The organism is Pedobacter chinensis (assembly GCF_003339865.1).
GTDB lineage: Bacteria > Bacteroidota > Bacteroidia > Sphingobacteriales > Sphingobacteriaceae > Pedobacter > Pedobacter chinensis.
The window spans coordinates 1-115343 of sequence record NZ_QPKV01000013.1 but is presented as its reverse complement, the minus strand read 5'-3'; the positions used below and the strand labels follow the sequence as shown (position 1 = coordinate 115343).

Sequence of the window (115343 nt, the reverse complement as noted above, 5' to 3'; positions counted from 1 at the left end):
TCGGCACATACAACAATGGCTTGGTTCTTTATGATCAAAAAAAGAATAATACCATTGTTTACACTGTTAAAAATGGCTTACCTAACAACAATATACTCGGCATTCTGGAAGATGAGAAAGACAATCTCTGGATTAGTACGGCGAATGGCTTATCAATGTTTGACCGGAAAAATAAAACCTTTAAAAATTATACTGTGGCTGATGGCCTCCCCGGGAATGAGTTTAATGCAAATGCCTTTTTTAAAAGCAGTACCGGAGAGATGTTTTTTGGGGGATATAATGGTTTTATCAGCTTTTTTCCTGATCACATACAGAGTAACAACAAGGCTTCAAAATTGGTCATAACAGAACTAAAACTACACAATAAACCCGTTAAAATTAACGGAGAAGACGGCCTGCTTGATCAAAATGTGAGTTTAAAGGATAAGCTTATTTTTGCAAGCGATCAGAATACTTTTAGTCTGAGTTTTGCATTGTTAAACTTTATCAAACCAGAAAAAAACCGTTATGCCTATAAACTGGATGGTTTTGAAAAAAACTGGAATTATGTAAACACATCTACAGCCAGTTATACCAATTTACCTTCCGGCAGTTATACTTTTTTAGTTAAAGGAATAAATAACGATGGTATTTATAGTGCTAACGTTCGGCAAATAACCATTGTGGTAAATCCACCTTTTTACAGAACCTGGTGGGCCTATTTGTTTTATTTCTGCGTTTTATCTGCTATTCTGTTTATTGTTGTCAGGTATTTATTAATCAGGGCTGTACTAACCAAGGAAAAGGAAATTAACGAGCATAAGCTTGAATTTTTCACTAATATTTCTCATGAGATTCGCACACCATTAACCTTAATTGTTGGTCCGTTAGAGAAACTCATGGAAAATGCAAAAGATAATCCTTCATTAAATCGCGATCTACAGCCCATTAAAAACAATGCAGATCGTTTAATGAACTTAGTGACCGAATTACTCGATTTCAGAAAGGCAGAAAGTGGTAAAATGAAACTTAATGTAAGCCCTGGTAATCTTGTTAAGTTTTGCAAGGAAATTTTTATCGCCTTTCAAAATATGGCGCTCTCAAAGGAAATTGATTATATTTTCAAATCTGAAAAGGAAGAAATTGAACTGTATTTCGATAAAGTGCAGATGGAAAAAGTATTGTTTAATCTGCTTTCAAACGCCTTCAAATTTACACCAAATGGAGGAAAAATCAGTTTGGAAATTACCCTGACCGAACAATTGGCAATCCTTCAAATTTGCGATAACGGTAATGGAATCCCTTTAGAAAATCAATCCAACTTATTTAATAATTTTTACCAGGCCAATGCCAACACCACCATTGGAACAGGTTTAGGATTATCTTTTTCAAAAAGCATTGTGGAGTTACATCATGGCAAAATTACATTTAAAAGTACTCCGGTAAGCCAGAATCAAAATGGCTCAACCTGCTTTATGGTAAGTTTGAAAACGGGGAAAGCCCATTTTAATCCATCAGATTTTATTACCGATTATGTTTATTATGATGATGCCATAAATTATAATTTGCCTGAAGCCTCTAAAAATCAACTTACTGGCGTTAATGAGCAGCCTGACCAGAAGAAGAGAAAATATAACATTTTATTAGTGGAAGATAACAATGATGTACGTGCTTTCATTAAAGATTCAATAAAAGAAACTTATAATATTTATGAAAGTGAAAATGGATTAAAAGGATTGGAAAGTGCAACTGAACTTATTCCGGATCTCATTATCAGCGATGTAATGATGCCGGTTATGGATGGATTGGAACTATGCCGCAAACTAAAAACGGATGAAAGAACCAGTCACATTCCGGTTATTTTATTAACCGCAAGGTCAGCTTATGTTCACCAGATCAATGGTTTTGAAAACGGCGCCGATGCCTATATAATGAAACCATTTAACCTGAAAATTCTGGAGTTAAACATTCACAACCTTTTAAATGCCCGCGAAACCATTAAACGAAAATTTGCTCAGGTAATCACGTTAGAGCCCAAAAACATGGTAATCAATTCAACAGAGCAAAATTTCTTGAATAAAATCATTCAAATCATTGAAGATCACATGGCTGATCCTGAATTTGATGTACCTACTCTATCATCGGCAATCGGGATGAGTCAACCTGTACTTTATAAAAAGATTAGGGCCCTTACCGATCTTTCTGTAAACGATTTTATTAAGTCGTTAAGGATAAAAAGAGCTGCGCAATTGCTTAAACAAAATGCCGGAAACATTGCTGAAGTGGCCTATGCAGTGGGTTTCAACGATAGAAAATATTTTAGCCTGGAGTTTAAAAAGCATTTTGGTAAAAACCCAAGCGAGTTCATGCAAGGAACGAATGTTTAATACCTTAATTTTAACTTTATTTAAAACAAATTATCAATTGCTAAGCTTTTAAAGATAGGAAAGCATAACGGTATAAAGCTCACAAGCAATAGTGAGCCATTTCCTGATGACTTCAATACCATTTAAAAACTTATCATAATGAAAATTCTAAAAGCAATACTGGCTGGTTTTGCAGGTGCCGCAGCCTTGAACATATTACATGAAACTGTTCGACGGTTTGATCCTGATGCACCGAGAGTTGATTTATTGGGCGAAGAAGCAGTTACCCGCACCATGAATAGCCTAAACCTGCAAGCACCAACAGGCAATAATCTCTATGCTGTAACTTTGGTTGGCGATATACTCAGTAACGGCATATATTATAGTGCCATTGGCATGGCAGGGAAAAAAAACATCTACCTTAAAGGGGCGGTTGCGGGTTTGACGGCAGGATTAGGTGCCATTAAACTGCCAGACAAAATGGGGCTGGATGATGAACCTGTAACGAAAACAGATAAAACCAAAGTACTTACCGTAGCGTGGTATCTTATCGGCGGACTCGTTACTGCCGCAGTATTCAATAGTTTCAAAAAAGCTTAGTCGAAATTGCATGATATCAATCTTAGAAATGAATCATCCCATAAAAAAACTTAACCGTTGCAAGTCAGATAGGACTAAACGATAATCCTTAACGTTAAAAATTTACATCATTAATTTCTTTCAAACCGAAGCCCACAACCTTCAATACATGGAGGATTAAGCGTTAATGATTTTGCAGAAACCTTATAATAATAAGTAAGCGCCTGATTATTGCTCTTAGCTTTAATTTCAATTCTTACGCTATCCAAAATCTTAAAGGTAGAGAATTCTGCTAAGACATCTCCCTCTATCTTACCCGATTTTTCCAAAATAAGATATTGATCTTTACCTTTTACTTTCTGGTATTTGCCACTCCCATCACCAGGGTCCATCAGGGTTTCAGTAAGTTTCCATTTACCATAAATTTCTCCGGGACCGTCATTTCCTTTTTTACAGGATAGATAAAAGATGCACAAAATGGCTAAAAGAGGTAGTAATAATTTTTTCATAGCGTTATTATTTCTTATTTAAACGAGCTCAGTGGCAATAACGCTACAAAAACAAGGATTTGATTTATTCCTTTAATGTGATATTAAATATTTACCAATTTTATACTTCTTTTATACTTCCCTACATAAAACATTCTTTATCTTTCAAAAGACATAGCTTATCGCAAAATTCATAATGCTCTATCATCCTCAAATTTATCACATAAAAAAGCTGTCTTAAAGCCTCATTTAACCTCATACTCAACTTGATCGAGGGTAACGGATTGACTTTCAGACAGCTTCAATTAAATACTTGAAATCTTTATAATGATTTATGCGCATCTCTCAATGCTTTGATAGCATCATGACTGGCAATTATACCTTCTTGCTGTTTTAGCAGAACGGATCTAACCTCTTCTCCAAGGTCATTTTCCTGCAATGCATCTTTATAAGCCTTTTTGATGGCATCCTCTCCGCGCTCGCATTCTGCCAGAATACTGTGGCGATCATCACCTCCAAAACTTGCTTTAATATCAATCCATGCTCTGTGAAGAGTACCAAGAACGGTATTACCGGTATCAGGAGTTTCACCATTTCTGCCTACAAGGCCGGCAAGTTCAGTTACATTGGTTCTGCTATCTGATGAAAGTTTATCAAAAGTAGCTTTTAAGTCAATATTCTCATCCTTTAAATCTTTTGATGCTTTATCAAATCCATCTGCTCTGTCATTGTTAATCTCAATAAGGTCGTTCAAAACCTCTACTGTTTTTTCTTGATTTTCCATAGTAAATTATAATCTTATATATTGGGTAGTTAAGAGAACAACAAGTTGAATGGATTAATGTTTGACACTGCCGAATAAAGTAACCGCTTATAAGATCAGCAGATCTTAAAAAAGCACAAAAATGAAATCATCATCTCCTTTTCAGTGGAAACAGTATAAATAGATTTTGGAAAGTATGCTTGAGAAAGGTAGTGTTGGAAATGATAACGGAGTAAAACTTGTGCTTAAATTATTTGTTTAACAGTTATAGATCAATAACATGCGGATACGTTTTTTACCATTACTTTTCATCTCCTTTATAGCCTTAGCCTTTTATTCTTGTAAATCGGGTTCAATAAATTTATTTAAGGCGGCTAGTCCGCATGAGCAATACAAAAGAAAACTGGAAACCGCTGGTTTAGATAAAACGGCAATGGGCGCCGCCTGGATTAATGCGGCATCAGCAAGCATACAAAAAGCATTAACGATTACCATTCCATACAAAGAAACGGGTTATTTCGCTGCTGATAAAATTCCTGCTGCAGCCTATAAATTTACTGCAACCAAAGGACAGAAAATTATCATTAACCTAATTAAAAATCCTGCGGGAACTGCGCTTTATCTCGATCTGTGGTATTTGCCGGATATTAATAATCCAAAATTAATTGCATCAGCTGACACGTTGAACACACCTGTTCAGCAAGAGATTGATTACACCGGAAATTATATGATCAGATTACAACCTGAACTTCTACAGAATGTAGAATATACCCTGGAAATCACTTCCGGACCATCATTAGCGTTTCCAACACAATCAAAAAGCAGTAATAGCATTAAAAGTTATTGGGGCGATGGACGCGACAATGACGCCAGAAAACATGAAGGTATAGATATCTTCGGTAGCTTTAGAAGTCCTGTTCTGGCCATTGCCAATGGAACTGTTACGCGGGTAAATGAAAATAACTTAGGTGGAAAAGTGGTTTGGTTAAGGCCAAAAGGAAAAGATTACACATTATATTATGCACATTTAGATGAACAAATAGCTACCGAAGGGCAGGACGTAAAAATTGGTGATACATTAGGATTAATGGGAAATACAGGGAATGCCAAAAGTACACCTACCCATCTCCATTTTGGAATTTATACTTTCGGCGGAGCCATAAATCCACTTCCTTTTATTGATCCCATAACAAAAACACCCGTTAATATCAGTGCATCAGTTTCCAATTTAAATAAAACTTTACGAACATCATCCAGCGTTAACTTATACAAATCTCCGGAAAACAAGGGCTCTGTACTTTCTACCCTGGCTTCAGGAACGATAATCAACATTAATTCGGCGACTGGAAATTATTACAAAGCCGAATTGCCAGATGGGAATATTGGTTATGTAAACAGCAATCAACTGGTACAAACCACCAAACCATTACAAAGGCTTAAGTTAAATGAGTTGCAGCAAAAGGCATATGATCAACCCGATAGCTTAGCTCCTGTTAAACTTAATTTAAAAGCGGGGCAAACCGTTAATGTATTAGGCAGCTTTAATAATTATCAACTCATCAGTGATGAAAATTCACAAATTGGTTGGATTGTTAAGTAATTTTGAGGATGAAAATATATCAGCAAACCATATCACTTAGTGCACGAAGAAGAGGATTCCATATCATTACCGATGAAATAGAGGATGCTTTACCAGAAATTGCTGAAATCGGAATTGGAATTTGTCAGGTGTTTATTCTGCATACTTCTGCATCTCTAACCATCAATGAAAATGCCGATCCTACAGTTCGTGTTGATTTTGAAATGTTTTTCAATAAAACTGTTCGCGAAAATGATCCTGATTATAAACATGATTACGAAGGATCGGATGATATGCCTGCGCATTTAAAATCAGCACTTTTAGGTAATTCTGTATCTATACCGATCAGAAATGGGCGTTTAGCCCTGGGAACCTGGCAGGGCATTTATCTTTGTGAACACCGAAATCATGGCGGACAAAGAAGATTGGTTATTACTGTTTGGGGAGAATAACGGTTATGCTTTGAAATTCTCATCCTTCAATTTCCATAGTTTATTATAATCAAAGCTAAAACCCATCAAACGTTCCTACAGAACGAAACGCCATGGTCATGATCCCTTGTTACCCATCATACGTCCCGATGGGACGATTTACATTGTTGTTCCTTCAGGTAAATAGTAAACTCATATGTGTTTTAAAACTTTGCTAGTAAGGTTGAAACCGACTTACGAAATTGAGATGGGTAGCGGATTAGGGAAACTCCTTCAGTCTGATCCATCCGGACTCTTCAACAGATGGAGGAATCTGGGTTTTACGCGAAAACAGCGATCAACTCAAAACATAACACTCAAGCCTTAAGTTTCTGCCATATGGAAATATAGATCAGATAGCTGAGGTGCTCTTAAATGTCTGAGGTGGTTTACACACAAAGTTCCCCTGGATTGCGGGTTGGGGAAACTCCTTCAGTCTGATCCATCATACCGGACTCTTCAACAGACGGAGCAATCTGGCTTTTACGCGGAAAGACAGCGATCAACTCAAAACATAGCACTCAAGCCTCAAGTTTTTGCCATATAGAAATATAGATCAGATGTCCTTAAATGCCTTAGGTGGTTACCTACAAAGTGCCCCTGGATTGCGGGTTGGGGAAAAGAATACTCCACTCCAACTCTCAAGTCATTTCTTCAATTCACAATGACAAGGTTTTAAAACTATCGAAATTTCCCTGGTCCATTGCAGATTGAAGCTTCGTAAGTTAAGACTGATCAACAATTACTCCCCTCCTTCTTCTTTAACCTGTTCCTTTAATTCAGGGTGATTATCCTGAATGGATTTATTTCCTGTTTCTACTTCGACTTCTTTAGTTGTTACTGCATAATGAGAAGGATAAATTTCTGATCCATAAGCAATGGCATAAGCTTTTGTAAATTCAGCCCCAAAATATAAAATGATAGAAGAATAATAAGTCCAAAGCAATACCACCACCAATGAGCCTGTTGCACCATAAGTTCCACCAACATCACTTTGTCCTATATAAACAGAGATAGCAAATTTCCCGATCATAAAAAGTATGGCTGTTACTACAGCTCCTGCAAAAACATCTTTCCATTTTATAATGGCATCGGGCAGCACCTTAAAAATAACAGCAAAAATTAAAGAGATAACCGCTAATGTTACTACCTGGTTAATCACATAAAAAACATAGTACGATACATCGGCAAAACGAGCCTGTAAACTTTGGCTGAAAGTATCTAAAAGCGCCGTTACTGCTAATGAAACCAGCAATACAAATCCCAGACTTATAATTACCGAGAAAGAAAGAAACCGATTCTGGAGCATTTTTACCCAGCCGCGTTTTGGCTTCGGTTTTAAACCCCAAATGGTATTGATGGAATCCTGAATATCTCCAAAAATGGTGGTTGAACCAATTAATAAGGTTACTATACCAATAATCAGTGCAATGGTTCCCTTTCCATCCAAATAAGCATTTTTAATTAATTGTTGTAGAGAGCTTGCCGATTCCCTGCCCAGAAAACCTTCCATTTGATCATAAACTTTTCCTTCGGCTATTTCTCTGCCTAAAAAAATACCACACAAAGAAATAATAACCACCAACAGTGGTGCCATAGAAAAAACAGTGTAGTAAGCGAGCGAACCACTCAATTTGGTAACTTTATGATCGCTGAATCCTGTAAATGATGCTTTTAAAACGCACCAAATGCCTTTTAACGTTATTTTTTGCTTTGCCATAAGTAGAATAAGATGATAAGTTCTAAATCTTAAACCGCTTAGTTTTTGAATTGTTTGTATTTTGTTGTGATGCCAATGCTGTAAAATAGATTTAGGTATGATTAATCCTTCAATACCGGAATAGAAAAGCCAAAAGTTGAACCCTTCCCTTCAACAGAATTTACCCAGATTTTACCGCCGAGACGCTTAACAATTTCTGAAGAAATATAAAGTCCCAGACCTAAACCTGGAAAAGTATGCTCTTTACTACCACTAACACGATAGAATTGTTCAAAAACCTGATCCTGAAGTGCCGGACTTATTCCAATACCATAATCCTGAACACAAACTTTCACATTATCGTGATCATTTTCAGTATAAATGATAACCTGATTTGCCTCAGGCGAATACTTAACAGCATTAGTTAGCAGGTTAGTGATTACCTGACAAATCCGATCCCTATCTCCAAAAACCATTTTGTTAAAGTGCAAATCTTTTTTAATGATGTGCCTGAAAGAGGTTCTTTGAACATCTTCAACCACTTCTTCAACCATCTCATTAAAATCGAATTCGGTATTATTAAATTGCAAACGGCCAGAATTGATCTTGGTTACATCAAGCAAATCGCTTATTAATTTTGTTAAGCGATCTACCTGTTTATTCATCTTACTTAAAAGATCTGCATTTTTGAAATCACCAGAACGCTTAAACATCGATTCCAATACCTGAGCATAAGCTTTTAAACTTGTTACAGGTGTTTTAAGCTCGTGGCTGGCAATCCCTAAAAAGTTATCTTTTTGCTTTTCCAGTTCTTTTTGATGATGCACATCATTGTTTGTACCATACCATTTAACAATATTTCCATTCGAATCTTTTAAAGGCATAGCCCTAACCAGGTACCAACGGTAATTGCCAAATTTATCCAGACATCTAAACTCAATTTCGTAAGGTTCGCCCGTTTCCAGAGAGTGCTTCCAAGCCTTTAATGCGTAAGGGGCATCTGCAGGGTGAACATTTTCTGCCCATCGGGCTCCCAATGTTTCCTCATCACTTTTCCCGGTTTGATCAAACCAACGTTGGTTGATGTAATCCAGATTCCCGTCAGATTTACTTGTCCACACTACTGATGGAACGGTATTGGCCAAAAACTCCAGTTCGTGAACTGCATTTTGTAAAGCAGCGTTTTTATCGGCAAGAATTTTTCTGATATTCAGTTCAGGTCGCAAATCTCTGGCTATACCTGCAATGGCAACCGGCGCATTGGTGATTTCCTCCCTGATCATATACAACTGTTTATGAATAGGGATAATCTCTTTTGTCTTCTGATGAATTAATTCCAGTTCTCCAGACCATCTTCCTTCAGAAAAAAGAATGGGAAAAATCTCATTTTTTATTTTATCATTAGATGCGGTACTGTGATAACTGAATAAATTACTACTTAAAATATGATTTTCATTAATGCCAATCAGCTCAATTCCTGATGGATTGATGTATACGGTGTTTCCGTTAATATCGCAATAATTACAAAAATCTTCGCTGCTATCCACAATTGCAGCAAGTTTTTCCAATTCGGCCTTTGCTCTAAGTTCGGGTCTTAAATCTCTGGCTGTGGCACCTCTGCCGATAATTTCATCAGTAACAGGATCTTTAATTAGTAAATAGCTAACTCTGCATGGAATGGATTCCTTTGTTTTGTAATTAAGCAGGGTTATATTGCCTTGCCAACCTTTAATAACATCAATTTCTTTAATGATATGATTTTGTACACGATCCAGTTCTTCTCGTGTATAAAAATCTTTAGCGCTTAATTGTGTAACATCGGCATTTAAATCTACCCCAAGCATTAATCGTGATGCTTTGTTCATATAAATGATATTGCCTTCCATATCGGCAACAGTCATGTGATCGGCATTATTATTAATTAAGGTTATCAATTGTTGCTCACGCCTGCGCGCTGCCATTTCATTGGTAATATCCTGGGCGCTTCCGGCAAATCGATAGGCAATGCCCTCCTCATTAAAATAGGCCTTTCCTTTACAATGAACCCATCTCAATACGTTGTTTTCCTTGCTTAAGGTTCTGTATTTTATATCGTACTGTCCTTCGGTTTTTGAATCAATTGCGCTAAGAACAGCTTCATTTACAAATGATTTATCATCAGGATGTATACAGCTTAAAACCTCCTCATACTTGATATCACCTTCTTTGGCAAAGCCAAAAAGCTCTCTACAGCGGGCATCCCAGTTCACTTTGTTATTGATCGGATCAAGATCCCAGGTTCCGATATCAGCAGCGCTCAATGCAAAAAACAAACGCTCCTGGGTTTCGGCAATTTGTTTTCTTGCCATTACCAGTTCCGTTAAATGGGCTGCTGTATTGATGATGGCAAAAGTTTCTCCACGCTCATTTTTTAAAGGTTTGCAGGTAAACGTAAAATAGAAAGTTTGCAAAACCCCATCAACCACTAAATCAACCTGAGCCTCTTCGGCATAGTAGCTCTCGCCGGTATGATAAACTTTTTTTAAAATCCCTGAAAAAGATTGGTTCTCCAGTTCAGGCACACCTTCTCTAAGTGGTTTGCCAATTATACTGTCATTTTTACCCCATAAATCCAGCATTGCCTGGTTAGCACTGCTAATAACCATATCCTCTCCTTTATAAATCGCAGTTGGCATTGGTGATGCCTCGACTAAGGAGTTGAATCTATCTTGCTCTGAATATAGCGTTGTCATTTAGTTGTTTCGTTCTTTAAAGATATAAAATCCGGAACTATTCAAACAAAAAATAAAAGCCCTGGGTTTTGCCCAGAGCTTTTATTTTTTAATAAACCAATTTTTCTATTTTCCTTTGATCCAAAGCGATAAATCATTAACCAGGGTTTCAGAAACACTGATCGGTGTTTGGTATTGAGCCATGCTTCCTTTTTCTGTTTGCGGACTCAATAAATGATTTAATTCAGGATAGAATTTTAGTGTTACATTTTTTTTCTTCCCCAGTGCCGTATTCCAAAGATCATAATCGGTTTTACTGACTTGAAAATCGTTTCCGCCTTGAAGAACATAAATCTTTTTAGATAAGTTTTTAGCCGTGGTTACCTGATTATAAGCATTCAAATCTGCCCAATATTTTGCAGGCAAGCCTAAAATTAAAGAATCTGGTTTTATGGTTGTACCTAGTTGAGTAATTCTGCTTTTGTTAATTTGTGTTACGGCATCGTCTAAATGTTTTCTGTTTTCTGCAGTAGTATCTTTGGATAAATCAAACATGTATTTGTTTTGATCAATGATGATATCACTAAGCTTTCTGGCTGGAGCGGCCGCTAAAATAATGCCTGCCAAATCTGGCGAATTTGTTGCTATTTTAGGTGCCAGCATACCCCCTAAGCTATGGCCAAAAACATAAACGCTCTTTGGATCGGCACCAGTAACAGTTTTTGCCATACCAATTGCTGAAGCCGCATCATCCAGAACCTCTTCCTTTACCGTAAATGGATTTGCAAATTCATTTGGATAAACCAATGTTCTTTTTACATAGCGAATAGAACCAATGCCTTTTGAGGCTAATCCGTCTGCCAGATCTTTAAATGGTTTATTTGCGCCTACAGTTTCGTCCATATCGCCCGGCCCAGAGCCGTGCACAAAAACCACCATAGGGAAGTTTTTAATATTTTTCGGTGTAGTAACAATGGCGGCCAACTGCCTTCCGGCAGGACCGACATATACTTGTTTTTCACTATATAGGTTGGTATCTGCATAAACTGGTTTAGCATATGCAACAGTACTTTTTGGTGGAGCGAGGAAAATGCCCACTATTTTTTGCGCTTTATCAAACCCCAAAATAAAATTCTGATCTCCGTTAGCAAATTTGCCTTCAACGGTAACCGCAAAAAATTCTCCTTGTGCTTTACTTTGAATTGCATCAAAAGATTCTGCCTTGCCGAATTTAGTGCCGATATCTAACCAAAGTTTTTTTAAGTTATCTTCAGTTAGTTTTGTTTTTAAGGTATCATCGAAAAATGCATGTGCATCAGTAAACTTTTCTTCCTGTAAAAGTTTAAAAAAATCGTTTGCTCCATTAAATAACTGGATAACGTTTTGGGAAAATGTGGTTGTGGTAAATAGTAATGCAATTACAAATAAAATACTTCTCTTCATCATAAGTTTTGTGAGTTGTTTGGTTAATTCACAAGACTCAAAGTTAACAATAATTGTTTTTTAAAAAGCTTTAAATCAACTACCTGTTTAGTTTTAACTATTTTTAACAATTTCATGTCTTTTTCACCGATCAACAATTTCATAAAAACCATCCATAATCATTAACCATGTAAAATTTGTTGGTTACCATTAAAATTGGTTTTAAGATTTCATTTATATATTTTATCGTAATTGATTAGCCAGTTATTTCCAAATCTGTCAACTAAATTGCCAAATATCGAACCCCAAAATGTTTTTTGCAGCGGGTGGGTTGCTTTTCCGCCAGATGAAAGCTTCTCGTAATAAATTTTAGTATCCTCTTCACTATCACAGTTTAACATCAGTGATACCGAGTTCCCCTTGATTAATCCTTTTTCTTCTACCATATCAGTCCCCATAATGACAATGTTTTCTGAGGTAAGTACAGCATGTAATATCTTATCAGACATGATCAAAGGCATATTTTTTGCCATGGGTGATTCTCCAATACTTTGAAAGATTAGTTCTCCGCCCAGGCAATCGCGATAAAAGTTCATCGCCTCTCTACAGTTACCGTTAAAGGTTAAATATGAATTTATATAAGTCAATTTATTTTTTTGTTTTTAATCCTCACCATACACCGCACATCGGTTTCATTGATATAATCTTCCAGATAATAACCTTCAGGATCAATATTGGGTTGTTTGATCAGCTTTTCAAATGTTTTACCAATCTTTGAAACATCATCCATGAAATTTTTGATCAATATTGAGATATATGTTCCCTTTTTAATAACAAAGGTTTCCTGGCCTGATTGATCAGCCTCTTCTGAATTTAATATTTCTGCAGCAGCTTTATAGATAATTCCCCCATTTTGATCCGGGCTGCTTATTCCAAAAATTCTTCGTTGTTTTATATCTGGCAACAAAGCATGAAGTTGCTGATGCGCTTTTAATACCCCGTTTGGAAATGAAACTGCTGTAACACATAGCACCTCAATATCATGCTCAAAAATATATGTTTCCATGCTGCTAAATGATTAACCATACAAACATACAGGCATAAACTAATTGCATAAACATGTAGAAACGACAATCGCAGGGGTTGTTTACGACAAACACCATCATTATCTTTGTTCAAATAAGGATGTTGAAAAATATCGTTCAGTCGTTATCTCCAATTGATTCGGAATGATAGCAGTGCTAATATAACTATCAAGGAGATTTACTTTTTTTGAACAACCTACTGATAACCAAAGACAAAAAACAAACAGATGAAACACATATCCATCTTAGTTCCTGAAACGGCAGTTATTGAGGCTATTGCAGATCCAAGGTATTTATTTACTGCTGTAAATGAATTTTTGCAGGCTTCGCGCAAACAACCGTTGTTTAAAGTTGAACTCGTTGCTGCATCAAAAGAAGTGAAGTTGAATAACAGTTTGTTCTCGGTACATGCAGATAAGCTCCTGCAGGATATTAATCAAACCGACCTGATTTTTATCCCTGCAATAAGTGGCAATGTGGATAATGCATTGGAGAAGAATAAGGAATTATTGCCCTGGATTGTGAAACATCATGCTAAAGGCTCAGAAGTTGCTTCTTTATGTATGGGCGCCTTTTTACTTGCTTCTACTGGTTTGTTAAATGGCAGGAAATGTTCTACCCATTGGTTATTCGCCAATCAATTTAGAGAAATGTTTCCGGAAGTTGACTTAGTTGATGGTAGCATTATTACCGATTCACAGGGTTTGTATTCCAGTGGTGGTGCTAATTCTTATTGGAACCTGCTTTTATATCTGGTGGAGAAATACACAGACAGAGATACCGCCATTTTGGCCGCAAAATATTTCGCTATCGATATTGACCGGGAAAGTCAGCTTGCATTTATGATGTTTCAAGGTCAGAAAGGACATGAAGATGCTAAAATTAAACTGGCTCAAGAATTTATTGACGGAAATTATCAGGAAAAAATCACTGTTGACCAGTTAGCAGATATGCTTGCGCTGGGTAGAAGAAGTTTCGAGCGTCGTTTTAAAAGTGCAACGAAAAACACAGTAATTGAATATATTCAAAGGGTTAAGGTAGAGGCCGCAAAAAGAAGTTTTGAATCCAGCCGGAAAAACATCACTGAAGTGATGTTTGATGTTGGTTATACCGATAATAAATCCTTTAGAGATGTTTTTAAAAAGATTACCGGTTTAACGCCTATTGAGTATCGAAATAAGTATCATAAAGAAGTACCGGTATTACAGGTTTAATTTTTTTTAAAAAAAATTAAACTCCATACAATATTTTCCATTCTCAGCGTTTATGTATGCGAGAGCGTTAATTTAGATGACGGGGATACTGCCTATAATGGTGGAATCCCCGTTTCTTTTTTGAAATTTTTTTCTGAAAAGCGTTAATGCAAAAAAAGGGACAATTCAAATAATGTCCCTTTCTGATATATGATGGAGTTAAGAATTTTTATGAATTCAAATCTTTAAAATCAGATTGATTGGCCTGCCCATAATTTTTGAAAGTTGTTACCTTTTTTGGTTTTAGTATTACATATAAACCAAGGGCGATTAATACCAATGCCGTGGTAATCCTTGATAATTCGAAGTCGAAAACAACGATATGTTTAAGGGTAAAAATTGCGCCAATAATGGTAAGGGCTAACCAACCCCCGCCCTGGAAGTTCCTGCGATAACCAATCCATAAACCGGCACCTAACATAATAGTGTGCCAGCTTAAAATCCAGCGTGGAATATCAATGCCTGAGTTTCTTAATAAGAAAACTGAACCGATTACAACAATTAAAATTCCTAAACCTAATTGTTTTTCTGCCTGATTTTTTTTGATTAAAGTTTCCATGACCGTTTGTATTTATATTCAAATGTATCATGGATCTGGAAGTTATGGAATGAGTTTTCTCCGAATAAGTTTAAATTATCGGTAAGTGAGATAAAACTGTCGGTTAAAATATTTGAACTTTTTTAACAGGTTAAAATTTCCCGGTAAAATCTACTCAAAAACGATTATTTCACTGCCCTGGCTCATGATTACTTTTGATGTTAGATTTATAAATAAACCATGTGCAAGCAATCCATCAATTTGGTTTAACTCACTGGCTAGCTGAACAGGTTTGCGAATTAATCCAAAATCTGCATCAATAATGAAGTTACCATTATCGGTAACAAAAGTTTTGTCATTTTTGATCCGTCTCATTCCTTTGCCACCAAGTTTAATTATTTGCTCAAATACATATTGATAAGCGAGAGGAACAACCTCAACAGGAACTGTAAACGCACCAAGCTGTTCAACTTTTTTAGATGCATCGGTAACGACTATTGTTTTTTTGCTTAATGAAGCCATTATTTTCTCGCGGAAAAGTGCACCTCCGCCACCTTTAATTAGTTCAAGGGATTCTGTAAATTCATCTGCACCATCAATACTGATATCAATGGAAGACAGTATTCCCATATCAATTATTTCAATGCCAAAAGATCTGGCCAGTGCTTCAGTTTGTATTGAGCTGGCTGCTGCTTTGATTTTTAATCCCTGCTGTACCATTTTACCCAGTTCTTTGATGGCGAATGTAGCAGTACTCCCGGTACCTAAACCTACAATGTATCCATCTTTTACCAACTTTACCGCTTCAATGGCGGCTGCTAATTTTTCGGCATCCTGGTTATTCGTTTCCATGAAGGTAAAGTTAGGAAATTAAGATAAAACACCCATCCCCCTGTTATGTAATGCACCGAACAAATCATCAGTCAAATATTATTAACGGATAAAAAGGTTGGTGAGTCGCCAACCTTGGAGGGTAAAAGGGTAATAAAAACCTAAAACAAAAAAATTATTGCATCATGCAATAATTTCCATTTATAGCGTTTATATAATTGAGAGCGTTAATTTAGATGATGGGGATTCTGCAATTAAGTGGAATCCCCATTTCTTTTTTGATCTTATTTTGGGTTAAAATCGGACTGTAAGTAGCAAGTTGCAGTCCGATTTTTTATTTTTCTGTTGATAACGAATAAGGGAAATCAGCAGGGTTAGCGCCTCTTGTCTTATTTGGAGTTGAAGACATATTAAAGTTAAACACCGCTCCTTTTTGTAAACCACTATGGCTAATCCAGTTTTTTGAATAGGGTTTGCCATTCATTTGAAGCGATTGTACATAACGATTGCTATCACTATTTGCCGCAGCATTAATCACAACCGATTTTCCATTTTCCAATGTTAAGGTTACTTTCTTAAATAAAGGTGCACCTAAAACATACTGATCTGTAGCTGGCGTTACCGGATAAAAACCCATTGCAGAGAAAATATACCAGGCTGAAGTTTGCCCGTTGTCTTCATCTCCACAATAACCATCAGGCGTAGCTTTATACATTCTGTTCATGGTTTCTCTTACCCAGTATTGGGTTTTATAAGGTGCACCACCATAATTGTACAGATAAATCATGTGCTGAATTGGCTGATTTCCATGAGCATACTGCCCCATATTGGCAATTTGCATCTCTCTAATTTCATGGATTACCCCGCCATAAGCGCTTTCATCAAAAATTGGCGGCATAGAGAAAACCGAATCGAGTTTAGTTACAAATTTATCGTGGCCACCCATCAATTTTGCCAATCCATCAATATCCTGAAATACCGACCATGTGTAATGCCAGCTATTCCCTTCGGTAAATGCACCACCCCATTTAAAAGGACTAAAAGGGCTTTGGAAAGTACCATCCTGATTTTTACCCCTCATTAACCCAGAAGCCGGATCAAAAAGGTTTTTATAATTCATTGCTCTTTTTTTGTAGATGTCGATTTCTGAAGCTGGCTTACCCAAAGCTCTTCCCAGCTGATAAATCGTGAAATCATCATAAGCATATTCTAAAGTTTTAGCAGCATTTTCGTTTTTCTTTACATCGAAAGGCACATAACCCAATTCATTGTAGTATTTAACTCCATCACGACCAACAGCCTCCATTGGCCCCTCATTATTGGCACCGTGTTTCAGCGCTTCCCAAAGGGTTTGAATATCGTAACCACGTAAACCTTTAATGTAAGCATCAGAAACCACCGATGCAGAGTTATTACCCACCATAATATTTGCATAACCCGGACTACTCCATTCTGGCAACCATCCTCCTTCTTTGTAATCGTTAATTAATCCTTGTTGCATTTCTTTATTAATAGAAGGATAAACTAAGTTTAAGAAAGGATATAAAGCCCTAAAAGTATCCCAAAATCCGGTTCCTGCAAACATATAACCAGGTAGAATCTCTCCATTATATGGACTCCAGTGCACAATTTTATTATTTGCATCGAGTTCATATAATTTATTAGGGAAAAATAAAGTACGGTACAGGCAGGAATAAAATGTACGTGTCTGATCAATTGTACCACCCTCTACAGCAATTTTGCTCAATGTTTTGTTCCAGATTGCTCTTCCTTTTGTTTTTGTGGCATCAAAACTATCGTTAGCCAACTCTCTTTTTAAGTTTAGATCTGCTTGTTCAAAACTGATAAAAGATGAAGCAACTTTAGCCGTTACCTGCTCGCCTTTTGAAGTTTTGAAGCCAACAATAGCACCGCTATGGTCGCTTTCCAACTCCAGCTCATTGTCTTTTAATTTTTTACCATTCCAGGTTTGAGCGAGTTTAAAATCTTTGTTAAAATAAATAACAAAGTAGTTTTTAAAGTTTTTGGGTAGCGGACCACGGGCATATTTAGTGGTATAGCCGATAATTTTTCGTTCTGCCGGAATAATTTTGATGTACGATCCTTTATCCAATGCATCCACAACAACATATGAGCTATCCGTTTTAGGGAAAGTGAATCTAAACTGAGCTGCTCTTTCCGTTGGTGTAATTTCTGTTGTTACATTAGCATCAGCTAAATAAACACTGTAGTAATAAGGTTTGGAAACCTCTGCTTTGTGGCTAAACCAGCTTGCACGCTCATCTTCGGTAAATCTTAATTTTCCCGTAACGGGCATAATGGAAAATGCAGCATAATCATTCATCCACGGAGAAGGTTGATGCGTTTGCTTAAATCCGCGAATTTTATCAGCATCATAAGTATAAGCCCATCCATCGCCCATTTTACCGGTTTGAGGTGTCCACATATTCATTCCCCAAGGCAAACCAATTGCAGGGTAAGTATTTCCATTTGATAAACTAGGCTTGGATTGTGTTCCCATCAAAGGGTTGATCCAATCTACCGGATCGGTAATTTTGCCAACTGTTTGTGCAAAACCAGCAGATGCTGCGAAGCTTAACAGAGCGATAAATAATTTTTTCATCGATTAATTTTTTTGTTTTTATCTGTGATAAAGCTATCATGATTTTAATCCTTTCTTTGTGGTTCGGAAAATCATGATGGTTTCATTTTTTATTTATTTATGTGTTTGAGTTTGTGTAAATCGCAATTAAAGTTCAGGATTATTTACATAATCTGCCCAAAGTCCATCTAAATCTTTACCTGTTAACTTAGTCCATATTTCTGGTTTATAAGTATGATCTCTTAATGAAGCGTCAACCGCTTTAATTGTGCCCTGTTTAACATTCTTTTCTATCCAGGCGAAAAACCGGGCCGTAATTCTGTAGCTATTTTTATAATGGTGTTCAGGTTTTAGCGGAGGTAATGCCCATTTGGCACCAGGGTTGTCCACTCCAAATTTATAACGGGCATAATCTGCGATGCCTTCTGTTAACCAACCCGGGCCAACGCTGTTACCATAATCCTGAACGATGTGCATAACCTCATGGGTAACCACATCTATATCTTCAGGGTGTTTAACCATCCATAAAGAGCTGTAGGTAACGATTCCGTTTGATGTTGCAGCCACACCTTTGTAGGCAGTGTCAATAAAGAACTTGACTGTTTTAAGGGTATTTGGATTGTACTCTTTTGAAAGTTTGGGATAAACCACAAAAAATGTTTCTATCAATCGTTTTTTCAGTTGAGGATCAAGCTCATTGAAGTTGCTTTCGAAGGTTAAAGTATAACCTTTTCGTTTGATTGTTTCCTGAGCTGACACTCTTGATAATGGTAATAATGCAATGAATGCAAAAAAAGCTAAAATTGATGATTTTTTCATAAATCTATGTTTGTTTATCTGGATCAATATCGTTTGCAAAATAACGATAATATGTAAAACGTTTTAGTAAATAGTTGAATCTTTATAACATTTTTGAAGTCGTCTATTTCTCTGATGGAAAATCATTAAAACTAAGATCGCAACAACTTGCAGCACCAATTAAAGCAGCATGTTCTTTTAACTCAGAAATTTTAATGCTGGCGTCAATTTCATTTCCTTTCAAAGTGGCAATTAATTCGGGCGAAAATTCATTAAAAGCCTGAGCAATGTTTCCACCAATAATAACAGTATCAATTTTGTTTTTATTAATGATCGGGATTAGAAACTGGGCAAGATTATACCCAAATTCCATAAATACCTGAATTGCCAACTGGTCTACTTTTACAGCCGCAACAAGTTCTTTTACCCCATCAAGCGTTTTCCCGCTTAATTGATTATATCTTTTTACAAACCAACGTGTTGATAAATAATCTTCAGCGATTCCACTTAGAAATTCAGAATTCCATAAATCAGCATCAGTAGCTTTGTGATTTACGCAAATAGAAGAACCTAAACCTGTACCGAGCGTAAGGCCCAATACATTTGCATTTCCTTTGGCTGCGCCAGCAAAAACCTCTCCTTGCAAAAATCCTGCTGCATCATTAATAAAGTGAATATTTTCTGATGGTATTTCTAAACGCTGAGCGAGTTCTTCTTTTACATTGACGTTAAACAACGATTTAAATTTATCCTGATCCTTGATTAAAGAAATGCCTTCTTCATAATCAAATGGACCAGGCATAGCAATGCCAATCAATTTTGATGAATTTGGCATCCCGTTGAATGCATCGTTAATAATATTAACCCAAGCCTTTAAAATTACTTCCTTACTTTCCTGCGAGTTGACGGCGCTACGTTTAATTGAATTTTTGACCAGTGATCTCGTTTCTAAATTTATTAATGCGGCCGTTATATGCGAACCACCAATATCTACACCTAATGCTACAGGCTTTTCCATTCTTTCTCTATATTTCTGTAAAAATTCTTTTCTCTGATTTTAAGCTACTTTGTTAACGAAAACGGCTTATCGCTTTCGGCCAAACCTCTGTTTAATTCAGGTTTGTTGCTCATTTCTAATTTTAATGTTCCACCATTAACCAAATCCTGGTGTGTAATAAAATTGCGTGTATACGCTTTGCCATTTAGACTTGCAGATTTTATATAAACATTCGATGCGTCGTTAGCTGGCGCATCAATTACAAATTTTTTACCGTTTTCTAAGTTGATGGTTATTTTTTTAAACATTGGGCTACCAAAAACATATTCGCCCGTACCTGGTGTAACACTGTAAAAACCCAATGCACTTAATACATACCATGATGAAGTTTGTCCCTGATCCTCATCTCCCGGATAGCCGTTTTCTGTTGCATCATATAACTTACTCATTACGTTGCGGGCATGAAATTGTGCTTTCCAGGGTTGATTGGCATAATTGTACAAATATACCATATGTTGAATGGGTTGGTTTCCATGAGCATATTGCCCCATATTCGCCATAACCATTTCAGTCATTTCATGAATCATTCCGCCATAAGTACCTACTTTTACCGTATTTGGCTCCGAAAATACGGAATCTAATTTAGTTGTGAAATTTTGATTCCCTCCCATCATGTTGATCAGGCCTTTTGTATCCTGAAAAACAGACCATTGCCAATGCCATGCATTTCCTTCTGTAAATGGTCCACCCCATTCAATCGGATCGAAATCAGGAATCCAATTGCCATTTATATCTCTGCCTCTCATAAATCGGGTTCCCGGATCGTAAACATTTTTGTAATTATACATTTGACGCTTAAAGATGTCCATGTAAAATTGATTACCCGTCATTTTTGCCAATTCATATCCACAATAATCATCATAGGCATATTCTAAAGTTTTAGCGGTTGCCTCTCTGTATTTTGGATAGGGAACGTATCCTAATTGATAGTATTCTTTCCAGCCATCTCTTCCATTTGCTGGCCCCCAGGGCCCTTTGTTGGTTGCTTCATGCAGATAAGCTTCCAATGCCTTCTTAGGATCGAAAGTGTGTATTCCTTTTGCCCAGGCATCGGTAAATAACGAAATAGCATGATTTCCAATCATGCTTCCGGCCTCACTTGGAAATGACCAGGAAGGCAACCAGCCACATTGCTCATAAGCTTCAATCATGGCCTGCATATATCGACCATGCATTTCTGGCTGAATCAATGTGTTTAGGGGGAATTGTGCTCTAAAAGTATCCCAAAAACCAGTATCGGTATACATATAACCTGCGTGAACCGTTCCATCATAAGGACTGAAATAATGTGGTTTACCATTAACATCTATCTCATAAAACTTTCTGGAAAATAAACTTGCTCTAAAAAAGCATGAATAGAAAGTTTCCATATCAGCCTGGCTCCCACCTTCTACCACGATCTTTCCTAATGATTGGTTCCAAACCGCTGCTGCTTTAGCTTTGGTTTGCTCTAATGTTTTATCTGCACCTAACTCTCTTTTAAGGTTTAATTCGGCCTGCTCCAAACTAATATACGATGATGCAGTTTTTACCTGAACTTTTGCACCAGCCTTAAACTCCACATAAGCACCTTTTCCAAATCCATCAGCAGTAACAGAATCAGGATTAATGGTATTTTTCTTGTTTTCCCAGGTACCAAAAGCTTTAATTGGCTGATCAAATTTCAACACAAAATAGCTTTTCCAACCTTTTTTGAATCCTTCGCCGTTATTCACATAGCCAGTGATTTTATTTTCTTTAGGATAGATCTGAACACCACTTAACCGGGTATAACCATCAAGAATTAAAAAACTCTTTTTGCCTTTAGGATAGCTGAAACGTAAATGTGCACCCCGTTCTGATGGAGAAATCTCGGTAGTGATTTCATTATCAAGTTTTACCTTGTAATAATTTGGTTTGGCTATTTCATTTGCATGGCTAAATCTGGTTTCACGTTGATTCTCATCAACCATTAATTGATCTACCATTGGCATTAATGAAAAAACAGCATAATCTCTGCTCCAGGAACTACATTGATGAGCCTGTTGAAATCCCCTGATTTTATCTTTAAAATATTGATATTTCCAGCCATCTCCATTTCTGCCCGTTTGCGGGGTCCAGGTGTGCATCCCAAAAGGTAAGGCAGTAGTTGGATAAGTATTTCCCCGGGTAAGTTCGTGCTTGGAGTTGGTTCCCTGAAGCGTGTTTACATAGTTTACCAAATCTTTTTGCTGTGCCAATAACCCTTTGGCAGCAAAGCAAATTAAAATGGTGACGATTAATTTAGGTTTCATTTGTGTGTGTGTTTGGTTATTTTTTCGTTCTATAATGTTGAAGGAAATCAAATTTTATTATTAAAAGTCTTCGACAAGCTCAGACTGAAAATTTATTTATCATTATGCTTTTACCAGCTGATGTTAACCTTTACACCTTCGCTGAAATTTTCAAAGCCCAGTAAAAGTGTTTTCGATTTTTCATCCCAATCACTTTTAGAAAGCGGCAATTCTTTGCCACCTGTACCGGCAGTAATTTTTGTTGGTTTAGCCGATAACAGGATTCGCATCATATTATTTGTTTTGGCTGGGCTTTTTGCAACAAACTGATAAGATTTTTTGGTTAAAATTTCATCCGTAACTCTTGCAGCAGCTGCTAAAACCTGAGGTTTATTTTTATTTTCAACCTTGTTTACATCAAACAAATAAGCTTGCGCACCTGGTTGAATTGTTTTTGTGTTTAATATTGGAAGTGTTGGATCGAACAGGTCGATAAAAATTCCATTTAGTGTTAAAGGCGATTGGCTTTGGCTTTCATCCAAAACAGCAGAGATTACAAAAGGGCCACGTTCCAGAACGAAATTGTTTTTAAGAATAAGATCGCCCGCCTTTGCGTCATTTTCATAAGCTTGTTTAAGCATGGCCATAAAATCTTTATCGCCGTTTTCTTTCATGATCAGTTCTTTTGGATCTTTACGCACCAGATAAACTTTGCCCTGGCCCACTTCATAAGCACTGCTATTTGCATTTTCGGTAATACCTAACAAACCGAATAAATGCTGCGATGGTGCTTTGAATGAGTTACCATTGGTATTCCACCATTCTTTAACATTTTGGAATGGATCGTTATCTCTGCCATAATAAAGTAAAACGCCTCCGCCTTTTACCCATTTGGCTAATTCCTGATGAAAATCTGCTGATAAAGGTTTCATATTCGCATAACTCATAATCAGCACCTTAATGTCTTTTAAAGTGTTTTTATTGGCCAGGTTCTCCATATGGACTGTTTCTACCGGAATGCCCTGCTTTAACAATGGAATGGCCATTCCGTAAAAGTTGGATAATTGAGGATCATCATAACCCTCGTGGGTTGGAAAACGCTGAAACATCATTGAGTTTGCCAGTAAAACACCTATTCCATGGCTTCCATTCAACTTATTTTTTGACAGTGGCATTTGATTTAAAGAATTAACCATTACCTGCATTTGTGTGGCATAGGCCGGAGAAATAGGTTGTCTTTCTTTCATGCCTTCTACAGGAAACCGCCCCCTGTAAATGCGGTTTGGCCAGGGCATTACTTCATAATTATCAACCATTGGATATAACAATTCTGCAGTAAAAGTTGCCTGGTAATTAACCTTGTAATCATCCCACGATCTTGCCCGATCTTCTATTGGATCGGTAAGAAAATAAATTTTTCTACCTGTTGGAGCAGTCATCGAAACCATGGAACCGTATTCCAAAAATGCATTTTCGAATACACGTTCTTTTTCTAATCCATTATAAAATACAGGTTCACGGGATGTTCCTGTCCACACCTGTGCGATATAACCATCCATCCCTTCTAAATTGGCTAAACTTGCTTCCGGACTAACAATTTGCCACGATGAGTAATTAATCAGCGAGTGCGTGGGCACAAAACATTTTACCCGCTTGCCTTTGCTTTCGCTATAAGTTTTAACATAGGTAAAAACTTCTTTTAAGGCATTGAAATAAAGTTGGTATTTCAGTTTTGAAGAAAGATATGTTGCCTCTGGTGATTCGTGTTGAGCCATCCAGGGAAAACCATAATATTTCTGCCACTCATCTTTAAAAGTTTGACTGTAACCTGCGCGAGCCCAGAACTCTGGTTCTTCCAGATAAATTGCTGTAACTCCGGCATCAATAGCACGTTTTACATGACTCTTCATATAGGTCAGGAAATTGGCTGTCGGAACAATGTAGGGAACATTTTTTCCATGCCAAATGGTTTCGCCATTTCGCATCATTTGTCCTTCATCTAAATGATTTTTCCCATCCCACTCGCCTAAAAAGTAATCTTTATACTGACCCCAGGCAATTCCGGTCATAAACTGCACTTCGTAACCCTTGTCTCTATAACCTTTTACACGCTCTTCGAATTTTCCGCCATCATCATTAATTCCGTAAACCATTGCAATATCAGAACGAACATCATAATCGGCACTCCAGGGAGCAGAAACCTGAAAAGAAGTTTTCTGTTTTGATTTAACCTGAGCCAATACATCGCTTTGCACAATTAAACTGATTGCCAATGCAGAAATCGATGTGTAATATTTTAAGTTTCTCATCTCTACATCTAATTAGTTGGAGCGAATAATTGCATAAATGCAACTGCGCTGCTCGATTCGTATGATTGAACAATTCCTGTTGGACAAGGAACTTTGTAATTTCTGTGCATAGTCCCGCGACCGAAATCGCGATTTTCCCAAGCTGTATTTGCATTGAAAACTGCCCATTTAGCATAATCTCCGGCAGGATAAGCTTTAGCCAAATCAGCAAGATATTGTGCAAAAATGGCTTTTAAAACCCCTTGTTCATTCCAGTCTCCTTCAGCAGGCAAAATACCACTCGGATCGCTCATTGTATTTTTTGTATAGTTTGCAGCAAGTTTGGCATCATCTAAATAGCTTTGTATATTGGTGTTTCTATACAATAAAATTGCAGCACCAATTAAAGTACCCTGATTGTAGGTATAATCTTCAAAACCAGGGTTGTTATCTCCAACCTTGTGATCGGCAACTCTGCCTTTTGAAATATCGAAAAGATTTTCTCTTGACCAGGTGTAAATACTTTTGGCTTTAGTTAGATAAGATTCATCCTTAGTAATGTTATACAAACGCATGGCTGCAATTACCGTTGGAAAATTAATACAGGCATTTTTACCACTGTGTTTAAAATCCCAGAACATGCCTCCTTTTACCGGATCATAAGAACCATTCCAAACTTTGGTAAAGCCCGATTTAGCTTTATCTAAATAAACCTGATTTTTTGTGATTTCATAAGCACGGGCAAGTGACATTACCCACCACATCATGTCATCATAAATAAACCATTCTACAGAGTTATCCCAATTGTAATTATCATAGCGTTTTGCACCCCCATCATACATATCAGTTATCATTTTATAATATGCCTGATCTTTGGTTCGTTCATAAGCATTCATTACAATATCCCAGTAAATCGCTTGTGTCCAAATGGCTGCAATACCTTTCTTTTCGGTTGTGCTGTAATAAAGTTTATCAGTAGGGCTGTAATAAATATTGTTAAAAGAATTGAATGCTATTGTTGCATCTGTTGCAGAAAAAGTTGTAGTTGAAGGAGGAAATGCTGATGGTTTTGGAGCGGGTTCCTCAATTCCTTTTTTACTGCAAGAACTGATGAATAGCGTTATGATTAAACTTAAAGGCATAACAATTCTCTTGAGTATCTTCAGGTTTGCGGGTATTGGGATGTTTTCCATAAACATTGTTCGTACGGTTAAAAATTATCAGGATGGCACTTACATAAGTAGATGAATGTAAGTACCACCTGATTTTAGTTATTTGAATTCAAAAGATGAATTACCAACCTGGATTCTGCACCATTAAATCATCAGAATTAACGTCTTTTGCCGGGATTGGAAACAAATAATGTCTTTTAGTAAACACCCTTGTTTCAAAAGGCACCACCGTTAAAAAGTCTGGTAAATTTTGGGTAATATTTAAGCCATAGATTGGCCCGTTATCCGTTGTTTCAGCAATTTTCCATCTTCTGGTATCAAAATACCTTACATTTTCAAAAGCAAGTTCTGATCTACGTTCTTTTCTAATGGCAATTCTCATTGCAGCCTGATCTGCGGGAACAGGAATTTGACCCGTGCCAGAACCATATTGTGGAATACCAGCTCTTTCTCTGATTTGGTTTAAATAAATCAGGATATCCGGATCACCTGGAGTTGATTCATTTAATGCCTCAACATAATCCAGGAATAGATTACCTACGCGATAAAGGATACAAGCACGATTACTCTCTCTCCAGTTACCCAGGCCCATTGCTTTTCTTACTGCATAACCTGTAACTGTATAATCGTTACCTCCGGTTGCTTTACCTGAGTTACCGTTGTTATTAAACTCTGTAATGACGTTGCCAAAAGAAGTATTTAGCCAAACACTGTTATGGTAGGTGATATTTACGTAGAAACGTGGTTCACGATTAACCCATTGATTGTAAGTATTGGTTTCAATCGGACTTCCCGGTGCTTTGTAATCAGTAAAACCAGTGCTTACATAGCCCGAGGCAGGATCATCAATACTACGACCATTTGCGGTAAAGAAAGCATCGACTTGATTTTGAGTTGCTCCTAAACCAGCTGAACCTCTCACTTCAGATGCCTTTCCACTATGATAGGGTGTCATTTCATATTGTCTGCCTTCAATAGATGCATCTAATCTCGACATGATAATTTCATTGTTGAATTTATCTAAAAAGATATCACGACAAGATAAATAAGGGTCGAAAACACCAGAAGAATTATTTTTTCTGAACAAACTATAAGTACCTGGAACAAATTGTTGAATGTAAGCTTTGTAAGCATCAGATGCTCTTTTCCATTTTGAAGCATCGTAAGTTTGGCTAACCAGCTGTTTTCCGTCTTTGTTTTTAAGGTTAGCTAAATCGGTATTACCATTATAAAGCGGGCTTGCAGCCAACAAATAAGCTTGTAATCGGTAAGCTAAAGCCTGCCCTTTAGTGATTCTACCATAATTTGCATCATTAATTGGGTTAACTGGCAAATTATCTGCCGCACTTTGAAGTTCAGCAGCAATGTAGTTAATACACTCATCAAAACTACTTCTAGGCAAATGAATACTTTCTGTTGGTGCATCTGGTTCAATTACGTTTTCACCCAATAGAACAACCGGGCCATAAATACGAACCAAATAGAAATAATAAATTGCTCTTAAAGCCCTTGCTTCATTTTTATATTGAGTGGTTAACTGAGGTGTGATATCCTGAGTTACTTTGTCAATGTTGGCCATGAAGAAACTTGCCGAACGAATACCCCTGTAAAAGTTGTTCCAATACGCATTTACAAAGCCCGAGTTAGCATCCCAGCTACCGATATTTACGTTGTTGGCCTGGTTAAATCCCCACACAAATTCTGCTTCGTCGGCAGCGCCAGTCCAAACACCTGCACTTCTTCCGGTATTCGGATCTCTTTGCCCAAACTCATCAGGAATAAGACTATAAACATTAGCTAAAAATTTTTCTGCCGTAGCACGATTGGTAAAGGTTTCATCAAGTGTTAACCTATCATTAGGTACTTGATCCAGAAAACCTTTTTTACAAGACGTAGCAAGGGTTAAGCAAGCTACAAATGCAACAAATATATATTTTTTCATGATTTCTAATTCTTAAAATTTAACATTAATACCTAATGATAAAGTTCTGGTAATTGGGTATTTAGCGCCATTGGCTCTGCCGCCACTATTAGTATTAAGCTCCGGGTCCCAAAGTTTCCAATCGCTAAATGTTAATAGGTTATTTCCGATTAAATAAATCGCTGCATTTTTAAGATAAATTTTCTCAGCAAATTTCGTCGGAAGATTGTAGCTTAACTGAGCAGATTTCAAACGCAGGAAATTTACATCTTTAACCCACCATGAACTTTCTAAAGTATTGTTCGTATTATCTGCCTCACCATAAGCTAAGCGTGGATAGAATGCATTTTGATTAGGGTTTGAAGGTGTCCAACGATCAACAGCGATATCATAAGCATTACTTAAACCGCCACCACCGTTGAACGGAAATATCCCTGAACCACCAAGCATTATATCAGCACCGTGCGCACCTTGAAAGAAAGTTGCCAGGGCAAAACCTTTATATGATACGTTTAAACCGAAACCATAAACTTTGTTAGGAACATCACCCCTACCAATTTGAGCTTTATCGTAATCGTTAATTAAACCATCACCGTTTAAATCTTTGTATTTGATATCACCTGGCCTTAAATTACTTTTAGAACCTGGTGCAGCGCTGGCATTAATTTCTTCTTGTGTATCATAAAGCTTTTCAGCTACATAACCGAATCTCGATAATACGTTAGTTCCTATGCGGTTCATCCATGGATAAGGTTGGGCCGGACGATCATCTTTTAAAATTTTATCTTTGTTATAAGTAAATGTACCCCTGATACCAAAATCTACCTGACCTACCTTGAAGTTATACTCTAAGGTGGCATCGATACCTCGATTATCCACCTCGCCTAAATTACCATAAGGCTGATTGGTTAAACCTACATATCCAGGAATAGATTGACGCTGGAAAAAGATACCAGTACGTTGTTCTTTAAATAAATCAACAATTAGGTATAAATTATCTTTCAAAGTTCTGATCTCCATGCCTAAATCCTGCTTACGGGATTCAGCCCAAACAACATCAACACCATAATCAGTCACATTGATTCCACTTATTCCATTATCGTAATTTTTACCGAATTGATAACCTGCTGCACCATCTGAAACCAGTGTTAAATAAGCAAACCTTCTACCTACTAAATTAGCATCAGAGATTTTACCAATACCAGTAATACCATCAGAATACCTGAACTTTAAAAAAGAAATGGTATTTTTCATTGATTCCCAAAATTTTTCATTTGATGGAATCCATCCAATGCCAAAAGCCGGAAAAGAACCATATCTGTTATTAGGAGAAAATAATTCCGATCCATTATAACCAAAGTTGGCCTCTGCAAAGTAGCGGTCATCGTATGAGTAAGTACCCCGAGCAGCAACTCCAATAAATCTTTCAGGAATTGACGCAGTGAAATCGCCAGCGAATGGGTTGGTGTAATCTTGGGTATAGGCCAAAATTAAACCACCAACACGGTGCTTTCCAAAAGCCCTATCATAATTAACTGCGGCTTCAGTATAAAATTTTCTATTACCACCTCTTGATGGCTCGAAACTTAAATAGTTACCACCGCTGGTAAATGATTGAAATAAATCTAAAGAACCATCAGCTTTGTAAGGATTATTAATGTCTCTAATAAAGTATGTGCTTTCTCTTTTTGATCTTCTGATAAAGTTCTCGTTATAAGCATCGAAGGCAACCATTGCAGTTGCGGTTAAACCTTCGGTAACCATTTTCAAATCCTGAGTCAATCTCAAGTTGGTATACAGCTGATTTTTAAATTCAGTACGGTAACCTCTTCTTGTTAAATCTGCATAAGGATTTCTAAAACCACCATTTGATGAACGACCTGGGATAAAACCTCCCGGATACATAACAGGATACTCAACCGGTGATACATCCAATGCAGAGCGGAAAATATCTTCAGTATTTTCGCCAGGATAATTGCCTGTAGAAGCATAACCTTGGATACCTAAATCCAATTTAGTAGTATTGGTTAGTTTTAAGTTTAAGTTACTCGTAAAGTTGTAACGTGAATAATTTAAGGCTGAATTATATTGTGCTAAATCATCTGTTTTTAAGAAACCGCCTTCATTATAATAAGCTAGCGAAACATAATATTGAGCATTATCTACACCACCACTTGCATTTAAATTTGCTCTGCGGGTACTACTGTATTTATCGAATAATTCGCTCATCCAGTTTACATTAGGATAAACCAAGGGGTCGGCACCTGATGTAGTTCTATTAATATAGTCTTGTGAATACTTTGCAGCCTGGCCTCTTCCTGTTAATGCCTCATTTGCGAGGTTCATATAGTTCACACCATCTAAAGATTCCGGATGTCTGACAAAGGTACTGATACCCTCATTATAATCGAAGAAGATTGATGGTTTACCTACTTTACCTGTTTTGGTTTTTACGATGATTACACCATTTGCACCTCTAACACCATATACAGCAGTACCAGATGCATCTTTCAAAACTGTGAACGATTCAATATCCTCAGGATCTATTGCGGTAATGGAACGTTCTACTCCATCTACTAAAACCAACGGTGCGCTACTACCGCCTCCAAAGGTAGCAATACCACGAATCCAGATATCAGCAGTGCTTCTTCCTGGTTCACCGCTTCTTTGTACACCAACCACACCAGCAATTCTACCTGCTAATGATTGGGTTACACTCGCCACTGGTTGTTTTAACTCCTTTGCATTGATTGTCGATTGTGCACCAATCAAAGAAACTTTACGTTGTGTGCCGAATCCCACAACAGCAACTTCTTCCAGCGCATTTGAACTCGGAACCAATTGAATAGAAATATTTTTTTGATTTCCAACAGTTACTTCTTTAGATTCATAACCCACATAAGAAATAATTAACACTGATGATTCTGATGGCACACTAATGCTAAATGCACCATTCACATCAGTGGCTGCAACCGCTAAAGATCCTTTTACTTTAACACTTGCTCCTGGGATCCCAGCGCCGGTTTCATCCTTCACGACACCTCGGATTACAATGTCGGCCAAAGGGTATTTTAATTCTTTTTTAGCCATTGGCGAAGTATTAATATTTATTGCACCCGCCGATGCATTAAATGTTAATCCAAGTGCCAAAGATAGTGCGCCCAGTTTACAGACGTTGTCCTTTGTCATAAGCGATTGCTTGATGAGCCTAGTAAATTTTTTGTTCATAATGGTTGGTTTTGTACTTGGTTAGTTATCTTATTAATTTGTTTTTTGTTTAATTTTCATTGTTATCAGGTATTATTTAATATTCCATTTATCAGCGAGCATTTTTATAAAATAGCCGCCTACAACACTTCGGGCTTGAAAACCAACCATTTTTCCGTTGGTAGTTTCATGCCAATCGCTTAAGGGAACCTTGCTTACCGTTTCAGTTGCAAACCGGTAAACAGGTTTTATAAAGTTTTGAAAGTCTGCCTGATTATCAGCAAGGGTTGCCGTCCAGATAATCCAATCAGATTTGGTGTAGGTTTTACGACTATCAAGTGGTAATCCGAAATCATTCTGTTTGGTCAAATAGAAATTAATTTCCTTTTTATAAACTTCTGCAGGGAAAAGGTCAAGTTTCAATAATTTGTCCCAAACCAGGTTATATTTCTGGCTCCAGGTATTTTTATTGTTAAAGGTTAAAGCAAAATGATCGCCTGCATCAGCAAGTTCCTGCCACTTTTTGGCCATGTCTGAAGCAGCATTTCTGTATTTTGAAGCAACATCTGCCTTGCCTAATTGTTGTGCCATCTGAGCATAAGCACCCAATGCCACAATTGCTTTTACAGATAGGTTTGCATTTCTCGCCAGATGACCAGCAAAATCATCAGTACATAGCTGATTAGCCGGGTCAAAACCTTCTTTTAATAAATAGTCTGCCCAAACAGACATTACCTCCCAATGTTTCTCCGCATATTTAGCATTTCCCTCAGCTTTCGTTATAGCGGCTGTCAAAATGATCATATTACCTGCTTCCTCTACCGGCATGTCTTCTCCGTAGGTTTGACCATTTGCCAAAGGATAAGTTCCCAGATCATGAGCTGCAAAAGGCTTTTTCCATTTACCACTTTCAGAATAATAAAAAATGCCATTCAGCATTCCCTTTAACAGTTCAGGGTTGTAAACCAGAAATTGTGGAGCCGAAGGATAAGTTACATCAACGGTATTGATTGATCCGTTACTAAAGTTTTCTTTAGATAGAAATAGGATATCTCCATTTGGTGCGTAAACAATTTTATGAGCAGCAATTGCCTGTCTATAAGCCAACTTACACAAGTTTGCATATTCTTCTCCACCAGCCTTTTTTGCATCTGCATATAACCGAGCATTAAAGGCGATGCATTTCGATTTTAAAGAAACGTATTCGTTACTCGCATTTACCAACTGGCTTTCGAAACTTTGACCACCATTTTTTCTCCAGACAGGCGACAATTTTTCACCAAAATATTCAACAGACTTAATATCATCGTATCCTAGCATCACATATTTTTCTACTTCAGCAGATGAAATGGACCCAAAAGAAATCACACTGCTCAGCGCTAAAGATTTTAAATTTTGAAACTGATTTTGTACCGGATATTTTGATTTAATAAAAGCATTTAAACTTTCCTTATCTGTTCCAATAAATTGAACAGGCTTAAATTGATCAGGAATAGCGATATACAGGTATCCCCAATCGATGCGCACATCATCACCTTTTTTCTCTAAAACCGGTTGTTCCACAGTGCCTGCTTTTAAAATAGCAAGATTCTCCTTTTTGCTTTTCCAGGCAGAGACAGCCTGGTTTGGTGTGTTAACTGCAATGTTTGATGATGCGCTAAAATAAACATCTACATTATGGGCTTTGGCATTATTGGATTTTACAGCATAACTGATGTAGCTGATTGGTCTTGCGGTTAAATTGATATCATTTAGTAACAATGGAGAAGTAAAGGTCACTTTTAAATTTACCCCACCGCATGTAAAAGTATAAGTTGTACTGGTTGCTTCTACTGTTACATTGGTTTGTGCGGCATTTAAAACTTTTATGTCCTGAGGAATTTCTTCGACAATGCCTGCATCTAAATGTCTGCCACCAGCAGTGTTTTTACAATCAATAGCTAAAATATTTTCGCCTGTTTTTAAAATACCATCTTCAATGGGAATATATATATACTCGTGCACCCAGTCTTCCTTTTTATAAATCGTTTTACCATTCAGGTAAACGATAACATTATCATCGTGGTTGAGCTTTAAATATTTTTTTGCTGTTGATGTTTGAGCGATCGAAAATTTTCTACGATAAAAGATTTCATTAGTATTCCACCTGGTTTTAGCTTGCTTGTCATCGCCAAAAGGAGCATTCCCTTTTTTCCATTCTCCATCATTAAAAGCAAATGTATACCAACCTTCTTCTGGTTGCTTTGTTGTATAACTTGCCTGATAATTTAATTCATCGGCAGCCGCTAAAAGCGTTTTATAACTTTTGCTGTCAGCACCCAAAAAACGATAAAACTGATTATCTACTTTGATAATGCCTGTTAGCGCATGCTCCTTACCTGTCCAGTGTTTGGTAATGGTGTTATTAAGTCCATCGCCGAAAGACCAAATGCTAAAATAGCTATCATGTGTAATTAAAGGGTAGGCAGGCGCTTTATCTTGCCCGAGTGAGCGAAGGCTAAAAAATGCACACAGCATCAGTAAATAAAGGGTTCTCATAATTAGTTATTTGGCTATATTAAATAAATAAAACGATTTACTAATTCAATATCAAAAAGCAATTTTAATTTGTATTAATAATATGATTTATCAATTCTGATTAATTGTATTAAAAAGCGATTTTAAAGTAAAACGTTTTACTAATTCAATATTAGAAAATAAAAAGCCATAAATAAAGGGATGTACCGCAATATTTGCGTTACAATAAAGAAATATTATCTTTCTATCAATTTGGAGGAAATAATAACCTGTTGATTTTCGAGCTTACTTTTAGAAGATAACTGACTCAATATTAATTGAATAACAGTTTCGGCGATTTCTTCTAATGGCTGTTGTACGGCAGAGATGCTTGGCGTATGAAGCTCAAAAACTTCATGATCGTCGTACGCGATAACCGCAAAATCCTCCCCTATCGTTTTGTTTATCTGTTTTAAAGCTTTGAGGCCACTAATGGCCAAATAGTTTGTTGCAAATAAAACGGCATCAATTTCTTTTGAGCGAAACAGAGATTTCATTTGTTCAATGGTTTCGTTCTCATCCTGGTTGAAATGAATTTTAACCACTAAATCATCATGGTAAGGAATGTTGTTATCGATCAAAGCTTGTTTATATCCATCCAGTCGCTCTACAATCTGCTCTACATCAATATCTGTTGTAACCAATGCAATATTTTTTTTCCCTTTTTTTATAAAGCTTTCAATGGATTGATAGGAGGCTTTGAAATGATCGCTACCAACATAATTAGTATCTATATCCGATAAATTTCTATCAAACAAAATTACCGGTTTGTTATCTGTTAATAAAACCTGGATATCCTCTTCAATGCCTTTAATCGGAGAAATGATATAGCCGTCTACTTTTCTTGATTTGAACATATTGATAAGCTCTTTTGCTTTATCTACGCTATTCTCGGTACTTGAGTAAATGATTTTGTAGCCTTTCTTATAAGCTTTATCTTCAATTAATCTTGCAATACGTGAGAAAAAAGAGTTGGAAATATCCTCAATAATTAAGCCTATGATATTTGAATGCCCTGTTCTTAAACTTCTCGCAATTTGATTGGGTTTATAACCACTTTCTTTAATGATCTTTTCTACCTTTTTTATTACAGCTTCGCTAATTGATTTATCTTTTGCTTTACCGTTTATAATAAAGGAAACTGTTGTGATTGATACACCTGCTTTTACAGCAATATCTTTTATAGAAAGAGTTTTCATTAATTAGCGTTTCAAATTATTGATGGTTTCAAATCAGCGTTAAACCTACAGGTTCGATTTTTTGCTAATATAAAGGATAATCATAATAATTTTTAAATATTAATCGATTTAGTCACTGTTATTTGTAAAATATTAATAACAGTTTATTATAGTTTAATCAAAAGCAAGAAAGGCACTATTTTAGTGCCTTTCTTGCTTTTGATTAGTAACCTGGGTTTTGAGCCAGATTTTCGTTTAATGTTCTTTGGATTAATGGAATAGGGAATAACTGTCTGAAAGAAGCAGATGGGGTATGGTCCCACCAGCTTGCGGTATGAAATTTCCCAAAACGAATGAGGTCATCACGTCTGAAACCTTCAAATACAAACTCTCTCCCCCTTTCATTCAACAACTCATCAAGTGTTAAATTCGCCGTGGTGTATTGATTTGCAGGCCAATTAGCATCAGAAAATGCACGTTTTTTACAATCGTTAACCAACTGTACTGCTTCTGCAGTAGCTGTTCCGCCATTTTTACGCATTAGGGCTTCTGCCTTTGCAAAATAAATCCAGGTTAAGCGATATAAATTCCAATCGTTACAATTGTAGTTGGGATCTATTGCAACAGGATTTCCGTTTACGATACCAGCAATATTATTCCCTAATTTATATTTATTAAAGCGAATACCACTATTTTCTTCGCCCTCGCTCATGTTTGATACAGTTGAGTTCACTTTAGCACGACGAATTTCATCAACAAAATTAATCTGTTGACCATCATACTCATTACCTCCAGAGGCAAGTGCAGGCTGTCCGTTGTCGAATCTTACTTGAGGCCCTTGCAACAACCAAGTAGACTTCCTCAAATCATCGTCACTATATTTAGTATAATTACCTGGCACCATTACAACTCCATTATTTCCATTTCTGGATCCTCCGTAAATTCGGTCTTGCTGGAAATGGAAGAACTCACCCGTCCATGACGGTTGTGAATTAGCTACTCTAAACTCATATGCTATTGCGAAAATCACTTCTTTTGATAAGTCATTTGTACTTTTGAACTGATCAGTAATGTTTGGATCAAGAGACATTGCACCATTTTGTCCGCCTGCTTCATTATTAATTAATTTATCTGCAGCAGCGATGCAATCGTCCCAACGAGCAGTGCCTGTCCAAACTTCAGCATTTAGATACAGTTCAACCAACATGGCATAACCGCCTGCTTGCGACATGCGGCCAATCATATTTCTTGATAGTTTAGGGGCCTTATCAATATTATCTTTAATTTCTTTTTCGATAAAAGCGAAAACTTCTGCACGTGGCCTAGTTTCGGGCTTCGCAGGTATGCCCACTTGTGTTACCACAGGAATATTACCGAAAAGATCCATTAGCTTAAGATAGTGATATGCCCTCAAAAGCTTTAATTCTGCGATATAAGCGTCTTTTTCTACCTGTGTTATACCCATTTGCGATAAGCTACGCTTCTCTAGATTTTCAATTGGGTCATTACAAAATCCAACTCCACCAAACATTAATGACCAGGCATTGTTTAATGGACCATCATCCACCAGCCAGGTATGGTAATGTAAACGTTTCCACTTACCACCATCTTCTCCATGTCGCCCTTTTGTTGGCCACGCCAATTGGTCGCCAGAAAGCTCTGATGGCCTCCACCACCCATCCTGACCTGACGGTGTTGCCCAAGCATTTGCATGCGTATAAGGTCTCAACACCGCAGATAATACTTCATTTTTATTGTTATAATAGTTATCTGTAACCAATTGGCTATAGATATTTTCGTCTAACTTGGTACACCCATTAAATAAAAGAGGTAATGCAATAAGTGCAGACAATATGATTTTTTTTAAATTTTTCATTTTTCTTAAATTTTAAAATCCAAAATTAACACCGAAAACAAATTGTCTGGTTGTAGGGTAAGGACTTCTGGTATCAATCCCTAAGCTACGGCCATTAATTTCTTGTCCTAAACCAGTATCTTGAATTAAATCCGGGTCATTTCCACTGTATTTAGTTAACAATGCCAGGTTTTGACCGACAGCATAAACACGTAGACTTCTGAAAGCTTTATCTTTAAATTTAAATGTGTAACCTAAAGTTATCTCATCAACTTTTAAGAAACTTCCGCTTTCCAAATAGTAATCAGAATACATGTAAGTGTCATTAATTTCAGCATATTTGGTAAAGGCATTATTTAATAAGTTCCCTTGCGTTCCAAATTTGTTTCCATAAGATAAGGCTAAAGTGTTTAGCACATCAAAATCCAATTTACTTCTTAAGAAAATTCTTAAATCAAATTGTTTGTAGGTAAAAGTATTTCCAAGAGATAGATAATATTTAGGAATTGCATTTCCCAATAGCTGAAAATCTGTTTGATCACGGAAAGGAGAAGTATTGATTTGAGCATTTGGTACAGCTTCTCCCGCACGATTATAAAACAGCCATTTACCATCTGCTGTAAAGCCAGCGAAACGTTTACCCCAAAACTCTCCAATATTGCGGCCTTCATAAGTACGAAACGCATTACCAAGTGCACCCGCTCCACCAATGCCTCCAAAGTCTCTCATATCTCGCTTGTAAACATCATTAGAATAAGTCTCTAACTTATTATCAATTGTACTTCCTGCAAAGTCAATATTCCAGCTGAAATCTTTGTTTTTTATTGCTTCATAATTTAGTGTTAATTCTAAACCTTTCGCAGAAATGGTTCCAACGTTGGTATAGATAGAGCTCTGAACAAATGGCGGTTGAGGAGAGGTATAAGTATCAAGTAAATCAACGATGTTACGTTTGAACACATCAATAGATCCACTCAATTTATTGTTGAACATAGCAAAGTCTAAACCTAAATTGTACTCACGTTTACGTTCCCACCTTAAGTCAGGATTTGGATTACGTGAAGGCCCATAAGTTTGCAACCATTGATTTCCAGGGAAGGGATAAAGATTTCCTGTTCCCAATGTTACTAATGACGCGTAATTGGCGAACCCAGAGTTACCGGTTTCACCATAACCTGCTCTGATTTTTAAGAAGTTAAGCCATTTTGTATTTTCCATAAACTTCTCTCGTGTAATTTCCCACGATGCAGAAACAGCCGGAAAACTTGCCCATTTATTGTTCACTCCAAATCTGGAAGACCCCTCTCTCCTTAATACAGCTTCAAAGTTAACTTTGCCATCAAATGTGTAATGCACACGACCGAATAATGCAATTAAGGTGTTATCATTTTTATTACTGGCTATACCAATTCTATTTATGGCAACAGGCACACTACCTAAATTGTTCTCCTCAAAAATATCGTTTGTGTAGCCACGGTTGTTTGCACTGAATGATTCGTTGACTTCATATCGATACGAATATCCGATCATTCCAGTTAAACGATGTTTTTCTTTGATGGTTTTGCTATACTCAATGGTTGGCTCAAAATTAAAATTTTGGTTTAATTCCGTTCCTTTATAAGCATATCCACCACCAGGTGCATCACCATTTTCTACAGAGTTTTGACTTCCTAATAAACGATATTGATTGTCAACAAATTGATTTCTTTGGTAGGCTACAAATGCAGAACCTTTCAAGTCTTTCAATATATCAATATCGATTTTACCGTCGACAGAATATGTTTGCTGGTTTCTTTTACTTGTTTCTTGCGCTAAACGAGCAACTTCATTGGTAATATTCCGTGTGAATAGATATGATCCGTCAGGATTGAAATATGATTCTGTTGGGTTTTTCGTTAACACATTTTCCCAGCCTCCGCCACCTAACAGGTTAGCATTGTTTATATTCGAAGCAACGTTAAATATTGCAGTTACTTTATCTTTGAAGCCTTTTTGCGTTAAACTCATTCTAAACTGATATTGCTCTCTGCTATTTTCTTTAGCAAAACCATCAAATTTATTATAAGTAAATGAACCGCGATAGTTTGATTGATCACTACCGCCTGAAATAGATAAATTTTGATAGTTGGTTAAGTTATTTTTATTGATAATATCATAAAAATAGTCGTAATCACCTCCGTAATCCTGAGCAGTGTACTGTCCATTTTTTATTTTCTCTCTAAACTGGCTTGCGTTCATAAAGTCAGGTCGCTCATACAAGGTTTCGTGCTTTACATAGCCATTATAGTTAAACTGTGTAGCACCTTTACGGCCTTTTTTTGTAGTTACCAGAATAACCCCAGCATTGGCCCTGGTACCATATATTGCAGCAGCCGATCCATCTTTCAGTACAGTGAAAGATTCGATATCATCTTGTTGCAATAAATCCAGATTACCACCTGGAATACCATCAATAACAATTAACGGACTTGATGTACCAGAAATAGATGTTACTCCACGAAGCTGGATGGCAACGCCTGAGTTCGGGTTAGAACTACTTCTTGTAATTTGTAAACCAGCAACTTTACCTTGTAATAAGTCGAGTGCATTTCGTGCACCACTCTGTCTAAAGGCTGCAGTATCAACTTTGGCAATAGCCGATGTTAATTCTCTTTGGCTACGGGTACCATAACCAACTACAACCACATCATCAAGCTTGGTATCTGATGAAACAGCAAGTTTTATATTTAAGCTGGTTTGGTTTCCTAAAGTTACATTCTGAGTTTGATAACCCACATAAGTAAATTGAAGAATTTCGTTTGCGTTTGCCTCAATTTTGAACTGACCATTGGCATCAGTAACCGTTGATTGTCCAGAAGTAACGTTTTTAACACCTACACCTGGTACGGGAAGATTTTGTTCATCTACTACCTTACCGGTTATGGTCTGTCTAACACTGGCTTGCTGCCAAGGGATTTCAAATTCAAGAAGGTTTTTGAGATCTTTTTGATCTGAATTTTCCGAAAACGCTGGCAAACTCGACAAAACAATTGCGGAGAGGCCAGTAAGTTTAAGTAAATTAATTTTCATCAGTTATTTTGTTATATGTTGAAGATTGAATAGGTTTTAAGGGATTAGCTACTGTGATTTCCGTTAGGCATGGAAATGCATGGTCAGTATTTGATTAGGTTAGTTTAATTAGTAAATGATTGGTCAATAATAAAAAAGTTAAATGTTACTAAATCGTTTTATTAGTAAAAAAGACGTTACAAAAACGTTTTACTAAATTCTGTCTGATTATATGACAGAATATAAACAAAGGCTATGTCAGTGCGTTTGAAGTTCTAATGTCGTTCTAATGATCCTTTGATTTATGACTTTTGAAATAGGAAAAAATAAGCCTCGCTGTTTTCTCAGATGCCCCTGGTTTACCCATCAGCTTCAGCAGATCATCATAATTTTTAAGCATGGCATTTCGCCCTTCTCCTGAGATTATGAACTGAAGCTCATCATTCACTTTTTGGGTATTGCAATCCTCTTGAATGAGTTCGGTTACAATTTTTTTGTTAACGATTAAATTGACCAGCGATATAAACTTAATCTTTACCAACATCCGGGCGATGGTTATGGAGATTGCACCACCTCTATAAACCACAACCTGCGGCACTTTGAATAATGCAGTTTCTAAAGTAGCTGTACCCGAAGCCACAATGGCAGCATGAGCATGGTATAACAAGTTATAAGTATTGTCAAATAAAAGACTAACCTTTTTATTACCGGTAAACTGATGATAATAGTTTTCATCAAAAGTTGGCGCAGCTGCAATGGCGAACTGATAATCCGGAAAATTCCCGGTAATGCTTAACATTACGGGCAATAATCGTTCTATTTCCTGCTTTCTGCTTCCGGGTAACAGGGCAATGATTTTTTGATGGCTAAGTTGATTTTTCTCTAAAAATCCGGCATCAGGAGAGAATTTTGCCTGCTCATCCAACAAAGGATTCCCGACATAATCAACGTCCATTCCCCATTCTTTGTAAAAATCTACCTCAAAAGGGAGAATGCAAAACATCCTGTCAACAACCCGCTTAATTTTAAGCACCCGTTTTTGATTCCATGCCCAAACTTTTGGAGAAATATAATAACAAACTTTTATGTTATTGGCTTTAGCGAATTCAGCGATCTTTAAATTGAAACCTGGAAAATCAATTAAGATTAAAACATCTGGTTGCCAGTGTAAAACATCTTCCTTACACTTTTTTAAATTTTTAAAAATTGTCCGCAAGTTTAAAAGTACCTCAGTAAAGCCCATAAAGGCCATATCAACGTAATGTTTAACTAACTCGCCTCCTTCTGCCTGCATTTTATCACCACCAAAATAACGGAACACCGCTTCGTTATCTTCCAGCTTCAATGCTTTCATCAAATTTGCACCATGTAAATCGCCGGATGCTTCTCCTGCCACGAGGTAGTATTTCATATTTTTAGTATCAAGTATTGAGTATCAAGTATCAAGACATGCTTGGTTTTCACTTTTTATCTTAAAAAACTTTATAAGCAAAGAAAATAAAGGCACAGAGAAATGTGGCTGCTAAAATGCCTCTACCAATGTTTTCTTTATTATACTTAAAAAAATATTGCATGGTATAAGCATTAACGGCGATACCACCTATATATAGTAAATCAGCCTTTGCTAATGACGCAACATGATGAATAACATACCAGGCAATTGAACATAAAATTGCGGGCACCATTAATCCGATTCCCAACCCAATCCAAACAGAATTATTTAATTTCCTTAAATTATCGTTCATTTCTGAGAGATTAGCCCAGGTTGATTCCGTCAGGTGCAGAAATGGTGTTTTTTCCTTTTAATCCTGAATCAGCCTGATGATCAAAATTCCATCCGTTTAAAGTTTGAATAGCATGGTGCGCAGTCAAATCAAACTGAACCGGCACAACCGAAACATAGTGATGTTCCAAAGCCCACACATCAGTATCTTCTCCTTTATCGAAGTTTTCAAAAACACCAGTCAGCCAATAGTAAGGGCGTTTATATGGATCAACACGTTCTTCAAATTCCTCCATCCATTTGGCATTGGCCTGCCTGCAAATCTTTACCCCTCTTAATTTATCTCCTTTCGGAAAATTAACATTCAGCAATGTTCCGGCAGGTAATCCGTTTTCCAAAACCTGTAAACAGATTTCTTTAATGTATTTTTTAGTATGACTGAAATCTGCATCAGCAGCAAAATCATCTAAAGAGAATCCAATGGATGGTATTTTTTCAATCGCCCCTTCCACCGCGGCAGACATGGTTCCTGAATACAATACGTTAATAGAATCATTTAAACCATGATTGATTCCTGATACGCAAAGATCTGGCTTTTTGCCCTTGAAAATTTTATTTACGCCAAGCTTAACACAATCAACCGGAGTGCCGCTGCATTTGTACATTTCAACACCAGGATAAAGATCTATTTTATCAAAACGAATGGGTTTTCCAATAGTAATGGCATGCCCCATCCCACTCTGTGGACTATCTGGTGCAACAACAACCACATTACCTATTTCTTGCATTACTTCCATTAAGTTTTTAATTCCTGTGGCCGTAATCCCATCATCATTTACAACTAAAATATTCGGTTTTGAATTATGTTTTGTCATGCTGGTAAAAATACAGAATATAAAATCAAGGCACAATAAAGCATTATTTTATATGCTAAAATCATTTATTACTATTTTATTAGTTATAAATTTTCCAAAGCATTTCATTAGATAGCTTAAAGCATATATATTTGGGTAAATAACTTATTACATGAATGTTGTATTTGGTGCATAGTGCCAATATTTCAATCATAACCATAAATCAAAATCAAATAAATGAAAATCAAACTATTTACATTGGCTTGTTTTCTCGTTGCAGGTTCGCTTGTAAAAGCCCAAACCACTTATCAATGGAAAACAGGATCGTCTGGAGGTTATACTTATAAGTATGTTACCAACGACCCCACAAAAACTCGTTTTTACACATTAAAGAATGGGCTTACTGTAATTTTATCGCAGAACAACAAAGAACCAAATATTACCTATAAAATGGCCGTGAGAGCTGGTAGTAATACCGATCCAAGAACCAATACTGGTTTAGCTCACTATTTAGAACACCTTTTATTTAAGGGTACTGATAAGTTTGGTACATTAAACTATGCTAAAGAAAAACCTTTATTGGATAAAATAGAGGCCCTTTACGAGACCTATAACAAAACTACCGATCCGGCCAAACGTAAAGAAATTTATAAAGAAATTGATAAAGTTTCTGGCGAAGCATCTGAATATTCCATCGCCAATGAATACGATAAGATGATGAAATCGATTGGAAGTGGTTCTACAAACGCACATACATCGGTTGAAGAAACTGTTTATGAAGAAGATCTTCCTTCAAACGCAATTGATAAATTTTTAACTCTTCAGGCTGAGCGTTTCCGTGCACCTGTTTTCCGTATTTTCCACACCGAATTAGAAGCTGTATATGAAGAAAAAAACATCGGCATGGATAATGATGGCCGCAAAATGTATGAGAAAATGCTAAATGCATTATTCCCTACTCATAATTACGGACAGCAAACTACCATTGGTACTATCGAACATTTGAAAAACCCATCATTAGTTGAAATCAGAAAGTATTATAACAAATATTATGTGCCTAATAACATGGCATTAATCATGTCTGGCGATATCAACTATGATGATTTAATCAAAAAAATTGATAAAAACTTCTCATACATGGTTTCTAAACCATTATCACTTTATAATCCGGCACCTGAAAAACCACTTACTCAGGTTCAGAAAGTTGATATTTACGGGCCAAGTGCAGAAAGCCTTTACGTAGCTTATCGCGGTTATGCTCAAAACAGCCGCCAAAGTTTATTACTTGATTTGATCAGCAGCATTCTTGCAAATGGAAAAGCGGGCTTAATGGATATCAACATTAATAAACAGCAAAAAATGCTGAGAGCTGGTGCCGGCTACAACCAGATGAAAGATTACGGTATTTTCATTTTAACTGGTTCGCCTAAAGCAGGGCAAAGCCTTGAGGAAGCTCAAAAGTTATTGTTAGATCAGGTAGAATTACTTAAAAAAGGAGAATTTGATGAAAGCTTAATTAAAGCAACAATAGCTAATATTAAATTGGCTGAGCTACAAGGTTATGATAACAATGATGTTCGTGCAAACGCCACAATGACTGCATTTATTCAAAACCGCGGTACTGAATGGGATAAAACATTGGCTTCTACTGATGCGATGGCCAAGATTACTAAAAAAGAGATTGTAGATTTTGCAAATCAATTTTTCATTAACAACTACGTATCTATCTTTAAACACAAAGGCGAAGATAAAAGCATTATCAAGGTAGAAAAACCAGCCATTACGGCCGTTAAAACCAATGCTAATGAAGTTTCTCCTTTCACTAAAAACATCATAAGCGCTCCTGTAAAACCAATTGCGCCTAAATTTTTAGATTATACCAAAGATCTTAATTTTGGTAAGGCAGGCATTGCAGATGTGATCACCGTTCAAAATACTGAAAACGGAATTTTCCGTATGAGTTATCGTTTTGACATGGGTTCATATAACTACAAATTATTACCTTATGCATCTCAATATTTAGCTTTCTTAAGCACTGATAAATATTCAGCAGAAGATATCAGTAAAGCCTTTTACAACCTTGCCTGCAGTTATAGCATTAATGTTGGGACTGAGATAACCACCGTTTCATTGAATGGCTTACAAGAAAACTTTGATAAAGCGGTAGTGCTTTTAGAAGATGTTTTAGCTAACTGCAAACCAAATGAAAAAGCTTTAGAAGATTTAAAAGGCCGTTTATTAAAATCGAGAGAAAACGCTAAGTTGAATAAGGCATCTATTTTAGGTGGCTTGATGAGTTATGCGCAATATGGTTCAGATAATCCATTCAATTATGGATTAACCAATGATGAAATCAAAAACATGAAATCTGCTGATTTGATTTATCTTTTACATAACCTAACCAATTACAAACACACCATCACGTATTATGGGCCAAAAACTTTAGCTGCATTTTCTGCAGATATTGCCAAGGTTCACGCCTTAGGAAAAGAGTTCACACCTGCTGCTCCAATGAAGAAATTTGTTTATACCACAACCGATTCAAACAAAGTTTACTTTGCTGATTATGATATGGTTCAGGCAGAAATCCGCTGGGTACGTAATGCTGGTTTATATGATCCGTCAAACGCTGCAAAAATTGGTTTATTCAATAATTATTTTGGTGGTGGCATGGGATCAATCGTATTCCAAACCATTCGCGAATCTAAAGCGCTGGCCTACTCTACATTCGCTGTATATTCTTCTCCAAACAGCAAGGAAAAGGAAAATACAATGATTGCTTATGTGGGTACCCAGGCAGATAAAATGAATGAAGCCGTTGCAGGAATGAATGAGTTATTGACCGTATTACCTGAATCTGATAAATCATTTGATCTCTCTAAAAGCAATTCATTAAATGGTATAGAAACGTCAAGAATCACTAAAGATGGCATTATCTATTCTTATTTGGCTGATAAAAAATTAGGTTTCGATCACGATTCGAGAATTGATGAATATGCAGCTTTAAAACCATTAACTTTTGCTGATGTAAAATCTTTCCATAGCGGTAATATTTCTGGCAAACCTTACAACTATTGTGTTGTGGCTTCAGAAAAGAAAATTAACCTTGAAGATTTAGCTAAGTACGGCACGGTAACTAAATTAAATTTGGAACAAATATTTGGATACTAAATTAAGGTAGAAGGTATGAAGGTTGAGGGTTTAAGGTAAAATCCAACTTGCCAAAGCGTCCCGATTTAAAATCGGGACGCTTTTTTTATATACGGATTCTCATTATTTCATTCTTACTGTCTTTGAGGAATTGTCCTTTTGCAAACCTAAAGGAATTCAGGTTAAGAGGTTAATTCTTTATTTTTCAAGTTTATCTTTTCTACTCTCGCCGTCCTTGCGGGGACTGATCCTTCATCGTTCTGCGCTAATGCTGACTGACGAAGTTTCCGCATTGTGAATGGGGCAACTTCGTTAGTCTGATCTCACACATCTTTAATGTTTTGTTATGAAAATGGCCGGAACTGAAAAGCCATCTCAGCCCATATAATTTCAAGAAAAGAATAAAAAAGCACCACCAATTGGCAGTGCCTTCACTAATTTGTGAGCATAACTAGAAACCTATTTTTTCATATAATCGATCACAATTCCATTAGCCAGTAATTTCTTGTTAGCAGTAACCAGTTTACTTCCGGCAGGAACTTCAACAATTAAAACCGATTGATTGCCAGTGACAATGACATTTCTTTTAACGGAAACATTTTTGGCAATAAATTTTTGAGCCACTGCATCATAAAGGTCAACTTTCTTAGCGCCTTTAACTTTATAATTAATGGTTTTATTTTGCTGATAAGGATTATACAACAGATACGTTGGATAAGCCTTATTCCTGTAAAAATCAGTGGCTAAAACATCCAGTTTCAATATACCTTCTACATTGGTTTTTTCTACAATTGCACCGAATATTCCAACGTGTCCACTACCATAAACACTAAATTGAGAAACCTCAGGATTTTCTCCCGGCACCCATTTTGGTCCATCACCCTGAGCAACGGGTCCTTTTTTATCCATATAAAGTGTATCAAACGTAGAAGTTTTAGCGAAGCCTTCATAGGCTATAACTCCTTTAGTAACCGCAGCAAACTGAGGAATGGTTTGGCGGTCGGCAGGCATGTATTGTGGATAGAAAAAACGAGATGCATTTACCGCATTCAACATCCACTTGCCAATCGCATTCGCATAAGCAGGGTCATAACGTACGGTTGGGACCAATGGCCATGCCGCATCGAAAGTATTCATTAAAAATCCATATCCACCATGATCTACCGTACTGCCTACAACACCAGAAATATCATAACCGTTCCATTTACCGGTTAAAACACCCCACCCTTCGCGACAAACCGCAGTACCATCAAATGTCCAACCCAACAATTTTTGCACATCGAATTTTGTACCTTGCTCTACATTCATTCTTGCCGCCAGGTAGGCACCAAAGGGCATAAGCAGTTCATAAGTTGGGTTGATCTTATTACTTTCCAAAGCTGTCATCGCACTGATTGCTCCTTTTAGGTAACGTTGATCGCCAAATTTTTTGTAAGCAGCATATAAAACCCAGGCATGTCCGGCTGCCGCATCCTGTTGTGCGCAAATCTGGTTTTTCATTGGCTTCATTTGTGCATAATCAAAATAAGAATAGTTATAGTCGCCCTTTAAAATAGAATCGGCCTGATAAAACTTTTCAGCAATGCTTTTGGCAATCCAATCAAAATCTTTCTCGTGAGGATATTGCTCGTAAATTGCATAAAACAAAACATTCGGATAAACATCATACCACCAATCTCTGCCATAACCGCCACCCAAAAGCGCCACTTCAGGAGCGGTGTTATTCATCATGATATTCCATTTGGTATCACGATTGAAATAATTCTTTAGCATGCCCGCATAGTTCAGGCCATTTTGTTTGCTCTTATCAATGCCAATTAAACTTGCGCCCATCACGGCCCCCATATTGGCTAATGCCTCATGAAACATTCCTTTGTTATTCTTGCCCTGCCTAACATCACCAACAGCGGTGTAAATTCCCACTACGGGCTGATCGAAGTTTTTCCTGGTGCTATCTATCCAAACCATTGGCCAGTAATCGCCCTTGGCATTAAAATCATAAATGGTTTTATCGAAGTTTTGAGCCATCAATTTCCAGTCGATAATTTTTAGGGGCTGCGGCAAATTAGCCATTTCCTCTACTCTGCTCAGCTTAATTTGCTTTACCTGGGCTTGGGAAATGCCATGGTTTAATATTAGCGTAAATGCGAAAAGTATTTTAAAGTTAAATTTCATAGAATCTGGTTTAATTTTGCATATTCGATCCCTGGAGATCGAGAATATTTTTCATTTTAAAATCCTTCTGTTGCGCTCAAAGCTATCATGTAAGCACATTTTTAGTTACTGGGCACTATGCACTTTATTGTCGTCGTTTGTAAGGAGGACACATGAAATTGGCGATTTTATCGCCAGAATAATCATTCATTAATGCACATTAAGAATCCTTAACCTATAATCTCTGGCTGCCATTTTTTCAATTGTGTTCATGCTTGCTTTGCAGGTTTTCATTGTATTCAGAATGACCAGCACCCTGATTATTTTCTTAAGTTTCTGTCATCAAATAGGTGCAACCACACCAGGTTCTTCGTTGCTTAAAATTGGTGCCTCATCTATGTTTTCTATTTTGCCTTGTTTAATAATTCCCTTGGCCACCCAATATGAAGCGAGTTGTAAAATCGCCACGATAATGATTGCATAACGCAAGGCGATCTCGACAGAAAAACAATAGGCCAAAATTAAAAAAGTACCTGCACCAGTTAAACGCCCCACATATAATCCGGCCTCATGATTTAAAATATAAGCAAATTCGCTTCTCTTTTCTTTTTTGGTCAGAATATCAATCACACTGAATTGAATCGGAAAATATGCTAAATCCAAAAGAGGTTTTGCCAGCAATAAAAATAGCATAAAAAGGATTACACCTAAGCTGCTGTATAAAATCCCGTTGATGATTGCCGCAATCGCAAACAGCACCAATCCTGCACCGAACACATATAAACGATGTTTAGGCGAAGTATTTCGGCCGATAATGTACATGGCCACTGCTGCAATGATGGCACCGATTGATTGAGCAGTACCTAATGCGCCCTCTTTACCAACCAAAAGCATGATTAACATTGCCGGAGCAGTAACTAAAAAGCCTTGTACCAACCCCTTCAAAGTTGCCAAACGCAATAATTTGTACCAATATGGATCAAACCTGAAGTAAACGAACTTTTTTTCAGTAGGGTTTTGAAAGTTACCCCTATAGCACATAACAGATGCCAGAATTGTAATAACGAAAACCATTCCGGTTACTATTTTATAAGCCAAATGAGCGCTGCCGCTGATTGCATTAAATTCAATAAACCAGCCAATCAGCACCGGTATTACAACAGCGATGATGGTATAAAAAAATGTCTCCAATCCATAATAATAGTTTCTGTTTTCATCATTAGTAATCGCAAGCGCCAGAAAATCTCTGTTTGCCCAATAAAAGCCAAATGACATTCCCATAATTAATCCGGCTATGCCTATTCCCGTATTATCAAGTGTGGTAAGCGACATCATCACCATCATGGAAACACCGCTTAGCATCATTCCTAAAGAGTATAAGGTTTTAATGGAGAACTTACTCAGTAAATATCCGTTCAGAAAAAAAGTAATGGGAATTCCTGTATAGATGGTTAGTTGATAAATAACCACTTTAACCGGATCGTTCGAGCTGCGCATAACATAGGCTGCAACAAAAATATCAATTACAGGGAGTACAATACTGTAAATTAAGTTGGTTAGGGTAAGTACCCTGAAATTATACGACTGATTTTTGAAGTGCGTAATTTCTGATTTTAGTTTATTCAGCATGGTTATATTTTAATTGCGATAAAATATCTTGAACAGAGAATTTAGCACCGCATACAAACTCATCTGCGGCACCATAATAAAGGGTTAGTTCATCGTTATTAAGGGTATGCCCGTTTGTAAAAACAACCTGACCAAAAAAACCGCACATTTCATATTCAGCGATTGGTTGCATAATGGGTTCATCAGTTTGTGCAATCACTTTCGATGGATCATTCAAATCCATTAAAAATGCGCCCAAACAGTATTGATGTTCGGCATTGGCACCATGATAAATTTCCAACCAGCCTTTATCGGTTTTAATCGGTGCTGCCCCTGCTCCAACCCTTTTGCTATCCCAATTATTTTTCCGGGTTTTAATGATGCATTTATGATTTCCCCAATGAATGCCATCAGGTGATTCAGCAAGCCAGATATAATTACCACCTAAATCGACACTGCTTGGACGATGAAGTGCATAAAATTTACCATTTATTTTCTCTTCAAACAGCGCACAATCTTTGTTGTGCGGAGGAATAATCATTCCATGTTTCCCGAATGTTTTCCAATCTTTGGTCGTCCTCATACCAACACCTACACCATGTTCAGAAACAGCGGTAAAGGTTAGGTAATAAGTGTCTTCAATGAAAGCTACACGGCAATCTTCTATGCCAAAAGCCTCATCGGGGCCCTCTCCCTGTAACAAAGGGTAACCTTCAGGTTGGTAAAAACTGATGCCATCATCACTACAAACCAAACGTAAATGTGAAAGTGTGGTTAGGTAATCGGCACCTTTATAATTAATTACCCGTGGATCATCAGCCACTAAACCGGGATCATTCTCTTTAATCTCAATAATTTCAATTCCATCCCCTTTTAAAACCGGAAACGATATAATCCCCTCTTTTTGTTGTGGTCTTTCAGCTACGCGAATCAGCAACCAGGTTTTATTTTGAAATGTAAAAACTCCGGGATTTAATAAACATGCGATCTCCAATCCGGGTCTGCTTGGAATTAAATCTTTTGGCGATAAAATTGGGTTCTGAGAAAATCTTTTTGCACTATCTGTCATAATATTTGGGAATAGTTATCCAATAGCCAATGAACTGACTTGAATGGAGTTTAAAAATTAATTGTTGCTTGTTGTATCATTAACAAAACAAACAACAATTAATGAACGATTAATAACCAGGATTTTGTTTTAAGGTTCCAGCCGATGCATCAACCTCTGCCTGAGGTATAGGATACAAATAATGTTTATCCTGAAAGTTTTTGCCATGGGCAGTCATCACTGCTTTTGCAATTTTCCAGCGCTTAAGATCCAGCATCCTTTGCGATTCAAAACCCAATTCTACCCTACGCTCAGCGATCAGCCAGTTTTTGATCGTTGCTTTATCTGTTGATGCAGGCCGATCAGGCAAAGTGCCTGCTGGAGGTAAAGTACCTGTTGCACTTACACTTGTTCTCGCTCTTGCCCTGATTTGATTGATGATTGCAATGGCATCGGCGTATTGCCCCAGCTCATTCTGGGCTTCTGCTTTCCATAATAAAACGTCAGCATATCTGATATAAATTTTATTGTTGGCGGCATCATCATTTCCTTTGTTTGATCCGTTTGTGCTACCCAATAATTTATTCACATTTTGATTTGGAACATCAACGGTATAAAGCTTTCTGGGGTCGTTCGCCTCAAAAGCATTTAAAAAATCGGTGCTTGGTGCAAAGAAACCCCAGCCTAGCGGTGCACAAATGCCATTTCCTTTTAACGGATTTTGATTGCTCTGATGATCATAACAAAAGATAACTTCATTTTCTGCAAATTCTTTGGTTTGATCAAAACTGTCGAAATAATTGGTATTCAGACTATAAAAACCTAAAGATTGCAGTTCATTTACGCTGGTAACCACATCTGCCCATTTTTCTGTATATAAAGCGGCTTTTGCTTGTAAGGCAATAACAGATCCTTTATTTACCCGCCACCTTTCAGTTGCTGAACTGTATTTTGCATTGGGCAACAAGCCTTTCGCCAGATTCAGATCAGATTTAATTTTATCCCAAACTAAGTTTTTATCGGCTCTTACCGCAACTTCGAAAGCTTCCTGATAGGTACTTACCGGTTTAAGAATCAATGGTACATCACCAAAGTTGGTTACCAATGAAAAATAATAGTAAGATCTTAAGAAATAAGCTTCTCCCAATAATTGATTTTTACGTGCTGTTGTAATGCCTGTAATTGCTTCAATATCTGGTTTGGTTAACAGCTCAATGGCGATATTTAATCTTTTAATTCCCTCATAATCGTATTTCCAAAGTCCGTTTGGGCCACCATTGGTTGAGGTAAAGGTAAAATTATTAACATCATCCATCCATGGCTGATCTCCATCAGGATTCCATTTTTTTTCCATGTCATCAGATGCGATATCCTGCATAACCAGATCATTTTGAAAAACCAAACCGCCACCCCAATCCCATTGTGCCAAAATATTCAAACGGTTGGATAAAAGTTGGTATGCTGAATTAACCGAGTTTTCTACCGTTCCTAAAGTTGGTGTTGTATTTACCTGCTCTAAAGTTGTTAAACCTATCGCTTCGGTAGTCAGTTGCTTTTTGCAACCTGCCAATGTTACCAAACCAAACATTGCACTTATCAATAATATTCTTTTCATAATGCTTTTTGCAAAAAGGTTTACAAATTAATTTTTAAACCAACAATGAATGCTTTTGACTGCGGGTAAGTCCCTTTATCAATTAATGATGTCGATTCAGGGTCCAATCCTGTGTAATCAGTTATGGTTAATAAGTTTTGACCGGATGCATATAAACGAACATTTTTAACCCCGATTTTTTTCACATCGAAAGTATAGCCCACCTCAATATTTTTTAGCCTTAAGTACGATGCATCTTCTACAAATACGCTCGATACGTTGCCACCACCATTGTTGTTGAAAGTAAGGCGAGGTAAAGTATTGCTTGTTCCAGGCCCATTCCAGCTATCTAAAACTGAAGTCATTGAGTTAAACGGCCGGCTATCAAAATTGATGATTTGTTTTAAATCATTGTAACGATCAACACCTTGTACGCCTTGCAATAAGAAGGAGAAATCGAATTTTTTGAATGATGAAGAAAACGCAAAACCATAGGTTAATTTTGGTACGGGGTTACCAATGAATGTTCTGTCATCAGCGTTGATTTGTCCGTCGCCGTTTAAATCTTTAAACCTGATATCTCCTGGTAAAGCGCCATTGGCGTTAGAATACAAATGAGTACTTACTTCAGCTGGTGTTTGATAAATACCATCGAAAACCAAACCAAAATATGAATTGATTGGTTGCCCGACTTCTGTTCGGGTATGGGTTTGATCATCGTTTATGTTTTTAACAAACTCCTGCAATTTGTTTACCCTGTTTGTTAAAGTCGCAATGTTTGCATTTACATTATACTTGAATGCATGTTCGCGATTTTGGAAATTCAAGCCAAACTCGAAACCTTTATTGGTAACCTCGCCTGCATTTACATACGTACGATCAATAACACCAACCGATACCGCAGGCAAACCAACAGTTAACAAAATATCATCCGTTTTCTTTACAAAGTAATCAGCTGTAAATGAAAGCCGGTTTTTTAACACACCAAAGTCAATCCCAAAATTGGTTTGCGTAGTCGTTTCCCATTTTACATCAGGATTCCCATATCTCACTACGTTAACAATGCCTCCAGATTCTGAAACCAATGTTTGGTAGGTGTTATTAGGGATTTCCTGGTTACCTGCTTGTCCCCAGCTTGCTCTCAACTTCAATTCAGAAATCCACTGGACATTGCTCATAAATGTTTCGTTTGATACAATCCATCCGGCAGATGCTGAAGGGAAATAACCCCATTTGTTAGTCGGCCCAAAGCGGGATGAACCATCAGCTCTTAATGTTGCGGTAGCGAAATATTTATTGTCGAAATTGTAGGTTCCACTTCCGAAAAATGATACAAGATTGAATTCACTTGCTGAACCTGAATTATAAATATTGGTCAGGCTTCCGTAATCAAGATATTGAAATCCTGAAGTGCTTTTATCGAAATTCTGCCGGCTGCCACCAATTGCTGATGATTTACTTGAAATGTTCTCAGCACCCAGTAAGAAATTCACATTATGTTTTTCAGCAAAGCTTTTCACGTAATTTAGAGTGTTGGTAAAAGTGAAGTTCATTACTTCTCCCCTGTTCTCATCTAAATTATTGGGTTTATTATTTCTCCCCATTCCTGGATAAAGTTCATCCGGATTGTTATCATTATCATCGCCATAATTCTGAGCGAAGTTTTTATTGTGAGAAAAGCTGATATCTACACCAACACTGGATCTGAAGGTTAGAGATTTATCGCTTAAAAACGCATATTCTGCATAAAGATTTCCAAAAGTCTGGAAGTTTTTACGCTTATCATTAGTAAAGTTAACAATAGCAATTGGATTTGAACTGAATTCAAAATTCTTATCCCACCCATTATTATTACCTGTATAAAAAGGTAAATCGGTGTAAGGATTTGATGCAGAATAAGTAGGATCAGTAACACTTTTATAAACACCTAAAACGGGTGGGCGCAATAAAGCATGACGAATTACACCTGGAACATCACCACTTGATGATAATTTATCTTGCTTTGCAAAGCTTAATTGCAGATTTGTTCCTACTTTAAAACGGTCGGTAACATTGGCATTCACATTGGTTCTGAAATTAAAACGCTCATAACCATCGTGATCCTGAACCACAATACCATCTTGTTTGTAATATCCTGTTGAGATTAAGTACTGAACATTATCTGAACCACCATTTACTGATGCCTGAAGGTTTTTGGATTTCCCGGTTTCGAACAATTCATTTAACCAATCTGTATCGGCTAAATCCGTTCTGCTTCTTGCTGCCTGATAAGGACTAACCGCATTGGCTGCATTGCCTAATGTATTGTGCCATGCCCTGTCTTTAACCGTTAAATACTGATCAGCATTGAGCATTTTTGGTAAATTAGTGGTCTGATGAAACCCTGAAAAGTATTCTACGTTAATATTTGCTTTCCCCTTGCTGCCGCTAATTGTCGTAATTACCACAACACCGTTAGCCGCACGCGAACCGTAGATTGCTCCGGCAGCAGCATCTTTCAATACCGTCATCGATTTTACATCGCTTTGGTTCAGAAATGAAATATCACGTGTGGGTACTCCATCTATCACATACAGTACGTCATTATTGCCTAATGTTCCCTCGCCTCTTATTCTGAGTTTGATTCCATCTCCGGGCGCACCTGTATTAGCCGCTACGAAAACACCGGCAACCTGCCCTTGTAGCGCCTGCGCAACATCAACAATTCTGGTTTTTTGCAAATCATTCATATCTACCTGCGCAACGGAACCCGTAATTGAGGCTTTCCTTTGTGTGGTGTAACCAACCACCACAACATCATTCAAAGATTGAGATGAAGGTTTTAATGCAATATTTAAATTTCCTCCATTCGGATTTAAAGTAACTGCATCATAACCGATATAATTAAATGTTAAAGTTTGGGCTGAACCCGCTTGTAGGGTTAACACATAAGCCCCATTACCATCTGTAGAAGTTTTATTATTGGTGTTGGTTTGCATAACCACAACGCCAGGTAAAGGCTGGTTGTTCTCATCTGTTACTTTACCCGTTACCCTCGTTTGTGCATAGCCCACAAAACCAGACATGGCCAACAGAAAGAAAACCAACGATGCATAGATACGTCTGTTTTTTTTCATTTGATTTATATTTGATTAAGAGCAAATATAGGCTGGCAGCTGTGCAAGAAGAGTGTACTATAATAACATTTTAGTTCACTATTGTTGCAAAAAGCTATTTAGAGGAGGTTTTACTAAAAAATTTCAGTAGTCTCCGATCCTTCATGTTGCTTTTGCCTATAATCATTTGGAGCTAAATGATAGATTTTTTTGAACTCCCTGAAGAAATAAGACTTATTGTTGAAACCTGTTAAATAGAAAATTTCTGAAACATTAAGCTTAGAGTTTTGGAGCAGAACCGCGGCATGTTTCAATCTGATTCTCTTGATAAATTCGGAAGGGGTCATCCCTGCCAGGGTTTTTAATTTCCGGTACAGTTGCATTTTGCTAATGCATAATGCATCTTCTAATTTCGATGCATCCAAATCAGGTTCTGATAAATTATCTTCCACGGCCTTAACCAAAGCATTCAGGAATTCTTTATCTCCTTGTTCCAGATCAACATCTACAAACTGATTGTTAATATTTCTATCCTTAATCAAATGATTCATGCGGTTTCGGTAATCCAGAAGTTTGCGAACACGCATTTGCAAATAATTTACATGGAAAGGTTTTGAAATATAAGCATCGGCGCCTGTTTCGTAACCTTCGGTTTTATTTTCTTCAGTTCCCCTGGCAGATAACATGATAAATGGAATATGGCAGGTGGCAGGGGCCGTTTTAATGTATTTACAAAGTTCCAATCCATCCATATCAGGCATCATCACATCACTGATAATGATATCTGGTGTATTATTTTTTAGAAACTCTATCGCTGAACGGCCATTTTCAGCTTCATAAACATTGTATTGATCTTTTAAAATATTTCTGATCAGGAAACGAAGTGCAGCATCATCTTCCACGATTAAAACACTAGACGAAGCGAAACCTTTTAAATCATCAATTAAAGCAATTTTATTATTTTGCTCCACCGTTTCCATTGATTCTTCATGGTAGGGTTTCAAAATAGACTCAAACAAATAAGAAGGTGCAGAGGCCACCACCTCATCTTCTTTGCCTTCCATTGTTTGTTGAAGCTTCAATTTAAAGTTAAAGTAAATCCAATCATTTTGAAGGTAAACGCTAATATTTCCATCCATAATTGAAATCAATTCTTTGGTAAAAGCAAGGCCAATGCCAGTACTTGATTTTCCAAAATGATGATCATTACCAATATGGAACTCTTTAAAAATATCTTTAAGGTCATCATCTTGAAGCTTACAACCCGAATTGGCTACAATAATCTCTAAATCTTCGTGATCATAATTAGCATTAAACACTACTTTTTGCCCTTTTCCTGAGTGTTTAAAAGCATTTGACAGCAGGTTAAAAAGAACTTTCTCAAATTTATCCTTGTCAATAAACCCGGCAATTCCTGCCTGAATTTCTCTGATAAATTGCTGCTCATTTTTTTCGGCTGCAGGAATAAATAACTGTGTAAGGCTATTCAGTAACTTACTGATATCGAAATAATCATCGCTGCGTTTTAGGTAACCTGCCTCAGCTTTCCGAAACTCTAGTAATTGCTGTACCAAATAAGTTAAACGGGCGGTATGCTGATGTACAATTGATAAAAAGTAATTCTTATCGATCGCCTTATCAATCGTAGTACGCTTTTGCATAAAATGCTCCACTGAACCTAAAATAAGTGTTAAAGGTGTTTGAATTTCATGTGCTATATTGGTAAAAAAGTTAATTCTCTGCCGATGAACTTCTTCATCCTTTTGCCTGAAAAGATATTCCCGTTCAAGCTTAAATTTCATTTCAAGCTTATTTTTTCTGTACAGATGAAAAGCATACCCACCTATAATCAGCAGTACAAAATAAAATGCATAAGCTGGATAGGTAAGCCAAAAATATTGTTTTACATCTAGTTTTAATGCGACAATGTCTTTAGTCCAGATTCCCTCCCCGTTACTCCAGCGCACCAATAATTCATATTTACCTGGTGGAATGTTATAGTAAGCAATTTTCCCATCAGTACCTGTATATCGCCAGCTTTGGTCCAGACCATTGAGCTTATAGGCAAATTCATTTTTAGCGGCATTGAAATAATTTAAAGCATTAAATGAAAATTGGAAGAAATTGCTTTTGCGCTCCAGATCGAAAATCTTAACCGGTTGTTGTTTAGCCTTTACAATGAGATATTGGTTGCTTTGAAATTCTTTTCCACCCAGCTGCAGATCGGAAATTAACAAATTTGGCTGCTTTGTATTTTCGGTAATGTATTTCGGCAAAAAATAGTTGAACCCATAAATCCCACCAAAAAGCAAATTATCATTGGCTGCTTTAAAAGTTGCACCATCGCTAAATTCATTGCTTTGTAAACCATCACTTTCCTGATAATTGGCAATGCTGTTATTAATTGGATTTATTTTAGCTAATCCTTTATTTGTACTCAACCAGATGTTTCCTGAACCATCTTCCTGAATGGCGTGAATGGTATTGTTTGGCAAACCTTTATCAGTGGTAATTTTGGTAAATTTCGGTTTATCTTTTAATGACTCACTGTGCGACAAATAATTTAAACCATAGCTCGTGCCAATCCAAAGACGGTTTTTGCTATCATAAAACAATGATAAAACATCACTATGTGATAAGCTTCCTTCGTAACCAAATGCTTTATAAGTTTTAAACCGGCCCGTTTTTTTATCCAGAACACTTAAACCACCATAGCGGCAGGCGATCCATAAACGATCATCTTTTCCTTGCGCCAAAGCGTAAATGATATCATTAACCGGTCCTTTTTTTTCAATTGATGAAGAATAATACTGTTTAAAATGCTGGATAGAAATGGATTGATCCTGATCTCGGACAACTTTGAGATGAACCAATCCATAACCACTTGTACCTATCCAAACCGAGCCATCCTTATCCTGAATAATAGCATAAACAGACCTGAATTCTGGCAGCTGCTCTGTATTTTTGATGTTTTTCCAGTTAATAATCTTTTTTAATTTCTGATCGTAAATGGAGAGTCCTTTACCATCAGTACCTATATAAATAAATTGATCGGAACCTTTTTGAATGGCAAAAACCGAATTATTTTCCAACCCCGCATTCACGTCGATTTTTTGAGTTTTTGCCAACTGGTTGCCTGGTTTCCAAAAATCATTAAAAACCAAAACGCCATTTCCTTTTGTACCAACCCACAAATTCCCGGCATCTTCAGCAAATGCCCGTATCGGTTTGTTTATACTTGTACCATTTATTTTGGTTACCAGACCGAAGTAGTTCTCTTTTGGATAAATCTGAATCAAACCATTTCCATCTGTACCTAACCAAAGTACCTGATCATAACCAACATTTAGTGCGGTAATCTTAAGATTTTCAACCGCTTTTACCTCATCTTTAAGAAATGGAGTGGCTTCAAAGTTTTTATTAAAAACACTGATTCCCTGATTCTCCCAGGCTAAAACATAGTTTGATTTATAAAAAGTAATTGATTTGATCTTCCGTGCTGATAATTCAAGTGGCTTTACCTTCAAATTATCATCAATCAGAAAATGATGATCATGATTGTTTGTAAAAATGATCTGATTATTGGCAACAACGAAATTATTTATCCCATCAGGATTGGATATCGACCTGATTACCTGTAGTTTATTTTGACCGATTTTGCTTAAAACCAAGGTTCCGGACTGATTTAAATAACATAGCTTATCATCAACAAAGCTCATTTTAACAATACTTTCATTAGCGCTGAATTTTTGGAAGAAAACAAATTTATCGGCAATAAAATCGTATTGGCTTAAAGTGCCATTTGCAGCGAAACAAAAAACCTCTCCATTTTTATTAATGATTAAGTCATATTCATTTTCCCGGATTTTTTGTGGAGAGGTATTTTTATAAAAATAACGACTAAATTTTCCCGAAACCTTATTATAACGTGAAATTCCTCCAATGGTATTAATCCATATATTGCTGTGATTATCTTCTTTAATCGACTGGATCACATTACTGCCGATACTGTTTTCGACTTTATCTATATTATGGTTATAAACACTGAAATGTGCCCCATCATATCTGTTTAACCCATCCCAGGTACCAATCCACAAAAGCTGATCTTTATCCTGAAAAATGGCGTTAATAGAACTGTTGGATAATCCGTTTCTGTTATCAAATTGCCTGTAATAAAAAGATACTCTTGGCTTTACATCTTCCGCAAGAACACTTTGATAGAACAAAACACCCATTAAAAAAAAGAAGAAGAAAAATGCCTTACTCATATTAAGCTTTATTGAAACGATTTATTTGGATAGAACCTTCGGAGATGATTAAATCTACTTAAAAAATTTGGATTTAAGGATAGAAATGAGCGTACACAAAAACAGGCCATCAAAAACTGATCGCCTGTTTACATTGTGATTGATAAAATGCTTATAATGAGTTAATCCATTTTACAAGCTCGTCCCTGCCTTTACCTGTTTTCTGCTGTAATTTTCCTAATAACTCATCGTCCTGACCTTCTTCATGTTTCAAATCATCGTCCGTTAAATCTGCATATGCTTGTTTAACTTTTCCTTTTATCTCGTTCCACTTTCCTTTAATTTCCAACTTATCCATATTCGTAGTTTTATATAAATATTTAGTTTTATAAAGAGAACAAGAATTTATACTGGTTTGTTTTACATTAAAATCAACGTTTAAAAAAAGATAACCAAAAATCATCCTTTGCGGGCGCAACACCATGAGGCGATGGTGAAAGTAAACTTTCCGTACATCCTTAAATTAATGGTTTAAAGTTTCTGTGCAGCATCCATTATCTCCTCAACAACGGCCGGATCCAGCAAAGTAGAAGTATCACCTAAATTGGAAGTATCGCCTTCGGCAATTTTTCTTAAAATACGTCGCATAATTTTCCCTGAACGTGTTTTCGGCAAACCTGAAACAAAAAGTATTTTATCAGGTTTTGCAATAGCCCCGATTACGCGGGTTACCGTTTGCAGAATATCTTTTTTAGATAACTCGGCTTCTCCGTGCATTTCCGGATAAATCACAAAAGCATAAATCCCTTGCCCTTTAACATCATGTGGATAACCCACCACGGCACTTTCTACAACACCAGCATGCATGTTAATGGCATTTTCAACCTCGGCCGTTCCAATTCTATGGCCAGAAACATTCAACACATCATCTACACGCCCAGTGATTCTGTAATACCCATCTTCATCGCGCAGGCAACCATCTCCTGTAAAGTACAAATTTTCATAAGCAGAGAAATAAGTTTGCTTACAACGTTCATGATCTCCATACGTTGTACGCAGCATGCCTGGCCATGGAAACTTAATGCAAAGGTTTCCACTTACGCCATTTCCCTCAATTTCATTTCCATTTTCATCAACCAAAACAGGTTGAATACCTGGCAGTGGCAAAGTGGCATAGCTGGGCTTTGTTGGGGTAACTGTGGCAATTGGAGAAATCATGATTCCGCCGGTTTCTGTTTGCCACCAGGTATCAACAATAGGTGCCTTGCCATGTCCAATTTTTTCATCAAACCAATGCCATGCTTCTTCATTAATAGGTTCACCTACCGAGCCAAGAACACGAATGGTGCTTAAATCTTTTTCCTTTAAAGGCTCATCACCAAAACTCATCAGTGAACGAATGGCCGTTGGAGCAGTATATAAAGTATTTACTTTATGCTTTTCTACAATATCCCAAAAGCGTGATGGGCTTGGATAAGTTGGAATTCCTTCAAACAAAACTGAAGTTGCACCTTGAGAAAGCGGACCGTAAACAATATAAGAATGACCAGTAATCCAGCCAATATCTGCTGTACAGAAATAAACCTCACCAGGTTGATAGTTAAACACGTTGCTAAAAGTATAACCGGCATACACCATGTAACCACCACAAGTGTGCACCACGCCCTTAGGTTTACCTGTTGATCCGGAAGTATAAAGGATGAAGAGCATATCTTCTGCATCCATTTCTTCAGCCTCGCAAATATCATTAACATGCTTAACTTCATCTTCCCACCACACATCGCGTCCTTTCAGCATGGAAACCGGCGTACGGATATGTGTTAACACAATACATTTTTCTACCGTCGGGCAGCCGATCAATGCATCATCAATTACATCTTTTAATGGGATTTGCTTGTTTCCGCGATAAGCACCGTCAGCTGTAATAACCAATTTACATCTCGAATCGTTAATCCGGTCGGCAATTGATTTAGCAGAAAAACCACCAAAAATAACCGAATGAACAGCTCCGATTCTGGCACAAGCTAAAACAGCAATGGCCAGTTCGGGAACCATTGGCATATAAATACAAATCCGGTCACCTTTTTTAGCACCATTGCGTTTTAAAATATTCGCAAATCGGCAAACACGTTCATGCAACATTTTATAAGTAAGTGTTACGCTTTCTTCTTCCGGGTTGTTTGGCTCCCAAATGATTGCCGGCTTATCGCCGTTTTTTTCTAAATGACGATCTAAACAATTTTCGGTAATATTAAGTTTGGCACCTTCAAACCATTTAATATTAGGCTCGTTAAAATTCCATGATAGCACTTTAAACCAAGGCTTACGCCATTGAAAATTCTGCGCTACCTCGCCCCAAAACTGTTCTGGGTTTTCTATACTTTTTTTATAATCTTCTTCGTATTGCTTAAAAGATGTAATTTGCATGGCGCTGTTTATATGTTTTGATTAGTAGCGGCTAATTTAAATAAATATTAATAAGGGTAAATATTCAAATCGTATCAAAATGAATACGCTAAACCAATTTCAAAAAATATGTGAAAATATTTAACTACCCTCTTGCTGTTTACAATTATTATTCAGATATTTGCACACTCTTAAAAAAATTAAGCGACGATATTTAACAACTATATTTACAAGTCATGTCAAGAGTTTGTGATTTAACAGGAAAAATGGCAATGAAAGGTAATAACGTATCACACTCGAACGTTAAAACCAAACGCAAATTTTATCCTAATTTGAAACTTCAGAAATTTTATATCCCTGAAGAAGACCGTTGGATTACGTTGAAAGTTTCTACTTCAGCGATTAAAACCATCAATAAAGTGGGTATTAGCGAAGCAATTAATCGTTTCGTAAAAAAAGGATTTTTGTAAAAACATTAACTGTTGAGATTAACAGTTTACAATTAATATTAAAATGGCAAAAAAAGGTAATAGAGTTCAGGTTATTTTAGAATGTACTGAGCACAAAGAAAGTGGCATGCCAGGTATGTCTAGATACATTTCTACCAAAAACCGCAAAAACACTACTGAGCGTTTAGAATTGAAAAAATTCAACCCGGTATTGAGAAAAGTAACCGTACATAAAGAAATAAAATAAGGTTGAGAGGTTAAAGGTTGAGGAATATTCACTCATTCAATCCTTACATCATTCAATCATTAAAATTATAAGAACATGGCAAAGAAAGTAGTTGCAACCCTTAAAACAGGTACAGGTAAAGAATATTCGAAAGTGATCACAATGGTAAAGTCACCTAAAACCGGTGCTTATTCATTCAAAGAACTTATCGTTCATAACGACCACGTAAAAGATGCTATCGCATCTAAATAAGGTTAATATTTTTTAATATTGAAAATATTAAAGGCCGTTCCGTTTTAACCGGGAGGGCTTTTTTTGTTAATGAAATTTATGGCAGTGAATAATTGAGTATCTTTGAAAAAAGCATAACCATGGAAGCATATAAATTTAAAACAAAAGTTTCTGAAGATGGAACAATTATTATTCCTGATCGCTTTGATGTAAAAAACAAAGAAGTTGAAGTTATTATTCTGGATGACGTTGTCCCTGTAGCAAAAAGAATGACTGGAAGTGAATTTGTTGAAAAGTTTTCCGGAGTTATAAAAAACATTGATGCTGATCAAGCTAAATGGGAATATCTTAAGGATAAACATAATTTATGACCTTATTATTTGATACAAATATCATTTTGGATATTGCTTTAATACGACTACCATTTTATGAGCACTCATCCCAGGTTTTTAAACTTATTGATGGAAGCAAATTTAAAGGCTGTATTACCGCATCATCTTTTACATATATTTATTACATTATCAAGAAGAATTCAAATCATGATAAGGCAATTTTCTTTATTGAATCCTTACTCTCTACAATTGATGTTCTGAATGTAAATAAAGATACAATAATGCTTGCTGTACATTCAAATTTCTCTGATTTTGAAGATGCGGTTCAAAGTGCATCTGCAGAATTAAATCAGGTTGATTTAATTGTATCAAGAAATGTGAAAGATTTTATCGGCAGTAAAATAACTACGCTATCACCTACTGAATTTCTAGAAAAATATAAACAATAATGGGCTTATTTGATTTTTTCAAAAAGAAAGAGACTGCGCCAGAGGCTCAAGAGGCTTTAGATAAAGGTTTGGAGAAAACCAAAGATGGTTTCTTTAGTAAAATTACAAAAGCTGTTGCTGGAAAATCAACCGTTGATGATGAGGTGCTTGATAATCTGGAAGAAGTTTTAGTTACCTCTGATGTTGGTGTGAGTACCACATTAAAAATCATAAAACGTATTGAAGATCGTGTTTCAAGAGATAAATATCTTAATACTTCTGAACTAAATTTTATTTTACGTGATGAGATCCAGCTATTATTATCAGAAAACAATAGTAACGATTTTCGTCAGTTCGAATATGGCGACCATAAGCCCTATGTAATCATGGTGGTTGGTGTTAATGGTGTGGGTAAAACAACAACCATTGGCAAGCTGGCACATAAACTGAAAGAGTCAGGCCTTAAAGTTGTTTTAGGTGCTGCAGATACTTTTAGAGCCGCTGCTGTAGATCAGATTAAACTTTGGGGTGAACGCGTTGGTGTAAGAGTAGTAGCGCAAGCAATGGGCTCTGATCCGGCCTCTGTTGCTTTTGATACCTTGCAATCTGCCGTTGCTAACGGCGAAGATGTGGTTATAATCGATACTGCCGGCCGTTTGCACAATAAAATCGGCCTGATGAATGAACTTGGTAAAATTAAACAAGTAATGCAAAAGGTTGTGCCTGGCGCTCCACACGAAATTTTGTTGGTACTTGATGCTTCAACAGGTCAAAATGCATTTGAGCAATGTAAACAGTTTACCGAAGCCACAGATGTAAATGCCCTGGCCATTACTAAATTGGACGGTACGGCAAAAGGTGGCGTAGTGATTGGAATTTCCGATCAATTTAAAATTCCTGTGAAATACATCGGGGTAGGTGAAAAAATTGGCGACTTGCAGCTTTTTGATAAAAAAGAGTTTGTAAATAGCTTGTTTAAATAATATCGCCGTCACTGCGAGGCAAATAAAAGCCAGTAAAATTAAAACAGGATTATTGATCAATTTTGGTAACACTGGCTGTGAAGTCAAAAGAATATCAGTATAAAAAACCACACCAATGTGGAATCGCTAAAATCTGTGGAATCAAACCGCAAGGAAAGCGTAATCAAAATTAATATGAATACCAAAATAGCAAGAAGTAAAACCGCAATTAAACAACCTAAAATCAATGTGATCACTTTGGGTTGCTCTAAAAATATTTACGATTCAGAAGTATTGATGGGACAGTTACGTGGAAATAACTTGAACGTTGTTCACGAATCTGATAAAATGGGTAAAAATGATATCGTTGTAATCAATACCTGCGGATTTATAGATAATGCTAAGCAAGAATCAATAGATACCATTCTTCAGTTTAGTGAGTTAAAGGAAGCTGGCAAAATCGGAAAAGTAGTGGTTACAGGTTGCCTGTCAGAGCGCTACAAACCAGAATTAGAATCAGAAATTACGAATGTTGATGCCTTTTTCGGCACCAACGACCTTCAAAATATATTACATGAGTTAGGTGCCAATTATAAACACGAACTTATTGGCGAGCGTTTGCTGACCACCCCATCTCACTTTGCTTACTTCAAAATTGCTGAAGGCTGCAACCGCCCTTGTTCTTTTTGTGCAATTCCGTTAATGCGCGGCAAGCACATGAGCAAGCCAATGGAAGAATTGGTTAATGAAGCAAAAATATTAGCTAAAAACGGCACTAAAGAACTCATTCTGATCGCTCAGGATTTAACTTATTACGGTCTGGATCTTTATGGTGTTCGTAAACTGGATGAATTAATGCGTCGTTTATCGGATGTTCCGGGAATTGAGTGGATTCGCCTGCAATATGCTTATCCAAGTGGTTTCCCGATGGAGATTTTAGATGCCATGAATGAGCGTGATAACATTTGCAAGTATTTGGATATGCCACTACAGCACATCACGGATAACATGTTGAAATCAATGCGTCGTGGTACAACAAAACAGAAAACGGTTGATTTGGTCAACCAGATTAGAGATAAGGTTCCTAACATTGCGATGAGAACCACTTTAATTTGTGGGTACCCCGGAGAAACGCAATATGATTTCGAAGAAATGGCCGCATGGGTTGCTGAAACCAAATTCGATCGTTTAGGTTGTTTTACTTATTCTCATGAAGAAAAAACTCATGCACATACATTGGTTGATGATGTACCTGAAGAAATTAAACAACAACGCGTTGACGATATCATGGAAATTCAACAAGGTATTTCATTTGATATTAACCAGGAAAAGGTAGGCAAAATCTTCAAAGTTTTAGTCGATAAAAAAGAAGGAGATTTCTTTATTGGAAGAACCGAATTTGACTCTCCTGAGGTTGATAACGAAGTTTTAATTGATGCAGCAACAGGTTATGCTGCTAACGGAAGCTTTGTGAATGTAAAGATTGACAGAGCGGAAGATTTCGACTTATACGGAACGATAGTTTAAATTAAATCTCGCCGGTTTTACTTCTGTTAGTATCTATAAAATGTTAGTATCTATAAAAGAAGTCAAGTTTTAAAAACTTGACTTCTTTAAAATTACATCTTATTAATTTTTAGGCTCAGGCCTGTTTTTAATCTGGCTTGGTTTTAACCAAATTTTTGCGCCTTTAGCATTAACATAATATTTTTCATTTTTTGAATTAATGTAAACGTTAGATCCGTCTGGTGCCATTTTACCCTTCCAGGTTTTATCAGCTACTTTAGCCTCCCCTTTTACGGCTACTTCAGCTGTTTTATTTCCAACCGACTTAGCACCCTTTCCAATGGCTTTTCCTGTTTTATCTAGTGCCTGACCAACTTCTGTTTTCTTTTTTTCCTGTGCGTTAACACTTAAGGTTATACCGCCAAATAATGCGAGCGTTAATAATCCTATTGCAAATTTCTTTTTCATGACAGCTATACTTTTATTTAATGGAATAACAATTTTTTAAGTAATTTGTTTTGGATTTTAGCGGCACTCCAAATCAAAGTACAATGCCTGTCAGGGATTTATTTCGTAACTACTTCGCGGTCTTCGTGCCTCAGAATGACAGGCACATTTCAACGTTGTCATTCTGAACACAGTGAAGAATCCGCCGATGGAACACAAAACTTTAATAACAGCACACTACCCCTTACAAAACAATTCAGCGGTAAACCAGGTACAATGCCTGCAGGTCAGGGATTTACTTCGTAGCTGCTTCGCGGTCTTCGTGCCTCAGAATGACAGGCACATTTCAACGTTGTCATTCTGAACACAGTGAAGAATCCGCCGATGGAACACAAAACTTTAATAACAGCACACTACTCCCTTACAAAAACAATTCAGCGGTAAACCAGGTACAATGACTGTAGGTCAGGGATTTACTTCGTCGCTGCTTCGCGGTCTTCGTGCCTCAGAATGACAAGCACATTTCAACGTTGTCATTCTGAACACAGTGAAGAATCCGCCGATGGAACACAAAACTTTAATAACAGCACACTACCCCTTACAAAAACAATTCAGCGGTAAACCAGGTACAATGCCTGCAGGTCAGGGATTTACTTCGTAACTGCTTCGCGGTCTTCGTGCCTCAGAATGACAGGCACATTTCAACGTTGTCATTATTTTTTGTTTTTTCCTTAAATAATAACATTGGGTTCCCACCTGCGGGTGAATAACGCGGAGCCGGACCACCAAACGAAGCACTTTGCAATTCCTATTGGCTGGGAGAAAAATTCTTTTATCCCGAGCCGGTGTTAATTTAACTTCTCAGCAAGTAGATTCATTTCTATTTGTGGCGAGCGATTTTCATACAAAACATGGTATACAGCCTTACTTATGGGCATTTCAACGTTATAGGCCAAATTCTTGATGAACATACATTTCGCTGCATAATATCCCTCAGCAATCATATTCATTTCCAGCTGGGCAGATTTTACCGTATAGCCTTTACCTACCATATTACCGAAAGTGCGGTTGCGACTAAATTGAGAATAGGCCGTTACCAAAAGGTCACCCAGATATGCAGACTCTTTAATATCACGATTGATGGGATGAACAGCCTCAACAAAGCGTTTAATTTCACGAATGGCATTGCTGATGAGTACAGCCTGGAAATTATCTCCATAGCCAATTCCATGGCAAATTCCACTGGCAATGGCATAAATGTTTTTTAAAACCGCAGCATACTCAGTCCCAAAAATATCATCAGAAACATTTGTTTTAATATACCTGGTGTTTAAAAGAGATGCAAAATTTGATGCCTTTTCAACATCGGTACAAGCGATAGTGAGGTACGAAAGTTTTTCAAAAGCCACTTCTTCAGCATGACAAGGGCCGCTCACCACCAGGATATTTTCGTATGGAACAGCATATTTTTCATGCAGGAACTCGCCAATGATCAAATTATCTTCCGGAACTATTCCTTTAATGGCAGAAACTATTTTTTTTCCTTTTAAATCTTCGCTGCTAATGGTTGATAAAGTATCTTTTAAGAATGCAGCCGGTACATTTAAAATAACCAAATCTGCAGATTTTATAATCGAATTTATATTTGAAGATATATTTTCTTCCACCAATTTAATTTCAACAGAGCTTAAATAGTGAGGATTATGCTTGAATTTTTTAATGTGTTCAATGGCGACCTCGTTACGCATCCACCAATAAATTTCTTTTTCCGATAAATTATCTGAAAGCATTTTCACAATGGCAGTCGCCCAGCTTCCGCCCCCTATCATTGCTATTTTAGGTACCATGTTTATAAAAATATTTAAGGTAAAAGGTGTAAGGTATAAGACTTATGCAAATTGCTCCAAATCCTAAACCTTACACCTCAAACCTTTGCAAGTTACTATTTCTCGCGATTAATTATAAACTACTTCTTGCTGTCTTTGTTAAACAATTGGTCTTTAGACGTTTTTTCTACAATCATTCCATCCTTTAATTTACTTTGAATGGCAGAATAAGGTCCGGTTACGATTTCCTCTCCAGTTTTAACCCCCGATTTAACAATAATAAACTGATCATTTTGTATACCTGTGGTAACTTCAACTTTTTTAACCTTTTTTGTTTTGTTATCATAGTTATAAACAAACTGTTTAATCTTTTTATCAGTTAATTTAGATTTTTGTTTATCGGAATTTTCCTGGTTTCCCTGATTGGCATCGCCAGTTTTGCCACTTTCTGTAAATACTGCCTGGATTGGAACAGCTAAGCCTTTAACCGTTTCGCTCTCGATATCAACTGTTGCTGACATGCCCGGACGGAAAATAGACTGTTGCTTGCCTTCCATTTCTTCAGTAATTCTGATTTTAACAGAAAAATTTGTTACCTGATCAACCGAACTTGTGGCAGTAGTGCCCACTGCGGTTGACGAACTTGCAATTTCTGTTACTACACCTCTGAATTTTTTATCAGAAAAGGCATCAACCTCAATAGATGCTTTATCGCCAACTTTTACACGTGTGATGTCATTTTCGTTCACATCAACATTTACCTCCATTGATGATAAATTAGAAATACGCATGATCTCCGTACCAGCCATTTGTGAAGTACCTAAAATACGATCACCCAACTCGATTGATAATTTTGAAACTACACCATCAACCGGTGCATAAATAGTCGTTTTTGCCAGGTTTGCACCAGCTTCTTTAACATTTGCACCTGTTTGTTCCAAAGTAAATTTAGCACCTGTTACATTTTCTTTTGCACTGGCTAAATTAGCTTTTGCAGTTAAAAATGCGGCTTTAGCAGCATCAAATTCAGATGCTGAAATTACTTTTTTATTGAAAAGCTCTACATTACGTTTATAAGTGGCGTCGGCATTTACAAAGTTGGCCTCATTTTGTGCTAACTGTTGCTGCGCGGCAGCCACACTTGCTTTTTGTGCATTATAACTTGCTACGGTACGTTCATAACCAGATTGTAAAACATCAGGACGAACTTTACAAAGCAATTGACCTGCTTTAACCACATCACCTTCTTTTACCTTTAATTCTACCACCTCGCCTGATACTTCCGAGCTTAGCTTAACTTCAGTTTCAGGTTGAATTTTACCGCTTGCCGTCACCGTTTCTACAACAGTTTTATCTGCCACTTTTTCGATAGTTACTTTTTCGGTTTTATCACCACCAATAACCCCAGCTAGTTTTAGTCCGACTAAAATAGCAACGATAACACCAATGGTAATTAATATGTGCTTCAGTTTCATAATTGTTTATTGTATTTCGTTTGTTTTATTTTTTCCTTTGGGTTGATTTCACAAATTATATGTTCCACCGGTTTTATCTTGTTTTTTAGTGCTTCTTACTTAGCGTTTCGGCTCAGTCCTTTTTCTTTCACGGGCGTTATCCAAATTTTCTTTAATTTTTTAGCTTTAAAAAGTAATTTGTCTACCTAAATAATAATCTATAACCTTTGCCCTAAAAATAAGGTCGTATTTTGCGAGAATAAAATCAATCTCTGCCCTGTTTCTGTTGGTTTGAGCAGTACTATAATCAAGTGAATTCACTAATCCTACATTATAGCGTTGATCGATAACATAAAACGCATCTTTTTGAGCCTCAAAAGCATTTTGAGTTGAAGTATAACGACTTCTTGCTGCATTTAAATCTGCAACAGCCTGATTAATTACCTTAATTAAATTATTTTTTGCCAGCGCTTCGTCAGTTCGGCGTTGCATTAATGTAATTTTTGCCCGTTTAACATTAGATTTGGTAGCAAAACCATTAAAAATTGGAATCTGAATTCCCATACTCACAAATTGGCCAAAGTTATCAGATAACTGATCGCTAAATCTTCCATTCGGGCGAAATTGACTTGCGTTAAATTGATAATAATAGGCAGATCCTAAACCGCCTCCTAAAGTAATTTGCGGAAAAAATCCACCTCTTGCAACATCTACTGCTTTTTCAGCGGCTTTGGTGTAATTCCAGGCTAATTTAATATCTGGAAAATTAGCTATCGCTTGTTTGTAAATATCATTAGGTACGTAATCTGACTTTATGTTTTCGATTTCATTAACCAATGGCGCCTGCACCTTGAAAGTCATAGGAGGCTGAATTTCCATTAGCTGTCCTAATGTCAGATAGGAAATTGTTAACTGATTTTGTGCATCGGTAAGGTTTAATTCTGCTGTTGCTACCTGAGATTTAGCCTGAGAAATATCAGCCAAAGTTTTATTGCCAACATCTAACAATGCTTGTTCACGCTTTAAGGTAGAATTCGCCACTTCTAACTGTTGTTGCGTGGCTTTTACCTGATCCTGATTATTTAAAACCTGAAGATACGCAGTAACTACCTGTAAAATTAAATCATTTTTAACTTTCTCAACATTGGTGTTACCAGCATCCAATAAGAATTTATTTTGTCTGATCTGATTTAATCTGGTCCCTCCGCCAAAAACAGCTATACTCGCATTTAAATTTGGATTTAAGTTATAATTCTGCGTATTTTCAAATAAACCAGAAACCTGCTGACTTCTACCCCACTGCATGGATTGATTAATACTTCCATTAAGTGTTGGCAATAATGCATTTTTCGATTGCACTAAATTTTCTTCGCTTATGGCAGCGCTAAAAGCGGCCTGTTTAATGTTTAAATTGTTTTTTAAGGTATTTTCAACTGCTTGTTCAATGGTTATAACCTCCTGGGCTTTAATATTCTGGCTAAAGCTCAGGGCCAATAATAATGCAGATCCGGTAATTAACTTATTCGTGGTAAACATTTTCATAATTTATCTTCAAATCTATATAAACAACTTTAATAATTTCAATCTGTACAGGCATTTGCTAACTTTGATTGCAAATGTACCTGATCAAATCGCCGTTTCTGCTAAAATGGTATTATCCATCATTGTTATGGAATAAATCCCGCACCGAAAAAGTCATTTATTTGACCTTTGACGATGGACCTATACCCAATGTTACAGATTTTGTATTAAAAACTTTAAAAGCTTTTAATGCAAAAGCTACTTTTTTTTGCATTGGCGATAATATTGTAAAACATCCCGAGGTGTACGCTAAAGTGATAAACGACGGGCATGCTATCGGAAACCATACTTTTAATCATTTAAAAGGATGGGAAACCGATGATGAAACCTATGTAAAAAATGCGTTAATGTGTCAGCAACTTACCTGCACTTCGCTTTTCAGACCCCCCTACGGAAGAATTAAGAAATCTCAAATCAAGAGTCTCCAGTTAGCGGTTTCCAATTTTCAATTTCCAGTCCAAACTGCCAACTCTAAATTGCAAATTGTCATGTGGGACGTACTCAGCGGAGATTTCGACACCAATCTCACTCCTGAAAAATGCTGTCGAAATGTTATAAAACATACAGAGAATGGCTCTATAATAGTTTTCCATGATAGTTTAAAAGCTTTTGATCGGCTGGAGTATGCATTGCCTCGTGTATTAAAATATTTTACTGATAAAGGTTTCACTTTTTCAACGCTTTAACTTTTAGCCATTGTTGTGCCAATAAAGCCTGGCCATTCAATCAATTGATTTATAGCTGTTTCGAGTTAATTTTTCAAAACCATGCGTTCGTAATTGAACATTAATGTCCGTTAATGAACAGTACATTGGCTCAATAACGTTCTTTTCAATCTTTTCAACATACTCATACTTCTTCGCAGGTTTTTACCTCCTTCAGAAGGACAGAGGTAAATTAATCAGCAGCCCCTGATTGAAAAGCTGCCATTACGCTTTAAAAAATTAAAGAATTGGTTTAACCGTGCCTGCTACGCTTTATTTAGAATATTTCCAAATAATACAATGATCCAAGTATGACCTACAGCAGCGCATTTTTTTTGTAAATTCGCAGCTATTAGAATAGAAGTATTACCTTTTAACCAATAAAAATCGATGGCTTTTGATATAGACATGATTAAAAAGGTTTACGCGAACTTCGGTAGCCGCGTTGACGCAGCACGTAAGATCGTTGGCAGACCTTTGACATTATCAGAAAAAATATTATATGCTCACCTTTGGGATGGCGATCCTAAAAAAGCATTCTCTCGCGGAACTGATTACGTAGATTTCGCTCCAGACCGCGTTGCGATGCAAGATGCAACTGCTCAAATGGCACTTTTGCAATTTATGCAAGCTGGCCGCCCACAAGTTGCTGTTCCTTCAACGGTTCATTGCGATCACTTAATCACTGCAAAAGAAGGTGCTGCAATAGATTTGCCTCATGCCAGAACAGAAAGTGCTGAAGTTTTTGATTTCTTATCATCTGTATCAAACAAATACGGTATTGGTTTCTGGAAACCAGGTGCCGGTATTATTCACCAGGTAGTTTTAGAAAATTATGCTTTCCCTGGCGGAATGATGATTGGAACCGACTCACACACTGTTAACGCAGGTGGTTTGGGTATGGTTGCCATTGGCGTTGGTGGTGCTGATGCCTGTGATGTAATGGCTGGTTTACCTTGGGAGCTTAAATTCCCTAAGCTGATTGGTGTTAAATTAACAGGTAAATTAAACGGATGGACTGCTGCTAAAGATGTGATTCTTAAAGTTGCCGGTATTTTAACTGTAAAAGGTGGTACCGGTGCTATTGTAGAATATTTTGGCGATGGTGCAACATCAATGAGCTGTACCGGTAAAGGCACCATTTGTAATATGGGTGCTGAAATTGGCGCAACTACTTCAACTTTTGGCTATGACGAGAGCATGGAACGTTATTTACGTGCTACCGACAGAAATGAAGTTGCTGATGAAGCAAACAAAATAAAAGAATATTTAACCGGGGATGCCGAAGTTTATACTGACCCGGAAAACTATTTCGATCAGGTTATCGAGATCGATTTAGATACATTAGAACCTTATTTAAACGGACCTTTCACTCCGGATTTAGCCACTCCTGTTTCACAAATGAAAGTTGAGGCTGAGAAAAACGGCTGGCCATTAAAGGTAGAATGGGGTTTAATCGGGTCTTGTACCAACTCTTCTTACGAAGATTTATCAAGAGCGGCATCAATTGCTAACCAGGCAATTTCCAAAGGTTTAAAAACTAAAGCTGATTTTGGTATCAACCCAGGATCTGAACAGGTACGTTATACCGCTGATCGTGACGGTTTCTTAAAAACTTTCGAAGATTTAAATGCAACTATATTTACCAATGCTTGCGGGCCATGTATTGGTATGTGGGATCGTACAGGTGCAGAAAAAGCAGAAAAAAACACAATTGTACACTCATTTAACAGAAACTTTGCCAAACGTGCTGATGGTAATCCTAACACTTTTGCTTTCGTAGCATCGCCAGAAATGGTTGCTGCAATTGCAATTTCAGGTAACTTAGGTTTCAATCCGTTAACAGATACTTTAACAAACGATAAAGGCGAAGAAGTTAAATTAGATCCACCTACCGGAGATGAATTACCTAAAAGAGGTTTCGCCGTAGAAGACGCAGGTTATCAGGCACCTGCAGCTGATGGTTCGAAAGTTGAAGTTTTAGTTTCTCCAACATCTCACCGTTTACAATTATTGGATCCTTTTACGCCTTGGGAAGGTACAGATTTAAAAGGTTTAAAACTTTTAATCAAAGCTAAGGGTAAATGTACAACGGATCATATTTCTATGGCTGGCCCTTGGTTAAAATTCCGTGGTCACCTGGATAATATTTCTAACAACATGTTGATCGGAGCGGTTAATTACTTTAACGATAAAACAGATAATGTTAAAAATGAACTGACTGGCGAATATGGTCCGGTTCCTGCAACACAACGTGCTTATAAAGCAGCTGGTTTTGGTTCAATCGTAATTGGTGATGAAAACTATGGTGAAGGCTCATCTCGTGAGCACGCAGCTATGGAGCCTCGTCATTTAGGCGTTCGTGCCGTATTGGTAAAATCTTTTGCCCGTATTCACGAAACCAACCTTAAAAAACAAGGAATGTTAGGTTTAACATTTGCTGATAAGGATGATTATGATAAAATCCTGGAAGGCGATACCATCGACATTTTAGGTTTAACAGAATTTGCTCCTGATAAACCACTCACGTTGGTATTACACCATGCAGACGGTACTGAAGAACAGTTTCCGGTTAACCACAGTTATAATGCACAACAAATTGACTGGTTTAAAGCTGGTGGAGCATTGAATATTATCAGAAAAGAAGCTGCTGAAAAGGCTGCGCTTTAAGTCCAGGGCCGGTAACCCGAAGTCTGGATGAAATAATCAATCCCGTTTTGAATCAAATCAGAACGGGATTTTTTGTTTCTATTAATTGATGAATCCATGTATGCAAGATTATTTTATGCTATGCGTTCATGCCATTAAGGTCCTGAAATAAACGGCACAGCCCTCTTGAATACCAATAAAAACTTAAAAACAAATGAAAAATTCAGGATGACGGCCGTTCATGTGTGGTGTTTTAAGCAGCAGGCCCAGCCACCACGTCATGCTGAACTTGATTTACAAGTGTAAATATTAATTTTAAAAGGTCTTGTAGCTACTTCGTGGTCAGCATTTTTCCTGCTATGCGTTCATCTCATCAAGCTTCTGAAACAAGTTCAGGATAACTTAAGTGTAAAACCTACTCAAATTCAAAACCACAATTATAACAGTGATAACATTTATTGCCTTTAAACGGGTAAACGCCACCCAATAAAAATGAAATAGCTATAACCCACCAACTGTGCTTATGTTTGGTTGCCATTCCGTAGCCCGCATCTTTAGCACCGCAACTAGTACAAATAACCAGATCATTAACAATTTCAGCATTATCTGGCAGATCCATATTGGATGAATCTGCCGCCAATTCTATGTTTTCCGTTAATAAAGCATTAATTGACTCAACATCTCGTTCAAATACAATAAGTTTCACACCACCTATAGCTTGATTATAAAGTGGATTTAAAGTCGCCACATTTTCATCAGCAAGAAAACATGCAAAACCAGCATCTTCCAATTTAGCCCTAACAATATTAGCTTCCACTGGATTGTAATAGGTACTGTAAACTAGTGTTCTGTCGTTCATTTTGTTAATTTACTTATTTTCCGGCAAAGTTTTTCTGCCGATTTAAAAACTAAATCTCAAAAACTATGACGAAATGATTGTTCTTTAGGAAAATCAACATCCGGTTTACCTTAGTTATTCAAAAATTCCTGCCACCAATAACCAGAGTATTTAATGGTACGCTTCAATGTTTTGAAATCAGTATGCACCAAACCAAAACGCGCATTAAAACCTTCGGCCCATTCAAAATTATCCATTAACGTCCAGGCCATATATCCGGTAATATTTATACCATCTTTTTTTGCTCTTAGCAAGGCCGCCAGATAAAGTTTAAAATATTCGATTCTTTCTGCATCCACAATGTTTCCATTTACCAGTTTGTCGTGATAAGCCGCACCATTTTCAGTAATCATCAGATTTTTAATATTTGGATATGCAGCGAATTGTTTAATAATATTATAAAAGCTTTCTGCATTTATTTCCCAGCCCATTGCAGTGTGCGGCCTCTTTCTGTTCTTTGGTTTTACTTCCCAGGCTTGTATTACAGGTATGAATGCATTGTATTTAATAGTGAGCGGGAAATAGTTTTGCAGGCCGATAAAATCAAAATCAAATTTCATTCGCTCATTTAACCGCCAGGTTCCGTATTCCATTTGAAATTTTTCGAGCACATCCCAATTTCCAGTTGGAAACCCTAAACCCTGAGCGGGCTCAACAAATAGCCGGTTCATTAAGCAATCTACCCGTTTAGCCGCCAGAATATCGTTATCACTCTGTGTATTAGGAATAATTTCTGAGCAGGAGTAAGTCGTGCCGATATGGGCCTTACTTACTTCGGCACGTAAGATTTTACCTCCTTCTGCCTGCGCAAGGGCCGTATGTAAAACTGCCGGAAAAAAATTATTCAATCCGGTTTTTCCAGGGGCATGTATGCCAAGCATGTAACCTAGCGATGTGAATCCAAATGGCTCGTTTAAAACAATCCAGTTTTTAACTTTATCGCCATATTCTAAAGCGCAAATGCTTACAAATGCATTAAATGCCGCATTAATACTAAAACTGGTCCATCCGCCTTCATCTTCTAAAGCCTGGGGTAAATCCCAATGATAAAGTGTAATATATGGAACAATGCCTTGCAATAAACACTCATCAATGACATGATGATAAAACCTAATTCCCTCTTGATTAACCTCTCCCCTACCAAGCGGTAAAATTCTGGCCCAAGCGATGGAAAAACGAAAAGCCTTAAATCCCAGGTGCTTTACCAATGCTATATCTTCTATATACTTATGGTAGAAATTACAGGCAAGATTTATTTTATGGCCTTTTTTTATTTTACCCTTTCTATTGGAAAAAGTATCCCAAATTGATGGTCCCTTGCCATAATCTCCAGAAGCTCCCTCAATTTGTGCCGCCGCGGTGGCAACGCCCCATATAAAATCTGAACCAAAATTGCTTGCTTTAATCATCATAAAAATTGCCCGTTTCAAATTGCAAGTTTAATATTAACAAATCATTAACAATTACACGTTTAAAAAAGAAAGCAATTTTCAGCAAACCCCAATAATAATTTTAAGAGCGCAAAACAAAGCTTTCCATTTATTTACTGAAAAACCACCGGATTCTAAATGCAATATGGAACATTGCTGTACATAGGGTTAGTACTCCTTAACCCTTTCGTTACTGTTTATTAACCCTAGGGGTTAACAAAGGGTTAAGCAGGGGTAAGCAAAGGGTACAGAAAGGGTTACCAAAGGGTTAACAAAGGGTTAAGCAGGGGTTAACCTGGTCACCACAACAGGTAAACAAATCACAGTCGTCTGTCTTATCCGTATATAGCTATACAGGTTAACGACGAGTTTGATTTTCTTTTGATTTATAATGTTTGGGCTTAGTCAAATATTTTTTACCTTTTACCAACCGACATTGCTTAAATTTTATGATTCATCCATTTTTCCTAAAGACCAAAGTCGATGAGTTTTTAACAGAATTAGCACAATACTTTTTTAACTTATTAATAATATTTTTATAACACTTTTAATAAGTTTCTTAATAGTTTTACATTATGCGCTTTTTATTAACTCTCTTATTTTTATTCTTTTATGGCATTAGCTATGGTGCAAACTTTGCTCCTCCGGTAAATGATGAGCTTATTGATGCCATTAACATTTCCAATACATCTGCATTTTGTAGTGCGGATGCGGCGTACACTAATGTAGAAGCGACAACAAGTACATACCGTAGCCCAGTAGGCTGGGCAACTGTAGGCAAAGATGTCTGGTTTAAATTTACTGCTTCAAAATACGATGTCAATATTTCAGTTAGCGGCCGGGTTAATGCAAGCAGTACCAATACAATGATTAATCCCTTGGTGGCTTTGTACACTTTTGAGCCGGGTACCACAGGAATTAGTGAAATGGTTGGTACATCATTTACTTCCAATAATGTTACTTCTTTTTATAAAGGTGCACTAACCATCGGGCAGGTTTATTATGTTCGTGTAAGTGCAGCAAACGACAATACCGGAACGTTTAAGCTTTGCTTAGATAATTATTTCCCTCCTATAAAACCAGGGCAGGACTGTGGAACCGTATCAATTTTATGCTCAAAAGAAACATTCACACAATTAAACGTGACAGGGCCAGGCTCAAATAATCGTGAATCTGCTGGTACCTGCCTGGGAACAGAATCGAACTCGGCCTGGTACATGTTCAGGGCATCGAAAGCAGGCGATTTTACTTTTGTGATAACCCCTACCGTGACTACAAACGACATTGACTGGGTGTTTTATGACTTAGGTTTTAATGGCGATTGCAGTATGGTAAATGCTTCAACAGCAATCAGGTGTGCAGCAGGAAGCGGGGTTACCTGTTCGCCCAGTTATTATAAAACCGGATTGAGCATGACTGAGACCGACTTGACCGAAGCACCAGGTTGCCCTGCAGGTCAGAATGGTTTTGTTAGATATGTTGATCTTATTGAAGGGCATACCTATGCCCTTTTAATTGACAATTTTTCGAGCGGAAACAATGGTTTTACAATTGAATTTGGAGGAACAGCAGATTTAGCAGGTCCAAGTGCTGAGATTGCTGTTCAGAAATTAAACCCATGTACAGATAATCAAGCTTACATTTTTGAAAGCATTGCTTCAAATTATGCTGAGCTTAAATGGTCATTTGGAGAAGGTGCAAGCATAACAACTGCAAACGGCGAAGGACCATACACCATTACTTACAGTACACCTGGAGAAAAAGTTGTTGTACTCGAGGCTAAAGCCACAAATGGTTGTAGCGTAATTACCACGCAAAGTTTTATTGTTGCTAAAACACCAGACAAGCCAGTGATTGCGGCATCTGGCGTTACCCTTTGTCAAGGCGATGTTTTGCAATTTTCAACACCTTTTCTAAACCTTGCCACTTATCATTGGAGCGGACCAAATGGTTTTACATCTGCAGAACAAAACCCTTCAATTGTAAATGTTGGCCCTGAACATGTAGGGGTTTATAAGCTTTTTGTTCAGGTTGGAGATTGTATAAGTGAAGAGAATTCGCTGGAAATCCTTTCCGTAGATTTAAAACCCGAAGCAGCGTTTTCGCTGGTTATTAACAATAAATGCGAATCAAATCAAAGTTTTTCTTTTGTAAATGAATCTAAAAATTACACCAAAATAAATTGGAATTTCGGTTCGGATGTGAGAACACACATTGATGCTGCTCATGATAGTAAACTTATTACTTTTAATACGCCAGGTTTAAAAACAGTGGTGTTAACGATAGAAACAAACAATGGTTGCACATCAACCTTTAGTCAGGATATACTGGTTGAATTAAAACCCGATATACCTGAAATTTCAGTTAACCAACCTTTATTTTGCCTTAAAGATGTGATTAAGCTTTCTGTTCCTGAACAGGAAAACATGCGTTATGCCTGGACAGGGCCGAACAATTTTACCGCAACAACAAGTAGTGTACAAATACCTGTTACTGATTTTAACCAGGCAGGTGAATATCGTATTGTTTTAACATTGGGATCTTGCAGTGCTGAACCTGCAAGCATTATTATCCCTCCAATTGCAAGAATCCCCATTGCGGGATTTCGCACCGAACCATCTTTTAATGTTAAATTTTCAGTACCCGCACCAATCATTTTTACCAATACATCGCAATATGGAGATTATTATGAATGGGAATTTGGTGATGGCGTAACATCTTCTGAAAAAGATCCAATTCACACTTACCAGACGGACGGAACATTTAAAATTACTTTAACTGCATTTTCTAATAATGGCTGTAAGAATTCAATCACGCAGGGTGATTTGATTATTAAAAGGGAAGCTTCCATTTTTACGCCGAATGCATTCTCGCCAAATGGCGATGGTGTAAATGATGAATTCGTTGTTGGCATTACCAATTTAAAAAAATACAGAATCCAGATTTATAATCGCTATGGAAATCAGGTGTTTTTTACCGACAATATTTTCGATAACTGGAAAGGGACTTTCAAAAATAACGACTTGCCAGCTGGTGTTTACTATTATGTGATCTTCGGCACTCATTTAAATAATACCACGGTAAAGTATACAGGTTCAGTTACCTTGATCAGATAGATCAATTTAAACTCAAACCTATTTGTTGAAGTAAAATTGCTGCATTAAAGGTTGAGCATGGCCCTTGCTTCAATTTATAATCGAATTTCATTTCGCCATCTGCAATTTGTATATCAAAATGAAAATTACGCAATGTTTCAGGATGATCATTTTTTAAATCAGCAAGTTGTAAATCGTGAGTGGCAAATAATGCCGGCGTTTTTTCTTCAATTAGCTTTTCTACAAAAACCTTTGAACCCAAATATTTATCTCTGCTATTGGTTCCTCTTAACATTTCATCAATCAACACAAAAGTATTTTCATCATTCGTAATGTTATCTAAGATCATTTTCAACCGATCAAGCTCTGCTTTAAAAGTAGATGTGCTTTCGTTTAACGAGTCTTTTATCCGCATGTAAGAATTTATCGAAAAAACCGACAAGCTCATCGATTTCGCACAAACCGGAGCCCCGGCATAAGCCAAAACCATGTTTACACCCAGCGTACGTAAAAAAGTACTTTTCCCGGCCATATTCGATCCGGTAACAATATCTACAGTTGGTTCATTTTCGACATGAAAATTATTGACAATTCTGGTTTTTGGAGAAATTAACGGATGACCGATCTGTTCGCTTTTTAATGTAAAGGTATCAGTGATTTCAGGGAAAACCCAATCAGGTTGATTGTGGGCTAAGGTTGCTAAAGAAATCAATTCTTCGAAATTACCCAGATGGTTCAACGCAGAAATCACATCTCTTGATGAAGATTGATACCAGCGATCTAAGCTGATGCAGCATTTTAAATCCCATAACAATAGTGCATTTAATATTCCGCCAACGAGAATATTTAATCTTGCATCAAAGTTTTGGATGATTTTAGAAAGCGTTTTGATCTCTTTACTTACAGGCACTTTTGAATTGAATAAAGATGTGATATAATTGCTTTCCCAATGATGATTCTCCGTCCATAAAATAGCATCAGCATATCCGTTTAAAAGACCTGAGCTACCACCGAAACTGTAAAACACTTTATTTATTTTTGAGTTTTGCAGTACGTTCCAGCCCGTGTGGATGAGGAAATAAAGCACCAGAACTTTCCAGAAAATGCTGCTAACAAACATAGCTGCCAACAACAGAACAACGGAAAGATAAGGAACTGAGGCAACATAAAACCTTAAAAATTTTCCACGAACAAATGTTAACTGTTCACCAAGCTGATCTTTTAACTGGATTTTAATTTGCTCAATTTTTTCGATGTCATGCCCATGAAGATTTGCCCTGAAATCAAATGTATCATCAATTTTAGTCAGCATTTCTTTAACTGCCACTTGGCGAGCTAAAATTTTATCGCCAGATGATTTTTCGGATAAATGCTTTGCCAATAAATCCCTTCCGTTTCTGGTATAACACCGATTTAATAAAGAATACAAGGATGCGACTCCAAAAATATCGAGATCAGAAGAATAAGGATGTGATTCTGATTCAAACAATTTTCCATTATCATAACCATTTGGATTACCATTTAACTGGTTCCATTCATTTTGATAAACCCACAATAATTGTTTTTGGTATTCAATTTCGCGATCCAACTGGCTTTGCTTTCTAACCACGAACATAAAACCAATTATGGGTAGTATTAATGCAATTTGAATGAGTGTTCTCCAACCATCATCCGCAGAATTTAATAGTAAAACAAAAAATAAGATTTCTGTAATAAACAACCCAATTCTTACAAGAGAAAGCTGATCTACTAACTTTTTTGTTTGATTTATACGCTCATTAACTTCACTAATTTTTTGGCTATAATCTGATATTATTTGTGCTTGTGTTTTTAACATTATCTTTGGATCTCGAAAAATTATAAAGATAGGCAAAATATTAAATGAAGATTACCTTAATTGCCATTGGCAAAACAGAAGATAAATATTTAATTGAAGGCATTGATAAGTACATCAACAGATTAAAGCATTATATTAATTTCACTTTTTTGGCTTTGCCAGATGTGAAGAATGTTAAAAACCTGAGCGAGGCACAACAAAAGGCTAAAGAAGCAGAGTTACTTCACAAACAAATCAATAACGGTGATGTTGTTATTTTGTTAGATGAGAAAGGTAAAAAGTATTCATCAGTCGCATTTTCCAATTATTTAAATAAGCAGATGGTTGGCAGTGTGCAACATCTGATTTTTATTATTGGCGGGCCATACGGATTTGATGAAAGCATTTACAAACGGGCGAATGGATTAATTTCACTCTCTGACATGACCTTTTCACATCAAATGATTCGCCTGTTTTTTGTAGAGCAACTATATAGGGGATTTAGTATTTTAAAAGGAGAACCTTATCATCATGCCTAAAGCATTTAATCAGAATATGGAAAACCAAACATCAAATCATCATTAAACAAAAAGATATGTTAGATAAATATAAACGTCAGTACAGATATAAAAGTAACCAAAGCGGAAGCAATAAAGTATTATGGATTAGCATCATCATTTCGCTGATCGTTGTTGCCATACTATATTATTTCTTTTAATTGCATAAAAAAACACCAAGGCTTACCGCCCTGGTGTTTTCTATAAAATTGCAGAAAAACTTAAACGCCTTTCTTACTTGTCATGCTTGCTTTCTTAGCAGGAGCAGATGTTTTTGTTGTTGCCTTAGCACTTGCAGCTGCTTTTGAACCAGTAGCTTTCTGCTTTTTATCAGCAGCGGCTTTTTCTTCTGATAATTTAACCTCAGCTGGTGTACCTGGGGTTTCAGGAGCATCTTCAGTAAAAAGAGGTAAATCTTTTAATAAGTTATACCAGGTAATGATTTTCTTCATATCTGAAGCATACACCTTTTCCTGATCGTGACCCGGTGCAACTTCCAGAAAGTATGAGCGCAAATCACCTTTTAAATCTGGTGTAGATCCTTTTTCAGAAATTTTAGCAAAAATATCTGCCAGTTTAATTTCCTCATCCTCGCCATATACAGTAATATCTTCCAATGAAGCCAATTTTGTATTGGTGATGTTAGCTACTATTTTGGTTTTCTGAGCATCTAAACTCTCCAAAATATAACCTACTTTATTTTGTCCAACCAGTTTAAATAAACCTGGTCTGCCTGATACGGCTACAATTCCTCTTAAATTCATAATATGTTTGTTAAGCGGTTAGCGGTGGTTTACAGCGGGTTTTAACGCTTATTGCCCTCCGCTCAACGCAATTTAATCTTCAATTATTTCGATTCCTAAAATTTTGTCTCCCTGGCGGATATCGTCTACAAGATCAACATTCTCAATCGCTTTACCAAAAACAGTGTGATGACGATCTAAATGAGCAGTGTTTGTTCTGCTATGGCAAATGAAGAACTGCGAACCACCAGTATTGCGACCAGCATGAGCCATTGATAATACACCACGATCGTGATATTGATTTTCGCCATCCAATTCACAATCGATTTTATAACCCGGACCACCTGTACCCGGCATCCCTGTTGCACCATCTTTTGAATTAGGACAACCCGTTTGAACCATAAAATTAGGAATTACGCGGTGGAACGTTACACCATCATAGAAACCTTCGTTAGCTAATTTTTTAAAGTTTGCAACTGCTTTTGGAGCATCTTTTTCAAAGAACTCAACAGTCATATTTCCTTTTTCGGTTTTTATTATTGCTTTACTCATATCAAATGTGGTACTGGTTTTAATTTTTAATGACTTAAAAAACTTTGTGTTTTAAAAGCAGAGGGCAAAAATAGCAATTTTGTATAAATAGAACATCTTTAATGATTTAAATTATCAATATACTTAACATTCTGTCAAATTAGTTTTAGTAAACCAGCAGTAATGAGTGCTTGGCGGCCAACAGCCCCGCCATTCGCTATAGCCCTCGTAAAAACCCTGGGGTTGCCGTTGCTGTCGGGTTTAAGTACGAAGCTGGTGCTGCCGGCAAAACATTGAACGAAGTATATAAGATTAAGTGATTTATATTTTAGTTAATAGACTAAATCAGTTATTTTAGTGTTTTATGTAAATATGACCATTAAAAAAAAGTATTGCATTTTGGTTTTTTGTTTGCTCATAAGCATCTGCGCCAGAGCTTCTTCACTGTTAATTTACATGGATGAGGATCAGAAAAACCATCTCAAAGCATACGGCATCGCTTACTGGACCATCAGCAAACAAGTTGAAGTAGATTGGCTTTTAAACTATCGTGGAGGAAGTTTTCTGATCAGGTATAATAAAACGGTAGAAGATGAATGCAAAATCAGAGGGGTTTCTTATGAAGTAATTGCCGATGGGAAAGTAGTGAATCTTCTCAATGAAATCAGCGATCCATCAGTTAATATGGAAATGGTAAAATTAGAAAAAACACCAAAAATTGCAGTTTACTCTCCAAAAAGCAAATTACCCTGGGATGATGCTGTTACGCTTGTGTTAACTTATGCAGAAATTCCGTACGATGTTATTTATGATGATGATATTTTGCAGGATAAATTAACCAAATACGATTGGCTTCACTTACATCATGAAGATTTCACCGGGCAGTACGGACGCTTTTGGTCTTCATTCAGGTATGCAACCTGGTATCAGGACGATGTGAAAAATCAGGAAGCATTAGCGAAACGATTGGGCTTTAAAAAAGTTTCAGAAATGAAATTATCAGTAGCAAAACATATTAAAGAGTATTGTGCGGGCGGCGGATTTCTGTTTGCCATGTGTTCGGGCACAGATAGTTTTGATATTGCCTTAGCTGCAGATGGAGTTGATATTTGCGCACAAATGTTTGATGGAGATCCTGCCGATCCAAATGCACAATCAAAGTTGGATTTTAACAAAACACTGGCTTTTCAGAATTTTAAACTGGATAATAATCCGATGAATTATGAATTCTCTGATATTGACGCAACGCAAACAAGAACACTCAACCAGGCTAATGATTACTTTACTTTATTCGATTTTTCAGCAAAGTGGGATCTTGTTCCAACCATGCTCACTCAAAACCATGATAAGGTTATAAAAGGTTTTATGGGGCAAACCACGGCTTTCAAAAAATCGGTAATTAAACCCAGTGCAACTGTACTCGGCGAAAACAAGGGAGCTGCAGAAGTAAGGTATCTCCACGGAGAAATTGGCAAGGGGCAATTTACCTTTTATGGCGGGCATGATCCTGAAGATTATCAACATGCAGTTGGTGATCCGCCTACAGATTTAAACTTACATCCAAACTCACCTGGTTACAGGTTGATTTTGAATAATGTTCTGTTTCCTGCAGCAAAAAAGAAACCTCAAAAAACATAAATCATAGTTTTGATTGATTATCCTGTCGCAATATGTCGCCAATAGGCGAATATTCCTGATCTGTATACAAAATGAAACATCAAATTAGTACGATTACTACCGTAGCCTAAAGTGCTCAAATCATCTAAAACACTCCTGTAAACCAACACTTTACTTAATCATTATGTAACACGCTTGATACTTTGGCACAGCTTTTGGAAATAAGGCTAATAATTAACAATGGGTAAAGCCCATTTTTTAACAAGATTTTTTAATTAAAAAAATATTATGAAAAAGTTATTATTAAGCGCCTCAGTATTATTATTAGCTACCGGAGCTTTTGCACAATCAACGATGACAAGTTCTACTGCCAGATTCGGATTAAAAGCGGGTGTTAACCTTTCCAGCTATAGTGGAACAGGTGCATATGATTTAGATTATAAAAACAATGTAGGTTATAATGTAACGGCTTTCGGTGATTTCGGTGTTGGGAACAACTTCTTTATTCAACCTGCCGTTTCATTACAAAACAAAGGTGCAAAATTAGAAAGCACAGGAACTGTTGCAGGTTCAACAGTAACCGGAACATTTAAACAAGATGTGATGGCAATTGAAGTTCCCATTAACGCAGTGCTAAGAATCCCAACGGGAGATGCAGGTGCTTTCCAAATTAATGCCGGACCATATATTGGTTTTAACATTTCAGGTAAAAATAAATACACCGGAACTTACACCAATAGTGCCATTGCAGGTTCCAGCTACACCGATAGAGATGTAGAATTTGGAAGTGAAAGCAACGATGATTTAAGCAGCATTGATTTTGGTGCTAATTTTGGTTTGGCTTATCGTTTAAACTCAGGTATTTCAGTTGGTGCTAATTATGGTTTAGGATTATCCAACCTGGTACCAAAAGATGCCAGATCTAACAATGATAAGTTAAAAAACAGAGTATTGGGCTTCACAGTAGGTTATTCATTCTAGAAATAACCCCAGATAACAAAAAAAGCGATTCAATTAAATTTGAATCGCTTTTTTTGTTTCATTTAATAGCCCTGATTAATCATAAAAATTCCAGCTCACGCCAAATTTCAATAATGCATCTTGCATAGGGTAACGGTTTACAGTGTAATATCCAGGCGAGAAAAGCCCCTGATTAATATAATCGTATTTCAGAAATAAATTAGCTCGTTTCAAGTTTGCCTTTATAAAAACATCAACAATTGGTGTAGATTTAAAAACCCGGTCACTTCCAACATAAAACTGAGCTGTAGCGGGTGAATATGAATAGTTAGCATATTCAGAGTTATACCGAACATCGAAACCGACGTTGGCTTTTAAAACCTTGAAAAAAGTTTGGTCCAGGTAAAAACTATTGTAAGTATAAAACTCTGGTGTTCTTAATATTGCATTTTTATCTGTTTTTTGGTAGGCGATGTAATTCTCTAAAACAAATCTGCCAAATTTCCATTTTTTAGACAGATCCAGCCTGATTAAACTAATATCACTGCTCTCCTGCAAAGGCATGATAGCGTTAACGCCATAGGTATCATCTGCAGCGAAATACAAATAATTACTGGTTAAAAAGTATTTTGCGCCCGCTGTAAAACCATATTTATCATTAATGAAATTGAAAGATAAGTTAGCAATTTTGGTATTTTTAAAATTTTGGAAATCCCATCTGTAATGGTTGCCATGATAATAATTGAACAATGCCGCAGGACTTTGATTTTGAGCATAGGCGCCCAATTCAACTCTACCAACAGATTTACTCAATAAAATCCTTGTTTTGGCCTCATAAAGATAATCTCCTGCATTTTCGCCTTGTAGTATCTGTTGCACGTCCAGATTCAAATCGATGTTACTCGTAAAACGATAACCGGCAGCACCTAAAACAGTAATGTTCTGGTAAGCAAATTGACTTTGTTCATAGTTTGATCCATCTTCTTTAATGCCTAAAAATTTATGTTGATAGTAATCATGACGAATGCCGGCATCAACCTTTAACTCATTTTTAATTACCGTTGAATTTTTCGGGCGAAGAAAAAAACTATAAATAAATTCATTTTTAACATGTTGTACATGTGTTGAATCATTGGTAAAAGTTGGGCTGGCAAATCCTTCGGGCATTACGCCGGTTACATCATTTTCATTTTTCGCAAAATCATAGCTGTCATTATCGTATGCAAAAGTATAGGTAACCTTATTAGTCGGTAGAACTGCACTGTTAACATTAGCAGAGGTATCAATACGTCCCACGTAATAAGTCTGTTTCAAAAACACTGTATTTTTACGGTATAAGTTTCTGGCTGTCCTTAATCTGATTTCCTCTGCATCTCTGCTTATTTTATTATATCCCGGCTCAAACAAATCCGGATCTAATGTTGATCCGTTTTCATAAGCCCTCATGGTATTAAAAATTGCTGAGGCCCACATATTGTAACGCTTGCCTGGTGATTGATACCAGGAAAACACGGCAACATTTAAGTTATCTCCACGCTGCCTGCTATAGAAACCTCTCGAATCTCCTCTGTTGAAGTTTACACCTATATTCCAGTTCTTTTTAATATTTTGACTATGGATTGCCTTGAATAATTGTTCTTTCTGGCCCGCACTTATTAAGTACAAATTGGTGTAAGGTGCCCGCGCCTGATAATAAATAATATCTTCTGGTGTTAAAGCATAATAATCCAAAGAATGAAAACCTACATCAAATCCAATTCTTTTACTGGGCTCATATAGCAGTGGCCTTGCTGCCAAACCCATATTACCATTATTAATGGTAGGATGTTGTGGCTGTAAAAGCGGGCTATAATTCTGAATATTGGTGGTAGAAGTATCTAATGGCAATAAAACGATACTGTCTTTACTTAAAGCCAGCTTAGTAAATCGAATAAACTTTGCGGTATAAACTATAGAATCTTTGCCGTCAATCCTTTTTCTAATGGAATCCGCTTCTGATTTATCATTGATGTTTGTTTTTAAATCCTGTGCAAAAGCTTTTTGTATACCCAAAAGCAGTAGAATAAAAAAACAGGTTTGAACAACTTTACGCATCTTATAATTCTGCAATTAAGCGGGTTAAAATCTCTGTCATTTTAGGTTCAGCCCTGGCCGCTACCTCTAAAATTTCATCCAGATTAAAAGGCTGCAGATCTTCCGGGAAACCCTCATCAGTTAAAACTGAAATTGCAAATACGGGCAAACCTGCATGGTTAGCTACAATGACTTCAGGCACTGTACTCATTCCAACGGCATCAGCACCAATTAAACGTAAATATTTATATTCTGCCTTTGTTTCTAAATTCGGACCAGATACTGCTACATAAACACCTTTATGGCATTTAATATCTACAGCTTTTGCAATAGCTAAGGCTTTTGTAATAATAGAACGTTTATAAGGCTGGCTCATATCTGGAAAACGCGGGCCCAATTCACTTTCAATTAAACCACGTAAGGGGTTATCAGGTTGCAGATTGATATGATCTTCAATAATCATTAAATCGCCTTTTTTAAATTCAGGATTTAAAGAGCCTGCAGCATTTGATACAATTAAATTTTCAATGCCCAAACCTTTCATTACCCTAACCGGGAAAGTAATTTGCTGCATGCTATAACCCTCATAATAATGCAAACGGCCTTGCATGGCAATAATTTTTTTTCCGTTTAGTGTTCCGAAAATTAATTTCCCGCTATGGAATTCTAACGTAGAAATCGGGAAATTTGGAATGTTCGAGTACATTAACTGATGCTCAACTTCTATCTCTTTAACCAAGCCACCCAACCCGGTGCCCAATATGATTCCTATTTCCGGCTTAAAGTTTTCGGTTTTGCGTTTTATATATTCAACGGTTTCTTCTATCGCTCTTAACATAGTTTAAAATAAGTTCGTCAAAGGTAATCTTATCTTCTTCAAATAAATCAACCTCTATCGGTAAAAAATATACGGGTAAATTTACCAGTAAATCTTTAAATCCCGCAGCTTTTAAACGCTTGCTATCCTTTTCTGTTGTGATAATGATTTTTTCTTTTTTGCTTCCAGCTTCGAAGGCTGATTTAAACTTCCTGATATCATTGATTTTGAAGGCGTAGTGATCAGAAAATTCTTCGTGCTTAATGGTTTTAGAATATTTTTCTAATTCTTCAATAAGAGGATCGGGGTTGGCAATTCCTGTTAACAGGAATATTTCAAAATCTTTAATTGATTCCAGAGGGCGGCTTTCATTATTGTACAGATGCTGAAGATCGCCATATTTCAGGTATGAATGTAATACCTTTTGTGTATTGTTTGGTTGCAATTCGTTTATTGATGCTTGTTGCGCTACGGGTAACAACGGAACCGGAGATTTGGTAACCAACAATACATCCGCTCTTTTGCGGGAAGCGAAAACATCCCTCAAATTACCAGCTGGAAGTAAGAATTGTAATGTTCCTAATTTTCTAAATTCGAAAAGCAAAATATTTAACCCCGCTCTTATGGCACGATGTTGAAAAGCATCATCAAGGATAATCAAATCATGATTTTCTTTCAACTTTTCAATTCCTTTAACCCGATCCTCACAAACGGCAACTGTTATATTTTCAAACTTCTGATAATACTGTAAAGGTTCATCGCCAATAGATTCGGCGGTTGCATTATCATCAGCTAAAATGAATCCTTTGGTTTTCCGTCCATACCCCCTACTCAAAATGGCAATCCTATACTCAGCCAATAACCGAACCAGATACTCTGTAGTGGGCGTTTTGCCCGATCCACCAACTGCTAAATTACCGATGCATATGATTGGTAAATTGAATTTAACAGAACGCATTAGTCCCCAATCGTATAATTTTTTTCGAAGGACAATGGCCATGCCATAAATGAGTGAAAAAGGAAGAAGTAAAAGGCGTAAATAATTAAATAACATATCGTCGTGTTTTCAAAAATACTGATTATTTAAAAAAATTAGGCATCGCCAAAACGATGCCTAATAAAGCAACCATAAGAAGGAAAAAATGTTTGTCAGAAATTTATGGGAAAATGAATAATTCCTTTTGCAATGACGGATTAAGCTCCAAAACTCACGTTACTTTTAATATGGAAGAAAGACGTGACAGATAAATTGGTTCACTAGTCATTGGTTCATTAGTATTCTGGCAGAACACCTTTCTAAACCTGAATAGTCATGCGGAAATATTTTTTAGTAGCGTAAACCTGAATATACTGTCCTTGCTGAGGGATAATTTATTTTGCTTCGCAGGTGCTTCGTGGTCATAAAAATCAATATAAATGACGTCGATCTTTTTCAGGTATTTTCCCGCAGATACCGCTGAGTACGCAGATAAAAAATAAAATCTGCGTAATTTTCTTAAAGCTGTGGGACATTCTTTCTTTAAAATTTGAGCGAAAATTATGATTAACGGTGAATTATAAAATACATCAATGGTAGACACGAAACATCTGCAACGGATGGAACAGACGCTTCGTGCCTCAGCATGATAAAGAGCCTAATCTTTTCTATCTACATCAACTTTTGGCGGCATCAATTTATAAACCACTGGTGTCACAATTCTGGATAACAAAGTAGAGCTGATTAATCCACCAATCATTACTATGGCGAGAGGTGAAATAAGTGGATTACTGGATAATGCGATAGGCAGCAAACCACCAATAGCAGTAAATGTGGTGAGTATAATCGGCAAGAACCTGATTTCGCCAGCCTCTTCAATCGCTTGGTTTAGTGGCATTCCTTCCGAACGTAATTGATTGGTAAAATCAACCAGTAAAATGGTATTTTTTACTTCAATGCCCGCTAAGGCCACGATGCCAATTGTTGCTACAAATGAGAGTGAATTCCCTGTAACCATTAAAGCTAAAACAGCACCGACAATACCCAACGGAATAACCGAAAGTACAATCAATGTGCTTTTAAAGGTTTTGAACTCCAATACCAAAACAGCAATAAACATAAATAGCGTAACTAAAAGAATGCTACCGAAACCACCGAAGCTTTGATTTCTGCTTTCAACCTCTCCACCCATTTCAAAGGTATAACCACCAGGAAGTTTAATGTTTTGCATTTGAGCCTCCACATCCTGAATCACTTTATCGTTCAAAAAACCTTTTTGCACAAATGAATTAACCGAAATAGTCCTTGTTTTATTGTGATGATTAATACTCAAAGGCGAGGTTTCTAACTTTAAGGAGGCCACTTGCAGCAAAGGAATTGAAGTGCCCTGATTATTGTTGATGTAAAGGTTGTTAAAAACTGATAAGTCAGGATAAGACGGACGACTGGTAGTCAACAAAATGCTGTAGTCATCACCAGTTGATTTGGGATTCAGGAATTTTCCGACTTCTAAACCCGCAACAGCCATCCGCACTGTTCTATCGATATTTATTGTAGCAATGCCCAATGCCTGTGCCTTCTCCTTATTAATATCAACCTTAATATCAGATTTTAAGTTTTTCAGTGGATTGTTCACATAAATTGTTCCCTGAGTTTTCAGCAACATTCCTTCTACTTTTGCTGCAAGGCTTCTTAAAGTATCAAGGTTATCGCCAAGCAATCGTACTTCAACAGGTGAAATAATTGGCTGCCCTTGTTCAAAATCCTTAACTTCTACTTTAGCTCCAGGATAGGGTGTCCATTTTTTACGCAGCATTTCAATGATCTCGATTTTACGATCAGAACGTATATCGGGTTGTAACAGCACAAAAAGTTCAGCGAAATCGGTACGCTCATTTTGTGGTAAAACGTTATAGTAAATTCTCGGATTGCCTTTACCCACGTTAGATGCAAAATATTTTACCTCAGGAATTGCCTTTAATTCCTTTTCAATCTGTCTGGTAATTGAATCGGTGTACTTCAAATTCGATTGTAAAGGCGTAGAAATATTAATTAAAAACTGAGGTTTTTCTGATGCGGGAAACAAACTGAATCCAATTACGGGGATCAAAAGAATTGAACCTGCAAAAATACCAAGAGCAATCACGATGGTTAAAATGGGTTTGGCCAATGCTTTATCCAATAATTTTGAATAAGACCCGTGGATGATTTTTTGCAAAGTGCGCAGAAAAACATTCCCGTTAACATCTGCATGAGGCTTTAATAACTTACTCGATAAAAAAGGAACAACAGTTAGGGCTACCAACATTGATGCAATAACTGAACAAATTACCGCAACTGGTAAACTTCTGATAAACTCTCCTGAAGCTTCCGGCAGAAACATCAAAGGCATAAATGCAATAACCAAAGTTGCAGTACAGCCCATAACGGCCATCCCGATTTGGCTGGTTGCTTTAAGCGTTGCATCTAATCGGCTGTGCCCCTCCCGCATCCATCGTTCTATATTTTCAACAACAACAATGCTGTCATCAACTAATAACCCTAAAGAAACAACCAGGCCAACAATGCTTAACTGATTTAAACTGAAGCCCAGTACACTCAATAAAATCACACCAATGGCCAATGAAAGCGGAATGGAGACCATTACTACAAGTGAAGCTCTGGTTCCTAAAGGTAAAAGCGTTACCAGAACCAAAAGGATGGCAATAAGGAAATCTGCGCCCAAGCCGCCCAAACGATTATTTACGTTGTCGGCCTGATCAAACATTAGCTGCTGATCGATATTTGCCGGCAAAGTTTTCTTAAAATTTTCAATAACGGGTAAATATGCTTTTTGAGCATTGGTAATATTGCCTCCCGATTTTTGAGCGGCCACAACAAACACGCAGCGAAAACCATTTAAACGGGTAATATCTTTCTCTTGTGAATAATCGAAATATACATTGGCCACATCTTTCAGTGCGGTGTTTTTACCATTCCCACTGAAAACGATCGTGTTTTTTATCTCATCAATATCCTGATAATTTCCGCTGGTTTTAATATTGAAAGATTTAGTGCCTGCATTTACACTTCCACCAGGAATATTAGCCACTTCGCTTTGTATGGCATTAACGATAAAGGTAACCGGCAAATGCAGTTGTGCCAATTTCTCCAAATTCAAATCCACGCGGACAAGCTGATCGGGCAAACCCATAATCTCAACATTTTTGAGGTAAGGGATTTTCTCCAATTCATCCTGCAAATCTTCAGCTTTGCTTTTAAGTTTATCTCTGGATGCATTTTCAGAAATCAGCGCGATTTGCAATACATTCACATCTGATGGCGAAACTTTTTGCACTTCCATGCTGTAAATTTCCTGGGGAAGATTTGCCCTTTCACTGTTCACTTCACGCACCAGTTCCTGGTATTTATCATCTACGTTTACGGCATATTTGTATTCGACAAAAATTACAGCTAAACCATCTCGAATGGTGGTTTTGATGGATTTAATATCGTCCAACCCATAGATTTTTTTCTCCAGTGGTTTAACCACCAATTCTTCCATATCCTTCGGGCTCGCTCCAGGATAAACCACCACAACAGGATAATTCGGTGCATTCATATCCGGATCTTCTGATCGTGGCATGTTAAAGATAGTGGTAATGCCCAGCGCCAAAACCATGAGCACCATGATTAAGGTAAACTGGTAATTTTTTACAGCATATTCTGATATTTTCATCTTTTAATGTTTTTATATTTTTAACCCAGATGTCACACATAGGAAAGGCTAGACCATTCATCATGCTGACCTGTAGCGAATCGGAAAGCAACGAAGTAATTTATTTCAGCATCTATTAAAGAAGACTCTGAAATAAATTCAGGGTGACGGCTGCATAAACCTGCCTTTACCCCCCACCTTCTCCTTGCTAAGATTTTGAGTTTTCGCTTTAGTCTTTGGTCTATCTGCATCCAAACCTAAACCCTCTACCTTATTACCTTAATCTTAGAGCCATCCGTTAAATAAGCACTTCCAGATATTATTAGCGATGTTGCATTTTCCAATCCGCCACTGATGCTGATTTTATCATTTTGAATCGCACCTAACTGAACCTTAACTTTCTGAGCTGTTTTATGATCGTTGGTAACGAAAACATAACCCTCGTTTTCGCCACCATCTAATAAAGCATCGTAAGGAATCATAAAACTGCTGACACTTTTGGTTGGAATGATGTTCGCCTTGCCAAATAAACCTGCCGCTAAACCCTTAACGTTATTTTCTGTTAATGTTAATTCAACTCCGAAAGTCCCGCTTTGCGGATCAATACCTTCTGCCTTTCTGGTAACTTTAGCTTGAAATGATTGATTCGGTAAAGCATCGGTTGTGATCGTTGCCTGATCTCCTATTTTCAAAACCGACCATTGTTCATCACTTAAACCCACTTTTAGAATCCATTTGCTCTGGTTTGCGCCGTTAATTTGTAAAACCGGTGTTCCCGGACCAACAACTTGCCCATCATTTGCCAGTTTTTTCAAAACAAAGCCATTACTTGTTGCTCTGATTTCTGAATAATTTTGATTGAATTTTACCGCGTCCAATTGTTGCCTGGCAACTTGTAAGGCTGTTTTTGCATTTTGCATCTGCTCTAAAGTGGCCACACTATCTCTGTAAAGCTTACTAGCACGGGCATAATCACGCTCAGCCTTTTGGTAGGATAGATTTACCTGTTGAACCTGAGCAGAAATCTCAGTTTGATTAATAGTGGCCAATAATTGCCCGCTGCGAACGGCATCTCCTTCTTTTACTAAAATCTTATTAATAATACCACCGTTTTTAAATGAAAGCAAAGTTTCATCGTTAGTGGTAAATTGCCCTGAAGCAGCAATTGCATGACTTGCATCTTCTACTTTCAAAGCCATTACTTTTACAGGAATCGTATCCTGACCGCCTATTGCAGCTTCTTTTGTTTTATGATTTCCACAGGCACTCATGCTAAGTACCGCAGCAATTAAGGTTGAGTAAATGAATATCGTTTTCATAAAATTAATTTATTGAGTATTGGGCAGTTTCGCGTTCCACATCAGCCATTGCCGATAAAACCTTGTACCTGTTAATATTGACTAAAAGTTGTGCGGAAGTATATTGATTTCTGGCATCAACTGTTTCTATAAATGAGTTAGTGCCTGCCTTAAAGCCTTTTTCAATTAAACGCTGATAGCTAGATGCGGCCTCAAATTGTTTAAGCGAAGATTGGTAGGTTTGATAAGCTGAACGCAGATTATTTTGAGCAGTCCTGGCAGCCAGATTTAATTGTTGAGAAACTAAACTGGCATTTAATTCCGCATTCTTAATATCTAAATTGCTCTGTTTTATCTTGTAGTTATTTCTGTTTCCAGTAAAAATCGGGATATCCAGTTGTAAGCCAAGCATATAATACCGGGTGTTATCATTAAAATGAAATCCTTCTGATTGTGAACCTAAATCAACAAAAGCACCTAATTTTGGAACAGCGAACTGTTTGTTCATTTTAAGAGCAGTTTTATTAATATTGATAACCTGATCTAGAGCCTTTAACTCCTCTCTTCCATCGGCAACCATTAAATTGGTAAGTAAATGTTCTACTTCTGTCAAACTTACTTTGTCATCAAAATTCGTTTCAATTTTCTCATTCGAATCGCGGTTGAGCAGAAAATTGAAATACATTCTGGCGTTAACCACCTGTTGTTCAGCGGCAACCAATTGGGCATTTGCGTTTTCAACTTCACTTTTCGAACGTAAAACATAAGCTGGCAAACCTTTACCACCTTCAAGCAATTTCTCGTTGACCCTCAAGCCCTCATTCGCCAATTGCAAGCCCGACTTATAAATATCAACTGCTTGCAAGGCATTGAGATAATTATAATAAGCCGTTTTAATATTCCTGATCAAATCGCGTTTATAAATCTGTACTTCAAATTCCTGCAAAGCAACCTGCTGTTCAGAAATTTTCTTGTTGTACCCTATATCTGTGTTAACGATTGGAATAGTGGTTCTTACCCTTGCATCATAATAATTTTTCGGCAGGAAATTAATGCTTTGATTCTCCATTAAAGGGAAATTATTAGTTGCTGTGAGCTGGTTGAGCGTAGAATAAACGGGATTTAACAAATCGCCAAGTGGCAATGGAATGTTCCGTCCTCCATCTGCGGTAGACCAGGTTGTTGAAAAAGCAACCGTTGGCAAAAACAAACTTTTTGCGGATTTTAGCGCATATTGGGCTTTTTCAAGTGAGATATTTTTTTGTTGTAAAACAATATTGTTCTTAAACCCTTCTGCGAGATAACTATCCAGCGCTTGCTGGGCATGCCCATTGGCAACAGAAAAAACAACTATTGAAAGAAACGCTACCGGAAATTTTAATTTTAAAACCTTCATAATTAACAGTGTTAATTTATTTTATTTTAAACCCTCCAGCATTTTCACAAAGCCGGCAAAAGTTACCTCCATTAAATCGCCCCCTTCAAACAATTCAACTTTTGTAGATGCCATATGATCTAAATGCCCTTGTAATTTCAAACCGCACAAACCATGCATCAGCGACCAGATGTTTAACGCAAACGTTGTTGTATCAAACTTTGTAAAATAGCCTGCTGCCTTGCAATGCTCAACCGTCATAGTTAACGATGAAAACGCCTGCTCCCCCTCTTCCCATTCCTCTCCCTGGCAATGGGCTTTTACAAATTCGATAGGTTCTTTCATAATAAACATTAGCTCATAGAAATCAGGGTTATTTAATGCAAAGTTCATGTAAACCCTACCCATCGCCTTTAATCGCTCAAATGGCTCATGTACATGCTGCAAAACCAGAAACTGTCCACTCAATAATTTGAAACCCTCCTGATGCAAAGCGTACATAATATCTGCTTTATCCTTATAATACAGGTAAATTGTCGTTGGACTGAATTCTATTTTCTCGGCAATCTTTCTGATTGAGGTAGCATCGTAACCATCTTTCAGAAAAAGCTCTTTAGCGGCATCTAAAATCCGTTGTCTTAAATCTTCCTTGTGCTTTTCCTTACGCTCTTTTATTCCCATAGCAAAATATTTACACTGCAAATATAGTTAACACTGTTAATATTCCTAATTTTTGAGAATATTTTTTTTATCTGAGGGAGAGTTTTAGAGAAAACCTCTCCCTATCAAAGGAAGAGTTTAAGCAACTTCATCCCTCCCCCTCAAAGAGAGGGAACAAGAACCTTTACATTTAACCATTAACCATAAACTAAAAAGAGACTAGGGCAGCGCAGGGTTTCACTCAAAGCCCGACAAACCCCTCTCTTCAAGGAGAGGGGCAGCACTTTAGCAACCAAACCACATACATTGATGGGGAGAGGTTTGATGCCCAGCCCTAAAAACCTCTCCCTATGAAAGGAAGAGTTTCAGCGACTTTTGTGCATCCCTCCCCCTCAAAGAGAGGGAAACAAGAGCCTCTACATTTAACCATTAACCATAAACTAAAAGAGACTAGGGCAGCGCAAGGTTTCACTCAAAGCCTTACAAACCCCTCTCTTCAAGGAGAGGGGCAGCACCACAGTAACCAAACCACATATGTTGATGGGGAGAGGTTTGATGCCCAGCTCTAAAAACCTCTCCCTATCAAAGAAAGAGTTTAAGCAACTTTTGTGCATCCCTCTCCTCAAAGAGAGGGAAACAAGAACCTTTACATTTAACCATAAACTAAAAGAGACTAGGGCAGCGCAGGGTTTCACTCAAAGCCTTACAAACCCCTCTCTTCAAGGAGAGGGGCAGCACCACAGTAACCAAACCACATATGTTGATGGGGGAGAGGTTTGATGCCCAGCTCTAAAAACCTCTCCCTATGAAAGGAAGAGTTTCAGCGACTTTTGTGCATCCCTCTCCTCAAAGAGAGGGAAACAAGAGCCTCTACATTTAACCATTAACCATAAACTAAAAGAGACTAGGGCAGCGCAGGGTTTCATTCAAAGCCCGACAAACCCCTCTCTTCAAGGAGAGGGGCAGCACCACAGTAACCAAACCACAAACATTGATGGGGAGAGGTTTGATGCCCAGCCCTAAAAACCTCTCCCTATCAAAGAAAGAGTTTGAGCAACTTTTGTGCATCCCTCTCCTCAAAGAGAGGGAAACAAGAGCCTCTACATTTAACCATTAACCATAAACTAAAAGAGACTAGGGCAGCGCAGGGTTTCATTCAAAGCCCGACAAACCCCTCTCTTCAAGGAGAGGGAAACAAGAACCTTTACATTTAACCATTAACCATAAACTAAAAAGAGACTAGGGCAGTGCAAGGTTTCACTCAAAGCCCGACAAACCCCTCTCTTCAAGGAGAGGGGCAGCACTTTAGCAACCAAACCACAAACATTGATGGGGAGAGGTAATAAAATATTTATAAATCTTAAATTACCCGATGAAAGCTAAAAAACACTCAAACGTTTGCCCTATTTTCTTTACAGAATAATAGAATGGTCTAGCCTAAAAAGCCTTATCTTTGCGCAACTCATAAAAATACACTATGCTTAAAGGATTTTTTAACGTACCCACTCCGGTAAACGAACCTATATTAAACTACGGCCCAGGCAGTAAAGAACGTGCACTATTGAAAGAGGCACTTGCTGAGGCCCGTTCACATCAACAAGATATCCCGATGTATATTGGCGGAAAACAAGTTCACACCACTAAAAAAGGTAAGGTTGTTCCACCACACGATCATCAGCATGTTTTGGCCCAATTCAGTATTGGCGATAAAACACATATCACACAAGCGATTGATGCCGCATTAGCAGCAAAACAAGACTGGGAAAATCTTGCGTGGGAGCACAGAGCCGCAATCTTTTTAAAAGCTGCTGATTTAATAGCTGGTAAGTATCGTTATAAATTAAATGCTGCGACCATGCTTGGTCAAAGCAAAAATGCGTATCAGGCAGAAATTGATGCCGCTTGCGAATTAATTGATTTCTTACGTTTTAACGTGAGTTATATGTCTGATATTTATAAACAACAGCCTCCTGTTTCTCCTCGTGGAAGCTGGAACCGTGTAGAGCAACGCCCGTTAGAGGGTTTCGTTTTTGCATTAACACCATTCAACTTCACAGCAATTGCTGCAAATTTACCTGCATCAGCCGCAATGATGGGTAATGTTGTGGTTTGGAAACCTGCTGACACCCAGGTTTATGCAGCTAACCTTTTAATGGAAATTTTCCGTGAAGCAGGCTTACCTGACGGAGTTGTAAATTTAGTTTATGCTGATGGCCCTGAAACCGGCGAGGTTATCTTTAACCATCCTGATTTTGCAGGAATACACTTTACCGGTTCAACAAAAGTGTTTCAGGAAATCTGGAAAACAATTGGAACAAACATCCACAAATACAAATCATATCCTCGTATTGTAGGCGAAACGGGTGGAAAAGATTTTATCCTCGTTCATCCGTCTGCACAGGTTGATATCGCAAATACAGCAATTGTTCGGGGTGCTTTCGAATACCAGGGACAAAAATGTTCGGCTGCAAGTCGTGTTTACATTGCAGAAAGTCTTTGGCCAGAAATCAAAAAACAAATGTTACGCGATTTGGCTACTTTTAAAATGGGTGGGACTGAAGATTTCACTAATTTCATCAATGCCGTTATCGATGAGCGTTCATTCGATAAATTAGCGAAATACATTGACCAGGCTAAGAAAGACAAAGGTGTGGAAATTATTGCTGGTGGCAATTACGATAAGAGTAAAGGTTATTTTGTTGAACCTACCGTTTTAGTGGTTGACGATCCGAAATACACTACAATGTGCGAAGAATTATTTGGCCCGGTTTTAACCGTTTATGTTTATGCAGATCAGGATTTCGATTCCATTTTAGAAGTGATCGATACCACATCTCCATATGCTTTAACCGGTGCTTTAATTGCTCAGGATCGTTATGCAATAGAAAAAGCCAGTCATGCGCTACGTAATGCAGCTGGTAACTTCTACATTAATGATAAATGTACCGGTGCCGTTGTTGGCCAGCAACCATTTGGCGGCGCCAGAGGTTCTGGTACAAATGACAAAGCAGGTTCAATGATTAACTTATTGCGTTGGGTTTCTCCACGTACCATTAAAGAGGTTTTTGAATCACCAACAGATTATCGATATCCCTTCTTAGCTGAAGATTAAGAAAATTATTTGGTTCATAGAAACACAAACAGATTAATTTAGCGTTGACTACTTTATTGCAAAAATCGCCGGAAAGTTGTCAACGCTTAAAAACATTTAAAACCTCTGGGTAATCAGGGGTTTTTCTTTTTCACAGGCTTTAATCGTAAATGCAGTGCAAATAAATTTCTGATTCTTAATGGTAGGCCATTGAAATGAAGATCTGGAACTTCCCCTTCCCTACGACATTATAAAACTAAATCAGTTTGCAGCTGTTTCTTAATAAGATTCAAAATGAAAGATCATGGAAAACGAAAAAGATCAAAACGATAACCTACGCGATAAAAATGCGGATAACTCAGCAGATAAAACGAATATGCCGGATCAACAGGTTCCCCGCCACCGCAGCGATGAAAACAGCGACAAGAATCGCATTAAATCTGAAGCAGAAAATTTAGCCCGTGATTTTGGCAAGGGCGATTTTGGTTCAGAGGAAGCACGTGAAGATGCTGAAAAAGGGAACAAAGGTCATGCAGGAAACATGCCAAATACAGAAGAAGAATAAAGCCCCAACATAATGTCGGGGCTTCCTAACAAACTAAAAATTACATCTATGGGATGTAGATTAACTTACTTTAAACACAGGAGTAACATCATCAAGGCTCGAACTGGTTACTTTCAAATCTTTGATAATCCCTGTTTTTAAACTATAAACCCAGGCATGTACAGATAATTCCTGACCATTAGACCAGGCATTTTGTACAATTGAGGTGTTCATAATATTTGCAGCGCCTTCAATGGCGTTTAATTCAACTAATCGATCGAACTTTTGTTCAGCATCTTTAATGGTTTCCATTTCCCGGTCGTGCGTGCGGTACACATCACGAATATTTCTTAACCAGTTATCAATAATACCAACTTGTTTATTTCCTAAAGCGGCTTTAACGCCGCCGCAGCCATAATGACCGCAAACAATTACATGTTTTACTTTTAATACGTTTACTGAATAATCCAAAACCGAAAGCATGTTCATATCGGTATGAACAACTACGTTTGCAATATTTCTATGTACGAAAACATCGCCAGGTTTGGTATTCGTAATTTGGTTTGCAGGAACACGGCTATCCGAACAGCCAATCCACAATACAGGTGGATTTTGCCCTTCAGAAAGTTTATCGAAAAAGGTTGGATCTGAATCTTGCATATCCTTTACCCAATCTCTGTTTCCCTGCAATAATGTTTCGTATGATATATCTTTTGTTTCTATTGTTTTTGCGCACATAAAATTATTTGTTAATGTCTTCTACCACTTTGTTCGTTAATTTTGGTACAGTATAATGCTTCTGTACATTTTCTAAGGTTACAATAATGCCTTTTGTATAAGCATTATGTTTGTAATTAAAAATAGTCTCCAATACGTCAGGGTCTATATACCTGGCATTTGAACCATCAATAATTACATTTGTTTCTTTTGGAATATTCGTTAAAACCACTTGTATCGCTGCTTTATTTAAGAAAGAAACCTCTTCTGCCAATTTAATTCTGATATTCTTTTTATCACCTTCATTAGTAATTCTGTAGAAGTATGGATTACGCATGTTGGTACGTAAAAGATAGAAAATAGAAACCAGCATCCCAATTGCAACACCCTTTAATAAATCGGTAAATAATACCGCAACAACAGTGACTACAAAAGGTACGAATTGATCCCAACCTTTATGATACATGTGTTTAAATAAGCTGATTCGTGTTAACTTATAACCTGTTACCAACAGAATGGCCGCTAAACAGGAAAGCGGAATCATATTAATGAATTGCGGAATAAATAACAGTGATAATAACAACCAAACGCCATGAAATATAGCTGACATTTTAGTTCTACCACCAGCATTTACATTTGCCGAACTTCTAACAATTACCGAGGTCATGGGTAAACCACCAACCATACCACTTGTGATATTACCCAAACCTTGTGCAATCAACTCTTTGTTTGTTGGTGTTACCCTTTTAATTGGGTCAATTTTATCTACAGCTTCTATACTCAATAATGTTTCCAAACTGGCTACAACAGCTATAGTTAAAGCAACAATGTAAACATTTTTATTTGCCAGCTGAGAAAAATCGGGTGTGGTAAATAAGCCTAAAAATTCGCCAAAACCACCTACAACAGGGATTTTAACCATTTGATCGGCTCTTAAGGCGCTTTCTGTACCGGCAAACACCATGCTACCGACTACACCAATAATCACAACAATAAGTGGTGCAGGTACAATAGCCAGCTTTTTAAATCTAGGCCAAAATATTAAAATTGCGATTGATAAGACACTTATAATTACTGCAGCTAAACTAAAATGGCTTAGTGCAGCCGTAATTGCAGAAAAAGTATTCTCATGATCTTGCTGAAAGAATCCCTCATCACCACTAAAATCGGTATCAACACCTAATGCATGTGGCAGTTGTTTTAAAATTAAAATCAAACCAATCGCTGCAAGCATTCCCTCAATCACACTTGATGGAAAATAATTACCGATAGTTCCTGCTTTAACAAAACCTAAAATCAATTGAAAAACCCCTGCTAACACCACGGCAAGCAAAAAGGTTGGATAACTACCTAATGATGTTATGGCTCCTAAAACAATAACTGTCAACCCGGCTGCCGGCCCACTAACACTTAACTGTGAGCCGCTAAAGGAAGCGACAACTATTCCGCCTATGATACCAGTGATTAATCCGGCGAATAAGGGGGCACCTGAGGCTAGTGCAATGCCTAAACAAAGTGGCAAGGCCACTAAAAAAACTACAATACTTGCGGGAAGATCTTTCTTTAAATTCTTTTTAAGAAAATATTTCTTCACGTCCGAACCTGAAAAGGCCGGGTTAAACTTTTGCATAACGATATAATTATCTAGTAAATTTTAACGAATAAATCGCGGGGAATGCTTCAATACAATCATGCAACAACGTGTGTTTAACACTGGAATTAAACCAGAATTTTAAACAAGTCAGTATGTGTTGATGTACAGAATGAAGGGACTACCCCAAATGAAAAAACTAAATAAAGTTAGGTGGTGGTGTTGGAACCGTAGGATGATATGGATCTACATATCGCTTAAAATGCTCGATAAAACTGCTCTTCAGAAAGAAATGACTGGAAGAGAATTCATAAGAAAAGATTGGATGATTTAGCTCGAACAGCTTAAAATCGGTAAATTTCACTGTGTCTTTGGCGGAGTCTTTTCCGCCATCATGCTCTAACTCAATTTGCATGATTACAGCGTTCATGATTTCCTTATCAATGCCTTTACAAAAAACCGGCGCACCAGAAATTGCCATCTTCGCAGAGAAGATGAACATAAATGCAGCAACGATTATATATTTGTATTTTCTTAAAAACATTGATAAAACCCTAATCTTATTCTAATGTAACTTTACAAAAATAAACGGATAATTGGTTTTTCAATGCTTTAGGCTGTAAAAAAATTGTAATATAAGTGTTAAAAGCATGAATCGAAAGTTAAATTAACTGATTTTCAAATAGTTTTTAGAGGTAAATTCCTTTCGGAACGAAATTTTTGGCCGCGCCTACTCATCTTTCTCTCCGCAGGCCTATCCTGTTCATACCTCATACAAACTTCGCCTGTTACTTGTATTACCGCCAGTAATTTTTAATTTTAAATTCTCATAACATCAGCAATGGATAAAAAAATAGCTTTACTTCAAGATAAAATACATCAGGCGAATCTTGGTGGCGGACAAGCCCGTATTGATAGCCAGCATAAAAAAGGAAAACTTACTGCTCGTGAGCGTATTCATTTCCTAATGGACGAAGGAAGTTTTGAAGAAATTGGCATGTTTGTTTCGCACCGAAGCACAGATTTTGGAATGGAACGTGAAAAATATTTAGGAGATGGTGTGGTAACCGGTTATGGCACCATTAACGGGCGTTTAACTTATGTCTTTTCGCAAGACTTCACTGTTTTTGGCGGATCGTTATCTGAAACTCACGCAGAAAAAATCTGCAAGTTGATGGATATGGCGATGAAAAATGGAGCGCCTTTAATTGGATTAAACGATAGTGGTGGTGCCCGAATTCAGGAAGGAGTGGTTTCATTAGGTGGCTATGCAGATATTTTTTATAAAAATGTTCAGGCTTCGGGGGTAATACCTCAGTTATCGGCAATTATGGGGCCTTGTGCCGGGGGAGCTGTTTATTCGCCAGCCATTACTGATTTCATTTTAATGGTGGAAAACACTTCTTATATGTTTGTTACAGGACCAAATGTGGTTAAAACAGTAACACATGAAGAAGTAACATCAGAAGAGTTAGGCGGTGCGAATACACATGCCACTAAATCTGGTGTAACTCATTTTGCCTGTGCCAATGAGATTGAAGCGATTGATCATTTGAAAAAATTATTAAGTTACATGCCTCAAAACTGCGAAGAAATCCCCGAACAATTTCCCTATGAATCTGGTGATGAAAGCAGGTTATCATTAAATACTTTTATGCCTCAGAATGCTTCTCAACCTTATGATATTCGCGGGGTTATTTCAGAAGTTGTGGATATTGAAAGCTTTTTGGAAGTGCATGCAGCGTATGCCGAAAATATTGTAGTTGGCTTTGCTCGTTTAGCAGGAAGAAGCATCGGCATTGTTGCCAATCAACCCGCTTATTTGGCAGGCGTTTTAGATAGCAATTCATCAACTAAAGCAGCCCGTTTTGTTCGCTTTTGTGATTGTTTTAATATCCCACTGCTTGTTTTTGAAGATGTTCCGGGTTTTCTTCCAGGCACTGATCAGGAATGGAACGGAATCATTAGCAACGGTGCAAAATTACTTTATGCTTTCAGCGAAGCTACCGTCCCCCGAATTACCGTTATTACCAGAAAAGCTTATGGTGGTGCTTATGATGTGATGAACAGCAAACACATCGGTGCCGATATGAATTACGCCTGGCCAAGCGCTGAAATTGCTGTAATGGGCGCAAAAGGCGCCGCCGAAATCATCTTTAAAAGAGAAATTTCCAAAGCAGAAAATCCTCAGGAAAAATGGCTGGAAAAAGAAAAATTATATTCTGATATTTTCGCCAACCCTTATCGTGCAGCAGAACGTGGATTTATTGATGAGGTTATCGAGCCATCTCAAACAAGAGCAAAGTTGATAAAAGCTTTCAAGATGTTAGAAAATAAGGTAGTTAACAATCCCCGAAAAAAACATGGCAATATACCTTTGTAAGGTTAAGGTTTTAAGGTATGAGTTGCTTACATTCTAATTTCATACCGATGCCTTACACCTTAAACTTCATTACCTAAAATGCAGATTACTTCAAAATTATCCAGGCTAGATATTCTTTTAATGGCCTTTTGTACGGGGCTTATTGTAGCCAATATTTATTATTGCCAACCTCTGGTGATTTTAATTGCGAAAGATTTCAGTTTAACAGAAACTGATGCAGGCAGAATTACCTACATCACTCAAATTGGCTATGCTTTGGGTTTATTCCTGCTTGTTCCGCTCGGCGATATGTTTGAACGTAAAAGGCAAATCCTCGTTATTACCAGCATGGCCATATTGGCTTTGTTAATGGCAGCAGTTTCGCGCTCATTTCTTTTGCTCGAGGTTGCTTCACTTCTTATCGGAGCCTGCTCCATTGTGCCGCAACTCATTTTACCGCTGGCAGCCAATTTGAGTTCTGATGAAAATCGTGGAGCGAATATTGGAATAATCATGAGCGGATTATTGGTGGGTATCCTGGCATCAAGAGCAGTAAGCGGAAGTATCGGTTTCTGGCTGGGTTGGAGAGCCGTTTATTATATGGCGGCCGCAATTTGTGTTCTGCTTATTGGATTGATGGCAAAACGTTTCCCTCAAAGTTTCCCTGCTTTTAAGGGTACATATCAACAACTGATGGGTTCGATGTTTGGCTACATTAAAACTCAACCAGCCTTACGCGAAACCTCACTCATTAATTTTTTGGCTTTTGCTGTCATAAGTGCATTCTGGACAACAATGGTATTGTTTTTAGCGAATCCACCTTTCAACCTCCAAACCCTGCAAATCGGCTTATTTGGAATTGCCGGTGCAGCTGGTGCTTTAGCCGCACCACTTGTTGGAAAATTGAGTGATGGCAATAATCCACGCAAAAACCTCATGATTGGCTTCGTTTTACAGATGATTAGTATTGCTTTATTTTATTTCACTAATAATCATTTATACCTTTTTGTTATTGGAATCGTGCTCATTGATATCGGGCAACAAGCCATTCATGTTACAAACCAAACCAGAATTTATACCTTGATTCCCGAAGCGAGAAACCGGCTCAATACAATCTTTATGTCGGTAAGTTTTATCGGTGCCAGTTGTGGTTCAGCATTAGGGCTATGGTTATGGGATCAGGGAGGATGGGCATTGTTTTGTTACGGCATGACCGGAATCATTATTCTAAATATTTTTATTTACCTATTTTACGGACGAAAAGTTAAGAATGTCTCCTTTAATTCAAATTGAACAAATATTCCCTTCATTAACCTGGCGAATTCGTCACGAAGCGATGTATCCGGAATTACCTTTTGATCATGTAAAGCTTCCTGATGATTTTGATGGAATCCACTTCGGATTGTATGCAGATCATAAACTAACGGGCGTAGTATCCTTATTTCAGAAAGGTGATGTTTATCAATTCAGAAAACTTGCTGTATTGCCCGAAGCTCAAAAATCAGGATATGGATCGCAGTTAATGGAATATATCTTAGATTTTTGTAAAATTCAGAAAGCAACCAGGCTCTGGTGCAATGCCCGGGTAAATGCTAAAGAATTTTATTATAAATTTGGATTCCACGAAACCGAAAAAATCTTTTATAAAGACGGGTACGATTTTGTGGTAATGGAGAAAGAGATTTCAGATTAATTTACGAATCACGATTTCAAAAATCTGAATATCGTAATTCAAAAATCATAAATAAAATATGGCTAAGAAAAAAGAAGACGAGAAGAAAAAACACACACCTGTAGTAACCAAAAAATCGCTGCAGTTTCTTGAAGAATACATTAACAATCCCGCTCCCACTGGTTATGAATGGGAAGGTCAGAAGTTATGGTTAAACTATTTAAAACCATATATCGATGAACATTTTATAGATAATTATGGAACTGCTGTAGGAGTAATCAATCCGAAAGCAGCATATAAAGTTGTAATTGAGGCCCATGCCGATGAAATTTCCTGGTATGTAAATTACATTACGAATGAGGGTCTGATTTACGTAATCCGCAACGGTGGTTCCGATCATCAGATTGCACCATCTAAACGTGTAAATATTCATACTGAAAAAGGAATGATTAAAGCGGTTTTCGGCTGGCCAGCTATCCACACCCGCCACGGAGAAAAAGAACAGGCACCAGAACTGAAAAACATTTTCCTGGATTGTGGCTGTACCTCAAAAGAAGAAGTGGAAAAACTGGGCATTCATGTGGGTTGCGTAATCACTTACGAGGATGAATTTATGGTATTGAACGACCGCTATTATGTTGGCCGTGCTTTAGATAACCGTGTTGGTGGCTTTATGATTGCCGAAGTTGCCCGTTTACTAAAAGAGAACAAGAAAAAACTTCCTTTCGGATTATACATCGTTAATTCGGTACAGGAAGAAATTGGGCTACGCGGGGCAGAAATGATTGCTCAACACATTAAACCAAATGTGGCCATTGTTACCGATGTAACGCATGACACCACTACTCCAATGATTAATAAAAATACTCAAGGCGATTTATCAGCAGGAAAAGGACCTGTGGTTTCATATGCTCCGGCTGTTCAAACCAACCTGAACAAATTATTGATTAAAGCGGCTGAAAAGAACGATATCCCGTTCCAACGTCAGGCATCATCCCGTTCAACAGGTACCGATACCGATGCTTTTGCTTATTCAAACGGAGGAGTTCCATCAGCATTGATTTCGTTACCATTGCGTTATATGCACACCACAGTAGAAATGGTGCATAAAGAAGATGTGGATAATGTAATCAGCTTGATTTATGAAAGCTTGCTGAACATTAAAGACGGACAAGATTTCAGAGAATTTAAATAATGGAGACAGAAAAAATCCCATATCAAAAAATCATCATCCAAACCCTGCTAAAGGTTTTATTGATGATCGCAATTATTTTCACGCTTAACTCGTGGTCAAGCATTAAACAAAGCTTAAGCGGCAATGTTCCACCTTTATCTTACTGGCTCGATCACAGCTTTAAATTGAGTAACATCATTCTTATCCTTGGTTTTGGCGGCTATTTTTATTACAAGGATTTAACCGATCAAAAAGAGTTGATAAATAAGCAAAGGGAACTAAGCGAAAAGCATGAAAAATGGGAACAAGATGAATAAAGTAAAAGAGGCTTAAAGATTAATTCTTTAAGCCTCTTTTACTTGCCTCGCCATGTATGGTGGCTTACCAACCGTTTTCATTCCCAAGATTATGCATTATTTCCCAGGGTTTGCAATATAAAAAGTGGCTAAGATGTTCTTAAATCTTTTTGGCAGTTTATTATTCAACATTCCAAGAGGTTGGTAACTAACTGTGGTAAAATGTATTTGCCAGCTAAAAAACCCAAGAATTCATCTCAAAAAAGCAAGTTTATGATGTAAACAGCCTTTGGAAGTTGCTAATCTTAGTATCCGTTTAGATTACTGTTCGGCAATTTCAATCCATACAGGAGCATGATCGCTGGTTTTTTCCCAACCTCTAACATGTTTATCAACTCCTGCATTTAAAAGCCGGTTTTGAAGTTGCGGGCTTAGCAGAAAATGATCAATACGCAATCCTGCATTTCTGCCATAAGCGTTTCTAAAATAATCCCAAAAAGTGTAAATAACTTCATCAGGATAAAGTTTTCTCATTGCGTCAGTCCAACCCTGGGCAACTAAATTTTTAAATGCCTCACGAACTTCTGGTCTGAACAAGGCATCATCAACCCAACGTTCAGGTTTGTAAACATCCAATTCTGTAGGCATTACATTATAATCACCTGCTAAAACCACAGGCAAATTGTATTCTAAAAGTTTTGCCGCATGAAGTGTTAATCGTTCAAACCAGGCCATTTTATAATCCAGTTTTGGCCCTGGCGCAGGGTTTCCATTTGGTAAATATAAACACCCTATTACAATACCTTTTACCATTGCTTCTATATAACGGCTATGCAAATCTTCGGGATCGCCGGGCAAACCGCGTTTTAGTTCTTTAATTTCATGTCCCCGGGAAAGAATAGCAACACCGTTCCAGCTTTTTTGCCCATGCCAAATAGCCTGGTAGCCAGCATCGAGAATGGCTTGCTCGGGAAATTTTTCTTGAGGAGCCTTAAGTTCCTGAAGGCAAACCACATCGGGTTGTGTTTCTCCGAGCCATTTTAGTAATACAGGTAACCGCCCGTTTACGCCATTTACATTGTAGGTTGCTATTTTCATCTTAAGGATAAATTATATGTTAAAATTAGCGAACAAATTGAGTTTTACAATTGAAAATATATTTAAATTTATAATGCAGTTTATTTTCATTTCGGATATGGAAATTTTTAAAAAGCTTGCAGGGAGATTAATTTTTATTGTTAATTAAACGTATTTTAAAATTTTGATCTTATCTTGCAATTATATTTAATAAGTCCCGTTAATAAATGTCCGAAGTTGTTTTAAACATTCCTCACGGTAGCCGGAAGGATATACGCCTGTTATATGATAAGTATGCAGGAATGCTTTTAGGTTTTATCAGAGGAACGGTTCAGGATCATAAAAGATCGGAAGAATATTTGGTAAAAATTATATCTGCATTTGCATCAGAAACCAAAAGTAGTTCAGCATCCTGGTTAGAATTAAGGCAATATGCACAGCGTAAATTAATCGAGTTAGCACATATAAACCATGAACATAACAATGGGAAGTTAAACAACAACGAACAAGCTAACAACTATTTAAATCTTTTAGATCATGATGAGCGGATTGTTTTCCAGGCGGTTTATTATCAGAAAAAATCTTTATCTCAACTAGCAGATTTACTTAACAGGAATGAAAATACATTACGTGGTCAATTGAAGTCATCAATAGATAAAATCAGGAAAGCTCGTGGAAATTAAAAAATTAATAGATAGCGGCCTAATGGAAACCTATGTAATGGGTATCGCGACCGATGATGAGGTTCAGCAGGTTTTATTACTTAAAAAACAGTATCCTGAATTTGAAGAGGCTTTAACAAAATTAGAATTGGATATGGAAGTGCTGGCTCAAAACATGGCTGTTCCACCACCCCCAGGTATTTTATCAAAAATTGAGAAAGAATTAAGCGAAATCAAACTCCGCGAACAAAGTCTGGAAAAATTGGATGATACCGATAAAGATTCTGAACAAGATCATGTAAAGCAGGACCGGTATATTGAAGTTGAATCAGAATCGAGCCACATACGCATACATAAAGCCTGGCGATGGGTTTTTGCCGCTGTTTTTGTGCTTGGTAAAATTTTTCTGGGCTTTGCAATTTATTTTTATCTGGAGAATCGTCAGGCTCAGGAGCAGATCAAAGAATTAAAAACGGAGATCAATCATATGAAATCGATCAAATAGCATTGTTGATTTTCACTTTTCCCATTTAAGAAATTTATAATTTTCAAAACGATAATATCTTTTGCTGGTTATAGTATTTAAAGCTATAAAATATGGATGAACAGCCTCAGGATAATGAAAATCCGAAATTATATATGTTGTTATTAGGCTCTAAAGCACCTAATCGAAATGTTGAGCAACACGATTATTTTTTTGGAATTGCTACTTCTTTAAGGGATCTGGTTCCGGAAATAAAATCTTTTTGGCCGGAAGCCGGCTCCAGTATTCACATTGACGGATGGCGGGAAGTAAATCAGGTTGATGGTTATCAGATTAAAGTAATACCAAGAACAAGCGATACCTCCGCCTCTCCACATAAATTATTCTTTATCAATCTTGGCGGCTATCAATCAGGAAAACTGGAAGAACAGCATTACATCGTGCTGGGAGTTAAAGATGACAGAGCTTCAGCTATTCAGGATGCTAAGAAAACGGTGTTTTTCAAAACGAATTCAGTTAAAGGAGCGAATTCACATATTGATGAAAAATATGGGATTGACATTGATGACATTTACAGAGTGGAAGATATTCTGAATCCAAAACATAAAGAAAAATACCATATCGAAATAACTCCAAACTCAGAAATTCCTGATGATGAAATTCACTTAGGTTATTTTAAATTAGATAAGATTTAGTGAGTGCTGCTTTTTAAAATTTGTCATTCTGAACGCAGTGAAGACCGCGAAGCAGCTACGAAGTAAATCCCTGACCTACAGGCGTTGTACTTTGGTTTACCGCTGACTTTATTTTTTAAAGGTTGTAGTGCTGTATATTAAAGTTTGTGTTTCATCGCTTGGAGATTCTTCGTACCTCAGAATGACAGTGGTTCAACGGGATTTGTCATTCTGAGGCACGAAGACCGCGAAGCAGCTACGAAGTAAATCCCTAACCTACAGGTATGTACCTTGGTTTTACTGCTGAATTGTTTTGTAAGGGAGTAGTGCCGTTATTAAAGTTTTGTGTTCCATCGCCTGGAGATTCTTCGTACCTCAGAATGACAGTGGTTCAACGGGATTTGTCATTCTGAGGCACGAAGACTGCGAAGCAGCTACGAAGTAAATCCCTAACCTACAGGCATGTACCTTGGTTTACTGCTGACTTTGTTTTTTGAAGGTTGTAGTGCTGTATTAAAGTTTGTGTTCCATCGCCTGCGGATTCTTCGTACCTCAGAATGACAGTGGTTGTCTTAAAACTTAATCACATTAGGTTCCTACCTGTTTGAAGATGACAGACAACAAGCCTGGCCAAAAACATTGCGCCAATGCAATAGCATGACAAAAAAACCTTTCTAAATAAATCGTGTTATTATAATACAACAAAAACCAATAATATGAAAAAGTTAATTTATTTAATGGCCGTTTCAGTATCGGCCCTGGCATTTCAGGCTTGTAGCGGTGGCGATAAAGATGCTAAAGAAAGCGCTGATAGCTTAAACATGAGCAAAGATACGACCACCAATGTAGCAGCAACTGGTGGGATTGCGGTTGATGAAGCAGATGCAAAATTTACTACAAGCGCAGCAGTGGGTGGAATGGCAGAAGTTGAATTGGGCAAGCTTGCACTACAAAAAAGTAATAATGCACAGGTAAAAGAATTTGCAACGATGATGGTTAACGATCATGGTAAGGCAAATACCGAACTAATGGAAATAGCTGCCACTAAAAACATCACTTTACCTACTACTGTTGATGAAGAACATCAGAAAAAAATGGACGACCTGAGCAAAAAATCAGGTAGTGACTTTGATAAAGCATATGTTGATGCTATGGTTGACGGACATAAATCAACATTAAAATTAATGGAAGATGAATCAAAAAATGGTGCAGATGCTGATCTTAAAGCTTTTGCAACTAAAACTGCTCCAATAGTACAAAGTCATTTAACAATGATTAACAGGATTAAAGATGGAATGAAATAAGCAAATTTCATCCTTGAAGAAAAGCCAGAGGTTTACATTAATCTCTGGCTTTTTTATGCCTTAATATTCTTTACTACCTGCCCTGAAGCCGCCTCACAAAAATCGATTCCTGAATAATCGGGGTTATAACCTCCAATGTATGGAACGGCCATAATGTATATCCGATCATTTTCTTTGCCCTTTTTATCCACTACCTGAAATGAATCATTAATGGTTATTCCAGGCACACGCAAATAATATTCGTTCCTGCCGTTTTTTTCAACAAGTTCATTTTTATTTTTCACTTCTTTTTTACCGCATTCCGGGTTTTTGAATTTTAGTTTCGCCGGGCTTACAGTGCCATCTTCAATTAATCCTTTAAAAGGAAAATCTTCAAAAGATAAATGAGGCTGCCCCACACAATCAACAAAAGTTTTATAACTCACCGAAACCTCTTTGCCTGTTTCATCATCATAATGATACATTATTCCACCCTTGGTTTTTGGTTCAATCCAACTTTTTTCACCTACCGAAACAATCTCCAAAACACGGGCATCATAAAGCGCCATTAAATCTCTGCAAGAACTTTGAGGCACAAATGCAATTACGATAGAAATTAATGGCATTAAAACCTTTTGCAGCCTTTGCATATCTTCGGCAGAAAGGTATTTTGCGGGGTAGTTCATTGCAAAACTTAGCACCGCTAAAACTTCTTTCCAGTAAATGGATTCTTTTCTATCGATTGATTTCTCAGCTTCAGCATATTCCTTTTTAAAAAGTTCGAAAGGAGGAATTGCTTCCCTGTATTCCATCATCGCATTGACAAAATCTTCCAGATTCATATCTTTTATGCGTTTGTAGAAATTGGGCTCTTTCTTTTTAAATTGTGCTTTAAAATTTTTCTCAAACACAAAATCAAGAGATAAAAAACCACCATTTTCTTCTATATTCTGATGAATCTGTTTTTTGGTTAGCGTTGCATCTTTACCTAAATGGCTATCTTCCAAATGAAAGCGTATGGCCGGTAAAAGACCATTTCTGGAATGCATTATTATTTTAAAATTGCTGCTTTTAGAATCCAGTTGATATGAAAATTCTCCATCTGGCCCTTCTTTAAAAACGCCATTGTTACGGGCAAGTGTTCTAATGGCATCAACAGCGGTAAGAGATGAACCTTTTAGTGCTATGGGATGATTGAATCTTTTAGCCAGTTTTTTTGGAGGATAAGGAGAATCAAAATAATTTGGGATTTTTCCTTCGTGTTTTTTAGGCCAGTTATGCCCGATGCAAATAATAATTTCATCAAAAAACAACTCGCTCTTATCCTCAATTTCAAGTTTAACCTGCTTGCGCCGCTTAATATCGAAAATATTAGTAACCGCTGTGTTTAAATGAATTTTCGTAGCTATGGATTTTTGCTTTGCAAGCTGCATTAAAAGCTCAAACTGTGCAGAAAGATATGACCCGAAAAATAACCTGGGTAATACTTTGTATTCATTAAATTTTTCAAAATCGATGTTAAATTTTTTCAGAATATTTTTTGGCGCAATTTTAACCCAATCTTCTATAGAATTAAAAATAACGGGTATTTCATTATCAGATACGTTGGTAATGTGCTCTTTATTTGCACCTTCAGAACTGTAAGGCATGCCGGAACCCAAAAACCCTTTGCGTTCAAAAATTTCGATTTCCAAATTTTTTAAACCAGATTCAATAAGTCTTTTATACATAAAAAGCCCACTCGGACCACCGCCAAGTATTGCAATTCTCTTTTTTGTTGTCTTTTTGCTCATTTGCAGAAATCAAAATCAATAGGTGTAGTAAATAAAGTCGATTTAATAAATGGAATAACTCCATTCACAAACCTTCATTACAATTCAAAAAAATGAAAATTGTTTTACGGGAAATCAACTATTTACTTAGCGGGATTGTGAAAATCCTCTTTGCCTACTTTCTTTTTGCAACACGTCGTGAATAGTAGCTGAAAGTTTTGAAAACCCAATCGGTTTAACCAGAAATTTATCGCCTTCAACACCAAATGCGTCTAAAGCATATTCTTCATACGAGGTTACAAAAATTAAAAACCGAACTTTATCACGTAATATTTTTGCAACATCCAAACCTGAAATATCCATTCTGATATCCAGAAAAAGGAAATCAATATTATCCTGCTCAAAAATTTCTGAAAGCGCCTTTGCCGGATCAGAATAGGTTTGAGCGACATAAAGGTCTGGCATTTTATTAATAAAGTTTGCCAATATATCTATGCTGAGTTGATCATCATCTATAATGACACATTTATAAGGAGGATTATTTGAGAAGTTCATCTAGTTTTTTCGCTATTGAAAGCAAATGATAAGCCAAATGTTTTTAAAATGTTGTATTTTTTTAACTACGCCCTTACGCCATGATGATCTTAAATATACTGCAAACCTTATTGAATACAGATAGTTATATAACTATACTTTTTAAAAACATGGAAGCTTTACAAAGATTTATCGATGCACAGGAAAACAGTTATAACCATGCATTATCAGAAATAAGGCAAGGAAAAAAAACCAGTCATTGGATGTGGTATATTTTTCCTCAGATAAAAGGCCTGGGGAAAAGTGACACTGCTAAATATTATGCTATAAACAGTAAAAATGAAGCTGAACAATATTTAAATCATCCTCGGCTTTGTAAAATAAACTGTGTCAATCTAAAATAATGCTTCTCAAAAAAATCAATTCAAATCTAATATCATTCTATCAGGAAACCAAATGGCAAGTTTTTGAGCAGTTGTAGCCCAATTGCTCAGCG

At 37.1% G+C, this 115343-nt stretch carries 86 protein-coding genes (1 of these 86 running past the window's edge); 32 read left to right on the top strand and 54 right to left on the bottom strand.

The window, feature by feature from the left end; all coding sequences use genetic code 11:
* Together DU508_RS21445 and DU508_RS21440 are read left to right on the top strand one after the other, a co-directional pair.
* A protein-coding gene (locus tag DU508_RS21445) for a hybrid sensor histidine kinase/response regulator transcription factor (protein WP_115404710.1) crosses the window boundary here: on the top strand, positions 1 to 2366 show its 3' portion. The gene continues 1699 nt to the left of window position 1, outside the view; 2366 of the gene's 4065 nt are visible here — the last part of the coding sequence; the start codon falls outside the window, past its left edge; its stop codon occupies positions 2364 to 2366.
* 138 nt (positions 2367 to 2504) lie between these two features.
* The gene (locus tag DU508_RS21440; protein WP_115404709.1) at positions 2505 to 2945 is read left to right on the top strand and encodes a hypothetical protein; all 441 of its coding nucleotides are present in this window, start codon (positions 2505 to 2507) and stop codon (positions 2943 to 2945) included.
* A gap of 110 nt (positions 2946 to 3055) precedes the next feature.
* Here the strand turns inward: DU508_RS21440 and DU508_RS21435 are convergent, their stop codons facing one another.
* A complete protein-coding gene (locus tag DU508_RS21435) occupies positions 3056 to 3433 on the bottom strand; it encodes a hypothetical protein (protein WP_115404708.1) in 378 nt (125 codons plus the stop codon).
* 301 nt (positions 3434 to 3734) lie between these two features.
* Positions 3735 to 4196: a PA2169 family four-helix-bundle protein gene (locus DU508_RS21430; protein WP_115404707.1), complete on the bottom strand. Its 462-nt coding sequence runs from the start codon at positions 4194 to 4196 to the stop codon at positions 3735 to 3737.
* 259 nt (positions 4197 to 4455) lie between these two features.
* Here DU508_RS21430 and DU508_RS21425 point away from each other — a divergent pair, with 259 nt between their 5' ends.
* On the top strand, positions 4456 to 5775 hold the full coding sequence (locus tag DU508_RS21425; RefSeq protein ID WP_115404706.1) for a M23 family metallopeptidase: 1320 nt from the start codon (positions 4456 to 4458) through the stop codon (positions 5773 to 5775).
* Positions 5776 to 5783: 8 nt separating this feature from the next.
* Positions 5784 to 6206 (top strand): secondary thiamine-phosphate synthase enzyme YjbQ, encoded by a 423-nt coding sequence (locus DU508_RS21420; protein WP_115404705.1) that lies wholly within the window; start codon positions 5784 to 5786, stop codon positions 6204 to 6206.
* Between the two features lie 760 nt (positions 6207 to 6966).
* Here DU508_RS21420 and DU508_RS21415 read toward each other — a convergent pair.
* The 5 genes from DU508_RS21415 to DU508_RS21395 form a co-directional block, all read right to left on the bottom strand.
* Positions 6967 to 7944 (bottom strand): YihY/virulence factor BrkB family protein, encoded by a 978-nt coding sequence (locus DU508_RS21415; protein WP_115404704.1) that lies wholly within the window; start codon positions 7942 to 7944, stop codon positions 6967 to 6969.
* 101 nt (positions 7945 to 8045) lie between these two features.
* Positions 8046 to 10655 carry a PAS domain-containing protein gene (locus DU508_RS21410; RefSeq protein ID WP_115404703.1) on the bottom strand — a complete coding sequence of 870 codons (2610 nt, stop codon included), beginning with the start codon at positions 10653 to 10655 and terminating at the stop codon, positions 8046 to 8048.
* 105 nt (positions 10656 to 10760) lie between these two features.
* The gene (locus DU508_RS21405) at positions 10761 to 12080 is read right to left on the bottom strand and encodes an alpha/beta hydrolase (protein ID WP_233509696.1); all 1320 of its coding nucleotides are present in this window, start codon (positions 12078 to 12080) and stop codon (positions 10761 to 10763) included.
* A 206-nt stretch (positions 12081 to 12286) separates the two neighbouring features.
* Positions 12287 to 12703, bottom strand: coding sequence for a VOC family protein (locus DU508_RS21400; protein ID WP_115404702.1), 417 nt, complete (start codon positions 12701 to 12703; stop codon positions 12287 to 12289).
* Positions 12700 to 13122: a transcriptional regulator gene (locus tag DU508_RS21395; RefSeq protein ID WP_115404701.1), complete on the bottom strand. Its 423-nt coding sequence runs from the start codon at positions 13120 to 13122 to the stop codon at positions 12700 to 12702. Before DU508_RS21395 ends, DU508_RS21400 begins: the two co-directional genes overlap by 4 nt.
* A 246-nt stretch (positions 13123 to 13368) precedes the next feature.
* Here DU508_RS21395 and DU508_RS21390 point away from each other — a divergent pair, with 246 nt between their 5' ends.
* Positions 13369 to 14355 carry a GlxA family transcriptional regulator gene (locus DU508_RS21390; protein ID WP_115404700.1) on the top strand — a complete coding sequence of 329 codons (987 nt, stop codon included), beginning with the start codon at positions 13369 to 13371 and terminating at the stop codon, positions 14353 to 14355.
* Positions 14356 to 14563: 208 nt separating this feature from the next.
* On the opposite strand, the gene DU508_RS21385 is transcribed toward DU508_RS21390, so the two are convergent.
* The 17 genes from DU508_RS21385 to surE form a co-directional block, all read right to left on the bottom strand.
* Entirely contained in the window at positions 14564 to 14953 is a 390-nt protein-coding gene (locus tag DU508_RS21385) for a LiaF transmembrane domain-containing protein (RefSeq protein ID WP_115404699.1), read from the bottom strand.
* 150 nt (positions 14954 to 15103) lie between these two features.
* Complete coding sequence (gene rpiA / locus DU508_RS21380; protein ID WP_115404698.1) at positions 15104 to 15784, bottom strand: ribose-5-phosphate isomerase RpiA; 681 nt, start codon at positions 15782 to 15784, stop codon at positions 15104 to 15106.
* Positions 15785 to 16097: 313 nt separating this feature from the next.
* A complete protein-coding gene (locus DU508_RS21375; RefSeq protein WP_115404697.1) occupies positions 16098 to 18386 on the bottom strand; it encodes a GH92 family glycosyl hydrolase in 2289 nt (762 codons plus the stop codon).
* A 126-nt stretch (positions 18387 to 18512) separates the two neighbouring features.
* A complete protein-coding gene (locus DU508_RS21370) occupies positions 18513 to 19184 on the bottom strand; it encodes a basic secretory protein-like protein (protein ID WP_115404696.1) in 672 nt (223 codons plus the stop codon).
* Positions 19185 to 19287: 103 nt separating this feature from the next.
* Positions 19288 to 20181, bottom strand: a complete 894-nt coding sequence (locus DU508_RS21365) for an ROK family protein (RefSeq protein WP_115404695.1) — start codon at positions 20179 to 20181, stop codon at positions 19288 to 19290.
* Between the two features lie 44 nt (positions 20182 to 20225).
* Positions 20226 to 22493: a GH92 family glycosyl hydrolase gene (locus DU508_RS21360; RefSeq protein ID WP_115404694.1), complete on the bottom strand. Its 2268-nt coding sequence runs from the start codon at positions 22491 to 22493 to the stop codon at positions 20226 to 20228.
* Positions 22494 to 22603: 110 nt separating this feature from the next.
* Complete coding sequence (locus tag DU508_RS21355; RefSeq protein ID WP_115404693.1) at positions 22604 to 24781, bottom strand: hypothetical protein; 2178 nt, start codon at positions 24779 to 24781, stop codon at positions 22604 to 22606.
* An 8-nt stretch (positions 24782 to 24789) separates the two neighbouring features.
* Complete coding sequence (locus DU508_RS21350) at positions 24790 to 25953, bottom strand: glycoside hydrolase family 76 protein (protein WP_199562760.1); 1164 nt, start codon at positions 25951 to 25953, stop codon at positions 24790 to 24792.
* Between the two features lie 100 nt (positions 25954 to 26053).
* Positions 26054 to 27874 carry a RagB/SusD family nutrient uptake outer membrane protein gene (locus tag DU508_RS21345; protein ID WP_115404692.1) on the bottom strand — a complete coding sequence of 607 codons (1821 nt, stop codon included), beginning with the start codon at positions 27872 to 27874 and terminating at the stop codon, positions 26054 to 26056.
* Between the two features lie 12 nt (positions 27875 to 27886).
* Entirely contained in the window at positions 27887 to 31081 is a 3195-nt protein-coding gene (locus tag DU508_RS21340) for a SusC/RagA family TonB-linked outer membrane protein (protein ID WP_115404691.1), read from the bottom strand.
* Between the two features lie 72 nt (positions 31082 to 31153).
* A complete protein-coding gene (locus tag DU508_RS21335) occupies positions 31154 to 33598 on the bottom strand; it encodes a glutaminase family protein (RefSeq protein WP_115404690.1) in 2445 nt (814 codons plus the stop codon).
* A gap of 215 nt (positions 33599 to 33813) precedes the next feature.
* The gene (locus DU508_RS21330) at positions 33814 to 34815 is read right to left on the bottom strand and encodes a LacI family DNA-binding transcriptional regulator (RefSeq protein WP_115404689.1); all 1002 of its coding nucleotides are present in this window, start codon (positions 34813 to 34815) and stop codon (positions 33814 to 33816) included.
* 202 nt (positions 34816 to 35017) lie between these two features.
* Positions 35018 to 36670: a RagB/SusD family nutrient uptake outer membrane protein gene (locus DU508_RS21325; RefSeq protein ID WP_115404688.1), complete on the bottom strand. Its 1653-nt coding sequence runs from the start codon at positions 36668 to 36670 to the stop codon at positions 35018 to 35020.
* Between the two features lie 12 nt (positions 36671 to 36682).
* Complete coding sequence (locus DU508_RS21320; RefSeq protein ID WP_115404687.1) at positions 36683 to 39718, bottom strand: SusC/RagA family TonB-linked outer membrane protein; 3036 nt, start codon at positions 39716 to 39718, stop codon at positions 36683 to 36685.
* Positions 39719 to 39983: 265 nt separating this feature from the next.
* On the bottom strand, positions 39984 to 41108 hold the full coding sequence (gene lpxB, locus DU508_RS21315) for a lipid-A-disaccharide synthase (protein ID WP_115404686.1): 1125 nt from the start codon (positions 41106 to 41108) through the stop codon (positions 39984 to 39986).
* Between the two features lie 61 nt (positions 41109 to 41169).
* A complete protein-coding gene (locus DU508_RS21310) occupies positions 41170 to 41442 on the bottom strand; it encodes a stationary phase survival protein SurE (RefSeq protein ID WP_115404685.1) in 273 nt (90 codons plus the stop codon).
* Between the two features lie 10 nt (positions 41443 to 41452).
* A complete protein-coding gene (gene surE, locus DU508_RS21305) occupies positions 41453 to 42295 on the bottom strand; it encodes a 5'/3'-nucleotidase SurE (protein ID WP_115404684.1) in 843 nt (280 codons plus the stop codon).
* 216 nt (positions 42296 to 42511) lie between these two features.
* On the opposite strand from surE, the gene DU508_RS21300 reads away from it, so the two are divergent.
* Positions 42512 to 45445, top strand: a complete 2934-nt coding sequence (locus DU508_RS21300; protein WP_115404683.1) for a M16 family metallopeptidase — start codon at positions 42512 to 42514, stop codon at positions 45443 to 45445.
* 438 nt (positions 45446 to 45883) lie between these two features.
* On the opposite strand, the gene DU508_RS21295 is transcribed toward DU508_RS21300, so the two are convergent.
* The 8 genes from DU508_RS21295 to acs all read right to left on the bottom strand — a co-directional run bounded on the left by DU508_RS21295 (position 45884) and on the right by acs (position 61597).
* Positions 45884 to 47599, bottom strand: a complete 1716-nt coding sequence (locus DU508_RS21295; protein ID WP_115404682.1) for a hypothetical protein — start codon at positions 47597 to 47599, stop codon at positions 45884 to 45886.
* A 321-nt stretch (positions 47600 to 47920) separates the two neighbouring features.
* Positions 47921 to 49207, bottom strand: coding sequence for an MFS transporter (locus tag DU508_RS21290; RefSeq protein ID WP_115404681.1), 1287 nt, complete (start codon positions 49205 to 49207; stop codon positions 47921 to 47923).
* Complete coding sequence (locus DU508_RS21285) at positions 49197 to 50255, bottom strand: glycoside hydrolase family 130 protein (RefSeq protein ID WP_115404680.1); 1059 nt, start codon at positions 50253 to 50255, stop codon at positions 49197 to 49199. Before DU508_RS21285 ends, DU508_RS21290 begins: the two co-directional genes overlap by 11 nt.
* Positions 50256 to 50364: 109 nt before the next feature.
* A complete protein-coding gene (locus DU508_RS21280) occupies positions 50365 to 51849 on the bottom strand; it encodes a RagB/SusD family nutrient uptake outer membrane protein (RefSeq protein ID WP_233509695.1) in 1485 nt (494 codons plus the stop codon).
* 20 nt (positions 51850 to 51869) lie between these two features.
* Positions 51870 to 54944: a SusC/RagA family TonB-linked outer membrane protein gene (locus tag DU508_RS21275; RefSeq protein ID WP_115404679.1), complete on the bottom strand. Its 3075-nt coding sequence runs from the start codon at positions 54942 to 54944 to the stop codon at positions 51870 to 51872.
* Positions 54945 to 55057: 113 nt separating this feature from the next.
* Positions 55058 to 59191 (bottom strand): hybrid sensor histidine kinase/response regulator transcription factor, encoded by a 4134-nt coding sequence (locus tag DU508_RS21270; RefSeq protein WP_233509694.1) that lies wholly within the window; start codon positions 59189 to 59191, stop codon positions 55058 to 55060.
* Positions 59192 to 59342: 151 nt separating this feature from the next.
* Complete coding sequence (locus DU508_RS21265; protein WP_090884810.1) at positions 59343 to 59528, bottom strand: CsbD family protein; 186 nt, start codon at positions 59526 to 59528, stop codon at positions 59343 to 59345.
* Positions 59529 to 59701: 173 nt separating this feature from the next.
* Positions 59702 to 61597 (bottom strand): acetate--CoA ligase, encoded by a 1896-nt coding sequence (gene acs / locus DU508_RS21260; protein ID WP_115404677.1) that lies wholly within the window; start codon positions 61595 to 61597, stop codon positions 59702 to 59704.
* Between the two features lie 215 nt (positions 61598 to 61812).
* Between acs and rpmB the strand changes: the two genes are divergently transcribed.
* The 7 genes from rpmB (at position 61813) to rimO (ending at position 65731) form a co-directional block, all read left to right on the top strand.
* Complete coding sequence (gene rpmB / locus DU508_RS21255; protein WP_010599806.1) at positions 61813 to 62046, top strand: 50S ribosomal protein L28; 234 nt, start codon at positions 61813 to 61815, stop codon at positions 62044 to 62046.
* A gap of 43 nt (positions 62047 to 62089) precedes the next feature.
* The gene (gene rpmG / locus DU508_RS21250; RefSeq protein WP_010599807.1) at positions 62090 to 62272 is read left to right on the top strand and encodes a 50S ribosomal protein L33; all 183 of its coding nucleotides are present in this window, start codon (positions 62090 to 62092) and stop codon (positions 62270 to 62272) included.
* Positions 62273 to 62347: 75 nt separating this feature from the next.
* Complete coding sequence (locus DU508_RS21245; RefSeq protein ID WP_010599808.1) at positions 62348 to 62503, top strand: DUF4295 domain-containing protein; 156 nt, start codon at positions 62348 to 62350, stop codon at positions 62501 to 62503.
* 119 nt (positions 62504 to 62622) lie between these two features.
* Positions 62623 to 62853, top strand: coding sequence for a hypothetical protein (locus DU508_RS21240; RefSeq protein WP_115404676.1), 231 nt, complete (start codon positions 62623 to 62625; stop codon positions 62851 to 62853).
* Positions 62850 to 63263 carry a PIN domain-containing protein gene (locus DU508_RS21235; RefSeq protein WP_115404675.1) on the top strand — a complete coding sequence of 138 codons (414 nt, stop codon included), beginning with the start codon at positions 62850 to 62852 and terminating at the stop codon, positions 63261 to 63263. The genes DU508_RS21240 and DU508_RS21235 overlap by 4 nt, the downstream gene beginning before the upstream one ends.
* A complete protein-coding gene (ftsY, locus tag DU508_RS21230; RefSeq protein ID WP_115404674.1) occupies positions 63263 to 64225 on the top strand; it encodes a signal recognition particle-docking protein FtsY in 963 nt (320 codons plus the stop codon). Before DU508_RS21235 ends, ftsY begins: the two co-directional genes overlap by 1 nt.
* Positions 64226 to 64399: 174 nt before the next feature.
* Entirely contained in the window at positions 64400 to 65731 is a 1332-nt protein-coding gene (gene rimO, locus DU508_RS21225) for a 30S ribosomal protein S12 methylthiotransferase RimO (protein WP_115404673.1), read from the top strand.
* Positions 65732 to 65833: 102 nt separating this feature from the next.
* On the opposite strand, the gene DU508_RS21220 is transcribed toward rimO, so the two are convergent.
* The 4 genes from DU508_RS21220 to DU508_RS21205 all read right to left on the bottom strand — a co-directional run bounded on the left by DU508_RS21220 (position 65834) and on the right by DU508_RS21205 (position 70979).
* Complete coding sequence (locus DU508_RS21220) at positions 65834 to 66178, bottom strand: hypothetical protein (protein ID WP_115404672.1); 345 nt, start codon at positions 66176 to 66178, stop codon at positions 65834 to 65836.
* Between the two features lie 827 nt (positions 66179 to 67005).
* Positions 67006 to 68004 carry an NAD(P)H-dependent glycerol-3-phosphate dehydrogenase gene (locus DU508_RS21215; RefSeq protein ID WP_233509693.1) on the bottom strand — a complete coding sequence of 333 codons (999 nt, stop codon included), beginning with the start codon at positions 68002 to 68004 and terminating at the stop codon, positions 67006 to 67008.
* A gap of 119 nt (positions 68005 to 68123) precedes the next feature.
* Positions 68124 to 69458: an efflux RND transporter periplasmic adaptor subunit gene (locus DU508_RS21210; protein ID WP_115404671.1), complete on the bottom strand. Its 1335-nt coding sequence runs from the start codon at positions 69456 to 69458 to the stop codon at positions 68124 to 68126.
* A 165-nt stretch (positions 69459 to 69623) separates the two neighbouring features.
* Complete coding sequence (locus DU508_RS21205; protein WP_115404670.1) at positions 69624 to 70979, bottom strand: TolC family protein; 1356 nt, start codon at positions 70977 to 70979, stop codon at positions 69624 to 69626.
* 74 nt (positions 70980 to 71053) lie between these two features.
* Here DU508_RS21205 and DU508_RS21200 point away from each other — a divergent pair, with 74 nt between their 5' ends.
* Together DU508_RS21200 and DU508_RS21195 are read left to right on the top strand one after the other, a co-directional pair.
* A complete protein-coding gene (locus tag DU508_RS21200; RefSeq protein ID WP_115404669.1) occupies positions 71054 to 71704 on the top strand; it encodes a polysaccharide deacetylase family protein in 651 nt (216 codons plus the stop codon).
* Between the two features lie 408 nt (positions 71705 to 72112).
* Complete coding sequence (locus tag DU508_RS21195; RefSeq protein WP_115404668.1) at positions 72113 to 74392, top strand: aconitate hydratase; 2280 nt, start codon at positions 72113 to 72115, stop codon at positions 74390 to 74392.
* Between the two features lie 394 nt (positions 74393 to 74786).
* On the opposite strand, the gene DU508_RS21190 is transcribed toward DU508_RS21195, so the two are convergent.
* Together DU508_RS21190 and DU508_RS21185 are read right to left on the bottom strand one after the other, a co-directional pair.
* Complete coding sequence (locus DU508_RS21190; protein WP_115404667.1) at positions 74787 to 75230, bottom strand: putative signal transducing protein; 444 nt, start codon at positions 75228 to 75230, stop codon at positions 74787 to 74789.
* Positions 75231 to 75340: 110 nt separating this feature from the next.
* Entirely contained in the window at positions 75341 to 76681 is a 1341-nt protein-coding gene (locus tag DU508_RS21185; protein ID WP_317047856.1) for a GH1 family beta-glucosidase, read from the bottom strand.
* Positions 76682 to 77274: 593 nt separating this feature from the next.
* Between DU508_RS21185 and DU508_RS21180 the strand changes: the two genes are divergently transcribed.
* Entirely contained in the window at positions 77275 to 79815 is a 2541-nt protein-coding gene (locus DU508_RS21180) for a PKD domain-containing protein (protein ID WP_115404665.1), read from the top strand.
* 1 nt (position 79816) lies between these two features.
* Here DU508_RS21180 and DU508_RS21175 read toward each other — a convergent pair whose 3' ends face one another.
* On the bottom strand, positions 79817 to 81631 hold the full coding sequence (locus DU508_RS21175; protein ID WP_115404664.1) for a MutS-related protein: 1815 nt from the start codon (positions 81629 to 81631) through the stop codon (positions 79817 to 79819).
* A gap of 44 nt (positions 81632 to 81675) precedes the next feature.
* On the opposite strand from DU508_RS21175, the gene rlmH reads away from it, so the two are divergent.
* A complete protein-coding gene (gene rlmH, locus DU508_RS21170; RefSeq protein ID WP_115404663.1) occupies positions 81676 to 82149 on the top strand; it encodes a 23S rRNA (pseudouridine(1915)-N(3))-methyltransferase RlmH in 474 nt (157 codons plus the stop codon).
* Positions 82150 to 82205: 56 nt separating this feature from the next.
* On the top strand, positions 82206 to 82328 hold the full coding sequence (locus tag DU508_RS24220) for a hypothetical protein (protein WP_262511034.1): 123 nt from the start codon (positions 82206 to 82208) through the stop codon (positions 82326 to 82328).
* Between the two features lie 60 nt (positions 82329 to 82388).
* On the opposite strand, the gene DU508_RS21165 is transcribed toward DU508_RS24220, so the two are convergent.
* Both DU508_RS21165 and DU508_RS21160 read right to left on the bottom strand, forming a co-directional pair.
* A complete protein-coding gene (locus DU508_RS21165) occupies positions 82389 to 82931 on the bottom strand; it encodes a DUF5606 family protein (RefSeq protein WP_115404662.1) in 543 nt (180 codons plus the stop codon).
* A 72-nt stretch (positions 82932 to 83003) separates the two neighbouring features.
* Positions 83004 to 83462 (bottom strand): peptidylprolyl isomerase, encoded by a 459-nt coding sequence (locus DU508_RS21160; RefSeq protein WP_115404661.1) that lies wholly within the window; start codon positions 83460 to 83462, stop codon positions 83004 to 83006.
* A 435-nt stretch (positions 83463 to 83897) separates the two neighbouring features.
* On the opposite strand from DU508_RS21160, the gene DU508_RS21155 reads away from it, so the two are divergent.
* Positions 83898 to 85079, top strand: a complete 1182-nt coding sequence (locus tag DU508_RS21155) for an asparagine synthetase B (protein ID WP_394341381.1) — start codon at positions 83898 to 83900, stop codon at positions 85077 to 85079.
* Positions 85080 to 85346: 267 nt separating this feature from the next.
* Entirely contained in the window at positions 85347 to 86039 is a 693-nt protein-coding gene (locus DU508_RS21150) for a porin family protein (protein WP_115404659.1), read from the top strand.
* A 75-nt stretch (positions 86040 to 86114) separates the two neighbouring features.
* Here DU508_RS21150 and DU508_RS21145 read toward each other — a convergent pair whose 3' ends face one another.
* The 7 genes from DU508_RS21145 to DU508_RS21115 all read right to left on the bottom strand — a co-directional run bounded on the left by DU508_RS21145 (position 86115) and on the right by DU508_RS21115 (position 96935).
* On the bottom strand, positions 86115 to 88127 hold the full coding sequence (locus DU508_RS21145) for a putative porin (protein ID WP_233509692.1): 2013 nt from the start codon (positions 88125 to 88127) through the stop codon (positions 86115 to 86117).
* Positions 88114 to 88929, bottom strand: coding sequence for a purine-nucleoside phosphorylase (locus DU508_RS21140; RefSeq protein ID WP_115404658.1), 816 nt, complete (start codon positions 88927 to 88929; stop codon positions 88114 to 88116). Before DU508_RS21140 ends, DU508_RS21145 begins: the two co-directional genes overlap by 14 nt.
* Entirely contained in the window at positions 88901 to 89962 is a 1062-nt protein-coding gene (lpxK, locus tag DU508_RS21135) for a tetraacyldisaccharide 4'-kinase (protein ID WP_115404657.1), read from the bottom strand. Before lpxK ends, DU508_RS21140 begins: the two co-directional genes overlap by 29 nt.
* 580 nt (positions 89963 to 90542) lie before the next feature.
* Positions 90543 to 93602 carry an efflux RND transporter permease subunit gene (locus tag DU508_RS21130; RefSeq protein WP_115404656.1) on the bottom strand — a complete coding sequence of 1020 codons (3060 nt, stop codon included), beginning with the start codon at positions 93600 to 93602 and terminating at the stop codon, positions 90543 to 90545.
* 245 nt (positions 93603 to 93847) lie between these two features.
* Complete coding sequence (locus DU508_RS21125) at positions 93848 to 94900, bottom strand: efflux RND transporter periplasmic adaptor subunit (RefSeq protein WP_115404655.1); 1053 nt, start codon at positions 94898 to 94900, stop codon at positions 93848 to 93850.
* Between the two features lie 4 nt (positions 94901 to 94904).
* Positions 94905 to 96275 (bottom strand): TolC family protein, encoded by a 1371-nt coding sequence (locus DU508_RS21120; RefSeq protein WP_115404654.1) that lies wholly within the window; start codon positions 96273 to 96275, stop codon positions 94905 to 94907.
* Between the two features lie 21 nt (positions 96276 to 96296).
* Entirely contained in the window at positions 96297 to 96935 is a 639-nt protein-coding gene (locus DU508_RS21115) for a TetR/AcrR family transcriptional regulator (RefSeq protein WP_115404653.1), read from the bottom strand.
* A 1456-nt stretch (positions 96936 to 98391) separates the two neighbouring features.
* Between DU508_RS21115 and pruA the strand changes: the two genes are divergently transcribed.
* Together pruA and DU508_RS21100 are read left to right on the top strand one after the other, a co-directional pair.
* Positions 98392 to 100026: an L-glutamate gamma-semialdehyde dehydrogenase gene (gene pruA / locus DU508_RS21105; RefSeq protein WP_115404651.1), complete on the top strand. Its 1635-nt coding sequence runs from the start codon at positions 98392 to 98394 to the stop codon at positions 100024 to 100026.
* Positions 100027 to 100309: 283 nt separating this feature from the next.
* Positions 100310 to 100570, top strand: coding sequence for a hypothetical protein (locus DU508_RS21100; protein ID WP_115404650.1), 261 nt, complete (start codon positions 100310 to 100312; stop codon positions 100568 to 100570).
* Positions 100571 to 100630: 60 nt separating this feature from the next.
* Here the strand turns inward: DU508_RS21100 and can are convergent, their stop codons facing one another.
* The 3 genes from can to DU508_RS21085 all read right to left on the bottom strand — a co-directional run bounded on the left by can (position 100631) and on the right by DU508_RS21085 (position 103401).
* On the bottom strand, positions 100631 to 101287 hold the full coding sequence (can, locus tag DU508_RS21095; RefSeq protein ID WP_115404649.1) for a carbonate dehydratase: 657 nt from the start codon (positions 101285 to 101287) through the stop codon (positions 100631 to 100633).
* 4 nt (positions 101288 to 101291) lie between these two features.
* Positions 101292 to 102896: a SulP family inorganic anion transporter gene (locus DU508_RS21090; protein ID WP_115404648.1), complete on the bottom strand. Its 1605-nt coding sequence runs from the start codon at positions 102894 to 102896 to the stop codon at positions 101292 to 101294.
* 160 nt (positions 102897 to 103056) lie between these two features.
* A complete protein-coding gene (locus tag DU508_RS21085; protein WP_115404647.1) occupies positions 103057 to 103401 on the bottom strand; it encodes a hypothetical protein in 345 nt (114 codons plus the stop codon).
* Between the two features lie 297 nt (positions 103402 to 103698).
* Between DU508_RS21085 and DU508_RS21080 the strand changes: the two genes are divergently transcribed.
* The 5 genes from DU508_RS21080 (at position 103699) to DU508_RS21060 (ending at position 108382) form a co-directional block, all read left to right on the top strand.
* Complete coding sequence (locus DU508_RS21080) at positions 103699 to 105240, top strand: acyl-CoA carboxylase subunit beta (RefSeq protein WP_115404646.1); 1542 nt, start codon at positions 103699 to 103701, stop codon at positions 105238 to 105240.
* Between the two features lie 78 nt (positions 105241 to 105318).
* Complete coding sequence (locus tag DU508_RS21075; protein WP_233509691.1) at positions 105319 to 106512, top strand: MFS transporter; 1194 nt, start codon at positions 105319 to 105321, stop codon at positions 106510 to 106512.
* Positions 106490 to 106912 carry a GNAT family N-acetyltransferase gene (locus tag DU508_RS21070; protein ID WP_115404645.1) on the top strand — a complete coding sequence of 141 codons (423 nt, stop codon included), beginning with the start codon at positions 106490 to 106492 and terminating at the stop codon, positions 106910 to 106912. The genes DU508_RS21075 and DU508_RS21070 overlap by 23 nt, the downstream gene beginning before the upstream one ends.
* Positions 106913 to 106970: 58 nt before the next feature.
* Complete coding sequence (locus tag DU508_RS21065; protein ID WP_115404644.1) at positions 106971 to 108086, top strand: M42 family metallopeptidase; 1116 nt, start codon at positions 106971 to 106973, stop codon at positions 108084 to 108086.
* Entirely contained in the window at positions 108086 to 108382 is a 297-nt protein-coding gene (locus DU508_RS21060; RefSeq protein ID WP_115404643.1) for a hypothetical protein, read from the top strand. The genes DU508_RS21065 and DU508_RS21060 overlap by 1 nt, the downstream gene beginning before the upstream one ends.
* Positions 108383 to 108682: 300 nt before the next feature.
* On the opposite strand, the gene xth is transcribed toward DU508_RS21060, so the two are convergent.
* Positions 108683 to 109459 carry an exodeoxyribonuclease III gene (gene xth / locus DU508_RS21055; RefSeq protein WP_115404642.1) on the bottom strand — a complete coding sequence of 259 codons (777 nt, stop codon included), beginning with the start codon at positions 109457 to 109459 and terminating at the stop codon, positions 108683 to 108685.
* 206 nt (positions 109460 to 109665) lie between these two features.
* Between xth and DU508_RS21050 the strand changes: the two genes are divergently transcribed.
* The 4 genes from DU508_RS21050 to DU508_RS21035 all read left to right on the top strand — a co-directional run bounded on the left by DU508_RS21050 (position 109666) and on the right by DU508_RS21035 (position 112562).
* Positions 109666 to 110121, top strand: a complete 456-nt coding sequence (locus DU508_RS21050; protein ID WP_115404641.1) for a sigma-70 RNA polymerase sigma factor region 4 domain-containing protein — start codon at positions 109666 to 109668, stop codon at positions 110119 to 110121.
* A complete protein-coding gene (locus tag DU508_RS21045; RefSeq protein WP_115404640.1) occupies positions 110111 to 110605 on the top strand; it encodes a hypothetical protein in 495 nt (164 codons plus the stop codon). Before DU508_RS21050 ends, DU508_RS21045 begins: the two co-directional genes overlap by 11 nt.
* A 92-nt stretch (positions 110606 to 110697) precedes the next feature.
* Positions 110698 to 111279, top strand: a complete 582-nt coding sequence (locus DU508_RS21040; protein ID WP_115404639.1) for a DUF1543 domain-containing protein — start codon at positions 110698 to 110700, stop codon at positions 111277 to 111279.
* Positions 111280 to 111974: 695 nt separating this feature from the next.
* Complete coding sequence (locus DU508_RS21035; protein ID WP_115404638.1) at positions 111975 to 112562, top strand: DUF4142 domain-containing protein; 588 nt, start codon at positions 111975 to 111977, stop codon at positions 112560 to 112562.
* Between the two features lie 53 nt (positions 112563 to 112615).
* On the opposite strand, the gene DU508_RS21030 is transcribed toward DU508_RS21035, so the two are convergent.
* Complete coding sequence (locus tag DU508_RS21030; protein ID WP_115404637.1) at positions 112616 to 114334, bottom strand: FAD/NAD(P)-binding protein; 1719 nt, start codon at positions 114332 to 114334, stop codon at positions 112616 to 112618.
* A 126-nt stretch (positions 114335 to 114460) separates the two neighbouring features.
* Entirely contained in the window at positions 114461 to 114868 is a 408-nt protein-coding gene (locus tag DU508_RS21025) for a LytR/AlgR family response regulator transcription factor (protein WP_115404636.1), read from the bottom strand.
* A 149-nt stretch (positions 114869 to 115017) separates the two neighbouring features.
* On the opposite strand from DU508_RS21025, the gene DU508_RS21020 reads away from it, so the two are divergent.
* Complete coding sequence (locus tag DU508_RS21020; RefSeq protein WP_115404736.1) at positions 115018 to 115251, top strand: DUF1810 family protein; 234 nt, start codon at positions 115018 to 115020, stop codon at positions 115249 to 115251.
* Positions 115252 to 115343 lie beyond the last annotated feature (92 nt).

Coding starts and splice junctions, on each gene's coding strand:
- DU508_RS21035 (WP_115404638.1), top strand. CDS start 111,975: ATGAAAAAGTTAATTTATTTAATGGCCGTTTCAGTATCGGCCCTGGCA.
- rpmB (WP_010599806.1), top strand. CDS start 61,813: ATGTCAAGAGTTTGTGATTTAACAGGAAAAATGGCAATGAAAGGTAAT.
- DU508_RS21025 (WP_115404636.1), bottom strand. CDS start 114,868: ATGAACTTCTCAAATAATCCTCCTTATAAATGTGTCATTATAGATGAT.
- DU508_RS21050 (WP_115404641.1), top strand. CDS start 109,666: ATGTCCGAAGTTGTTTTAAACATTCCTCACGGTAGCCGGAAGGATATA.
- DU508_RS21020 (WP_115404736.1), top strand. CDS start 115,018: ATGGAAGCTTTACAAAGATTTATCGATGCACAGGAAAACAGTTATAAC.
- DU508_RS21395 (WP_115404701.1), bottom strand. CDS start 13,122: ATGGAAACATATATTTTTGAGCATGATATTGAGGTGCTATGTGTTACA.
- DU508_RS21240 (WP_115404676.1), top strand. CDS start 62,623: ATGGAAGCATATAAATTTAAAACAAAAGTTTCTGAAGATGGAACAATT.
- DU508_RS21335 (WP_115404690.1), bottom strand. CDS start 33,598: ATGAGAACCCTTTATTTACTGATGCTGTGTGCATTTTTTAGCCTTCGC.
- DU508_RS21115 (WP_115404653.1), bottom strand. CDS start 96,935: ATGGGAATAAAAGAGCGTAAGGAAAAGCACAAGGAAGATTTAAGACAA.
- DU508_RS21215 (WP_233509693.1), bottom strand. CDS start 68,004: ATGGTACCTAAAATAGCAATGATAGGGGGCGGAAGCTGGGCGACTGCC.
- DU508_RS21405 (WP_233509696.1), bottom strand. CDS start 12,080: ATGATGAAGAGAAGTATTTTATTTGTAATTGCATTACTATTTACCACA.
- DU508_RS21185 (WP_317047856.1), bottom strand. CDS start 76,681: ATGATGATTAAAGCAAGCAATTTTGGTTCAGATTTTATATGGGGCGTT.
- DU508_RS21160 (WP_115404661.1), bottom strand. CDS start 83,462: ATGAGTAAAGCAATAATAAAAACCGAAAAAGGAAATATGACTGTTGAG.
- pruA (WP_115404651.1), top strand. CDS start 98,392: ATGCTTAAAGGATTTTTTAACGTACCCACTCCGGTAAACGAACCTATA.
- DU508_RS21390 (WP_115404700.1), top strand. CDS start 13,369: ATGAAACACATATCCATCTTAGTTCCTGAAACGGCAGTTATTGAGGCT.
- DU508_RS21150 (WP_115404659.1), top strand. CDS start 85,347: ATGAAAAAGTTATTATTAAGCGCCTCAGTATTATTATTAGCTACCGGA.
- DU508_RS21415 (WP_115404704.1), bottom strand. CDS start 7,944: ATGGCAAAGCAAAAAATAACGTTAAAAGGCATTTGGTGCGTTTTAAAA.
- rlmH (WP_115404663.1), top strand. CDS start 81,676: ATGAAGATTACCTTAATTGCCATTGGCAAAACAGAAGATAAATATTTA.
- DU508_RS21090 (WP_115404648.1), bottom strand. CDS start 102,896: ATGCAAAAGTTTAACCCGGCCTTTTCAGGTTCGGACGTGAAGAAATAT.
- DU508_RS21190 (WP_115404667.1), bottom strand. CDS start 75,230: ATGAACGACAGAACACTAGTTTACAGTACCTATTACAATCCAGTGGAA.
- DU508_RS21075 (WP_233509691.1), top strand. CDS start 105,319: ATGCAGATTACTTCAAAATTATCCAGGCTAGATATTCTTTTAATGGCC.
- DU508_RS21410 (WP_115404703.1), bottom strand. CDS start 10,655: ATGACAACGCTATATTCAGAGCAAGATAGATTCAACTCCTTAGTCGAG.
- DU508_RS21155 (WP_394341381.1), top strand. CDS start 83,898: ATGGATGAGGATCAGAAAAACCATCTCAAAGCATACGGCATCGCTTAC.
- DU508_RS21340 (WP_115404691.1), bottom strand. CDS start 31,081: ATGAACAAAAAATTTACTAGGCTCATCAAGCAATCGCTTATGACAAAG.
- DU508_RS21070 (WP_115404645.1), top strand. CDS start 106,490: ATGTCTCCTTTAATTCAAATTGAACAAATATTCCCTTCATTAACCTGG.
- DU508_RS21195 (WP_115404668.1), top strand. CDS start 72,113: ATGGCTTTTGATATAGACATGATTAAAAAGGTTTACGCGAACTTCGGT.
- DU508_RS21300 (WP_115404683.1), top strand. CDS start 42,512: ATGAAAATCAAACTATTTACATTGGCTTGTTTTCTCGTTGCAGGTTCG.
- DU508_RS21355 (WP_115404693.1), bottom strand. CDS start 24,781: ATGAGAAACTTAAAATATTACACATCGATTTCTGCATTGGCAATCAGT.
- DU508_RS21180 (WP_115404665.1), top strand. CDS start 77,275: ATGCGCTTTTTATTAACTCTCTTATTTTTATTCTTTTATGGCATTAGC.
- DU508_RS21275 (WP_115404679.1), bottom strand. CDS start 54,944: ATGAAAAAAAACAGACGTATCTATGCATCGTTGGTTTTCTTTCTGTTG.
- DU508_RS21370 (WP_115404696.1), bottom strand. CDS start 19,184: ATGAAAAAATCATCAATTTTAGCTTTTTTTGCATTCATTGCATTATTA.
- DU508_RS21270 (WP_233509694.1), bottom strand. CDS start 59,191: ATGAGTAAGGCATTTTTCTTCTTCTTTTTTTTAATGGGTGTTTTGTTC.
- DU508_RS21085 (WP_115404647.1), bottom strand. CDS start 103,401: ATGTTTTTAAGAAAATACAAATATATAATCGTTGCTGCATTTATGTTC.
- DU508_RS21330 (WP_115404689.1), bottom strand. CDS start 34,815: ATGAAAACTCTTTCTATAAAAGATATTGCTGTAAAAGCAGGTGTATCA.
- DU508_RS21360 (WP_115404694.1), bottom strand. CDS start 22,493: ATGAAACCTAAATTAATCGTCACCATTTTAATTTGCTTTGCTGCCAAA.
- ftsY (WP_115404674.1), top strand. CDS start 63,263: ATGGGCTTATTTGATTTTTTCAAAAAGAAAGAGACTGCGCCAGAGGCT.
- DU508_RS21290 (WP_115404681.1), bottom strand. CDS start 49,207: ATGCTGAATAAACTAAAATCAGAAATTACGCACTTCAAAAATCAGTCG.
- DU508_RS21125 (WP_115404655.1), bottom strand. CDS start 94,900: ATGAAAACGATATTCATTTACTCAACCTTAATTGCTGCGGTACTTAGC.
- DU508_RS21065 (WP_115404644.1), top strand. CDS start 106,971: ATGGCTAAGAAAAAAGAAGACGAGAAGAAAAAACACACACCTGTAGTA.
- DU508_RS21200 (WP_115404669.1), top strand. CDS start 71,054: ATGTACCTGATCAAATCGCCGTTTCTGCTAAAATGGTATTATCCATCA.
- DU508_RS21130 (WP_115404656.1), bottom strand. CDS start 93,602: ATGAAAATATCAGAATATGCTGTAAAAAATTACCAGTTTACCTTAATC.
- DU508_RS21140 (WP_115404658.1), bottom strand. CDS start 88,929: ATGTTAAGAGCGATAGAAGAAACCGTTGAATATATAAAACGCAAAACC.
- DU508_RS21310 (WP_115404685.1), bottom strand. CDS start 41,442: ATGAACGATAATTTAAGGAAATTAAATAATTCTGTTTGGATTGGGTTG.
- can (WP_115404649.1), bottom strand. CDS start 101,287: ATGTGCGCAAAAACAATAGAAACAAAAGATATATCATACGAAACATTA.
- acs (WP_115404677.1), bottom strand. CDS start 61,597: ATGCAAATTACATCTTTTAAGCAATACGAAGAAGATTATAAAAAAAGT.
- DU508_RS21235 (WP_115404675.1), top strand. CDS start 62,850: ATGACCTTATTATTTGATACAAATATCATTTTGGATATTGCTTTAATA.
- DU508_RS21210 (WP_115404671.1), bottom strand. CDS start 69,458: ATGAAACTGAAGCACATATTAATTACCATTGGTGTTATCGTTGCTATT.
- DU508_RS21425 (WP_115404706.1), top strand. CDS start 4,456: ATGCGGATACGTTTTTTACCATTACTTTTCATCTCCTTTATAGCCTTA.
- DU508_RS21320 (WP_115404687.1), bottom strand. CDS start 39,718: ATGAAAATTAATTTACTTAAACTTACTGGCCTCTCCGCAATTGTTTTG.
- DU508_RS21080 (WP_115404646.1), top strand. CDS start 103,699: ATGGATAAAAAAATAGCTTTACTTCAAGATAAAATACATCAGGCGAAT.
- DU508_RS21265 (WP_090884810.1), bottom strand. CDS start 59,528: ATGGATAAGTTGGAAATTAAAGGAAAGTGGAACGAGATAAAAGGAAAA.
- DU508_RS21295 (WP_115404682.1), bottom strand. CDS start 47,599: ATGAAATTTAACTTTAAAATACTTTTCGCATTTACGCTAATATTAAAC.
- DU508_RS21325 (WP_115404688.1), bottom strand. CDS start 36,670: ATGAAAAATTTAAAAAAAATCATATTGTCTGCACTTATTGCATTACCT.
- DU508_RS21205 (WP_115404670.1), bottom strand. CDS start 70,979: ATGAAAATGTTTACCACGAATAAGTTAATTACCGGATCTGCATTATTA.
- rimO (WP_115404673.1), top strand. CDS start 64,400: ATGAATACCAAAATAGCAAGAAGTAAAACCGCAATTAAACAACCTAAA.
- DU508_RS21430 (WP_115404707.1), bottom strand. CDS start 4,196: ATGGAAAATCAAGAAAAAACAGTAGAGGTTTTGAACGACCTTATTGAG.
- surE (WP_115404684.1), bottom strand. CDS start 42,295: ATGACAAAACATAATTCAAAACCGAATATTTTAGTTGTAAATGATGAT.
- DU508_RS21030 (WP_115404637.1), bottom strand. CDS start 114,334: ATGAGCAAAAAGACAACAAAAAAGAGAATTGCAATACTTGGCGGTGGT.
- DU508_RS21375 (WP_115404697.1), bottom strand. CDS start 18,386: ATGAAAAAATTATTTATCGCTCTGTTAAGCTTCGCAGCATCTGCTGGT.
- DU508_RS21440 (WP_115404709.1), top strand. CDS start 2,505: ATGAAAATTCTAAAAGCAATACTGGCTGGTTTTGCAGGTGCCGCAGCC.
- DU508_RS21245 (WP_010599808.1), top strand. CDS start 62,348: ATGGCAAAGAAAGTAGTTGCAACCCTTAAAACAGGTACAGGTAAAGAA.
- DU508_RS21420 (WP_115404705.1), top strand. CDS start 5,784: ATGAAAATATATCAGCAAACCATATCACTTAGTGCACGAAGAAGAGGA.
- DU508_RS21220 (WP_115404672.1), bottom strand. CDS start 66,178: ATGAAAAAGAAATTTGCAATAGGATTATTAACGCTCGCATTATTTGGC.
- DU508_RS21350 (WP_199562760.1), bottom strand. CDS start 25,953: ATGGAAAACATCCCAATACCCGCAAACCTGAAGATACTCAAGAGAATT.
- DU508_RS24220 (WP_262511034.1), top strand. CDS start 82,206: ATGTTAGATAAATATAAACGTCAGTACAGATATAAAAGTAACCAAAGC.
- rpiA (WP_115404698.1), bottom strand. CDS start 15,784: ATGGAAACGAATAACCAGGATGCCGAAAAATTAGCAGCCGCCATTGAA.
- rpmG (WP_010599807.1), top strand. CDS start 62,090: ATGGCAAAAAAAGGTAATAGAGTTCAGGTTATTTTAGAATGTACTGAG.
- DU508_RS21100 (WP_115404650.1), top strand. CDS start 100,310: ATGGAAAACGAAAAAGATCAAAACGATAACCTACGCGATAAAAATGCG.
- DU508_RS21285 (WP_115404680.1), bottom strand. CDS start 50,255: ATGACAGATAGTGCAAAAAGATTTTCTCAGAACCCAATTTTATCGCCA.
- DU508_RS21165 (WP_115404662.1), bottom strand. CDS start 82,931: ATGAATTTAAGAGGAATTGTAGCCGTATCAGGCAGACCAGGTTTATTT.
- lpxB (WP_115404686.1), bottom strand. CDS start 41,108: ATGAAATACTACCTCGTGGCAGGAGAAGCATCCGGCGATTTACATGGT.
- DU508_RS21175 (WP_115404664.1), bottom strand. CDS start 81,631: ATGTTAAAAACACAAGCACAAATAATATCAGATTATAGCCAAAAAATT.
- DU508_RS21385 (WP_115404699.1), bottom strand. CDS start 14,953: ATGGAAACTTTAATCAAAAAAAATCAGGCAGAAAAACAATTAGGTTTA.
- DU508_RS21435 (WP_115404708.1), bottom strand. CDS start 3,433: ATGAAAAAATTATTACTACCTCTTTTAGCCATTTTGTGCATCTTTTAT.
- xth (WP_115404642.1), bottom strand. CDS start 109,459: ATGAAAATAGCAACCTACAATGTAAATGGCGTAAACGGGCGGTTACCT.
- lpxK (WP_115404657.1), bottom strand. CDS start 89,962: ATGTTATTTAATTATTTACGCCTTTTACTTCTTCCTTTTTCACTCATT.
- DU508_RS21345 (WP_115404692.1), bottom strand. CDS start 27,874: ATGAAAAAATATATATTTGTTGCATTTGTAGCTTGCTTAACCCTTGCT.
- DU508_RS21060 (WP_115404643.1), top strand. CDS start 108,086: ATGGAGACAGAAAAAATCCCATATCAAAAAATCATCATCCAAACCCTG.
- DU508_RS21040 (WP_115404639.1), top strand. CDS start 110,698: ATGGATGAACAGCCTCAGGATAATGAAAATCCGAAATTATATATGTTG.
- DU508_RS21120 (WP_115404654.1), bottom strand. CDS start 96,275: ATGAAGGTTTTAAAATTAAAATTTCCGGTAGCGTTTCTTTCAATAGTT.
- DU508_RS21365 (WP_115404695.1), bottom strand. CDS start 20,181: ATGGAAAAGCCTGTAGCATTAGGTGTAGATATTGGTGGTTCGCATATA.
- DU508_RS21280 (WP_233509695.1), bottom strand. CDS start 51,849: ATGAAAAGAATATTATTGATAAGTGCAATGTTTGGTTTGGTAACATTG.